We start from the raw sequence: 91659 nt of genomic DNA on the forward strand, positions 1-91659 counted from the left end.
TGATTTGGGAAACAACGCCCTTCTTCACCACCACTTCACACAAGCCCATCACCCCTTCACTTCGGGCAGACAGACTCGTTCCATCCAACAAGGAGACGTGTCATGGTCAAACAGATATTCACCCACAAGATCTTTCTGCTGCTGTTGCTCAGCCTGCTGTTGATGGTACCAGTGCAATCCATCATGGAGCTGAACCGGGAGCGTCAGGCTTACCGCAGTCAGGCCATTCACAGCATCATGGCCAGCAGCAGCGGCCCGCAACGGCTGATGGGGCCCATTATCGTGCAGCCCTATACCCGCTCGGTGACGGTCGAACAGGAGGGCAAACGCTTCGTCCGCCAGGAGCAGATCTACCGCTACCTGCTGCCGGAGCAGCTGGATATCAAGGCCAACATGGAGGTCACCCCGCGCAAGCTGGGCATCTATCAGGCACAGGTCTACCAGACCCGGCTCACCCTCTCGGGCCGCCTGCCCACCCGACAGAGTCTGCTGAATAACGCGACCTCACCGCTTGATGAAGCGGCCGAGCTGGTGGCGGGTAAACCCTACCTCAGTCTGGTGCTCTCCGATGCCCGCGGTATCAACAGCGTCCCCGAGCTGCAGCTCGGCACCCAGCGGATCCCGTTTGCCCCCGGCGCCCGCCTTGGTGACGCACTGGCGGGTATCCATGCCCCGCTCGACAGCCTGCCCCAACAGGATGGCACCTTTCATCTGGAGCTCAATCTGCAGGGGATGAACGCCCTCGACATAGTACCGCTGGGCAAGGAGAGCACCCTGCTGCTGGCGGGCAACTGGCCCCATCCCAACTTTATCGGCGACTTTCTGCCGGGCAGTCGCACCCTGAACTCGCAAGGGTTTGAGGCCAACTGGCAAACCAGCTGGTTCGCCAGCGACATGGAGACTCGCTTTAACCGGATGATGAACGGGGGCGATAGTAATCTCTCCACCTTCAGCGTCAGTCTGGTGCAACCGGTGGATCACTATCAGCTCAATGAGCGGGCAGCCAAATATGCCCTGCTGTTTATCGGCCTCACCTTTATCAGCTTCTTCATGTTCGAGCTGCTCAAGGGGCTGCGGGTCCACCCGATCCAGTACGCGCTGGTGGGCATGGGGCTGGCCATCTTCTATCTGGTGCTGCTGGCACTGACCGAGCACCTCGGCTTTGGTTGGGCCTATCTGGTGGCCGCGCTGGCCAGCGTGCTGCTCAACGGCTTCTATCTCAGCCACGTACTGGGCGGCCCGAAACAGGGGATCGGCTTCGCGGCGCTGCTCGGGCTGGTCTATGCCATCCTCTACAGCCTGCTGCAGGCCGAAGAGATCGCCTTGCTGCTCGGCGCCCTGCTGCTGTTCGCCACCCTGGCGCTGATCATGATGCTGACCCGCAAGCTCGACTGGTATCAGGTGATGGACTACAGCGCCCCCGTCACCACATGGGCAGCTCCCCAACCATCGACCAGTGACACCAGCCATCAGTCATAAGTCATAAGTCATAAGCCAAAAAAAACCGGCGCCATCAGGCGCCGGTTCTATTTTATTGATCGGGCATCACTTCTTCTTGACCGGGCGAGCCCAGTTTTTGATGTGACGCTGGGGCACCCGGGTGATCACCAGCTCATTCTCGGCCACATCCTTGGTGATGGTGGAGCCCGCCCCCAGGGTCGCGCCCTTGCCGATACGCACCGGCGCCACCAGCTGGGTATCGGAGCCGACAAACACATCATCTTCGATGATGGTCTGGAACTTGTTCACGCCATCGTAGTTGCAGGTGATGGTACCGGCACCGATATTCACCTTGGCACCCACCTCGGCATCACCCAGATAGGTGAGGTGACCACACTTGGAGCCAACCCCCAGCCGGGATTTCTTCATCTCGACGAAGTTGCCGACGTGGGCATCCTGCTCCAGCACGGCACCGGGGCGCAGACGGGCAAACGGACCGACCGAGCACTGATCGGCAATCTGGGCACCTTCGATGACGGAGTAGGGCTTCACCTCGGTGTGATCGCCAATGACGCAATCCTTCAGCACGGCACCGACACCGATACGCACATGATTGCCCAAGACGACCTTGCCTTCGATGATGACGTTGACGTCGATCACCACCTCTTCACCGATCTCAAGAGTACCGCGCAGATCGAAGCGAGCCGGATCGATCAGGGTGACACCGGCGATCATCAGCTTCTCGGCCTGCATCTGCTGATAGCTACGCTCAAGGGCAGCCAGCTGCACCCGGTTGTTGGCCCCTTCCACCTCGGCAGCATGATCCGGATGTACCGCTGCAATCGGGCAGCCATCGCCGTGCGCCATGGCGATCACGTCGGTCAGATAGAACTCGCCCTGAGCATTCTTGTTGTCCAGACGGGAGAGCCAGCTGCGCAGCTGACCGCCGTTGGCCACCAGCACGCCGGTGTTCACTTCGCGGATGGTCAGTTGCTCGGCGTTGGCATCTTTCTGTTCGACGATGCCGACCACCTGACCGTTTTCACGGACGATACGGCCATAGCCGGTGGGGTTGTCCAGCACCACGGTCAGCAGGGCCATGCCATCGCTTGCCTTGGCAGCCAGCAGTCGTTGCAGGGTCTCTGGCTGGATCAGCGGGGTATCGCCGTACAGCACCAGCACGTCGTCTTCATCCTTCCAGAACGGGATGGCTTGGGCAACGGCGTGACCGGTCCCCAGCTGCTGCGCCTGCAGCACCCAGTTCACGTCGGCCGCCACGATCCGCTCTTGCAGCAGCTCGGCACCGTGGCCATAAACCAGATGCAGCTGCTCGGCGCCGACCTGACGGGCGGTATCGATCACATGGGAAACCATGGGTTTGTTGGCTACCGGGTGCAGCACCTTGGGCAGAACGGAACGCATACGGGTACCTTTACCCGCAGCCAGGATCACGACGTTGAGGGACATAAATTGGCCTTTGGAACATGAGAAATACTCGGCGGAGTCTATCCAACGGGTAAAAAAAAAGCGACCCGAAGGTCGCTTTTTACATCACCGTTATTAGCGGTAATTCTTTTTGACGATATCGATAACCCGCAATTGGGCCATCGCCTTGGCCAGCTCGGTGGCGGCCTGGGCGTAGTCGATATCACCATGGGAGCTGTGGATCCGCTCTTCGGCTGCGCGCTTGGCTTCCTGGGCTTTCGCCTCATCCAAGTCGTCAGCACGAATCGCGGTGTCCGCCAGCACGGTCACGGATTCAGGTTGTACTTCCAGCATACCGCCGGAGATGTACAGCACCTCTTCAGTTCCGTTCTGCTTCACCAAGCGGACCAGGCCCGGCTTGATGGCAGTCAGCAACGGAGCATGACCGTGACGGAGACCCAACTCACCTTCGGAGCCTGATACCTGAGCAGTTTGCACGCGGCCGGAAAACAGTTTTCCTTCGGCGCTCACCACATCCAGGTGAAAGGAGATCATCTCTGCCATGGGCCCTCCTGTCGAGGCTTACAGTTTCTTGGATTTCTCGACGACTTCGTCGATACCGCCAACCATGTAGAACGCCTGCTCGGGCAGATCGTCATACTCGCCTTTCAGGATGCCCTGGAAACCACGGATGGTCTCTTTCAGCGGCACGTATTTACCCGGAGAACCGGTAAACACTTCTGCTACGAAGAACGGCTGGGACAGGAAACGCTCGATCTTACGGGCACGGGCTACGGTCAGTTTGTCTTCTTCTGACAGTTCATCCATACCCAGGATGGCGATGATGTCCTTCAGCTCTTTGTAGCGCTGCAGTACGGTTTGAACACCACGAGCGGTCTCGTAGTGCTCTTTGCCAACTACCAGCGGATCCAGCTGACGAGAGGTAGAGTCCAGCGGGTCAACGGCCGGGTAGATACCCAGTGCCGCGATCTGACGGGACAGTACAACGGTCGCATCCAGGTGGGCGAAGGTGGTCGCCGGAGACGGGTCGGTCAAGTCATCCGCAGGAACGTAAACGGCCTGAACGGAAGTGATGGAACCGGTCTTGGTGGAGGTGATACGTTCTTGCAGAACACCCATCTCCTCGGCCAGAGTCGGCTGGTAACCTACTGCGGAAGGCATACGGCCCAGCAGTGCGGATACTTCAGTACCGGCCAGGGTGTAACGGTAGATGTTGTCCACGAAGAACAGCACGTCACGACCTTCGTCACGGAACTTCTCGGCCATGGTCAGGCCGGTCAGCGCCACGCGCAGACGGTTTCCGGGCGGCTCGTTCATCTGACCGTAAACCAGAGATACTTTGTCCAGTACGTTGGACTCCATCATCTCGTGGTAGAAGTCGTTACCCTCACGGGTACGCTCACCTACACCGGCGAATACAGAGTAACCACTGTGTTCGATCGCGATGTTACGGATCAGCTCCATCATGTTTACGGTTTTGCCTACACCGGCACCACCGAACAGACCCACTTTACCACCCTTGGCGAACGGGCATACCAGGTCGATAACCTTGATGCCGGTCTCCAGCAGATCGTTGCTGTTGGACTGATCTTCGTAGCTGGGAGCAGCGCGGTGGATAGACCAACGCTCTTCTTCACCGATCGGACCTTTTTCGTCGATTGGCTCGCCCAGTACGTTCATGATCCGACCCAGAGTCGATACACCGACCGGCACCTGGATGGATTTACCGCTATTCATTACTTCCAACCCACGACGCAGACCGTCGGAGGAGCCCATAGTGATGCAACGAACGACGCCGCCACCGATCTGCTGCTGAACTTCCAGCACCAGACCCTGACCTTGACCTTCGCTGACGACTGTCACTGCATCGTACACCTGGGGCACGGCATTCTGCGGGAACTCGATGTCCACCACAGCGCCGATGATTTGGACGATGAAACCGTTACTCATGTCAAATCCTCTAAACCTTTGATAACCCTTGCCTTACACCGCAGCAGCACCGGATACGATCTCTGTAAGTTCCTGGGTAATACTGGCCTGACGGGCCTTGTTGTACACCAGTTGCAGATCGTTAATCAGGTTGCCGGCGTTGTCAGTCGCGGCTTGCATGGCAACCATTCGGGCTGCCTGTTCACTTGCCAAGTTTTCCACTACCCCCTGGTACACCTGGGACTCGACGTAGCGAATCAGCAGGGTATCCAGCAGTTGCTTGGGATCCGGCTCATAGAGGTAATCCCAGTGGTGTTTCTTGGCGAGCTTGCTGTCTTCAGTTATGGGCAAAGGCAGCAGTTGATCGACTCGTGGTTGCTGCACCATGGTGTTGACGAACTTGTTGTACACCAGATACAGCTTGTCAATCTCACCGTTGTCGTAAGCCTTCAGCATGACCTTGACTGAACCAATCAGGTCATTGACGCTCGGGTTATCGCCCAGTCCTGCGACATGAGCTTTCACCTTGGCGCCGTGCCGTTCAAAGAAGTTGGAGGCCTTGTTACCGATCAATGCCAGGTCAACCTTGGCACCTTTCGCGCTCCATTGCTTCATATCATTGAGGGCAGCCTTGAACAGGTTAATGTTCAGACCACCACACAGGCCACGGTCGGTGGAGACGACGATGTAACCCACTCGCTTGACCTCACGTTCGATGAGGTAGGGATGCTTGTATTCCAAGTTCCCCTGAGCGATATGGCCGATCACCTTGCGCATGGTTTCAGCGTACGGACGGCTGGCAGACATGCGTTCCTGCGCACGGCGCATTTTGCTTGCTGCCACCATTTCCATAGCGCCGGTGATCTTCTGAGTGTTTTTCACACTCCCGATCTTGTTACGTATCTCTTTTGCGCCGGCCATCTCTTACTCTCCATCAGGTGGCAGCTCGCGCTGCCACACACGCTTACCAGGTCTGGGTTGCCTTGAAGTCATCCAGCAACGCAGTCAGCTTGCCAACGATCGCGTCGTTGTAATCGGCCTTGGCATTGATTTCAGCCATCAGCGAACCATGCTGGGTATTGGCGTAAGAGAGCAGAGCGGCTTCGAAGTCGACGATCTTGTTCAGCTCGACATCGGAGAGATAGCCTTTCTCGGCGGCGAACAGCACCAGCGACTGCTGGGCAACGCTCATCGGAGAGTACTGCTTCTGCTTCATCAGCTCGGTCACTTTCACACCGTGATCCAGCTGCTTGCGAGTCGCCTCGTCCAGATCGGAAGAGAACTGGGCGAATGCCGCCAGTTCACGATACTGGGCCAATGCGGTACGGATACCACCGGACAGCTTCTTGACGATCTTGGTCTGAGCAGCACCACCTACACGGGATACGGAGATACCCGGGTCAACCGCCGGACGAATACCGGAGTTGAACAGCTGTGAAGTCAGGAAGATCTGACCATCGGTGATGGAGATCACGTTGGTCGGAACGAACGCAGATACGTCACCAGCCTGGGTTTCGATGATTGGCAGGGCGGTCAGAGAACCGGTCTGGCCTTTCACGGCACCATTGGTGAACTTCTCTACATACTCGGCGTTAACGCGAGCAGCACGCTCCAACAGACGGGAGTGCAGATAGAAAACGTCGCCCGGGTAAGCTTCACGTCCTGGCGGACGGCGCAGCAGCAGGGAGATTTGGCGATAAGCTACGGCCTGTTTGGACAGGTCATCATAGATGATCAGCGCGTCTTCACCGCGGTCACGGAAGTACTCACCCATGGAGCAACCGGCATACGGAGCCAGGTACTGCAGGGCAGCAGCTTCGGAGGCAGAGGCAACCACCACTATGGTGTTGGCCAGGGCACCGTGCTCTTCCAGCTTGCGTACCACGTTGGCGATGGTGGAGGCCTTCTGGCCAATCGCAACGTAGACACACTTAATGCCGGAATCTTTCTGGTTGATGATGGTGTCGATCGCGATGGCGGTCTTACCAACCTGACGGTCACCGATGATCAGCTCACGCTGGCCACGACCAATCGGGATCATGGCATCGATGGCTTTCAGGCCGGTCTGGACCGGCTGGTCAACAGACTTACGCTCGATAACGCCCGGTGCGATCACTTCGATCGGCGAGAAGCCGTCGTTGTCGATCGGACCTTTACCGTCGATCGGCTGACCCAGGGTGTTCAACACCCGGCCCAACAGACCACGACCTACCGGCACTTCCAGAATACGGCCAGTACCTTTTACTTTCATTCCTTCTGACAGACCGTCATAGGAACCCATGATCACCGCACCGACGGAGTCACGCTCCAGGTTCAATGCCAGAGCGAAGCGGTTGCCCGGCAGCTCGATCATCTCACCCTGCATGGCATCGGCCAGGCCGTGAATACGAATGATACCGTCGCTCACAGAGACGATAGTACCTTCGTTACGCGCTTCGCTTTTGACATCAAACTGCGCAATGCGCTGCTTGATCAGCTCGGCGATTTCAGTGGAATTCAGTTGCATGCTCTAATACCCCAATCAAGATTGCAGCGCGTCAGCCATGCGATCCAGCTTACCGCGGACTGTGCCGTCGATTACCAGATCACCGGCCTTGATGAGCACCCCGGCCATCAAGGACGCATCCATGCTGCAATTCAGCTTCACTTTGCGCGCGAGACGTTGTTCCAGAGAAGCCTGAATATTGGCTTTCTGCTGGTCGGTCAGTTCGATCGCCGAAATCACGTCAGCCTGAACTTCTTTATCCAGTTCAGCCTTGAACGCTAAAAATTCAGCAACGACCGCCGGCAGCACACCCAAGCGACCATTCTCGGCCATCACCCTGATCAGGTTCTGGCCATGCTCGTCGAGTTGCTCACCGCAGATACCGACAAACAGCGTTGCCAGTTCTTCGGCAGCCACAGAGCCGTTTACCAGGTTGTGCATGGTTTCGTTTTCCGCTACTTGCGCAGCGAAACCGAGCATACCCAGCCACTGGTCAACCGCCTTGTGCTCAACGGCAAACTCGAAAGCAGCCTTGGCGTAGGGGCGAGCGATTGTAGTCAGTTCAGACATAGCCCCGTTCCCGTTACAGTTCTGCTACCAGTTTGTCGACGATGTCGCTGTTGGCAGCCTGGTCGATTTGACGCGCCAGGATCTTCTCTGCACCAGCAATTGCAAGAGCAGCAACCTGCTTACGCAGTTCTTCTTTGGCACGATGACGTTCAGCTTCGATCTCGGCACGGCCCTGAGCCAGGATTTTTTCCCGCTCAGTCTGAGCACCTACGGCAGCTTCATCAATGATCTGGGCTTTACGTTTGTTAGCCTGTTCAATGATTTCAGCAGCCTGCAGCTTGGCTTCTTTCAGCTGATCGGTGGCGTTGGCCTTGGCCAAATCCAGATCTTTCTTGGCACGTTCGGCAGAAGAGAGACCGTCAGCAATAGCTTTCTGACGGGTTTCGATGGCAGCAATCAACGGCGGCCATACGTACTTCATGCAAAACACAACGAAGAAGAAAAAAGCAATTGCTTGGCCGAGGAGGGTGGCGTTGATATTCACAGCCGATGTCCTCTTAAGTTAGTTAATGGGTTATGCCTGGATGAGTCGCAACGACTTAGCCAGCAACCGCAAACATCACGTACAGACCCAGACCAACGGCGATCATCGGGATCGCATCCACCAGACCCATTACGATGAAGAACTGGGTACGCAGAACCGGGATCAGGTCAGGTTGACGCGCAGCACCTTCCAGGAACTTACCACCCAGGATACCGATACCGATGGAAGCACCGATAGCAGCCAGACCCATCATCATTGCCGCAGCGATGTACAGCAGGTCCATGTTCAAGTTTTCCATGAGGATCTCCAGTTATTTAGATGTAATTGATTGTATAAAAAGGATTATTTGAGTTGCATCAATTATGGTCTTCCTGCGCCATCGACAGATAGACGATGGTCAGAACCATGAAAATGAATGCCTGCAAAGTGATGATCAGGATGTGGAAAATTGCCCAAGGCACGGACAGGATCCACTGTGACCACCAGGGTAACAAACCCGCAATCAGGATAAAGATCAGTTCGCCAGCATACATGTTGCCGAACAGTCGAAGACCCAGAGAAACAGGTTTGGAAATCAGCGTAACAGTTTCCAGGATGAAGTTAACCGGGATGGCAGCCGGGTGGTTGAAAGGCTGAAGCGTCAGCTCCTTCACAAACCCACTGATACCCTTGACCTTGATGCTGTAGTACAGGATCAAGAAGAACACGCCCAAAGCCATGGACATGGTGATGTTAACGTCAGCGGAGGGAACCACACGCAGATAGGGGACACCCATCAATTGTGCAGCGTGAGGGATAAAGTCAACGGGGATCAGATCCATGAAGTTCATCAGGAAGATCCACACAAACACCGTCAGTCCCAAAGGTGCGATGACCTTGTTGCGACCGTGAAAGATGTCTTTGACGTTACCATTCACAAACTCGACCAGCATCTCCACAAAGCACTGCAGCTTACCTGGTACACCACTGGTAGCATTAACTGCTACACGGCGGAACAACAGGATAAACAGGGCGCCTAGCACGACGGAAAATATCATTGAGTCGATATTGACCGTCCAGAACCCGGACCCGACTTGAAGGTGGGTCAGGTGGTGGGAGATATATCCCTGAGGAGTCAGGACTTCTCCGGTTGCAGACATGAGTTTTCCTAATAGTGGTTGTTAAGCGTGAATGAGACCATCCACTGTACAACGAGGGCGAGGATATAAGTGGCAAAAAACGAGACGGTAACGACCTCGACTCCCGCACCGAACAGCAGGGCAAACAGGCCCGCCGTCGAAATGAGCTTAATCCCAGCCCCACCATAAAAGTCCCGCAAAACCAGGCCTACACTCTCGGCTGTCACCTTGCGGCGCAACACCCAGACAGTAAACAAGGCTTGAGGAACCCAGTACATCCCCCCTCCGTAGAGGGCGGAATAACCGGCGCTGGCACCAGTCAGGTAAAACCAGACGGCACTCATCGCCAGGATCAGGATGAGCTGACAAACGAGCATAACCAAGGCCAGTGTCAAACCTTCCAAGGCTAATTTCTGCTTCACCAACCGACCCCTGAACATTACAGAACTGTAAAAAATCGGGATCCGAAGACCCCATGTTAACAGCTCTTAAAGCCGGTCAAATTATACCCTTGAGGGCAGCTATTGCAATATGACAAAAATCCTTATTTTTTGCGGCCTTCCGCAGAGAATTAAGGTTACGTTCATATCAAAAGTAATGGATGTTTTATTACTACAAAAAGCGTAAAAATCACGATTCCGACACGCCAAAATAGCCCAATATGCGGTCCAAATCGGACAAGTTCTCGTAACTTATTACTAACTTACCGCTATCCCGCTTGCCAGGCTGAAGCTGTACCTGATAGCCAATTTTTTCTGCCAACTGGCGTTCCAGATAACCAATTTGGGGATCCGTGACCGGTTCCAGCTTGGCTTTGGCCGGTTCGAGTGCCTTTTTCACCAGTTTTTCGGTATCCCGTACAGTCAGTCCCTTCTGGGCAACCAACTTGGCCAGATCTGACTGAGCCTGGCCACTGAGCGTCAGGAGAGCACGGGCATGACCCATATCGAGGTCACCGTGCTCAACGAAACGCTTCACGTCATCGTTGAGCTGGTTGAGGCGCAGCAGGTTAGTCACGGTCGTACGCGACTTGCCCACCGCCTCGGCCACCTGCTGGTGGGTGAGTTCGAATTCGGTCAGCAATCTTTGTAAAGCGACTGCCTCTTCGATGGCATTGAGATCTTCCCGCTGAATATTTTCAATCAACGCAATGACCACCGCGGCCTCATCAGGGACATCCTTGACGATGCACGGCACTACGTCGAGACGGGCCAGCTGGGAAGCGCGCCAGCGCCGTTCACCAGCGATAATTTCGAAGGACTGTTCGCCGAGCGGGCGCACGACAATGGGCTGAATAACCCCCTGAGTACGGATCGAGTTGGCAAGCTCTTCCAGTGCGTCCTGGGACATATCCTTGCGGGGCTGGTACTTGCCTGACTGCAACCACTCCACCGGCAGTTTGCGCAGTTCGCCCTGATTGGTGGGGGCCATGGCCTGCTCGGTGCGCTGATCGCTCATCACCTGTTTTTGGCGGGCAGCCGTACTGGTACTGAGCAGGGCGTCCAGCCCTTTGCCCAGTCCGCGTTTCTTTGGCGTCATATGCTCTCTCGGTCTGCGATGGGCAGCTGACACTCTTGCTCCTGGCGACGGAGGATCTCGCCAGCCAGCGCCAGATAGGCCTTGGCGCCCACCGATGATTTGTCGTAGTGCATGGCCGGGGCGCCAAAACTCGGGGCCTCCGCCAGTCTAACGTTGCGGGGAATGATGGTGCGGTAGACCTTGTCGCCGAAGTGCTGTTTAAGCTGATCGGACACATCATTGGCCAACCGGTTGCGATGATCGAACATGGTGCGCAGCACCCCTTCGATCTTGAGCTGCGGATTGACCACCGCAGCCAGCTTGCTGATGGTGTCGACCAGGGCGGTGAGCCCTTCCAGCGCATAATATTCGCACTGCATCGGTACCAGCACAGAATCGGCGGCAGCCATGGCGTTCACGGTCAGCATGTTGAGAGAGGGGGGGCAGTCGATGAAGATGTAGTCGTATTTGTCCCGCACCGAGGCCAACGCATTGCGCAGGCGGATCTCGCGAGCAAAGAACTCCATCAAACGAATTTCTGCCGCGGTCACGTCGGCGTTGGCGGCGATCAGGTGATAACCACCGGAGGTTTCACGGATGATCACCTCAGCAACGGGGGCATCTTCGATCAGCAGTTCATAGGCAGTGCGCTCGACATCGTATTTATCGACACCACTGCCCATGGTGGCATTGCCCTGCGGATCCAGATCAATCACCAGCACCTTGCGCCGGGTGGCAGCCATGGAGGCGGCCAGATTCACACAGGTGGTGGTTTTACCCACACCACCCTTCTGGTTGGCTATGGCGATGACTTTTCCCACACGATCCCCTAAATAAAACTGCGACCCTATTCGGGCTGGATATGTTTGAATTCCAGCAGATGACGTTCGCCTTCCAGCTCCGGCACCCGCAACTCATGGCAGGCAACCAGACGGATATTGGCAGGCAACTGGGCAAGCTCCTGCTCGGGATATTGCCCCTTGAGCGCCAGGAAGCAACCCTGCTCGGATGGCAGATGATGACACCAGCTCAACATGTCCTCCAGCGAGGCAAAGGCCCGACTCAGTACCCCATCAAACCCGATGTCAGGTTGATACTCTTCAACCCGGGATTTGACTGGCGTGACATTGGTCAGACCCAGCTCCTGGATCACCTGACGGATAAAGTTGATCCGCTTGCCCAGGCTGTCGAGCAACACGAACTGCTTGTCCGGATTGATGATCGCCAACGGCAAGCCTGGCAAGCCTGGGCCGGTTCCCACGTCGATGAAGCGCTCACCGTGCAAGTGGGGACTCACCACCAGGCTGTCGAGGATGTGCTTGACCAGCATGGCGTCCGGTTCACGCACCGAGGTGAGATTGTAAGCCTTGTTCCACTTGTGCAGCAACTCGACTAGCTGCACCAGTTGGTTCTTTTGAGTATCAGTGATAACAATTTCGGCCTGCTTGAGCAGGCCGTTCAATCTTTCCAGCATGTTTTCCAACGGTAAGAATCCTCAGGCGGTTTTGCGCAGCAGGCCGTGTTTTTTCAGGTGAACCAGCAGAATGGAGATGGCCGCCGGGGTAATGCCGGAGATCCGCGAGGCCTGACCAATGGTCTGTGGCTTGGTATCGCTGAGCTTGGCTTTCACCTCGTTGGAGAGACCGTTCACCTGGTGATAGTCCATATCCTGCGGCAGCAGGGTGTTCTCGTTACGTAGCTGTTTGGCTACTTCATCATGCTGACGCTCGATGTAACCTGCATATTTGATCTGGATTTCAACTTGTTCTGCGGCGGCATGATCGCTCACCGAGGGGCCAACCCCTTCGATAGCCATCAGCGCATCATAGGTCACCTCGGGGCGACGCAGCAGCTCTTCCAGACTCTGTTCACGGCTTAGCGGGGTAGTAACCAGCGCATTCACCGCCGCCAGTGACGGGTGTTGCGGGTGGATCCAGGTCGATCGCAGACGCTGACGTTCCAGCTCAACCTGTTCCATCTTGGTGTTGAATTTGCTCCAGCGCTCATCATCCACCAGACCCAGTTCGCGACCGACGGTAGTCAAACGGACATCCGCGTTATCTTCCCGCAGCAGCAGGCGATATTCGGCGCGGCTGGTGAACATGCGGTAAGGCTCGCGGGTACCCAGGGTGGAGAGATCGTCCATCATCACCCCCATGTAGGCCTGATCCCGGCGGGGATGCCAAGGATCCTTGTCCTGGGCACGCAATGCGGCATTCAAGCCAGCCATCAGACCTTGCGCAGCAGCCTCTTCGTAACCGGTGGTACCGTTGATCTGGCCCGCGAAGAATAGGTTTGGAATGCACTTGCTCTCCATGTTGGCCTTGAGATCCCGCGGATCGAAGAAATCATATTCGATCGCGTAGCCAGGACGAGTGATGTGGGCATTTTCAAAACCACGAACGGAGCGAATGATCTGCACCTGCACATCAAACGGCAGGCTGGTGGATACCCCGTTCGGATAGAGTTCGTGAGTGGTCAGCCCTTCTGGCTCGACGAAAATCTGGTGTGCCGTCTTGTCCGCAAAACGGGTGATCTTGTCCTCGATCGACGGGCAGTAGCGTGGGCCGATCCCCTCGATCACCCCGGCGTACATCGGGCTGCGATCCAGGTTGTTGCGGATCACCTCGTGGGTACGCTCGTTGGTGTGGGTGACGTAGCAGGGCACCTGACGTGGGTGTTGGCTGGCATTACCGATAAACGAGAAGACCGGACGAGGATCATCGCCATGCTGGGCCTGCATCAGCGAGAAATCGACGCTACGGGCATCGATCCGCGGTGGTGTACCGGTTTTAAGGCGATCGATACGCAGCGGCAGTTCACGCAAGCGTTGAGCCAGCGCGATCGAGGGAGGATCCCCGGCACGACCACCCTTGTAATTTTGCATCCCAATGTGGATCAAACCGTTCAGGAAGGTGCCTACCGTCAGTACGACTGTCTTGCCGCTGATGCGGATCCCGCTTTGGGTCACCACGCCTGCCACGCGATCCCCGTCCATGATCAGATCATCGCAGGCTTGCTGGAAGATCTTCAGGTTCGGATAGTTCTCCAGCATATCCCGGACAACCGCCTTGTAGAGCAGACGATCCGCTTGAGCGCGGGTAGCTCGTACTGCTGGCCCCTTGGAGGAGTTGAGAGTACGGAACTGGATCCCGGCAAGATCGGTGGCACGCGCCATGATCCCGCCGAGTGCGTCAACTTCCCTGACCAGGTGTCCCTTGCCGATCCCGCCGATCGCCGGATTACAGGACATATGCCCCAGCGTATCGATATTGTGGGTCAGCAGCAGGGTATTCATGCCCATTCGGGCTGCCGCTGTTGCTGCTTCGGTTCCTGCATGACCGCCACCGACGACGATCACATCAAATTGTTCATGGTATTGCATTGGGATCACCTTGATCTGCACGCCTGAAGATCATTATTTGCCTGGGCTAAAGGGCGAAACATTCTATCTGTTTCGCGCCCTGAGGGGAACGTCTACTTAACGTTCAGTAAGAAGGGAGGATCCGGTAATTAGATCTTAAGGATCTTTAGATCGATCTTTTATTGGATCTACTATTAGGATCCACCCTTTCTGTTGATAAGCGCTTTTTGATCATAAAGATCATTAATTTAAGAGCGATCCTAGCTTGTGGAAAAGCTTGGATCCTGGCTCGGTGAACAGGGGGATAACCAGCACTTTTATACACAGGGCAGTTGGTCGTTGGATCTCATACATGGATAACTATAGGTTTTGCAGAGGTTTACACTGTAGTTATGCACAATCACCCTGGGCGTTGTGGGTAACCATGTAGAACAACTCATTCGGATCAATCTGTTAATAACCCAGTGGATAGTTGATCTGGGGATAAGTGGGAAGATCAAGTATTTTTTCAGGATCTTCCACCCCTTGATCAGGCGATCATCGCCATCCAGTCGCTGATCCACACTTCGGCGGCATCTTCCGGGATCTCGTGCTGGGTCACATCGATATCGAGCCGCTCGCCGATCCGGCTGGCACCGCACTCGGCCAGTAGCTGATCCAGCGTTTTGCCACCCTGGCAAAAGGTGTCATAACTGCTGTCTCCCAGAGCGATCACGCCATATTTCAGTGAGTTAAGATCCGGATGTTGCTCGGCAAGATCCTTGGCGAAGGGTTGCAGATTGTCTGGGACATCGCCGGCACCGTGGGTTGAGGTGACCACCAGCAGGATGGATCCCGCATCATCCAGTACCTCGGCAAGCTTGGCCGGGTTGTGGATCCGGGTCTGGTGGCCAGCCTGTTCCAGCAGGTTGGCGACGTGGTCTGCGACATATTCGGCAGCGCCCAGCATAGAGCCGACGACGATATTGAGTTTGGCCATGGAATGGATCCTGATTTCAGACAAAGAAACGCAAAGCCGGATTCTACCGCCAAAGGGTGTGGATAAATATGGATAAAGCTTGGGGATAATGGATCCACTTAGATCATCGCGCCGGCGCCTGGGTGACGATCTTTTTTCTGCTTCTTTATGTTGCTCTTCATTTTCTTCTCCGCGAATGGCTCTCCTGATGACTCCCATCCCCCGTAAAATCCAGCCAACGATGCAGTTAGATAACAATGCAGATGCAAATGATTAGCAATTATTGAATCGATTCGATCACGGCTCCTGTAGTAGGATTGCGCTGCTTTATTCGCCCATGGAACAGGGTGATGTCGTTAAAAACGACCAAAAATAACAATTAAAACAACATAACTCATTGATAGACGAGACTTTAATATGATTGCGCAAAAATACACTACAGGACCCGGCAAGAAGGGCGCCTTCGGCGTGCTTTCACTCTCCGGTTTGCTCGTATCCCTGCCGCTGATGGCCGAACAGGCCGCCGCTGAGCTGCCCAAAGCCAGCGAAACCATGGTGGTGACCGGTACTGCCATGAAGGTGGAAGTGCCGATGGCCGAGACCCCTCGCGCCGTTTCCGTGGTTAATCGCGAGGAGCTGGATCAGCACGCCGTGTTGCAGCTGGATGAGGCGCTTCGCTATCGTTCCGGCGTATTCACCGGCCTCTATGGTTCAGACAACAACACCGACTGGTTCAAGGTGCGTGGCTTTGATGCCGCCTCTTATCTGGATGGCAACCGGCTGTTTGGCACCGGCTATTACGTCTGGACGCCGGAACCGTTCGGTCTGGAGAGTGTGGAAGTGCTGAAGGGGCCAGCCTCGATCCTTTACGGTGAGGCGCCTCCGGGCGGGGTGATCAATGCCATCAGCAAGCGACCGACCGCCACGCCGCAAGGGCTGGTGGATCTGCAGCTTGGCAGCCGAGATTATCGTCAGGTCGGGGTGGATGTCTCTGACGCGCTTTCCGACAACAGCCGCTACCGCATGGTTGCTCTTTATAAAGAACGTGATGGCGTGCTCACCGGCACCTATAACGATCGGGTCTATCTGGCGCCCAGCGTCACCTTCGATCTTTCGGATCGTACCAGCCTGACCCTGCTGGCCAGTTTCCTGCACGACGAAGGGGTCCCGACCAACGGCTTCTTCCCGGTCTATGGCACCCTGAACACCTCGGGCGGCCAGATCGATCCCTCCACCAACCTGAGCCAGCCGGATTACGATCGCAATCGAAATACCCAGATCTCCACCGGTTACGAGTTGGCCCACCAGCTCAACCAGACCTGGGAGTTCAAGCAGAACGTCCGCTTCAACTACAACGATCTGCTGCTGCGCCAGACCTATATCTTCCCGACCTATGAAGGCACAACCGCCAGTCGTGGCCTGGTTTACCGCGATGGCAATACCAAGAGTGCCACTATGGATAACCAGATGGTGGGCTACTGGAACACCGACAGCACCGAGCAGACCTTGCTGCTGGGGGTGGATCTGCAGCGTCACGTCAATGAAGGGGTCGAGGCCGACAACTACGCCATGGGCTCCATCAATACCATGAACCCGGATTACAGCGGCTTCCCCGGTTTTGACGAGTCCACGGCTACCCACCAGAAGAGCACCAAGGGCCAGAGCGGTCTGTATGCCCAGCATCAGATCCGCTGGGACGATCGCTGGTTGCTGACTGCCGGTGGCCGTTTTGACTATGTGGAGACCCACAACACCAATACCAGCAAGGACGAGCGCCAGTACGATCACGAGCTATCCCTCTCGGGTAGCCTGATGTATCTGGCCGACAACGGCCTCTCTCCCTACTTTGCCTATGCCGAGTCGTTCGAGGTGTTGCCGGGGCTCGATCCCAACACCAAGAGTTCCTACAAGCCGCTCAAGGGCAAGCTCTACGAGACCGGCGTTAAGTATGCGCCTGCCTTCCTCGACGGTTACATCAATCTGGCGCTGTTCGATCTGGCCCAGACCAACTCGCTGGTCTCTACCGGTTCCGGCCAGCAGACCCAGGCGGGTGAAGTGACCTCTCAGGGGATTGAGCTGGAAGGGAGCGTGCAGGTTACCGATGCGCTGCGTCTGACCGCTGCTTATACCTACACCGATGCCAAAACCAACGACACCGGCAGTGGCGATCGCCGCGCCAGCCTGATCCCGCGCCACATCGCCTCCTTCTGGGGCAACTACAAGGTACAGCAAGGGGTGGCTTCGGGCCTGGAGTTGGGTTCCGGCGTGCGTTATATCGGTTCCAGCGTGGGTATTGGCGCCGTGAATGCGGACTACACCCCCATCTACGGCTCTGCCGAGGTGCCGGCCCATACCGTTTGGGATGCGATGATCGGGTATGACTTTGCCAAGAACTGGCGTGCCCAGCTCAACGTCAACAACCTGCTGGGTGAAACCTACGTGGCCAGTTGTGACTACTACTGCTACTACGGCGAGCCGCGCAGCGTAGTGGGCAGCATCAACTACCGCTGGTAACAGAGGGCAGGCGAGGGCTTTGGCCTTCGCCCCCTTTCCCCGTTCATTGATCTGAACATTTCTCTGCATAGCGGCCTGTCATGGAACTCTTGTCTCTGGTTTATCGCCAATATCGTTGGCCCTTTATCGCCATTACCCTGCTCAGTCTGCTCAGTGCCGTCAGCGGGATTGGCGTCATTGCCTTTATCAATCAGTCTCTTATCGAATCTATAGGAGATCCGCTGCCGATCCTCGGTCAGCTGGTCGGCCTGACTGTATTGCTGCTGGTGATCACACTCGGATCTCAGCTGGCCCTGACCACCCTAGGTCACCATTTTGTCTACCGGTTGCGTGGCCGTCTGCTCAAGCAGCTGCTGGATACCGATGTCGCCCGCATCCGCCAGATTGGTCAGGGGCCGCTGCTGGCCTCTCTCTCCAGCGATATCGGCCAGATCACCATCGCCTTCGTGCGCTTGCCGGAGCTGGTGCAGGGGCTGGTGCTCACGCTGGGGTCTGCCCTTTACCTCGGCTGGCTCTCTCCTGCGTTGCTCGGGGTTACCGCGCTCTGGGTTACCGTCACTATGGTGGTGGGCTGGCTGCTGGTGAACCGTGTTTATCGCCATCTCTCCCAAATGCGTCAGGCCGAAGATCGGCTCTATCAGAACTATCAGGCCATCATCGCCGGCAGCAAGGAGCTGGCACTCAACCGCGAGCGGGCCCACTTCGTCTACAACCAGCTCTATGAGCAGAATGCCCGTGACTACCGCCAGCAGATCATCCGCGCCGACACCTATCACCTGAGCGCGGTGAACTGGTCGAATATCATGATGCTGGGGGCCATCGGTCTGGTCTTCTTTCTGGCCAACGGCCTTGGCTGGGCCAACACCAATGTGGCCGCCACCTTCGCCCTGACCCTGCTGTTCCTGCGCACCCCGCTGTTGCAGGGGATTGGCGCCCTGCCGACCCTGCTTGCCGCTCAGGTGGCGTTCGACAAGATCGCCGCCCTCAATCTGGCCGAGCCGGATGCGGACTTCCCGCTGCCGCCCGCCATCCGCCCCTGGCAGCGTATCGAGTTGGAGCAGGTAAGCTTTCACTATCAGGGGGAGGGCGGTTTTGCCGTTGGCCCCATCGATCTGGTCATCGAAAAGGGCGAGCAGATCTTCATCATCGGCGGCAATGGCTCCGGCAAGTCGACGCTGGCCATGCTGCTGACCGGCCTTTACCAGCCGGTATCGGGCCGGATCCTGCTGGATGGTGAGCCGGTCTCCGATCGCAACGGCTATCTGGCGCTCTTCTCCGCCATCTTCACCGACTATCACCTGTTCCAGCACCTGCTGGGGCCGGAACCCAAGGATGAGCTGGTGGTCGAGTGGCTGGAGCGGTTGCAGATGGGCAGCAAGCTCACCATCGAGGATGGCTTTATAGCCGATATCGATCTCTCCCAAGGGCAGCGTAAGCGGGTCGCCCTGCTGCTGGCGCTGGCCGAGCAGCGCGAGGTGATGCTGTTTGACGAGTGGGCTGCGGATCAGGATCCCCAGTTCCGCCGCATCTTCTATCAGGTGCTGTTGCCGCGCCTCAAGGAGATGGGCAAGACGGTGATTGCCATCAGTCACGATGATCACTACTTCCCGCTGGCCGATCGCCTGCTGGAGATGCGTCAGGGCCAGCTCACCGAACTGACCGGCGCGCGGCGCGCCGCAGTGAGCCGCGATGCGATCGCCCACCTGGATTGCGAGGTGCCGGCTTGATGCTGGCACCGATGAAACTGGCGGTAAGCCAGCACAGGAATTGCTTATGTTCGAGATGAAATCAGCCAGCTTCACGGTCAATGACCGCACGCTGCTGCACCCCACCGACCTGCGTTTCGAGCAGGGACAGGTCTATGGCCTCATCGGCCACAATGGTTCGGGTAAATCGACCCTGCTCAAGCTGCTGGCACGCCAGCAACCCCTCAGCGACGGCGAGATCCTGTTCGATGGCAAGCCGCTGCCCGACTGGGGCAATCGGGAGTTTGCCCGTCAGGTGGCCTATCTGCCCCAGCATTTGCCGAGCGCCGAGAATCTGCTCGGGCGGGAGCTGGTGGAGATGGGCCGCTATCCCTGGCGCGGCCTGCTGGGCCGGATGGGGGCGGAGGATCACCGTCAGGTCGATCGGGCCATCGCCCTTACCCATACCGAACGCTTTGCAGATCGGCTGGTGGATACCCTCTCCGGCGGCGAGCGGGGCAGGGTCTGGCTGGCGATGCTGCTGGCGCAGGAGAGCCGCTTCATCCTGCTGGACGAGCCGCTGGCCGCGCTGGATGTGGCCCACCAGGTGGAGGTGCTGACCTTGGTCAGGCAGCTCAGCCGCCAGCTCAACCTCGGGGTCATCATTGTCATTCACGACATCAATATGGCCTCCCGCTTCTGCGATCAGCTGGTGGCGCTTCACTCCGGCCGCCTGCTCACCCACGGCGAACCTGAGGGGATCATGACCAGCGAGACCCTGAACGCCATCTATGGCATCCCGATGGAGGTCATTCGCCACCCGGCCTATGACCACGCCATCGCCATCGTCTGACCGGGGGGCTCTCTTGAACCGTTTATTGAAGAAGATGGCACCCTGCCTTATTAGCCTGTTGTTGCCACTTGTGGCGCAGGCCGACACATCCCCGATCGCCTCTGCACCGCCACCCCGTATCGCCACCGTCGACTGGACCATAGCCGAAACCCTGCTGGCGCTCGGGGTGACTCCGCTGGCGGTGGGGGATGCTGGCCCCTATCAGGCATGGGTCGGCGAGCCACGGCTACCCGCCGGGGTGGTGGATATAGGCCTGCGTACCCAGCCCAACCGCGAGCTGCTGGCCGAGCTCAAACCCGATCGCATCCTCATCTCGCCGCTGGCGGCACCGCTGGTGCCCACCCTTTCCCGCATCGCGCCGGTGAGCACCATCGCCCTTTATGATGCGCAAACCGATCTGTGGCAGCGGCTGCACGAGGTGACCCTGACCCTCGCCCGTATGGTGGGCAAAACCGCCGAGGGCGAACGGCTGCTGGCCGGGCTGGATCGGGATCTCGCCAGCATGCAGGCAAGATTGCCTGCGGGTCTGCCGCCCCTGCTGGTGGTGCAGTTTATCGATGAGCGCCATGTGCGGGTGTTTGGTCGCCACAGCCTGTTCGATGCGGTGATGACGCGGCTCGGTCTGCGCAATGGCTGGCAGGAGCAGACCAATGACTGGGGTTTCTCGGTGGTCAGCATCGAGCAGTTCATGACCTTACCCAATGCACGGCTGGTGGTGGTTGATCCCATCCCGGTCGGGGTGAGCGAACGGCTGCAGGAGCCTGGGCTGTGGCAGCATCTGCCGCTGGTACGGCAGGCGCCCGTGCTGCATCTGCCTGCGGTGTGGAGTTTTGGCGGCGTACTTGCCGCCCGCCGTTTCGCCGGTCTGCTCAGCGAGGCATTGCTGCAAGATGCCGTGCGTATGGAGGCTAGACAATGAAGCGACTGCTCACATCGCCGCTACTGCGACCGGTCTCGATCCTGCTGGGGTTGACCCTTTCGCTCGCGTGTTGGGATCTGGCTCGCCAACTGCCCGGTGCGATCTGGTGGCAGAGCCTCTTCGCCCCCAATCTGGATGACGTCAGCCAAGCGGTGGTGCATTTCAGCTGGCTGCCCCGCTTGGCGGTCACCCTGCTGGCCGGAGCTGCGCTCGGGCTGGCGGGCACCCTGATGCAGCAGGTGCTGCGCAATCCGCTCGCGTCACCCACCACTCTTGGGGTGGCCTCCGGCGCCCAACTGGCATTGATGATGGTGACCCTGTTTGCCCCCTCCTGGCTGCTGCTGGGGCGGGAGTGGATCGCCATGGCTGGCGGCAGCCTTGCGATGGCGCTGGTGTTCGCCCTGGCCTGGCGTCGTCAGCTCAATCCGGTGGTCATCGTCTTTGCCGGGCTGGTGATCAACCTCTATCTGGCGGCCATCAGCATGGGGCTCTTGCTGTTCTTTCAGGAGGAGCTGAAAGGTTTGCTGGTGTGGGGCAGTGGCTCGCTAGTGCAGAACAGCTGGAGCGGGGTGAGTTACCTGTTGCCCCGCCTGCTGGCAGCTGCGGTGCTGGCCGCTGTGCTGGTACGCCCGCTGGCGGTGCTGGAGTTGGATGATGCCAGCGCCCGTAGTCTGGGGGTCTCCCTCCAACACTTGCGACTGGCGGGGCTTGGCTTGGCGGTATTTGTCACCGCTTGCGTGGTGAGCGTGGTTGGGCTGATCGGCTTTATCGGGTTGGCCGCACCGGCCATGGTGCGGCTGCTCGGGATCCGCCAGCTTGGCCAACGGCTATTGTGGGCACCGATCCTCGGCGCCCTGCTGCTGGCGGCCACCGATTTGCTGCTGCAGAGCCTGAGCCGCTTCTGGCCAGTCTTGATCCCCACCGGCGCCATGACTGCCCTGCTGGGCGCACCGTTGCTGCTCTGGCTGATCCCGCGCCTTGGCATCAAGTCGGGTACGCCGAAGGCAAACGCCGTCCTGCTGGTGGCTCGCCATCTGGCTCCGGCTCGCCTTGTCGGCCTGTTGCTGGTCGGGCTGCTGCTGGCCATGGTCGCCTCCCTGCTGTTTGGTCAGGGGATGACGGGCTGGAGCTGGCCAAGCTGGCTCCGCTGGCAGGCCCAGCTGGAGTGGCGGTTGCCGCGCACTCTGGCGGCGGGAGCGGCCGGTGTGCTGCTGGCGCTGGCGGGTACCCTGTTGCAGCGCGTCAGCAACAACCCGATGGCGAGCCCGGAGCTGCTGGGGGTGAGTGGCGGCACCTTTATGGGGGTGATTACCACAGCGCTGCTGCTGCCCGCGTTGCCCCTGCCGCTGATGCTGGCCGGTGGCTTGCTCGGTGCCTTCGGCTGCCTGTTGCTGCTGGTGGTAGTCAATCGCAAGCACGGCTTCCAGCCGGAGCGGATCCTGCTGTCAGGTATTGCCATCACGGCACTGTTTGAGCCGTTGCAGGCCATCGCGCTGGCCAACGGTGACATGCGGGTGCAGCAACTGCTCTCCTGGATGTCCGGTTCCACCTACTACGTCACCCTGCCGGTGGCCTATGGGTTGGTGGGGCTGGCGCTGTTGATGCTGGCCGCCTGCCTGCTTGTAAGCCGCTGGCTCGATCTGCTGCCGATGGGAGCTGCGATGGCGACCGCGCTGGGCATTCGCCTCAACCGTGCCCAGCTCGCCATCCTGCTGCTGGTGGCCGTGCTCACTGCCAGTGCCACCCTGGTGGTGGGGCCGCTTTCGTTTGTCGGTCTGCTGGCGCCACACATGGCCAAGCTGATGGGGCTGGTGCGGGCACGCTGGCACCAGCTTGGGGCCGCAGCTTCCGGCGCCCTGTTGATGGTATCGGCGGACTGGGCCGGCCAGCAGGTCCTCTTCCCGCAGGAGGTGCCGGTCGGTCTGGTCTCCACCCTGTTAGGTGGCGCTTACTTCATGTGGTGTCTGCGCCGTCTCTAGGTGTGCGGACAAAAAACAGACAACAAAAAGCCCGGGTTCATCCCGGGCTTTTTGTTGTCTGCCGAACCGACTTATTTGCCGATGCAGAAGCTGGAGAAGATGCGGCCCAGCAGATCGTCGGAGCTGAATTCGCCGGTGATCTCGGAGAGGGACTCCTGCGCCAGCCGCAGCTCTTCGGCCACCAGTTCCCCGGCGACATAGATTTCCAGCTGGTCTTTGGCGATCAGTAGCCGCTCGGCGGCGCGCTCCAGCGCATCGAGATGGCGGCGGCGGGCCATAAAGCCCCCCTCGGTATTGCCCTGGAAGCCCATGCAGGCTTTCAGGTGCTCACGCAGGGCGGGCAGCCCCAGCTCGGTCTTGGCGGAGATGCGGTAGACGGCGTGACCCAGCTCCTGACTCGGTGCCAGCTCTTCGCCAGTCAGGTCGGCCTTGTTGCGAATGACGGTGAGGCCGATGTTTTTTGGCAACCGATCAACAAATTCCGGCCAAATCTCGCGCGGGTCGATGGCGTCAGTGGTGGTGCCATCCACCATAAATAACACGCGATCGGCTTGCTCTATTTCGGCCCAGGCGCGCTCTATGCCGATCTTTTCCACCTGATCTTGCGTGTCGCGCAAACCGGCGGTGTCGATGATGTGCAGCGGCATCCCATCGAGGTGGATATGCTCGCGCAGCACGTCGCGGGTGGTTCCGGCGATCTCGGTGACGATGGCGGACTCGCGGCCTGCTAGGGCGTTGAGCAGGCTGGATTTACCGGCGTTAGGGCGACCGGCGATCACCACCTTCATCCCTTCCCGCAGCAGGGCACCCTGCTTGGCTTCCCCGCGCACCCCATCCAGCTCGGCCATGATGGCGTAGAGATCGCCCGCCACCTTGCCGTCGGAGAGGAAGTCGATCTCCTCATCGGGGAAGTCTATGGCCGCTTCCACATAGATGCGCAGCCGGATCAGGCTCTCGACCAGCAATTGAATTTTGCTGGAGAACTGCCCCTGCAAGGAGTGCATGGCGCTGCGGGCTGCCTGTTCGCTGGAGGCTTCGATCAGATCGGCGATGGCCTCGGCCTGGGCCAGATCCAGCTTGTCATTGATGAAGGCGCGTTCGCTGAACTCGCCGGGACGGGCAGGGCGAATGCCATCGATCTGCAAAATGCGGCGGATCAGCATGTCCATGATGACGGGACCCCCGTGCCCCTGCAGCTCCAGCACATCCTCGCCGGTGAAGCTGTTGGGGGCTTTGAACAGCAGGGCGATGCCCTGATCCAGTACCTGGCCTTGCTCATCCTTGAACGGCAGATATTCGGCGTAGCGCACCCGCGGGAGCTTGCCGAGCATTATCTCGGCGACCTGTTCGGCGGCGGGGCCGGAGACCCGGACTATGCCCACGCCGCCACGGCCTGGCGCGGTGGCTTGGGCCACGATCGTATCTGTTGTCATCTTGCTTGGCTCGTTTGTTCGCTGATAGGAAAACGTAGTGGGAGACATTGTAATAAAAAAGGCGGCCCGAAGGCCGCCTCTTTTGTCATCAAGGGAAGATTAGCTGCGCATCAATTGCGAGTGTGCAGGCCTTTCTTCTCCAGCTGACGATAGATGATGGTCTGCTGGGTAATGGAGATGACGTTGCTCACCAACCAGTACAGAGTCAGGCCAGCCGGGAACCAGAGGAACATGAAAGTGAAGATGATCGGCATGAACTGCATCACTTTCTGTTGCATCGGATCGGTGACAGTGGTCGGGCTCATCTTCTGCAGATACCACATGGACGCACCCATGAGGATTGGCAGCACGAAGAAGGGGTCCTTCACTGACAAGTCAGAGATCCACAGGGCAAACGGCGCATGGCGCAGCTCGACGGATTCCATCAAGGCCCAGTAGAGGGCGATGAAGATCGGCATCTGTACCAGGATCGGCAGACAGCCACCCAGCGGGTTGACCTTCTCCTTCTTGTACAGCTCCATCATGCCTTGAGACATCTTCTGGCGATCTTCGCCGAAGCGCTCACGCAGGGCTGCAATCTTGGGCTGCAGCATGCGCATCTTGGCCATGGAGGTGTACTGGGCTTTGGTCAGCGGGAACATGATACCGCGCACCAGCATGGTCAGCATGATGATGGCCACACCCCAGTTCTGGACGAAGCCGTGGAACACGGTCAGCAGCCAGTGCAGTGGCTGGGCGATGAACCACAGCCAGCCGTAGTCGACGGTCAGGTCGAGGTGGTTAGCCACCTTGGCCATCTGGTCTTGCAGCTTGGGACCGACCCACAGCTTGCTGGTCACTTCGGCCTGTTGGCCAGCTGCCACGTCTACCAAGGGCGCTTTATAGCCAATGATGGCCTGGCCTGTGCCAGGGGTCACGCGGCTGTAGAAGCTGTTGGTATCGTCGGCATTGGGTGCCCAGGCGGAGACGAAGTAGTGTTGCAGCATGGCGACCCAACCACCCTTGGTGGTCTTGTTCAGGTCGGCATCCTTCATTTCGTCGAAGGTGTATTTCTTGTAGCGAGTCTCTTCGCTGGAGAAAGCACCACCACGGTAAGCACTCGCTACCATGGCATGACCTTCCTGGTCTTTCGGGGTTGCTACGGTCTGCTTCAGCTGACCATAGAACTGCACCTGAACCGGCTCGGCAGATTTGTTGTCGATTTTGTAATCAACACCAATGGCATAGTCGCCACGCTTGAGCACGAATTCTTTAGTGAAGAGCACGCCCTTGCTGTCGGTCCAGGTCATCGGTACGACGACTTGATCCTGACCATCGGCCAGCTGATAGCTGGTCTGGGCGGCGTCATAGGTAGGACGGCCCTGAGGTTGACTGTCAGGACCATCACGACCCACCAGGCCGCTTTGGGCGACATAGAGGCGATCAGGCACATTGGTCAGCAGCACGAATGACGGCTCTTTACCTTCTTCCAGCTTGTGGGCCAGCAGTTCGGCAGAGACGATATCGCCACCCTGGGTATCCAGGGTCAGTTTGAGCACGTCAGAGGAGACGGTGATCAGCTTGCGTGCGGCAGTCGCGTTGGCTTGCTCGGAAACCTGAGGAATGTCACCGGTTTGACCGGCTTCAGGTACGAAATGTTCGGTTTGGGCCACGGTAATCGGGGCCGGCTTCGGAGCCTTGTCGGACTCCCACTGTTGCCAGAGCAAAAAGCTCACGAACAGCAAACCGATCAGAAGTAGATTGCGTTGTGATTCCATAGTCTTCAGTTTCTTCGCTTTGGTTGCGGAACCGGGTCATAACCACCCTCGGATAAGGGGTGGCATTTTAATAGACGTTTGCTAGCTAGCCAAACGCCTTTTATGAAACCGTGAAGTCGGATGGCTTCTATCGCAAATTGGGAACAAGTTGGAGTAAAACGGCAGCGCGGCCCGAGCAGAGGGCTAATGATTAGCTGATACAGGCGTATCAGTTTGATAGCTACCCATTGCAACGGCGTGACAGAGTGCGCCATAGCTTTTCCAGTAACTTGAACAGTTCCTCGTTATCCATCTCTTTCACACCAGCCTTGGCGATCACCACGATATCGATAGCGGGCAGCTTATGTTGTTGGAGGCGGAAACTTTCCCGGACCACCCGTTTGACACGGTTACGCCAGACGGCACGCTTGAGTGCTTTTTTGGGCACAGCGAGACCAAGACGAGAGTGTTCGAGTGAATTGGGGCAGGCGAGAAGCGTAATTTGCGGGGAAGCAGCCCGGACAGGCTCAGCGAAAACGCGTTTGAAGTGTTCGGGAGTTAACAGACGTAACTCCCGAGAGAAGGTGTGCTGGGTAGGCATTAGACTACCAGGCGGGCACGACCCTTGGCACGACGAGCGGCCAGAACTTTACGACCGTTGGCAGTTGCCATGCGGGCGCGGAAACCGTGAGAGCGCTTGCGCTTCAGGTTGGACGGTTGAAAAGTACGTTTCATGATTCGATTCCGTATTTCTGTACAGTTTTGATGTCACACTTAGCCGACGCGCCAGCTATAGCGTGTGACGACTAGCAAAAGAGGCCGAATTCTAAACAGAGTTCGGCTTTTAGTCAATCCGCCGTTCCCTCTCATCCTGCGATGGTCTTGAAAGGCCACTGCCGAGTGTAAGGATCCAGAGGATCGAGGGCTCCGGATTATACTGGCAACCCGGGGTTAAACAAGGGATCCTTCAATAAAAAAGGTGGTCAAGCTGCGAAAGCGGGGGCTATTTCAGAACTTTTCGCAAGAACTCCCGGGTGCGGGGATCCTTGGGATCAACCAATATCTGATCTGGCGGCCCCTGTTCGACGATCCGCCCCCCTTCCATGAAGATCACCCGATCAGCAATATCGCGAGCAAATTCAATCTCATGGGTCACCACCACCATGGTCTGGTGCCGACGAGCCAGCGCCTTCATCAGCCCCAGCACCTCGTCTACCCACTCGGGGTCGAGGGCGGAGGTGGGCTCATCGAACAGAATCACTTTGGAGTGGGCCGCCATAGCGCGGCCAATGCCGACCCGTTGTTGTTGACCGCCGGACAGTGACGCCGGATAGGCATCCTGCTTGTCGGCAAGACCTATTTCTTTGAGAATGCCGAGCGCGGTGGCGCGTGCTTCTGCCTTCGGTTGTTTCCAGACGGTGATCAGCCCTTCGGCAATGTTGTCGAGCGCCGTCTTGTTGGCAAACAGGGCGTAGTTCTGGAACACGAAGGAGGTGCGCTTGCGCAACTCGATTGCCTGTTGCTCGCTGGCTTTGGCCAGATCCAGCGCAAGGTCGTCGATGGCCAGGGTGCCCGCATCCGGGGTCTCCAGCAGGTTCAGGCAGCGCAGCAGGGTCGATTTGCCGGTGCCGGAGGGGCCGATGATGACGACAATTTCCCCTTTTTTTACCTCAAGATCGATGCTGTTGAGTACCTGATTACCGTTATAAGCCTTGGTGAGGCCGGTGAGTTTGATCATCGCTGACCTCCGTTAGTAGGCCCGATTCAGGCGAACTTCCAGCAGATGCTGCAAGCGGGTAAAGATAATAACAACCCCCCAGTAGACCAGCGCCACTGCCATGAAGCTCTCGAAGAACTTGAAGGAGGAGGAGGCCTCCATCTGTGCCTTGCCCATGATCTCGGCCACCCCCAAGGTGAATGCCAGTGAGGTGCTCTTGATCATGTCGATGAAGTAGTTCATCAGCGACGGGGTGGCGATACGTGCTGCTTGTGGCAGGATGATCCGCTGCATCGCCTGATAGCGACTCATGCCGATACTGAGCGCCGCTTCCATCTGGCTTTTGTGAATGCCGAGGATGGCTGCCCGGATCGACTCGGCCATGTAGGCGGCGAAGTGCAGGGTCAGGCCGACGATGGCGGCGGTAAAGGCATCCATTCCCACGAAGATTGGGAACAGCTGCGGTAGCCCGTAATAGAGCAGGAATAGCTGGACCAGCAGCGGTGTACCCCGAAAGAACGAGATATAGAGCATTGCCAGCCAGTGAATGACGGGGATGCGAAACACCCGCACTATCGCCAGAGCCAGCGACAGCACGAGTGCCAGCACGAATCCCCACAGTGCCATCTCCATCGTGGTGCCCAGATACTTGAGCAGGATGGGAAACAGCCCCAGCGTGTATTCGAGATCAAATTCCATCATTTATTTGTCGGTGATGTCGGAGGCGAACCATTTTTCGGAGATCTGACGCAGGGAGCCATCCTTGCGCATGGCGGTCAGGGCACCGTCGACCTTGCTTAGCACAGCCTGTTTCTCTGGGGTGTTCAGGAAGGGCAGGGCGTTCTCGATGGTTTCGAACGGTGCGCCGGCCTGTTGCAGTGGCAGCTTGGATTCCTTGATCAACTGGGCGGTGGAGACGCGGTCCATCACGAAGGCATCGATACGACCCAGCGCGACATCTTGTTCGAAGTTGGAATCATAGGTACGGATATCGATTTTCTTGGCCGGATCGTTCTTGCGCAGCAGCTCTTCGAAGTTGGAACCCAGGTTTACGGCAACCTTCTTGCCTGCCAGATCCTGAATGCCGTGGATGGTGCTGTTGCCCTTGCGAACCACGATCTGGGCGCCGTCATAGACGTAGGGTTGGGAGAAGGCGTATTTGGCCTTGCGCTCGTCAGTGATAGTGATCTGGTTGGAGATGGTGTCGATGCGGCCGGTTTCCAGCATGCCGAACAGGCCGGAGAAGCTGGCGGTCACAAACTCGACCTTGTAACCGGTACGCTCACCGATCTGGTTCCACATATCCACCTCAAAGCCCTGCAGCTTGTCCTGCTTGACGAAAGTGAACGGAAAATACTTGCCGGACATGCCGACCTTGATGGTCTCCTGGGCTATCGCCTGACCGGACAGGGTGGCCAGCAGGATGGCTGCGCCGGAAATCAGTTTGATGGATCTGCTCATGGTGTTTCTCGCTCTCAATGTCTTGTATTTGTAGTTGTAATCACTACGTTGCAACGCATGCTATTGGAATAAAACCTAATTAATTAATGACATTTAGTTATATTAAATAACGAGAAGAGATGGGGGCGATCCGCCAATCTGGATAGTGGATCAAGCTGTGGGTAACTTTGGGGATGAAATCTGATCCAAAGCCGTGGGATCCTTGAAAGTCAAGGATCTTATTTGCTGGATCCACCGGGCGATGGCTGGAGATCAGATCGCTAAAAACGTAGAATAGCCGGTCTTTAGTTAATCAATCGACAGGAGCTTAGAGTGACTGCTTCGCTATGGCAGCAGTGCCTAAACCGGCTGCAAGATGAGTTGCCCTCGGCAGAATTCAGCATGTGGATCCGGCCGCTTCAAGCGGAGTTGAGTGACAATACTCTGACCCTGTATGCACCGAATCGCTTTGTTCTGGACTGGGTACGAGACAAGTATCTCATCCGGGTTAATGGCATCATCAATGAACTCTATGGGGTCGACGGCCCCGCCCTGCGTTTTGATATAGGCAATCGTCCTCATCCTGTCCCTGTCGCCAGAGCGCCAGTACAGGGTGCCGCGCCTGTGAATAACTTGCAGAAGAGCTGGGAACGCAAGGCTGAAACCAAGCCCGAGCCGAACCACAAGAGCAACACCAACGTGAACTATACCTTCGAGAATTTCGTTGAGGGTAAGTCCAACCAGTTGGCGCGTGCGGCTGCCCGTCAGGTAGCGGACAATCCGGGTGGTGCATACAACCCGCTGTTCCTCTATGGCGGTACCGGTCTGGGTAAAACCCACCTGTTGCACGCGGTTGGTAATGCGATCAAAGAGGGCAAAAAAGATGCAAAAGTCATCTATATGCACTCCGAGCGGTTTGTTCAGGACATGGTAAAAGCGCTGCAAAATAACGCCATTGAAGAGTTCAAGCGTTATTACCGCAGTGTCGACGCCCTGCTCATCGATGATATCCAGTTCTTCGCCAACAAGGAGCGCTCACAGGAGGAGTTCTTCCATACTTTCAATGCGTTGCTTGAAGGTAACCAGCAGATCATCCTGACCTCGGATCGCTATCCGAAGGAGATCAACGGTGTCGAGGATCGTCTCAAGTCCCGCTTTGGCTGGGGCCTGACCGTGGCGATCGAACCACCGGAGCTGGAGACCCGCGTCGCGATCCTGATGCGCAAGGCGGACGAGAACCAGGTCCATTTGCCGGATGAAGTGGCGTTCTTTATCGCCAAACGTCTGCGATCCAACGTCCGTGAACTGGAAGGCGCCCTTAACCGGGTGATCGCCAACGCCAACTTCACTGGCCGTGCCATCAACATCGATTTCGTGCGCGAAGCGCTGCGGGATCTGCTGGCACTGCAGGAGAAGCTGGTCACCATCGACAATATTCAGAAGACGGTGGCGGAGTATTACAAGATCAAGCTGGCGGATCTGCTCTCCAAGCGTCGTTCCCGCTCGGTTGCCCGCCCACGCCAGTTGGCGATGGCGCTGGCCAAAGAGCTGACCAACCACAGTTTACCGGAGATAGGTGATGCCTTTGGTGGCCGTGACCATACTACCGTTCTTCATGCCTGCCGCAAGATTGAGCAGCTGAAGGAGGAGAGTCACGACATCAAGGAGGACTATTCCAACCTGATCCGTACTCTTTCGTCCTGATAACAGCACGGAGTGGACAGATGCAGCGTGAATATTCCAACCTGATCCGAACCCTTTCCTCCCAATAACAACGGAGAGCACAGATGCAGCTCGAAATTAGCCGTGAGGCCCTGTTACGTCCTCTGCAACTGGTGTCCGGTGCTCTGGGTGGCCGACCGACCCTGCCGATCCTCGGCAACGTGCTGCTTGATGTCAGCAACGGTCTGCTGTCGTTGACCGGGACCGACCTCGAAGTTGAGATGATCGGTCAGGTCTATCTCAATAGTGACAGCCAGGATGGCCGCACCACGGTGCCAGCGCGCAAGCTGCTGGATATCTGCCGTGGTTTGCCAGAAGGCGCCGAGATCCGCTTCAATACCGAAGGTGAGCGCCTGATCATCCGATCAGGTCGTTCCCGCTTCAACCTCTCGACCCTGCCAGCGACCGAGTATCCGAACATCGAGGATTGGGAATCCGTGCTCGAGTTCGATATCAGCCAGCTGGAACTGAAAAAGCTGATCGATGCCACCCAGTTCTCCATGGCCAGTCAGGATGTGCGTTATTACCTGAATGGCATGTTGTTCGAGAGCGAGGGGCACGGTTTGCGTACCGTGGCAACCGACGGTCACCGTCTGGCCACTTGCCGCCGTGAGGTGGTGGCAGAATCGCTACCCGATCATCAAGTTATCCTGCCCCGTAAAGGGGTGCTGGAGCTGGTGCGCTTGCTGGAAGCTGACGACAAGCCGGTGCGGCTGCAGATCGGCCGCAGCAATCTGCGCGCTGCCCTCGATGGCTTCATCTTTACCTCCAAGCTGGTGGATGGTCGCTTCCCTGACTGGCGTCGGGTTATTCCGCGCAACAGTGACAAAGCCTTGATCGCCGGTCGTGAGGATCTGCGCCAGGCGTTTGCCCGTGCAGCGATCCTCTCTAACGAGAAATTCCGTGGGGTGCGTCTCAATCTGCAGGAAAACCTGCTGCGCATCACCGCCAACAACCCGGAACAGGAAGAAGCCGAAGAGCTGCTTGACGTACAATATGCCGCTGGCGAGATGGAGATCGGCTTTAACGTCTCTTATGTGCTGGACGTGCTGAATACGTTAAAATGTGACCAAATCCGGATTAGCCTGAGCGATTCGATCAGCAGTGCCATTATTGAGGATTTTGAACATCAGGATGCTCAGTACGTGGTGATGCCGATGCGGATCTAGTCGTGTCTCTGGTCAAACTCCAGCTCAGCGACTTTCGCAATATCCAGCAAGCCAGTCTCAAGCTGTCGCCCGGCCTCAATATACTGGTCGGGCGCAATGGCAGCGGCAAGACCAGCGTGCTGGAAGCTATCCACTACCTTGGCTTGGGGCGCTCCTTTCGCACTCATTTGACCGGACGGGTTATCCGTCAGGGGGAGCGGGCCTTCACCCTGTTTGCCCAGTGTGAACTGGAGGGGCGTCAGGTTCCCATTGGCCTTGCCAAGGACAAGAGTGGCGAGACCCAACTCAAGATTGCCGGTACTCAGGCGCAACGTCTGGCCGACCTTGCCGAGTTGTTGCCGGTGCAGTTGATCCATCCCGATGGCTTCAACCTGCTGACTGGCGGGCCTCAAGCCCGTCGTGCCTGGCTCGATTGGGGCGTCTTCCATCAGGAACCGACTTTTTTTTCCCTGTGGGGACGAGTTCGGCGGCTGCTGAAACAGCGCAATGCGCTGCTGCGCCAGAGCACCCAGTATCGCCAGCTGGCGTTTTGGGATCAGGAGCTGGTGCGGCTCGGGGGTGAACTGGCCGAGTTTCGCGCCAGTTATTGTCAGGCCATTACGCCCCTGATCAAGGAGATGACGGCGGATTTTCTGCCGGAATTCGATATCAGTCTCGGTTTTTATCGGGGCTGGGAGAAAGATACTCCCCTCAATGAGTTGCTGGAGGCGGGGTTTGAGCGGGATCGGGCGCTGGGCTATACCGGCGTCGGGCCACAGAAGGCCGATGTCCGCCTCAAGGCGAGCGGGGTGCCCGCTCAAGATATTTTGTCCCGGGGTCAACTGAAGTTGCTGGTCTGCGCCATGCGCTTGGCTCAAGGGCTCTATTTGAATCAACATAGCAGCCGTGGCTGTATTTTTTTAATTGACGATTTTGCCTCTGAACTGGATGTCGACAAGCGCCGCTTGCTGGCCGCAAGGCTGAAGCAGTGTGCGTCCCAGGTGTTTATCACCGCCATCGACACCGGTCAGCTCGCAGACATGATGGATGCGAATGACTGCAAGTTGTTCCACGTGGAACAAGGCAAGGTCTCCGAAACGTTAGAGAAGGCAGAGAGTAAGCTATGACTGAGAATACTTACGACTCCTCGAATATCAAGGTACTGAAGGGCCTGGATGCGGTCCGCAAGCGCCCGGGGATGTATATCGGCGATACGGATGATGGCTCGGGTCTGCACCACATGGTGTTCGAAGTGGTCGATAACTCCATTGACGAAGCGCTCGCTGGTTACTGCACCGATATTTTGGTCAAGATCCATTCCGATGGTTCTGTCTCTGTGCGTGACAATGGCCGGGGCATCCCGGTAGACATGCACGAAGAGGAGGGCCGTTCCGCCGCCGAAGTTATCATGACCGTGCTGCACGCTGGCGGTAAGTTCGATGACAACTCTTATAAAGTATCCGGTGGCCTGCACGGTGTGGGTATCTCCGTGGTTAACGCCCTCTCTGACAAGCTGTTGCTGACCATTCGTCGTAACGGTCATGTTTACGAGCAGACCTATCACCTGGGTGAGCCGCAGGCACCACTCAAGCAGATCGGTGACAGCTCAGGTACCGGTACCGAGGTGCGTTTCTGGCCGAGCCCGACCATCTTTACCGATACCCTGTATCACTACGAAATCCTGGCCAAGCGGCTGCGTGAGCTCTCCTTCCTCAACTCCGGTGTTTCCATTCGTCTGCATGACGAGCGTGATGGTCGTGAGGTGCATTTCTGCTACGAGGGTGGCATCAAGGCGTTCGTTGAATACCTGAACCAGAACAAGACCCCGATCCATCCGAAGGTATTTCACTTCACCACCGAGCACGATGGCATTGGCGTGGAAGTGGCGATGCAGTGGAACGACGCCTATCAGGAAGGGGTCTACTGCTTCACCAACAATATTCCGCAGCGGGATGGTGGTACTCACCTGGTGGGCTTCCGTACCGCGCTGACCCGTACTCTGAACACCTATATGGACAAAGAGGACTACAGCAAGAAGGCCAAGTCTGCCGCCAGTGGCGACGACGTGCGTGAAGGTCTGATTGCCGTTATCTCCGTCAAGGTGCCGGATCCCAAGTTCTCCTCCCAGACCAAGGACAAGCTGGTTTCGTCCGAAGTGAAGACTGCCGTTGAGCAGGCGATGGGCGAGAAACTGGGTGAGTTTCTGCTGGAAAACCCGAGCGATGCCAAGATCGTGGTCAACAAGATCATCGATGCGGCCCGTGCCCGTGAAGCGGCCCGCAAGGCCCGCGAACTGACTCGCCGAAAAGGCGCGCTGGATATCGCTGGTCTGCCCGGCAAACTGGCTGACTGTCAGGAGAAAGACCCGGCTCTTTCCGAACTCTACATAGTGGAAGGAGACTCTGCTGGCGGTTCCGCCAAGCAGGGTCGCAACCGTAAAAACCAGGCCATCCTGCCGCTCAAGGGCAAGATCCTGAACGTAGAGAAGGCCCGTTTCGACAAGATGATCTCCTCGCAAGAGGTCGGCACCCTGATCACCGCACTGGGCTGCGGTATCGGTCGCGACGAGTACAACCCGGACAAGCTGCGCTACCACAACATCATCATCATGACCGATGCGGACGTCGATGGTGCGCACATCCGTACCCTGCTGCTGACCTTCTTCTATCGTCAGATGCCGGAAATCATCGAGCGTGGTTACGTCTTTATCGCTCAGCCGCCGCTCTACAAGGTCAAGAAGGGCAAGCAGGAACAGTATCTGAAAGATGAAGATGCGCTGCTGCAGTATCAGACCTCAATGGCGCTTGATGGTGCAACCCTGCACGTCAACGAGTCGGCCCCGGCTATCGGTGGCGAGGCGCTGGAGCGTCTGGTCAACCAGCACCGCGCGGTCTCTCATCTGATCACCCGCATGTCCCGTCGTGCCCCGGTTGCCGTACTGACCCAGCTGATTTATCAGCCAGAGTTGCACGAAGCACTGCTGGCCAGCGAGAGCGATCTGCTGGTCTGGTGCCAGAGCATGGAAGCCGTGCTCAACGAGAGCAACCACGGTATCCAGTACCAGATCCAGGTTCGCCGCGACGAAGAGCGCAGTCTGTTCGTGCCGCACGCCGTGGTTCGTCAGCACGGTGTTGATCGTGAATACCCGATCAGCTACGAATTCCTGCAATCTTCCGAGTATCGTCAACTGGTTTCGCTGGGTAAAGAGATCGCTAACCTGATTGAGGACGGTGGTTTTATCAAGCGCGGCGAGAAGGTCAAGCCGGTTGCCAACTTCGTGGAAGCGGTCGACTGGCTGATGAGCGAAGGCAAGCGCGGCATCTACATCCAGCGCTATAAAGGGCTGGGTGAGATGAACCCGGATCAGCTGTGGGAAACCACCATGGATCCGGAAGCCCGTCGCATGCTGCGCGTCACCATCGACGACGCCGTAGGTGCCGATCAGCTCTTCTCCACCCTGATGGGTGATGCCGTTGAGCCCCGTCGTGACTTTATCGAGACCAACGCCCTGCGCGTAGCCAACCTCGACGTCTAATCGACGCAGTCAGACAGATAGTAAAAAGCCGCTCCTTGTGAGCGGCTTTTTTGTTTTTGGGATGAGCTGAGAACCTGTTCCACGTGAAACGTGGAGCCTGATTATGTTGCCCGGCTACCGCGAAAAGAGCGTCGCCACTCGCTGGGGGAGATGGCAAAGCGGGCTCGGAAGTGATTGCGCAGGGAGGTGGCACTCTTGAAGCCGACCAGTTCGGCAATGCGATCGATGGAATGACCGCTTACCTCCAGCAACTCCTGACTGCGTCTGAGCCGTTCCGCCAGCAGCCATTCACCCACCGAGAGGCCGATAGCCTGATGAAAGCGGCGGGTAAAGGTGCGCCGACTCATCAGGGTGTGGGCCGCCAGAGAATCCAGGGTGTGAGGCTCGGCCAGATGGGCGCGCAGGTGATCGAGCAACTGGTTCATCCGGACATCGCGGGTGGAGGCGGGCACCGGCTGCTCGATAAACTGGGCCTGACCCCCTTCCCGGTGGGGCGGGATCACCAGCCGCCGTGCCACCTTGTTGGCAATGGCCGAGCCATGGTACTGGCGTACCAGATAGAGGCAGCAGTCCAGCCCGGCGGCGGTGCCTGCCGAGGTGACCAGCCCATCATCATCCACATAGAGGGCATTGGTATCGAGCTGTACGCAGGGAAAGCGGCGGCAGAAATCCTGTTCGTACTCCCAGTGGGTGGAAGCCTTGCGACCATTGAGCAGCCCGGCGTAGGCGAGCACATAGGTGCCGAGACAGAGCCCGACCAGCCGGGCACCTCTGGCTCTGGCGGCGATCAGGGCATCGAGCAGTGCCGCCGGTGGCCGGGCTGCCGGGTCATGCCAGAAGGGGATGACGATGATCTCCGCCTCGGTCAGTACCTCCAGCCCATGGGGGGCCTGAATGGTGAAGCCTTGTGCCGAGTGTGAGTGACGGTTGCCATCACCGCAGCAGATCTTGAGCTCGAACAGCGGTTGGCCCGGCAGGATATCGCCGAAGATGAGGCAGGGTACGGCGCAGTGAAAGGGGCTGAAGTGATCGAAGGTCACCACGGCAACGGTCGGGGTGGGCATTATGTTGGCTCCCCTCTGCGCGCAGGACTCTCATCATAAGCGTTCGGCAGTGAAAGCCGAAGGGCCATGTCTGGCATGGCCCTTCGCCCTCCTGCGGATCACAGCGATATCGCCTCGCCATCTTCCGGTACCCGTACCCGATCCGTCATGCCCCGTTCCGCCAGATAGTCGCGCAGCTCCTGGCGTGACAGCAGGGCGTGGTTGACCGCCTCCATGTGGCTGGCGATCAGCGTGGCTTGCGGTGCGGCCTGATATACGGCGGCGACATCATCCTTGCCCATGATGATGGAACCGAGCACGGGCACCTGTGCATCGCCGCAGTTGAGGATGACGACCTCGGGCTGATGCTGTTGCAGGGCTTGCTCGACCCGGGGATGCCAGATGGTATCACCGGCCAGATAGAGGCACTGCTCATCGGGGTGGGAGAAGACCACGCCGCACACCTCTCCCATGCGCTCGCCAAGTACCGCCATCAGCTGATCGTTGCCATGCTGGCCACCGGTCTGCTGCAGGCGAATACCGGCAAACTCGGGCTGTTCGCTCAGCAGGCGCACATCCTCAAAATCACTGGCACGAATGGCATCGGCATCCTTCTGGTGTTGTACAAACAGCGGCAGATGCTTGGGGATCAGGGCTCTGGCGGCGTCATCCCAGTGGTCAGGATGATCGTGGGTGACGATAACGGCATCCACATCGACCAGCGCATCGATCGATAGCGGCAGCTCGACCAGCGGATTGCGCAGCTGGCTGTTGGCGGTGCCCTCAAAGCCGGGGAAGGCTCCCTTGGCCGAGAGCATGGGATCTATCAGAAAGCGGGTGCCGGCATAGTCGAGCAGCAGGGTGGCGTTGCGAACCTGGGTAATTTTCATGGGGTGGCTCCATGTTGGCTGGTGGATATGCAACCAATTATGGGGTGCGGAGCGAGTTGCCATCAGTGGCCCACGGGTCGATTATCATCACTATTGGGCCAATAGGGTGATAAGTGCGACCATTTAAAAAATTTGAAAAAATCCCCTTGAAAGGAAAAAGTGAGCCCCTATATAGGTAACAAGGCCGGAACGCTCGACAGAGGTTTCGACCAGGCGCCCGTCCATAAGGAGGGCAAACAATCCGTTATCGCTCACAAGAGGGTAATACTATGCGTTCTATCGACTTTTCTCCGCTCTATCGTTCTGCCATTGGTTTCGATCGTCTGGCCAATCTCATTGAATCTGCGGCCAGCAATGGCAATGCCGGTTATCCCCCCTACAACATCGAGCAGCTGGGTGACAGCGACTACCGCATCAGCATGGCGGTGGCGGGTTTTACCCAGGAAGAGCTGGAGCTGAGCTTCCAGGAAAATCTGCTGACGGTGAAGGGCAACAAGCAGGCCGACACTGGGCGCAACTATCTCTATCAGGGGATCGCCGAACGTGGTTTCGAGCGCCGCTTCCAGCTGGCTGACTATGTGCGGGTGAAAGGGGCCGACCTGAAAAACGGCTTGCTGCACATCGAGCTGGTGCGTGAAGTGCCCGAGGCGATGAAGCCGCGCAAGATTGAGATCAACGGCTGATAGCCTGAATCCACTGAAATTTTAAAATTTCCCGGGTGCCGATGACGGGCCTGTGGAGAGTTGAACCTGTTGCTTATTAGAAGGATAGGATTATGCGTAACCTCGATTTTTCTCATCTCTATTCCAACGCCGTCGGCTTCGAGCGGATGGCCCGTGAGCTGGAAGGTCTGTTCGAGCAGAAGACCGCCGCTTACCCCCCGTACAACATTGAAAAGCGCGATCAGGATGGCTATCGCATCACAGTCGCCGTGGCTGGCTTCGAGCGCGAAGAGCTGGCGCTGGAGACCGAAAACGGCACTCTCAAGGTGAAGGGGCGCAAAGGGGCTGCGGCCGGTGAGCGCCAGTTCCTCCATCAGGGGATTGCCGAGCGTGACTTCGAGCTTGCCTTCAAGCTGAGCCAGCACGTGGAGGTGCAAGGCGCCAAGCTGGAGCATGGTCTGCTGACCATCGATCTGGCGCGCGAACTGCCGGAGGCGCTCAAGCCCCGCGCGATTCACATCGGTAAACCCGACCCGCTGGCGCTGCCCGGTTAAGCAAACCGGATCGCGATAAACGACAAAGGCCTGCATCTGCAGGCCTTTCTGTTTTGTATCGCTGGATTGGATTAACCAGCGTAGAGGGTGTTGATCTCGTCCGCCAGAATGGCGATACCGCGGCGCACCAGCTCCTCGCTCTGGGAGTAGTTGAGGCGGATGCACTCCTGGCTGTGACGCCACTCGGGGTCATCGATACCGGGGAAGAAGTAGTGACCCGGCACGATCAGCAGGTTCTTCGCCTTCAGTCGCTCATAGAGTTCCTGACAGTGGATCGGCAAGCCTTCAAACCAGAGCCAGAGGAAGAGGGCGCCTTCCGGCTTGTGGATATGGAAGCGCGGGTCGGGGATCGCTTGGCGCAGCAGTTGTACCGCCAGCTCGGCTTTTTGCTGATAGAAGGGTTTCACCACCTGTTCGCTGAGAGTGATGATATCGCCGCTCTCGATCATCGGGATGGTGATGGCGGGCCCCAGACTGCCCGGCGCCAGATTGATGATGCCGCTCAGGTTGGTGATGGCCTGAATGATCTTCTCGTCGGCGAGGACGATGCCGCAGCGGGTGCCCGGCAATCCCAGTTTGGAGAGGCTCATGCAGAGGATAGTGTTGGCGTTCCAGAACGGTTTGGCTTCGCTGAAGATGATGCCCGGGAAGGGGACGCCGTAGGCGTTGTCGATCAGCAGCGGAATGCCCTTGTCGCGGGCGATCTGATCGAGGTGTTCGATCTCTTCGTCGGTCAGCACATTACCGGTGGGGTTGGTCGGGCGAGAGACACAGATCACCCCGATGTCGTCACCCACCTGCAGGCTCTCGAAATCCACGTGGTATTTGAACTGGCCATCGGGCAGTTTCTCGATGGTGGGCTTGTAGGCCACGAAGTAGTCGTCCGCCAGCGCCGAGTCGGCATAGCCGATGTATTCGGGAGCGAGCGGGAACAGCACCTTCTTCTTGCGGCCATCGGCAAATTCGCCGGCCAGCAGGTTGAACAGATAGAAAAAGGCATTCTGGCTGCCGTTGGTCAGGGCGATATTGCGGGACGTGATATCCCATCCCAGCTCCTTGCTGAGCAGGGCGGCCAGCGCCTTGGTGAACCTGTCTTTGCCCTGGGGGCCGTCGTAGTTGGCCATCGCTTTGACCAGCTCGCCGTTGTCGAGCAGGCTCTTGGCTTCCGCCTGAAAGCGTTCCAGCATGGCGGGGATGGGGGCAGGATTGCCGCCACCCAGCATGATGGCGTCCGGATTGGTCAGCCCCTGATTGAGGTCATCCATGAGTTGGGTAATACCGGCGTGGCGAGTGAACTTCTCGCCGAACAAGGAAAATTCCATTCGGTGACAGATCCAGAGTCAGTTACGAAGATGTAGCACCATAGCTCAGTTTAAAAGCGGGTGTCGATCAAAATAACGGGACGTTCCACGTGGAACATGGTGCAAAAATTAAGCGTGGTTAAAAGCACCAACTGTTGGTTTAAAAATGACCGAGCAGGATGCATTTTGCAACTCAATTTGGTATCGCAAGATGGTGAATTTAAACAAAATCATCATGTTATGTGATTTGTGAAGAGTGGCATAACAATTGGAATAGCTATCTGGTCATCTCAACCATACCGGAGCAAACCAGATGAAAATCCAGATCGCCACCCTGATTGTGAGTGCCCTGAGCCTGAACGTGATGGCCAACGAAAACCCGCGGCCCGAGCTGGAGAGTGCCCAGCTGGAGCAGGATGTGCAGAGCGAGTTGCAACAGGCATCCCATGCCGTGGTGCAGGATGCGCTGCACAATCTCAAGCCGCTGGCGCTGGATACCCTGGTGGTGGAGGCGAGCCAGGCTGTGGCGACTCACCCCGAGAGCTGAGGTAGCGCAGAGGGGTCTGTCCCGTATGTTGTTTGAAGAAGCTGATAAAGGCGCTGTCGCTGGAGAACTCCAGCGCTGCGGCAATCCTGCTGATAGACTCGCTTTCTGCCAGCAGCTCCATGGCCCGCAATAGCCGCCACTGCTGACGCCACGCCTGATAGCTCATGCCGGTCTCCCGAATGAAGATGCGGCCAATGGTCTTGTCACTGGCACCCACCCGTTCGGCCAGCCGGTTGAGCCGATCGGGCAGGGCATCCCCCCGTTTCAACTGCTGTAGCCAGTCGCCCAGTCTGGGATCGGTCGGTAGCGGCAACTGCCACGACTCCCGCGGTGCCTGCCCCAACTCCTCCATAAACAGTGCCACCGTCCGTTGCTGCTGCTCTTGCGGTTTATCCCACGGCCAGAGTGCCATCCGTTCGATCAGTTCGTGCAGCAGCGGATTGACCGCCAGCACCTCCACCGTGGCGGGCAACTCGGGGTGCGGCTGGAAGTAGAGGGAGCGGTAGGCCACCACACCACGCATCAATACTCGATGGGCAGTGCCCGCTGGCAGCCAGGCGGCGCGGGTGGGCGGCAGCAGGCAGACCCGACCTTCCAGCTCCATGGTCATGCAGCCGGATTGGGCGAACAGCAGCTGATGGCGCTGATGCTGATGCAAACCCGAGTCGTGCCAGCCGAGCGCGGAGGCAATGCCGATCACGCTGCCCGTCAGCTGGTCGGGGTCAAAAGGGTGATCGGGAAGAATAAAGGCCATATGTCCGATTTATGATGTTTATAGTCCTACTTATTGTAATCGGACAATCGGTATCTCTCTAGAATGGCGACCTCTTGTGAAGGAGGTTTGTCATGAACAACAAGTTGCCACCGCTCTGGCTGGTGGTGGGATTGATGATGTTTCCCCAGATCGTGGAGACCATCTACAGCCCGGTGCTGACCCACATCGCCAGCCAGTTTCGGGTGAGCGAGGGGCAGGCATCCCAGACCCTGTCGGTCTATTTTCTGGCGTTTGCGGTGGGGGTGGTCTGCTGGGGGCGGCTCTGCGATCTGATCGGGCGGCGTCCCGCCATGCTGGCGGGTCTGCTCACCTATGGCGTCGGCACCTTGCTGGCACTGCTGGCTAATCAGTTTGAAACCCTGCTGCTGGCTCGGGTCATCTCGGCCTTTGGTGCCGCGGTTGGATCTGTGGTGACCCAGACCATGCTGCGCGATAGCTATCAGGGTAGCGATCTGGCGCGGGTCTTCTCGGTGATGGGCATAGCACTCTCACTCAGCCCGGTGCTGGGGTTGCTCAGTGGTGGCCAGCTGGCGAGCGGGTTTGGCTATCTCGGAGTGTTCAGCGGTCTGCTGATATTGGCGGTAGGCTTGCTGCTGGTGACCTGCTGGCAATTGCCGGAAACCCGCCCGGCCACCACCCAGCGAGTCGCACTCTGGCCGCTGGCGTGCCGGATGATAAAAGACGGCGGGCTTTGGCGCAGTGCCATGCTGGTCGCCCTGTTCAATACCATGCTGTTTGGCTACTACAGTCTGGCCCCCTTCCTCTTTGCCGGGCTGGGATTGAGCACCGGCGAGTTTGGTTATTCGGGGATCTTGCTGGCGTTGGCGACTCTGCTCGGCAGCCTGCTTAACAAGCATCTGCTGGGAAGAGGGTGGCTGCCGTCATCTCTGGTCAGGCTGGCTTGCGTGCTGGCGTTGATTGCCGGGCTGCTGGTCTGGACAAGTCAGGCCAGCCTCTGGTTCCTGCTGCCCATGATGGGAATCGTGGTGGCCTATGGGGTGGCGATCCCCAATGTGCTGAGTCAGGCGCTGTTGGCCTATCGCGAAGTGGCGGGCAGTGCTGGCGCCCTGTTCGGGCTTGGCTACTACCTGCTGCTCAGTCTGGGGTTGGCGGTGGCGGCCGGATTGCAGGATCTCGGCCTGTTGCTGAGTGGCTGTGGTCTGTTGGCGCTGATTTGCTGCGGGCGTCGTTCCACGTGAAACGTCAGTTGCCGACAAAGCGGTAGCCGATACCGGATTCGGTCTCGATCAGCGTCGGTTGCTGGGGGTTATCCCCCAGCTTTTTGCGCAGGCTGGCGATGACGATGCGCAGGTAGTGGGTGTCCTCCTTGTGGCTCGGCCCCCAGATGTCGTTGAGCAGCTGGGTCTGCATCACCAGCTTGCCGGGGTGGCACACCAGCGCTTGCAGCAGAGCGAACTCCTTGCGGGAGAGAGGGATCTCCTCCTCCTTCATGGTCACCTTGTGGCTGCTGATATCCAGTGTCAGGCCGCATTGGGGGAAGTGGCGCCGCTCGCCGCTGCTGACTCCGGCCCGCTGGCGCAAGAGCACACGGATGCGGGCCATCATCTCACCGATGCCAAATGGTTTGCTCATGTAGTCGTTGGCTCCGGCATCCAGCAGCCGCACTTTCTCCTGCTCCGAATCGCGGGCCGACAGCACCAGCACAGGGTTGGGGTGATGCTCACGAATGGCCTGCAACACCTGAATGCCATCGCCATCCGGCAGACCGAGATCGAGGATCACCAGATCGGGGTTGAGGTGGCGATACTGTTCCAGCCCTTCATTAACCCCTACCGCCTCACTCACCTGATGCCCCTCGGCAATCAGGCTGATCCGCAGAAAGCGACGGATCGCCGCTTCATCATCTATGACCAGAATGTGCGCCATCGAACCTCCAGAGGCGAATGGTGGAAGGGGCTGAGTGACCCGATTTGGCGGTCAACCATCAGACCTCCGGTGAATTGAGGACGAGCGGCAGGGAGATGCGCATGCAGGTGCCGTTGCCATTGGGGCCGGAGAAGGCCCAAATCTTGCCGCCATGGGCCTCTATCATAGCGCGGGAAATGGCGAGGCCAAGCCCGGTGCCACGGCTGCCGCAATCGCCCACCGGCTGGGTGTAGAAGAGATTGAAGATCTTCTCCCGATCCGACTCGGCGATACCGACCCCGATATCGATGATGTCGATGATGAGGTCGGGCTCGGCCAGCATCACCTTGAACTCGATGGGGGTGCCAGCTGGTGAGTAGCGGGAGGCGTTGTCGAGGATATTGACCAGCACCTGCTCGATCAGGGCGCCATGGACATAGAGCTGGGGCACATGCTGATCGAAATGGACCAGCAGCTTGTGCTGGCGCCAGGAGGAGTCGAGCCGCTTGCGGGCGCTCTCCACCAGATCCGCCAGATCGACCCAGTCCCGTTTCAGCTGGAAATCGGGGGAGCCGATGCGGGTCATATCCAGCAGATTCTGCACATAGCTGTGCAGGCGGCGCGCCTCTTCCTGTACCGAGTGGAGCAGTTCGTCGCGGTCTTCGGCGGGGATCCGGTCACCATATTCCAGCAGGGTACTGCCAGCCCCCATGATGGTCGCCAGCGGGGTTTTCAAATCGTGGGAGACCGAGGAGAGCAGGGCGGCGCGCATCCGGTCGGTCTCCGCCTGCAACTGGCTGTCGGCCAGCCGCTCGTTGAGGTCGATCCGCGCCAGTGCAGCGCGAATGTCGGTGAGCAGCGCCTGCAGCTGGTGCTCGGCGGAGGAGGATAGCGGATTGGTCAGCGCTATGCCGATCACCAGATCGTCGCTGAGGTGGTGATACTGCGCCTCGGCGGCATTGAGGGTCGCGGTGTGGGCCCCGGCGCTCTGTTTCTGGGCCAGACACCAGTCGATGGCCGCCTTGTCGGTCTGCCCCGGTCTGTGCTTCTCGTTGCCGAGCCGGTCGTTGAACTCCTTGTCGATCACCACGGTCGGCTGGCCGAGCGCCAGCGAAATGGCCTGGGCACCTTGTCTCAAAACTTCCTCCGGACTGCTGGCGGTGGCCAGTCCCTGACTGAGGGAGAGCAGGGCATTGCCCAGCTGCTGGGTCTCGCGCAGGCCGATCAGCTGCTGCCGCTGGCGGGAGGCGAGCCGTCCCGCCGTCATGCCGACGATAAGCAGCACGAACAGGGTGAGCAGGTCGCTGTGGTTGGCGACGCTCAGGGAGAAGTAGGGGGCGGTGAACAGCAGATTGTGGGCGATAAAGCCCAGCACCGCCGCCAGCGTTGCGGGCACCAGACTGGTGGTGAGGGCGGTCGCCAGCACCCCCAGCACGAACAGCAGCGGCAGGGCGGCGGGCGGCAGCCAGTAGGAGAGCCCCCAGGCGGCAGCCGAGGTGATCCCCATGATGGCCACCGCCAGCAGGCTGTGGTGGATATCCTTCGGGGTCGCGGAGCGCATCCCCACTCCGGGCTGGTGCTTCCCGGTATCGACCAGGGTGATTTCGAGCCCTTGTGCCTGCTTGAGCAGGTGTTGCACCAGCGAGCGGCGCCACGGCGCCTTGTGGGGTTTGCCGAGCAGCAGCTGGGAGACCTGCTGCTGCTCGGCGGTTTCCAGCAGGGTGTTGGCGACCGCCGGGCTGGAGAGGGTCAGCACCTTGGCACCGAGGTGGGAGGCGAGCGCCAGCGCCTGCTCCACATCGGCAGAGCGGCGGCCATTGCTGTCGATATGCACCACCAGCCAGGGAAGTTGGCGGCGCTGGGCAAAGCGGTGGCCATAGCGCACCAGCGCCGAGCCGTGCTGATCGCCGAGGCAGACCATCAGCTTGCCCCGCAGCGGCAAGGTGCTCTTGCCTGCAGCCTGCCACTGCAGTTGCAGATCGCCCTCCACATGGCTGGCGGCGGTCTGCATCGCCAGCTCCCGCAATGCGGTGAGGTTGTTGAGGGAGAAGAAGGATTGCAGCGCAGCCTTGGCCTGATGGGGCACATAGACCTTGCCCTCCTTGAGGCGGCCGAGCAGCTCCTTGGGGGGCAGGTCGATCAGCACCAGACTGTCGGCTTCCAGCAGCACCTGATCTGGCAGAGTCTCTTTCACCCTGACCCCGGTCAGCTGCCACACCAGATCGTTGAGACTCTCCAGATGCTGCACGTTGAGGGTGGTGTAGACGTCGATCCCGGCGTTGAGCAGCTCCTCCACATCCTGCCAGCGCTTCTCATGGCGGCTGCCGGGAGCGTTGCTGTGGGCCAGCTCGTCCACCACGGCGATGGCCGGTTTGCGGGCGAGCAGGCCGTCGAGATCCATCTCCTCCAGTCGCTGCTGACGGTGCATGTGGATCTTGCGCGGCATGATGGCAAGCTTGTCGAGCAGGGCCAGCGTCTCCTGACGGCCGTGGGTCTCCACCACGCCGATCAGGATGTCGACCCCCTCCTTGGCCTGCTCCCGCACTGCCTGCAGCATGGCGTAGGTCTTGCCCACGCCGGGAGCGGCACCGAGAAACACCTTCAGCTTGCCCTTGTGCTCCTGTTCTAGGCTCGCCAGCAGGGCGTCGGCCCTTACCTCATCACGCATCCCCATGCTCCTGCATCAGACTCGCCAGCAGGGCGTCGGCGCTTGCTACATCAGCCATTGTTATCCCTATCGAGCCAACCGCCCGTTTCGAAAATCGAGGTCATCACCAAACCGTAATGGGCGCCATCAGGCGCCCTTTTTATGATCCAGTTGCAGATTCAGCTGGAGAATGTTGACCACCTGCGGGCCAAGGATACCAGCTTGTGTGGCCGACTTGACCTGCTCCGTCAGTTGGGCGGGATCCAGTCCACGTTCTTTGGCGACGCGGTCGACCTGAGCCAGCACCGCATCCAACGGCAGGTGGGGATCGAGGCCGGAGGCGGAGCGGGTCAGCATGGCGGGGGAGCTGGTTTCAGGCTGTGCCTTGGCGGCCTGTTCGGCAAACTCGGCCCGCAGTGGTGAACTCATCCCCAGATTGCTGGCGCTGCCGCCAATGGTGTTGAAGTCGCTGGCGGAGGGGCGGGGATGGAAGTAGTCAGCCCGCTCGAATTTCTGCCCCAGCAGGGCGCTACCGATCAGTTGCTGCTTGCTGTCGGTCAGCTGGCTGCCGTTGGCCTGCCAGGGGAACAGCAGTTGGGCCAGCCCGGTGACCGCCAGCGGATAACCCACGCCCAGCAGCAGGGTCAGGGTCAACAGGGTTCTGATTGCTATCATGATTCTCTTGCTCCAAAAGGATGGCTGGGGATGCGGGTCTGCCCCGCATCCCGGTTATGTCGTTACACCAGACCCAGGCCGGTAATGACCAGATCGATCAGCTTGATGCCAATGAAAGGCACCAGCAGACCACCGACCCCGTAGATCAACAGGTTGCGGCGCAGCAGACTGGCGGCCGAGCCTTTCAGGTCGACACCACGCAGTGCCAGCGGCACCAGCGCCACAATGATCAGGGCGTTGAAGATGATGGCCGACAGGATGGCGCTCTGCGGGCTGCCCAGCTGCATCAGGTTCAGTACCCCCAGCTGCGGGTAGGCGGCGATGAACAGGGCTGGCAGGATGGCAAAGTACTTGGCCACGTCGTTGGCGATGGAGAAGGTGGTCAGGGCGCCACGGGTCACCAGCAGCTGTTTGCCGACCAGCACCACGTCCAGCAGCTTGGTGGGGTTTGAGTCGAGATCCACCAGATTGCCCGCCTCCTTGGCGGCCTGGGTACCCTCGTTCATGGCCAACCCCACGTCAGCCTGCGCCAGCGCGGGCGCGTCGTTGGCGCCGTCACCGCACATGGCGACCAGACGGCCATCGGCCTGCTCCTGCCGGATATAGGCGAGCTTCTTCTCCGGCGTCGCTTCGGCGATGAAGTCATCCACCCCGGCTTCGGCGGCGATGGCGGCGGCGGTTTTCGGGTTGTCACCGGTGATCATCACGGTACGGATCCCCATATGGCGCAGGATCTGGAAGCGAGCCTTGATACCGGGCTTGATGATGTCCTTGAGGTAGACCACCCCCAGCAGTTTCTCCTGAGTGCAGACCAGCAGCGGAGTCCCACCCTGACGGGCGATGCTGTCGACTGACTTGAGCACCAGCTCAGGCACCGCCTTGCGGTCGAGGGAGAGGTAGTTGAGTACCGCATCCACCGCACCCTTGCGATATTGATGACCGTTGCGATCCAGTCCGCTCAGCCGGGTTTCGGCGCTGAAGGGGATCACCTTGTCGCTCTCCAGCTGGCTCGGCTTGGCCATGCTCTTGCTGGCCAGAGTCAGGATGGATTTGCCCTCTGGGGTGTTGTCACCCAGCGAGGCCAGCATGGCGGCTTGTGCCAGCAGGGCGGGGTCGACGCCGGGTGCCGGGATCAGCTCATCCGCCATCCGGTTGCCGAAGGTGATGGTGCCGGTCTTGTCCAGCAGCAGGGTGCGCACGTCACCGGCCGCTTCTACGGCACGGCCAGACTTGGCGATGACGTTCAGCTTCACCAGTCGATCCATACCGGCAATGCCGATGGCGGAGAGCAGACCGCCGATGGTGGTCGGGATCAGGGTGATGAAGAGGGCGATCAGGTAGAGGCGCGGCACCTGGGTGCCGTTGTAGTCGAGGAACCAGGGCAGGGTCGCGACTACCAGCAGGAAGATCAGGGTTAGTCCCACCAGCAGGGCGTCGAGCGCCATCTCGTTGGGGGTCTTCTGACGTTTGGCCCCTTCCACCAGTGCGATCATCCGGTCCAGCGTGCTCTCGCCCGGATTGTTGCTGACGCGCACCCAGATCTCGTCGGAGACCACTGTGGTGTTGCCGGTCACGCCGCTGCGGTCGGTACCCGACTCGCGAATGACGGGAGCGGATTCACCGGTGATGGCGGCCTCGTTGACCGAGGCGATCCCTGCTACCACTTCACCATCTGCCGGGATCATCTCGCCGCTGCGTACCAGCACCAGATCACCCTTCATCAGGCTGGTGGCAGCTACCCACTCGCCCTGACCATCTTTGGTATCTGTCACCCGACGGGCCTTGAGCTGGCTCATGCCCTCTTTCAGGCTGTCAGCTCTCGCCTTGCCGCGCCCCTCGGCCAGCGTTTCTGCGAAGTTGGCAAACCAGAGGGTGAGCCAGAGCCAGGCAGTCAGCTGCCAGGCCAGCGAGGGGGCGACGCCGGAGAGCGGCTGCCCCAGCAGAGACTCCACGGTGGCCATCACGGCAGCCAGCCAGAGGGTGAACAGTATGGGGCTGCCAAACAGCGCCTTGGGATTGAAGCGATAGAGGGCCTCAACCATGGCCTGGATGATCTGTGATTTCTGTTTCTTGCCCTTCACCTGCATGGTGTCGGAACTCATTGCAGTGGACTTGCTCATTTAGAAAGCTCCCAGCATCAGATAGTTGGCCATTGGCATCCGGATGGTGATCGACAGGGTCAGGTTCATCAGAACGCCCCTCCGATCAGGCTCAGATGTTCGGCCACTGGGCCCAGTGCCAGCACCGGCAGGAAGGAGAGACCACCTATCAGCAGGACGGTGATGATCAGCAGGGTAATGAACAGCGGGCCGCTGATGGGGAAGTCCCCTTCGCTCGTCTCCTGACGTGGCGCGCGGGCCAGCTGACCGGCAATGGCCAGTACCGGAATGATGTAGCCGAAGCGACCGAGCAGCATGGCCAGACCGATGGCGATGCACTGCCAGTTGTCACCGGCGGCAAAGCCGGCGAAGGCGGAGCCGTTGTTGCCGGCAGCCGAGGCGTAGGCATAGATGAGGCGTGACAGGCCGTGCGGGCCATCATGGCCGATGATGGTGCTGGCATCTGGCATCAACAGAGTGATACCTCCGATCACCAAAACACCCACCGGCATCACCAGCATGCTGGCGACCACCCACTTCATCTCGGTGATGCCGAGGCGTTTGCCCAGATAGGTCGGGGTACGCCCCACCATCAGGCCGCACAGGAACACGGTCAGCAGCACGAACAGCATCATGCCGTAGATACCGGCACCCACGCCGCCGAACACCACTTCACCCAGCAGCATGTTGATCATGGCGACCATACCGGCGAGGGGGGCAAAGCTGTCGTGCATGGCGTTGACCGAACCGTTGGAGGCGGCGGTGGTCGCCACTTCCCAGATGCTGGAGAGCACAGGGCCGAAGCGGCTCTCCTTGCCTTCCCAGTTGCCTGCCATATTGCTGGCGTCAGTGGTGAGGTGGGCGAGGGCCGGATCCAGTTTCATCTCCTGAGTGATGGAGACTAAGAGCCCCAGCACCAGCATGAGGGTCATGGCGCCGAGAATGGCACGGCTGTGGGCCATGTCTTTCACGTAGCGGCCCAGCGTAAAGACCATGGCGGCGGCGATGGTGAGCAGAGTGACCATCTCCAGCCAGTTGGAGAGGGCGGTCGGGTTCTCGAACGGGTGGGCCGAGTTGATGCCGAAGAAGCCGCCGCCGTTGGAGCCGAGCTGCTTGATGGCGATCTGCGAGGCCGCCGGGCCGAGCGGCAGCAGCTGCTCCTGACCTTCCAAACCGTGGAACGGCAGATAGGCGGAGAGGCTTTGCGGCACCCCTTGCCACACCAGCACCAGCGCCATGATCAGCGCGATTGGCAGCAGCACGTAGAGGCAGAAACGCACCAGATCCTGCCAGAAGTTGCCAAGGTTGATGGTCTGCTGGCGGGCGATACCGCGGAACAGCGCGACTGCAACGGCGGCGCCCGTCCCTGCGGAGACGAAGTTCTGGGTGGTCAGGCCCACCATCTGGCTGAAGTAGGAGAGGCTGGCCTCACCGGAATAGGCTTGCCAGTTAGTGTTGGTCATAAAGCTGACCGCGGTGTTGAAGGCGAGTTGCCAGCTCAGACCCGGCAGTTGTTGCGGGTTGAGGGGCAGCAACCCCTGCGCCATCAGGATCAGGAACAGCAGGCCGAAACCGGCGCCGTTGAAGGCCAGCAGGCTGAGGGTGTAGGACTTCCAGTCCTGCTCCCGACCATCGGTGCCGCAGCAAGCCAGAGTGGCGCGCTCGACCGGTGCCAGCCAGCGGGTTTTGCCTTCAAATACCCAGTAGATGTAGTTGCCCAGCAGCGGTGCCGGCAGCAGAACCAGCAGCACGAAAGCCACCGGATAGATTACTTCTTGCCACATATCGGTTTCCTCACTCGTGACTGCGCGTGAGTGCGCGCAGCAGATAGACCATTAAGGCGAGGACGAGCAGCAGATATAGCCAATTCATATCGACTCCATTGAGATAATTTGCGCCGAGAGTCGATGTAAATCCCTATCGACCTCGTTGGTGTAATTGACGTTGAAAGGGTATGTAAAACAGGCGTAAAGGCGCCATAAAGCGCCATGTGGCAGGCGTAAAATCGGCGTAAAGAACGGCGGTTTTGCGAGATAAATGGCGAGGAGGGATCAAAAAACCCGGCCTGAGCCGGGTTTGGGTGAAGGGTTACATCGTTGTCGAAGCTGGTTGCTCGTGACAGGCCAACTTCATCCGCCCTTAGCGCATTGTCACGAACTCTTCGGCACTGGTCGGATGGATAGCAACGCAGTTGTCGAAGTCTGCCTTGGTGGCGCCCATCTTCATGGCGACGCCGAAGCCCTGCAGGATTTCGTCCATCGCAAAGCCTATACCGTGCAGACCGACTACCTTCTCTTCCGGGCCGACACAGACCAGCTTCATCCGGGTGGGTTGGCGATGCTGGGTCAGCGCCGAGTACATGGCGGTGAACTGGCTGCTGTAGACCTTCACCTGATCTTCACCGTATTCGGCGATGGCTTCCGGTTCGGTCAGGCCGATGGTGCCGATGGGCGGGTGGCTGAACACCACGGTCGGCACCAGATCGTAGTTGAGGTGCTCGTTCGGCTTGTTGTTGAACAGCCGCTCACTGAGGCGACGGCCCGCAGCAACGGCTACCGGGGTGAGCTGGATGCGACCTGTGTTGTCACCCACCGCATAGATGTTGGCGACGGCGGTGTTCTGAAACTTGTCGGTCGGGATAAAGCCCTTCTCGTCCAGCGCTATGCCTGCGGCAGCCAGATTGAGGTTGTCGGTGGCAGGTGCGCGGCCGATGGCCCAGATCAGGCAGTCGACGGTGAGGTGGCGACCATCTTCCAGCTGCAGGGTCAGGCTGTTGTCGGCGTTCTTGAGCACGGCTTTGGGAATGGCGTGGGTGTGCAGCTTGGGCCCTTCATGCGCCATGATTTCGACCAGTGTCTCATGGATCATGGGGTCGAAGTTGCGCAGCGGGGCGTGCTTGCGTACCACCAGATGGGTCTCGGAGCCCAGCGCCTGCATCACGCCCGCGATCTCGACTGCGATGTAGCCCGCACCCACCACGGCAACCCGCTTGGGTTGGCTTTGCAGGTCAAAGAAACCGTCAGAGTCGATACCCAGCTCGGCACCCGGGATCGCCGGAATTTCCGGGCGGCCACCGGTAGCGATCAGAATGTGATCGGCGGTGTAGTGCTCGCCATTGACCTCGATGGTGTTGCTGCTGACGAAGCGGGCGAAGCCCTTGATCACCGTAATCTGGTTCTTGCCCAGCACGTTCTGATAGGACTGGTGAATGCGGCCGATGTAGGCCTGGCGGGACTCGACCAGCTTGGCCCAGTTGAAGTGGTTGAGGGTGGTGTCAAAGCCGTAGTCGGCGCCATATTTCAGGGCATCGGCGATTTGGCCGGCATACCACATGGCCTTCTTCGGTACGCAGCCGACGTTGACGCAGGTTCCACCCAACTCTTTGGCTTCAATCAGGGCAACTTTTTTACCGTACATGGCAGCTCGGTTGGCAGAGGCGATACCGCCGCTGCCGCCGCCGATGGCGATATAGTCAAAATGCTGTGCCATTGCGAGGTTCTCCGCTCATTAAGAATGCAATCACAGCATGATGGGGATAAAGCCGCTGGCTCACAAGAGCCAGCGTTCAGTTATGTTGGATCGGCAGGCGAATATGGAACTGGGCACCATTGCCCGGCTCGCTGATGCAGTTGATGCGGCCACGGAGCAGTTGCACCACCAGATTGTAAATGATGTGGGTGCCCAGCCCGCTGCCACCCTGACCCCGCTTGGAGGTGACGAAGGGGTCGAAGATGCGCGGCAGTATCTCCGGTGGTATGCCACGGCCATTGTCCGAATAGTCGATCAGCAGGTCTTCTCCCTGTTGCTCCACCTTGATGGTGATTTTTTTTGGTTTGTCCCAGTTGTCGAAACCGTGGTTGATGGAGTTGAGGATCAGGTTGGAGTAGATCTGGGTAAAACTGCCGGGGAAGGAGAAGGTCGACAGCTTGGGATCGCACTGGATATCTACTTCGCACTGGCTCTTCTTCAGTTTGTGGCCGAGGGAGACCACCACCTGATGAAGGTTGTCGGCGAGACTGAAGTTGTAGCGTGCTTCAGATGACTGATCGACGGCCACCTGCTTGAAGCTGGCGATAAGCTCCGAGGCGCGGCGCAGGTTGCTCTGCAGCAGTTGCATTGACTCATCGAGGTTGACGGTGAACTCGGTGAGATAGGAGCGTGACAATTGCTTGGAGTCGATGTGTGACTTGAAGTCAGCAACCCGCTCCTGCAGGTAGGAGGAGGCGGTCACGCTGATGCCGATCGGGGTGTTGATCTCGTGCGCCACCCCGGCCACCAGTGAACCGAGGGAGGCCATCTTCTCCGACTCCACCAGGGTTTGTTGGGCCTGTTTCAGGTCGTCGTACGCCTTGCCCAGCTGGTTGTTGGCTTCGCTCAGGCTGCGGGTACGCTCCACCACCTTGCCCTCCAGCTGTTCGTTGAGCTGGATAATCTCCCGCTCGACCTTTTTCAGCTGGGTGATGTCGTAGCCAAACCCGATCTGGTACTTGAGATTGGGGCCATCGTAGAAGGGCACGAAGGTCCACTGCAGCACCAGCTCGTGTTCCTGCTGGTCATGCATGATGACCTCTTTGTCCGATAGCGAACCATCTGCTGACAAAATGTCGGTAATCTCTGCCCGCTTGTTCGGACTAACAAACAGATCCAGCCAGTTGTGCTGCAACAGCTCCTGCTGGTGGTAGCCGGTCAGCAGGATGGCTGCCGGGTTGATGCTGGCGATGGTCAGGTTCGGCTCCATGCAACAGATGATCATGTTGGCGGAGTTGATCAGAGTGGCGGAGAAATCCCGCTCCTGTTGCAGCTGTTCGACCGCTTGATGGCGGGCAACCAGTTCGTCACGCAGTCGGGTGCGCATCTGGTTGAGGGTCGAGACCAGGGTATCCAGCTCATCCATTTTTTGGCGTGGTTGTGGTCGCCCTTCCAGCTCAAGTTCCATATCGAGGCGGTCGAGATTGAATTTCTGGGCATAGTTGGCAATGCGATTGATGTGTCTGACCACCAGGTAGTAAATGATGATCAGGATACAAAATGAGACCACCAGGGTCTTGATGGTCTGGCTGACCATGATCAGCACCGATTTTTCGATGAGGCGCTGGTAGATCTGCTCAAGGGAGGCCGCGACGAACAGTTTTCCGACGATTTCCCCCTGATAGGTGAGGTTAAATTCGCGGGAGATATCGTAGCTTTCCCGCTCGACCCCCTGGGTCAGCAGCGGCACTTCGGAGTTGCCGAGCATCTCCTTGACCATCACGAACTGCATGTTGGGCAGGTTCATGATCCCTTCGATCTGCACCTTGACCTGCTCTTCATCAAGGTTCCACAAACTGGCGGCGATGGGTTGCAGAAAGGAGGCTTCGATTTGGCCGATGCTGTCTTCGATAACGGCGACATCCTTGCGGTAATCCCAAGCGAGCTGAAGAGCCGTGATGATCAGCGCCAGTACGGTACTGCACACCAGAATGTAGGAGAGCAGGCGGTATGAGAGCCCGTTACGGCCCACGGCCTTGGCGGTCTTGGAGAAGAGTCCTGACATGGCGTCCTTGCGGTCTGGATAGTGTTTTTTTTAGTTTAACTGCTTCATGCACTTATGTCGTCTTTCCTGAGCGTCATAAAAAAGGCCCCTGGTCGGGGCCTTGATATGCTGTTGATGATCAGTGTCCGCCGTTTGCCTTGGGCGGAATGGTCTCATCAAATACCGGCAAGGGTTTGTGCTCGGAAGCCAGATAGGTGTAGATCACCGGCAGCACAAACAGGGTAAACAGGGTACCGATGGCTAGGCCTGCCACGATGACGATACCGATACTGAACCGCTGTGCTGCCCCTGCGCCTGAGGCATAGAGCAGCGGGATCAGACCGGCAATCATGGCGGCTGTAGTCATCAGGATTGGCCGCAACCGCACCTTGGCAGCTTGCATCACAGCTTCCATCCGGTTCATGCCGCGCAGCAGCTGCTCTTCCTTCGCTACTTCACAGATCAGGATGCCGTGCTTGGTAATCAGGCCCACCAGGGTGATGAGGCCCACTTGCGAGTAGATGTTCATGGTCGCCAGTCCCCATGCCAGGGCAATCAGTGCCCCGCTGATAGCGAGTGGCACCGAGACCATGATGACCAGCGGGTCGCGTACCGATTCGAACTGGATCGCCAGCACCAGGAAGATGATGGCCAGCGCCAGCGCGAAGGTGGCATAGAGCGCATTGCCTTCGGTGACGAACTGGCGGGCTTCACCCATGAAATCGTAGCGATAGCCTTGCGGCAGCTTCTCGTCGGCGACGGTCTGGAACCAGTTGATCGCATCACCCATGGCCACACCCGGTGCCGGAACGGCGCCGATGGTGGCGGAGTTCAGCTGGTTGAAGTGGGGCAGTGCACGGGGCTCGCCAACCACTTCAATGCTGATCAGGCTGCCGAGCGGGATCGACTTGCCGTCTGCGGCCCGCACGTAGTAGCCATTGATGGATTCCGGATTGAGACGGTACTTGCGCTCGACCTGCGGGATCACCTCGTAGGAGCGGCCATCCAGGTCGATACGGTTGACGTAACCGTCCGCCATCATGGTGCCCATGGTGATGCCGATGTCTTGCATGGTGATGCCATAGGCACCCGCCTTGTCCTTGTCGATCTTGATCTTCATGGTGGCGGAGTCGTAGTTCAGATCGAGATCCGAATAGACGAACTGACCGTTACCCTGAGCGGCAGCCAGAATTTCACCGGCCACCAGGAACAGGCTTTCGAAGCTGTTCGGGGTGGTGATGACGAACTGAATTGGCAGGCCACCGGAGGCCCCCGGCAGTTCCGGGAACTGGAAGGTGGTGACAGCCATACCCGGGATGTCTTTCACCAGATTGGCGACCCGATCCAGCACCTCTTTCTGGCTCGCTTCACGTTGACTCCAGGGCACCATGGAGGCGATACCGAACGCCTGGTTGGCGTTGAACACCCCTGAGAAGACCTGGGAGAAGGCGATCTCGGGCTGGTCGTCGAGGATCTTGTTCACATCCGCCATGGTGTTTTCGATGTAGTCCAGGTTGGCGTTGGACGGTGCGGTACCCAGCACGGCCATTACCCCCTTGTCCTCTGACGGTGCCAGTTCGCTCGGGATGAACTTGAACAGCAACGGCAGGCTGCCGAATACGATGATGGCGAACACCACGATGACGATGCGCTTTTTCATCACTGCGTGCAGCATGCTGTCGTAGCGTTCGGTCATCCGCTCCAGCAGGTGGTGGACTGTGCTCTCGAACTTGCCCGGTGTTTCGTTAGCCTTGAGCATCTTGGAACACATCATCGGTGACAGGGTCAGGGCGATGATGCCCGAGACGAACACTGCGCCAGCCAGGGTCAGGGCAAACTCCTTGAACAGGGAGCCGGTAATGCCCCCCATCAGGGCGATTGGCGCGTATACCGCCGCCAGGGTGACCGTCATGGCGATGACCGGCACCGCGATCTCGCGGGTACCGATAATGGCCGCCCGGAACGGCTCTTCTCCCTGTTTGATATGACGGTCGACGTTCTCCAGCACCACGATGGCGTCATCGACCACCAGACCGATCGCCAGCACCATCGCCAGCAGGGTCATCAGGTTTATCGAGAAGCCAAACATATCCATCATCATCACCACGCCGATCAGACTGAGTGGAATAGTGATGATCGGGATGATGACCGCACGGAACGAGCCGAGGAACAGGGTGATCACCACCAAGACGATGGCCGCGGCCTCGAGTATGGTCTTGATGACCTCGTGGATGGACTCGTTGATCGCCACGGTGGAGTCATACATCACGTTGAGATGCATGGTGGTCGGCATATTGCGCTCAAGACTCGGCAGCAACGCCAGCACATCGTGGGCGATGGTGATGGGGTTGGCTGTCGGGGCAGCGTTGACCGCCATGACCACGGCTTCGCGGCCGTTGGCACTGGCGCGGTAGATGTCGTGGCTCTTCTCCAGGCTCACCTTGGCGATGTCGGAGAGGCGGATCACCTTGCCGTCCCGGGTCGCCACCACTAGGCGTTTCAGTTCGTCGACATCTTTAACCTGAGTTTCGGCATTACCGTTGAACAGGCTGAAGTAACCGGTCGCCTGACCTGTGGCTGACTGATAGTTGTTGCTGTTGAGCACCGTCATCACGTCGCTGGCGGTCAGGTTGAAGGCCGCCATCTTGGCCGGATCCAGCCATACCCGCAGGGCAAATTCGACCCCGCCGTAGAGGTCAACCTTGGAGACCCCGCCCACGGTAAAGAGCTGTGGCTTGATAACTCGCTCCAGATAGTCGGTGATCTGGCTGGAGTTGAGCTCCGGGCTGGTGAAGCCGAGGTAGAGCACCGCCGTGGTGGAACCGGTGGAGGAGGTGACCGAGGGGTCTTCCGCCTCTTTCGGCAACTGGGAGCGCACCGAGTTCACCTTCGCCAGAATGTCGGACAGTGCGGCGTTGGGGTCGGTGTTGAGCTTCATGTACGCGGTTACGGTTGAGCTACCCAGCTGGCTGGAAGAGGTCATGAAGTCGATGTTGTCGGCTTGCGCGACCGCCTGCTCCAGCGGCTGGGTGATAAAGCCCTGGATCAGGTCAGAACTGGCACCATAGTAGCCAGTGCTGACGGTGATCACCGTGTTGGTGACTTCGGGGTATTCCCGGACCTGCATCTTGAAGATGGCCTGAAAGCCCAGCAGGGCGATCAGGAAGCTGAGCGAGATCGCCAGCACCGGCCGTTTTATAAATATGTCAGTAAATCGCATCGCAGATCTCCGCGCTTACAGCATCGGGGTTTGTGCCGGGACGGCCAGAGCATCGTTCTCGACCACATGCACCTTGGTGTCGTTGCTCAGGCGAACCTGGCCCGACAGTACGATCTGGTCACCGGCCTGGATGCCAGAGAGCACATGCACGTCATTGCCGCGTCGTTCACCCGCCTTGACCACGACCTGCTTGGCTCGCAGCACTTTCACCTTGTTACCTTCTTTATCGATCTCTTCGCCTTGTTTGAGGACGTAGACATTCTGACCGTAAAGGGTGAAGGAGATGGCGGTTTGCGGGATAACCATCTGATCTTTCACCGTTGGCAAAATGATGCTGGCACGAGCGAACATACCGGAACGAAGTTGGCCTTCGTTATTCGGGATATCAGCCTGCACCTGGATCAGGCCGCTCTGGTAGTTAACGGCTGGCTCGATGGCAGTAATGTGGCCGTCAAACTGGGTCTGCGGATAGGCATCCACATTAATCTTGACGATCTGGTTCAGGGTGATTTTGGAGATGTCGGTCTGGGGCACGGTGAAGCGCAAGCGCATCATGCTGGTATCTTCCAGTCGCACGATATCGGTACCCGGTTGCAGGTACTGACCGAGGAAGACGTTGCGCAGGCCGACCATACCACTGAACGGGGCGCGGACTTCACGACGGGTAATCGTGGCTTTGAGGCTCTCGATATCCGCTTCCAGTGAACGGAAAGATGCCTCGGCGTCATCCAGCTGCTCTTTGGAGATCGAGCTGGTCTTGTAAAGATTCAGGAAGCGATCGAACTTGGCCTTGGCTGCGGGCAGCTTGGCTTGGGACGCGCGCAGATTGGCTTTTTCTACGCTGGAGTCCAGGCTCAGCAACAGCTGTTCAGCCTTAACGCGCGTGCCCGACTCAAAGGTGATGGCATCAATGGTACCGGCTAGCTCGGTAGACAGAGTGACCCCCTGGTTTGGCTCGATGAAGCCGATTGCCTCTATGGTCGGTACCCAGTCTTGCGCCTTGGTCACCATGGCGGTGACAGGGAATTCGGGTTCTGGCCGGTTGGCCATGTATTGGGCAATCATCTTTTGTTTGAACAAATTGAAACCGATGACGCTGCCAAACAAGGCAATCGCAATCAGCAGCATAATGGCCATCCACTTTTTCATGAACAGGCTCCTGAGGTAGACGTGATGGGGGGTAAAATGGCGTTCCAGCTGGCCAGAATCGCAGTTTCCAACTGCGCTTCGGTCAGCGTGATGTGATGCACCCTGCATTGCAGGGCCAGATGCATGACACTGTCCAGGCTCAACACCTGGAGTGCTCGTATCGGTAAATCAATAAACAGTCCTTGTTCAACGCCCTGTTCAAAAAATCGGTCCAGAGGCTCCCATGCGGCGAGGATGACAGGATTTGTCTCCAATTCTGCCCCTAGCGGAGAGCTCTCGTACTGCAATTTGCACTTGATAGCGTTGGGTTCGTTAACAAAAATGGCATGAATATTTAGCCATAGTTGGCGGAATTGTTGAAATACAACTTTGTCGACATCTACATCAGCCATGACCATGGGGACACACTGCAAGATGGTGTGCTGATGGAGCTGCCGAACCAGATCATCCTTGTCGGCGAAGTAGCGATAGATGGTGCCGGTGGCAACGTTGGCCTTTTTGGCAACTTCTGCAATAGAAAGACCATGAAAGCCCCGTTCACCCAGCACTTCATGGGCAGCATTGAAGATGCACTCTTTTTTATCTGGACTCATCTGTGCTATTTTCGGTTGAATGAACGTTCATTCATTTTAGGCTGGCATAAAACCAAGTCAAGGTAGCAAGCCAAGATGACACAAAAGATCAGCGCACATTCTGTCGTTTGGTGTATTTATGGAGGGAAACTGCGATAAAAGCATACGATGTGCTGCAAAAAACAACGGTCAGAACGATAAAGGAAAAAAATTGTAGACTAGACATCGTTCATCATCAATAATGTGCCCCGTTCGACAGCGTAGCGCCCGTAGCTCAGCTGGATAGAGCGCTGCCCTCCGGAGGCAGAGGTCACAGGTTCGAATCCTGTCGGGCGCACCATTAAAAGTGCGCCGGTTAAACGGGCGTGTTGTGGAACGAAAACAGCTGTGGTGGCTGTAGCTCAGTTGGTAGAGTCCCGGATTGTGATTCCGGTTGTCGTGGGTTCGAGCCCCATCAGCCACCCCATTTTACAGCTTGTCAGGTATGCGAAGGTGGCGGAATTGGTAGACGCGCTAGCTTCAGGTGTTAGTGCCCCCCGGGTGTGAGGGTTCGAGTCCCTCTCTTCGCACCATACTTGCTGTATGATGAAGATGACTTAAGTTGTTGTTTTTAGACTTTAAAAGTAGTAAACTGTTTCGCAAGAAATAGCCTCGGTGATTAGCGCAGTCCGGTAGCGCATCTGGTTTGGGACCAGAGGGTCAAAGGTTCGAATCCTTTATCACCGACCACATTTAGAAAAACCCCGCTTCGGCGGGGTTTTTTGCTTTCTGGTATTTGCGATCCTCGCCTCTATTAACCCGCTGTTACGTCTGTTTACACTCTCTTCGGGCAAGGTGTCTGCCCTTTCAGTTATGCTGCAGCCTAGAGTCACTGACAACCGGATGTCATCGGCCCATTTCAGGCGTGTTTCCCATGTATAACAAAATTTCTTTTTCTCGCACCCCCGCCATGCTGGCAGCCTTGCTGCTGGGTGGCTGTACCATCAAGCCGCCATCAACCGATATGATGATGGGCTCCATTGCGTCGCAACCGCAGGAGGAGCACGCCCGCTCTCCCTTGCTGACCAGCGGCGATTTTTGCGTTGCGGTGTCACAGCATAAGCTGCTGGCACAACCCTGCAGCGGCAAAGACGACCAATTGTTCGAGTGGGATCTGGGTGAGCTGCGCCTGCAGGATCTCTGCCTGCAGGCCAAAAGCGACAGCGAACTGATGCTGGCCCCCTGTGATGGGCAGGCGCAGTGGGAGTGGCAGAAGGACAGGCTGTTCAACAGCAAGGTCTCCCGCTGCCTTGATGTGGCCGGGCGACGCCATATGCCAGGCACGCCGCTGCGACTGGCCGAATGCTACGGCGGGGCCAACCAGAGCTTCAGTTGGCAGCAACCCAATCCCTGGCTGGAGACCCTGAAAAAACAAAGCCTCACGTGGTGAGGCTTTGTGGAATCTGATGTGGATATGGAGAGGGTCAGGCTACGCTGACGCTCTCCAGCTCGAACAGTTTTTCCAGATAGACGGCGACACCATCTTCATCGGAGGTGAGGGTCTGCTCATATTCCGGCAGTGCCACTTTCAGGCGGTCATGGGCATTGCCCATCACGATGCCGCGTCCCACCATGGTCAGCATCTCGAAGTCGTTCATGCCATCACCAAAGGCGATCGCCTCTGACATGTCGAAACCATTCTGCTCCAGCACGGCACGTACCGCGTTACCCTTGTGAACTCCGGCGTGCATCACTTCGAGGCAGTCCGGCAGGGAGAAGGTGACGTTGAGTTGGTCGCCGTAACGCTGGTTGAGGTGCGCCTCGATCTTCAGCAGCTTCTCGTGGTCGCCGATGTAGAACACCTTGTTGATCTTCTCTTTCGGTTCCTTGGTCAGGTCATCGACCAGACGGTAGGTAAACCCTGACTCGTCATGGAACTGCAGCAGCCAGGGCAGCTCCTCTTCCACCACCCAATCATCACCCTGATAGACATTGAGGTGGATAGAGGGGTCGCGTTCCAGTGCAATCAGTTCGGCGGCGATTTCGGTTGGCAGCGGCTGGTTGAAAATCAGCTGATCCTGTTTGTCATGGACCACGGCGCCATTGGAGGTAATGAGGTAGATGTCCATTCCCAGGGCATCGCGGAAGCTGCGTACATCAACGTGGTGACGGCCAGTGGCAACTACAAACTTTACACCTTGTGCTACCAGGCGGTGCAGGGTATCCCGGGTGCGGGAAGAGATCTGGTGCTGCTTGTTGAGCAGAGTGCCATCGAGATCGGATACAACTACCTTGAACATCATTACCTCGGCATCAATTGAAAACAGGGGCAGTTTACCTTAGCCCGTACCGTCACCCCATTTATTTAGGGTTACAAAAAATAGCCAGCTCAGAAGCGGGCGAAAAAGTCGGCCATCGCGGTCAGGGCGGGCTGGCGCTTGTCATCGGATTCGATAAACAGCTCGTGCCAGGCTCCCTCGATCCGCAGCGGTTTGCCCCCTTCGCATTTGGCAATAGTGCAGAAGCGATCCTGCGCGGCATTGTCCACCACGCTGTCGTTGCCAGCCTGCAGTACCAGCAGCGGCGTCTTGATGGCACCCGCATCGGCGATGGCGGCATCGGCACCGGTGAGCCCCTGATAAATCCAGTGCGCGGTGGCGCCCCCCAACTTGATCTGCGGGTGCTGCTCGTAGATTTGGCGGAAGGCCTGATAGCGGGACTGGCTGTGAGTCAGCTCGTTATCGGCAAAGCCGTGATCCTGATAGGCACCCTGACCGGGGCCGTAGGGGGGCTCGCCGATCCAGCCGCCGACCGTGCCTATGGTGCTCGCCAAGCCCTGGGCCAGCCACTTGGGCAGACCGCCGAGATTGATGCCCAGCATGGGGGAGGAGAGCACGGCCGCCTTGATATCATCGGGCCAGCGTTCCAGATAGCGGGCCGAGATGGCACCGCCCATGGAGTGGGCCAGCAGGAACAGCTTGACGGGCTGGTCCGCCATGATTATCTGGTCGTGAAACTGCTTGAGATCGAGCACATAATCGTCGAAATGGTCGACATATCCCTTCTGTGGGTCATCCAGCATCCGGTCGGACATCCCCTGACCGCGATGGTCGATGAGATAGAGGCTGTAGCCCTGACGCCAGAGATCCCACGCCAACTCCTGATACTTGAGGTAGCTTTCGACCCGGCCATTGACGATCAGGATGGCGCGATCGACCTTGGCTTGCCGCAGCGCGGCATAGCGGATGGTCACCCCATCCTTGCCCTTGAACTCCCCTTCAACCGCATGCTGGCGCCAGAAGTCGGGCAGGGTTTGCTGGTAGAGGGTAGGCACATCGGCTTCGCTGGTGAGCGAATAGGTATTGGTCACGGCAAGGGCTCCGGCAGAAAACAGGGTCAGGGCCAACAGGGAAAGAGAGAGGGGTTTCATCGGGCACACTCCTGTTGCCAATGGTGATAAAGGGCAGCGATATCCCCCGAGCAGAGCAGCGCCATGCTGGCTTGCAGGCGGGGTAGGGGCCAGTCCCACCACTGCATCTCTTGCAGCATGATTATCTGCTCATCGCTGAAGCGACGGCGGATCGGTTGGGCCGGGTTGCCGCCCATGATGGTGTAAGGAGCCACATCCTTGGTCACCACGGCGCGGGTGGCGATGACGGCGCCATCACCTATGGTGATGCCGGGCATGATCATCGCTTCCGAGCCGATCCAGACATCGTTGCCAATCCGGGTGTCTCCCTTGCGCAGAAAGCCGCTGCGAGCCCCTTCGCCAAAGGTGTCGGGGTTGAACGGGAAGGTGGAGACCCAATCCAGCCGATGGCCCTGATTGCCTGCCAGCATGAAGGTAGCCCCCGAGCCGATGGAGCAGAACTTGCCGATGATCAGCCGATCCACCTCGCCCCAGAGGCCGCTCTCCCAGGTTTCGTGGGTCGAGCCATCGCCGAGCAGGTAGCGGACGCAGTGATCCTCGAACGGCTTGCCGTGGTAGTAGCCGGAGTAGTAGCTGTAGTCGCCGGCCTCTATGTTCGGGTTGGTCAGGTGATCCCGGATGATTTGCGATTCCAGCCAGCTGCCAAAAGGGTTCTCCATCACTCCTCCTGCTGATCGTCCTGCTCGCTCTGCTGCGCCCAACCTTTGCGGGTCAGTTGCATCCGTTGCCACCACTCTTCGTCCGCCAGAATTTCACCGGCCGGGCCGAGTTGGGGGTAGGGCATCTCTTTCTCTTTGCAGAGCTGGGCATAGATGGGGTAACCCCCCTCGAACAGTATGCTGTTCTGCTCCTCCAGAGTGAGCGGGCAGCCGCGCTGATAGCAACCGGCCAGCTCGCGCTGGCGCTGCGCTTCGTAGAGGATGGCGGCAGCAGCCACCGAGACGTTGAGGGACTGCACCATACCGACCATGGGGATGACGATATGGTGATCGGCCAGCGCCAGCGCCTCTTCACCTATGCCGTGCTTCTCTTGACCCACCAGAATGGCGGTCGGTTTGGTGTAGTCGATGGCGCGAAAGTCGACCGAGCTGTCAGAGAGATGGGTCGCCAGGATCTGCATGCCGGAGGCTTTCAGCTCGGCAACGGCGCTGCCGATATCCGGGTGCAGTTTTACATCCACCCAGTTCTGGCTGCCGCGGGCGGTGCCTTTGCGCTTGTGGATCCAGGTCTTGGGCCAGACGGCGTGTACCCGGTGGATGCCGATGGCATCGGCGGTGCGCACGATAGCGGCGAGATTGTGAGGTTTATGGACCTCTTCCATGCAGACAGTCAAGTCGAGCTGGCGCTGGGCCAGCATGTCGGAGATTCGTTTAAAGCGTTCAGGGGTCATATCAATGTCTATTCGGTGAGGTTTGTGCACTCTTCTCGTGCATGCAGACGGTTAAAGCGAGTTGACACTGGGCCTGCATGACGATGGTGGGCGGCAGCATGCCGGGCAATGGTTGTTGCTATAAAAGCAGCAGGCGGCTTGCGCCGCCTGTGTTCAGTTCTTTTGTCGGCTCACCTTGAGCACGTTGGGCATTACGCGGATCTTGCGCATGATATTGGCTAAATGGATCCGGCCTTTAGTGGTGATCAGCAGGCTGACCAGATAGATCCGGCCATCCTTCTCTTCGGTACTGATGGCGTGAATATTGGCGCCAGTGGCGGCAATCACGTTGGCCAGCTCCGCCAGCGCACCCTGATGATTGACGATCTCGACACTGATGCCGCTACGGAACTCCTGTTCCTGATCCTTGTCAATTTCCCACTGCACTGGCAGGTACTTGTCCGGTTCTTTGCTGTAGCCCTTGATGTTGCGGCAAGACTCTTGGTGGATCACCAGCCCCTTGCCCGGACTGATATGGGCAATGATGGCATCTCCCGGGATCGGGCGGCAGCAGTTGGCGAAGGTGACCAGCATGCCGTCGGCACCCTTGATCGGCATCTTCTTGCTGCTGGACTTGGGTTGTTCGTCAGGCGGCAGCTCATCACCCAGCATGCGACGGGCCACCATGACACTCATGGCATTGCCCAGACCCACATCGGCCAGTAACCCCTGCAGGTTCTCGTGTTTGGTATCTGCCAGCACCTGTTTGATGCGCGGTTCGGAAATATCTTCGATATTTTTGGCGCCGAGCGCATGGTTGAGCAGGCGGCGACCCAGCACCACAGACTCTTCGGTGCGCAGATTTTTGAGGAACTGGCGGATCTTGGAGCGTGCCTTGGTGGTCACCACGAAGTTGAGCCAGGCTGCATTGGGGCGGGCGCCCGGCGCAGTGATGATCTCCACTGTCTGGCCAGAATGCAGCGGGCTGCTCAGTGAGTAGGGGTGTCTATCGACCCGCGCACCAACGCAGGCGTGACCGATATCGGTGTGTACCGTATAGGCAAAGTCCACCGCAGTCGCACCGGTGGGCAGCTCCATGATCCGCCCTTCCGGGGTAAAGACGTAGATTTCATCGGGGAAGAGGTCGGTTTTAACCCCCTCGATAAACTCAAAGGAGCTGCCGGCGCTCTGCTGCAGTTCCAGCAGGCTCTGCATCCAGCGCTGGGCGCGGATCTGGGCCGTAGTGCCCGAGCTGTCGCCATCCTGTTTGTAGGTCCAGTGAGCGGCAACACCCTTATCGGCCATCTGATCCATAAATTCGGTGCGGATCTGTACCTCCACCGGCACCCCGTGGGGGCCTACCAGCGAGGTATGCAGCGACTGGTAGCCGTTGGTTTTGGGGATGGCGATGTAATCTTTGAAGCGGCCGGGGCGCGGCTTGTAGAGGCTGTGCATCTGCCCCAGCACCCGGTAACAGGTATCTATGTCCTTCACCTTGACCCGAAAGGCGTAGATATCCATTACCTCATGAAATTGCAGCTCTTTTTTCTCCATCTTGTTGTAGATGGAGAACAGGTTTTTCTCGCGACCGCTGACCTGATGCTCGATCACCGCTTCGTGCAGACGACCACTGATTTCGCTCTGGATAGCGTCGATGATTTCGCGACGGTTGCCGCGAGCCCGCCGAACCGATTCGCGCAACACCCGCGATCGCATCGGGTAGAGTGCCTCGAAGCCCAGCTCTTCCAGCTCGTTCTTCATGGTATGAATGCCGAGGCGGTTGGCGATGGGGGCGAAGATTTCGAGGGTTTCCCGGGCGATGCGGCGGCGCTTGTCCGGACGTAACGAACCCAGGGTGCGCATATTGTGGGTGCGGTCGGCAAGCTTGATCAGGATGACCCGGATATCCTGGGTCATCGCCATCACCATCTTGCGAAAGTTCTCGGCCTGAGCCTCTTTGCGATCGCGAAATTTCAGCTTGTCGAGCTTGGAGACCCCGGCCACCAGTTCGGCAACAGCGCTGCCAAATTGCTCTGCCAGGTCGACCTTGGTCACCGAGGTGTCTTCGATGACATCATGCAGCACGGCGGCTATCAGGGTTTCATGGTCGAGACGCATGTCGCCCAGGATACGGGCTACGGCAACGGGATGGGTGATATAGGGTTCGCCACTGGAGCGCATCTGACCCTGGTGTGCGTCACGGGCCACCACATAGGCTTGCTTGAGCTTCTCGACCTGCTCTGGCGGCAGGTAGGAACTGGCTATTTCTTTAAGGTTTTCAAATAAATACAAGACAGTCCCCGCAGCGGTGAAACGGCAATTCGTGGAATTGAGGTATAGCCCTGAGTTTGCGAGGTTTTCGAGCGGTTGTAAATGGGGATGAACAGTCGGCACCCGGGCGGGTGCCAACCGGAGAAATTACTTAACCGCGACCTTCGGCGATGGCAGCAACGGCAGCCAGCTCGGCGGCTTCCTGCTCTTGCTGTTCGTAGCGGTCCTGGGTATCCATCACTTGATTGTTTACCAGACCCAGTTCGATCTCACGCAGGGCGATCACAGTCGGCTTGTCGTTCTCTTCGTCGACCAGGGGATCTTTGCCTTGTACCGCGATTTGACGAGCGCGGCGGGCGGCGACCAGCACCAGGTCAAAACGGTTACCTACCTGTTTTACAGCATCTTCTACAGTAACGCGTGCCATGCAGGACTCCAGTGTTTGGGCTTTCTGTATTAAGAAAAGCAGTGTTTAAAAATGACGCAAAAGTTTACTTGTTTTTGGCTTACTCTGCCAGTAGCTGTTGCAGCAAGTTTTTTTGAGCCTGTTGCTGGTTATGCATTTCCAGCCGTTGGCACTCAATAATTGACCCGAGCTGGAACAGCGCTTGCTCGAAGTCTTCATTGATAATGACATAGTCATACTCGTCGTAGTGCACCATTTCGGCAATGGCTTTCGCCATCCGGCCGGCGATCACCTCGCTGCTGTCCTGACCGCGCCCAATCAGGCGGCGCTCCAGCTCTTCACGGCTGGGGGGCAAAATAAAGATGGATTTGGTCGGCATCAGCTCGCGGATCTGGCGGGCACCCTGCCAGTCGATATCGAGGAATACGTCGATCCCTTTGGCCAGACAAGCTTCGATGGCGGCGCGGGAGGTGCCGTAGTAGTTGCCAAACACTTCGGCCCACTCCAGAAAATCACCGCGCTCGATCAGAGCCTTGAACTCTTCCACCTGCACAAAGTGGTAGTGCACCCCATGCTCTTCGCCAGGGCGGGTGGCGCGAGTGGTATGGGAAACTGACAGCTGCATCTTGCCTGCGGCGTTAGGTTGGGTCAGCAAGGCATTGAGCAGGCTGGATTTACCCGCGCCGCTCGGAGAAGAGATGATATAGAGAGTGCCTTGTTGCGCCATGTTATTACCTTTAATCGAAACCGGTGTTTTGGTTGTAGCAGAGGCCGCCGTCTTGTGCCCGAAAGGGAGACAGCCAAACGCAAAACGCGGAAAATTCTTGAATTAGGGGGATGTAAAGGCGGCGAATTTTACCAGAATACGGCGAATAAAAAAACGGCCGGAATCATATTCCAGCCGATCAAAGTATTCGTAGCTTGCTGCGGGAGCGTAACCCACATCAGCCAGCATTGTGCCTGTGGGGATGGGCGGTGGCCATCAGGTTATCCCTGCCTGATGGCTCGGAATTCCCGAGTTGCCCAGTCAGTGCTGCGAGTGCGGTAGCTGACGATCGGCGCAAAGCCGGTCGAACGCGGCGATTACCTGCTCGTGGGTGATCTTGCTCATGGCTTCCGGGTCTTTGAGGCGGGTACGCCAGCTCAGATCGGCCAGCGGCTTGCCGGTCTCCTGCTCGACCAGCTGCTGATAGACGCTGACCACGTAGTCGCGGCACAGGTAAGGGCCGGTGCGAGCCGGATTGTGGTGGGCATAGAGGCCGATCACTGGTGTGCCGACCAGGGTCGCCATGTGGGTGGGGCCGGTATCGGGGGCCAGCACCAGACTCGCCTCGCCAATCAGCGCCAGCAGTTGCTTGAGGTTGGTCTGCCCCACCAGATCGGCCGGTTTGCTCTGGCTCAGCTGCTGGATCTCGGCAGCCAGATCCCGCTCCAGTTTGGCCGGACCGCCACAGAGATAGACCTGAAAGCCCTTGCTGGCGGCGTGATCTGCCAGCGCGGCATAGCCTGCGGCAGTCCAGTTCTTGAATGCCTTGCTGGCGGCGGCGCAGATCAACAGGGCCGGTTTGCCGCCAATCTTCTCCTTTGCCCATGCCTGATGTTCGGCGCTGATGGGCAGTTGCCAGTCCGGAGTCAGATCCTTGATGCCAAGCTCTTTGGCGAAGGCGAGGAAACCGTCCAGCACGTGGGGGGAGTCGGGGGATGGCACCTTGTGGTTGGTGAACAGCCACTGACCATCGTTGGCCCGCTCCCGATCAAACCCGAGTTTGACCTTGGCCTTGATGCCGAGGGTGGCAATGCTGGCGCGCATGGCGGCCTGCAGGTGGAGCAGGGCATCGAATTTGCGCCCCTTGAGGGTTTGCCACAGCTCGCGATAGCCGCGCCACCCCTTGCTCTTGTCGAAGGGGATCACCTCGACCCCGGGCAGATCGGCAAACAGGGTTGCCTCGATTTTGCCGGTGATCCAGGTGATGCGGGTCTGTGGCCACTCCCGCTGGATGACGCGCACCAGCGCCAGTGCGTGGCAGCAATCCCCGATGGCGGAGAGCCGCAGGATGCAGATGGAGGAGGGTGGCGTTTGAAATAGCGGCATGTTGTGGCGCACGGCTGGCAAAAAGGGTGGATGGCATTATGCAAACTCCCCTGCGGATTGTAAAATTGCGCGCATGCCAGAGCGGCAGCCTCATCGCGCAAGCGATCAATGACCCACCGAGCGGGATCTTCATAATGCGAATACAGACCGAACACAACCAGATCTGCTGGTATGCCGAAGGGGCCTTTCGCGACCCTTCTCCCCAGTTATTCGATCCTGCCTGGTGGCAGAACAACCGGCAGGTGGTGGGTACCGCCATTGGTCGGGGGGTGACCTGGTTCGTCAAGGATGAGTCCCGCCATCTGGTGCTGCGCCACTACTATCGCGGCGGCATGGTGGGCAAGGTGGTGCGGGATCGCTTCTGGTTCGAAGGGGTGGAGTCGAGCCGCGCCATGGCCGAATACACCCTGCTGGCCAAGTTATGCGAACTGGGGCTGCCGGTGCCGCGTCCGTTTGGTGCCCGCATGGTCAAACAGGGTCCCTTCTATCGTGCCGATATCCTGATCGAGCGGATTCGCGGTGCCAAAGACATGGTGGCCCTGCTCAAACAAGGGCCAGTGGTGGCCGAGGTATGGCACAAGATTGGCCAGACGGTGCGCCAGCTGCACGATGCCGGGGTCTATCACGCCGATCTTAACAGCCACAACCTGCTGATCGATAAAGAGAACAAGGTGTGGGTCATCGACTTTGACAAGGGTGCCATCCGCTCCCCCGGCGAGTGGCAGAAGGCCAATCTGGAACGGTTGCAGCGCTCCTTCAACAAAGAGGCCCAATTGCATACCAGCTTCCACTTCGTTCCGGATAACTGGCAGACTCTGATGAACGGGTATCACACAAAAGCGATCTGACCCTGTTGCTCGGCGTGAGAGCCAATGTTACTTATTGAGCAGGTATTCAGATCCTGTTTCGAGGCGCCCCATGGAAATGCTCAAGACACCCCAAGTCGATGTGACTGCCCGGCTTGATCCGGGTCTGCTCGCTGATGCGATGGCGCTGCTGGAGGCGGGGATCTGGACCTGGTCCGCACCACAGGGGTTGCGCCGTGATCCCTCTTGCTTGCGGTTGTTGGGGTTGGGGGATCATTGGCCTGACGAGCTTGGCTGGCTGGATCGGGTGCATCCCGACGATCTCTCACGGCTGGAAGACGCCCTGCTCGCCTGCCAGAGCGGCAGCAGCAGTGGCCTGCGCCTCGAATACCGCATTCTCCATCATCATGGCCACTATATCCGGCTGGAAGAGCGCATCCGCCGTGACGAGCGGGGCCATCTGCTGGGGGTAGTCCGTCATCTCGAGCCTGCGGTGGTGCTGGTGGAAGAGCGGCACGGCACCGATCCGCTGACCGGTCTGGAGAGTCGTGGCCGCTTCGAGCAACTGCTGGAGGATCGGTTGGCAACCGAGAGTGGCAGCTTCAGCCTGCTGCAGTTCTCCATCGACCACATGGCCAAAATCCAGTTGCTGTTTGGCGAGGCAACCTGCGATGCCATGATCGCCAAGCTGGCGCGCATTGTGCGCCATGAACTGCGGCGAGAAGATCCCTTCGCCCGCTGGGATGAGGGCGGTTTTATCCTGATGCTCTCCCAGACCGAGCGGATGAGCGGACTGGAGATAGCTGAACGGCTACGCCTCGAGATTGCCGACGCCAGCCTGCTGACCCAGCGGCCGGTTACCGTCAGCATCGGGCTGGTGCAGAGCCAGCCCGGTGAGCAGCTCGACCACCTGTTGGCCCGACTGGCCACCTGTCATGGTCAGGCCAGGCGGGAGCGCAACGCTGTGGTCGGCTGACTGCGGGTCAGTGCTGGTTGACCTTGTGGCGCTGGCAGACCCAAAGGGAGGCCAGCATCAGCAGGCCGCCAATAGCCAGCCGGGTCAGATCGGTATCCTTACCCCAGAGCAGCAGATTGACCAGCAAGCCGGCCGGAATGAGCGCATTGTTCATGATGGCCAGCACCCCGCTGCTGACCAGTGTTGCACCCTTGTTCCACAGGAAGTAGCCGAGGCCGGAGGCTCCCACCCCCAGCCACAGTAGAATGCCCCACTGCAGCCCGGAGGTCGGGTATTGCGGCTTGCCCAGCAGCCACCAGGCGGGCAGGGCCACCACCAGCGCCCCCAGATAGAAGCAGCCAAACACCGCCAGTTGCGGCGGTTGCTCCGCCTCTCGTGCCAGCAGTACCTTGTAGCCCACTTGGCCCATGGCGAAACAGAGGTTGGCACCCTGCACCACCAGAAATCCCAGCACATAGCTTTCGGTCAGGCCGTCGAAGCGGATAACGGCAGCCCCGAGCACCGCTAGCAGGGCGCCCCACAGATAGGTGGGCTTGAAGCGCCCTTCCAGCAGATCGTGGAGCAGGGTGACGTAGAGGGGGGTGAAGATGGTAAAGACCAGCACTTCCGGCACAGTCAGCAGCAGGAAGGAGTGGTAATAGAAGAGATACATGATGCCGAGCTGGATGGCGCCGAGGGCCATCAGCTTGGCCACCAGGTCGGGGCGCAGCCAGCGGCGGCGCAGGAAGGGGAGAAACACCAGACTGGCGAGAGCGATGCGGGTCAGCACCGAGAAGTAGGCATCCACCTGGCCAGCGAGGTAGACCCCGATCAGGCTGAAGGAGAATGACCAGAGCAGGGTGACCCCTATCAAGTAGTTCATGTGTTTGATTTGTCGTCAGTTGTCAATTTTAAGGGGGGCTATGATGGCCGAGATGGAAGCGGCAATCCAGCGTTTATGGGCGCGATTGCCACAGGTCGGATCATTTGCCTTTACCGCCAGCAATGGCGAGGGGTCGGCGACCGACTGGAATGGTCGCGGTGAGGGAACTGTTCTGGTGACCGATCATCATGGCGGTTGGCTGTTTAGCGAGCAGGGCCGCTACACCACGCCCCACGGAAGGGAGCTCGCCATGCACAACCACTTCTGGTGGCAACGCAGTGCGCAGGGGATCCGCCTCGCTCATCTGCGTTATGAGCAGCCGGTGGCGCTGTTCGAGCTGCTGCCGCAAGGGGATGGCCGCTGGCTGACCGCCGAGCCGCATCTGTGCGGGGCGGATCACTACAGCGCCGAGCTGACCGAGATCGACGATGGTTTTCTGCTGAGCTGGCAGATCACCGGGCCGCGCAAGAACGAGCGGCTCAGTTATCGCTATCTGGTTTGACTCTCAAGTAGATCTATCTGTTTGTCTATTCGAATAGACTGGTTTGTCATCTTGGCTGCGTGTGTAAGGTTCGCGATTTGTTACTTTTTCAGTAACTCGGCGATAGCGTTGATCAGCCTTATTAGGGCAAACGCTGCTACGGCAACGCATAGGTTTTCTAACGGATTATTGGTCGCCAAGGTATGAAGGGTATCGGATAGGACAAGATCAGTACGCATGTGAATTACCTTAATGAGTCGGTTTTATTACTAATACCCAGTTCTTTAAGGATTCACTGTTGGTGAGAAACCACTGTTAGCTCAGCCCCCCATCAAAACAGTTGATAACAGGTAACGGTCTTCTCTTGATCTCGAACATAAAAAAACCGGCGCAGAGCGCCGGTAGCGGGAGACAATCGGAGGTTATTTAAAAAAGGTCCCCAAACAGGAGCGATACGCTCTCTTCATACACTCAGATCTTGCATTCAGGCATGGATGGCATAGCTCAGCATGGCTTGCAGCTTGCTATCGAACAGCCAGGGCAGCAGTACCATCAGCAGCCCCAGCATGCCAGCCAGTCGCTGGCGATATTGCCAGCCAGCAATCACGACCAGACCACCGCACAGTGTGGTCAGGATGCCTGACATAGTGAGCTCTCGCGCTGCATGCGGCGCTGCTGCGCCCACTGGTTCATGGCAACCGAGCCAAGGATCAGCGCCAGTGCGACACCGGTAGTGGGATGGATCTGCTCACCGAGGAACATGGCACCCAGCATCACGCCGAACAGCGGCACCAGATAGTTGCTGAAAGAAGCAAAGGTCGGGCCCGCTTTCTGGATCAGCGCCATATAGAGGAAGTAAACCAGACCGGTACAGAGGGTACCCAGCACGGTAATTGCGCTCAGGGCCTGGCTGCTTGGCATGGTCAGCTGGCTCAGATCGGTCAGGAAGGGAGCGGCCAGCAGCAGTTGGATGGCAGAGGAGATCAGGATGTTGCGGGCAACGACCACGGGGTGATCCTTGGCGAAGCGCTTGATCATCAGCAGGCCGATGGCAAAGCAGCTGGCGCCGAACAGGATGGCAATGGCACCGAGCAGACCGGCGTTCATACCTTGGGAGAGCTTCGGCCAGAACAGGATGAGCACGCCAGCAAAACCGATGATCACCGAGAGCAGGCCGCTTTTGGTAATTCTTTCACCAGAAATAAACAGGGGGGCAGCCAGAATGGTCACAAACGGGATGCAACCCATGACCACGGCGGCGATGGCGCTGTCTACGTATTGTTGGCCCCAGGCGACCATGATGAAGGGGATGGTGGCATCCAGCAGGGCGATCAGCATGTAAGTGCGCCACGGGGTGTGCTCACTCTTGAGACGCATAAACAGGCAGAGCAGCCCCAGGGTCAGGCTACCGCACAAGGCACGACCGGCAGCCACCATGATGGGGGGCAGTTCGGCAACGGCCTGATGCATGAAAATGAACTGGGAACCCCACAGCAGGCCAATGGCCAGCAATAACAGATAGCTACGCATGTTAATCTCCGATGTATTGAGCTGTGCATTCTAGGGAATCTGCTAGTATGGCGAAAATGAATTGTTGGCATCCTACTATGGTGAATATCGATGGATAGCTCACTCGCCCGTCTCGACCTCAATCTGCTCGCCGTATTCGACATGCTGATGCAGGAGCGTAACGTCACTCGTGCCGCCGATCGGCTGCATCTCTCTCAATCCACCGTCAGCCACGCGCTGGGGCGGTTGCGAGTAGCGCTGGATGATCCGCTGTTTGTGATGAGCCGGCGCGAGATGATGCCGACCGAGCGGGCCAAGGCGTTGGCCGGGCCGGTACGGCAGGCATTGGCGATGCTGGAGCAGGGGCTGCGCCAGGCCAAGGGGTTTGATCCCGCCACCGCGCGGCGGATTTTTCGCATCGCCACCCCGGGTTCGGTGGAGCATGGGGTGGTGCCAGTGCTGGTGGATTGGCTCCATCGACTCGCGCCCCACTGTCGGTTGGAGGTGTGCGACTTGGCTGACAGCGACTACGAGCGGGAGCTGGAGAAGGGGGAACTGGATCTGGTGATCGGTTTTGCCGGAGCCAACCACCTTTCGCCTCGCTTGTGGCGGGAGGATTGGTTCAACAATCCGCTGGTCTGCCTGTCTCCGCTCGGTAGCGAGCTGCCCGATGTGCTGGGGCCTGCCGAGCTGGTCAGCCGCCCCCACATCCACACCTCCAGCTGGGGCCACAGTCAGGCCATGGTCGAGCTCTGGCTGGCCCGCTTCGGGGTAGCGCGGGAGCTGGGGGTCAGATTACCGAGCTTTATGGCGGTGCCGCCACTGATGGCCAGTGGCCGCTATCTGGTGGTGGTGCCCGAGATGATCGGGCGCCTGTTCTGCCGCTACTATCCGCTACGGATGCATCAGCTCGATCCCGCCATCCCGATCATCTACCTGATGGCAGGGCACCCGCTCACCGCCCACGACGAGGCGATCGGCTGGTTCAAGAGCCTGCTGCACCAGCTGGTGTTCGACCTCTACGGTGCCGATGCTTTGGGCTCACCGGCTCAACGCAGTCTGGCGAAGTAGTCCAGCCCCATGGCGCTTTTCACCTCCGCCAACACCTCATCGGTGATGATACGGGCCTGCTCGGTGCCCTGATACAGAAGTTCCAGCAGCTTCTCCTTGTCGGCGATGGCGGCCTGGCGACGCTCTCGCATCGGTGCCAGCAGGGTTTGCAGGCAGTCGTTGAGCACCTGTTTGCAGCGCATGTCGCCCAGTCCGCCGCGCTGGTAGTGGGCCTTCATCTCGGCCACCAACGCCTTGTCAGGGTGGAAGGCATCCAGATAGGCGAACACCGTATTTCCCTCCACCTGACCCGGATCGCTTACCCTGAGGTGGTTGGGGTCGGTATACATGGCGAATACCGCCTGTTTGACCTCTTCCGCCGACATGCCGAGTTCGATGGTGTTGCCGAGGGATTTGGACATCTTGGCCTTGCCGTCGATGCCGGGCAGGCGGCCGGTGTCGCTCAGGATCGGCTGGCACTCGGTCAGCACCTCTTTGCCCACCAGTGAGTTGAAGCGGCGGACGATCTCGTTAGTCTGCTCCAGCATCGGCAACTGATCTTCCCCGACCGGCACATGGCTGGCGCGAAAGGCGGTGATGTCGGCGGCCTGACTGACCGGATAGACCAGAAAACCGGCCGGTAGCGTGCGCTCGAACCCTTTCTGCTGGATCTCCGCCTTGACGGTGGGATTGCGCTCCAGCCGGGCGACGCTGACCAGATTGAGGTAGTAGCAGGTGAGTTCGGCGAGGGCGGGCAGGGCGCTCTGCAGGCAGAAGGTGGTTTTGGCCGGGTCGAGGCCGACCGCCAGATAGTCAGCCATCACCTCCAGCACGTTGTCGGTCACCTTGGCCGGGTTGTGGCCGTTGTCGGTCAGCGCCTGCAGGTCGGCGATCATCACGAATTGACGGTAGTGGTGCTGGGCTTCGACGCGCTGGCGCAGGGAGCCGACATAGTGGCCGATGTGCAGTTTACCGGTGGGACGATCGCCAGTCAGGATAACGGGGTTGTGCATGTCACTCTCTCCAGTTGGGTGAGCCGGGAGGCGACAAAGGGATAAAAACAGTTGACCGCCTCTCGGCGGTCACGGTGTTTTCTTTGGGAAATCTTGAATAGAAACGCGGTGCCGCCTGTTTAGGAGCAGCACCACCAGTAGTTGTGATTGAATGCGGTCATATTCATAGCAAATCAAACTACGCCGGTTTCATTACTTCTGCAAGGGGACGACCAGCAGATCGCACGGCACCGTATTCATCAGCTGACGGGCACTGGAGGTGAGCAGGCTCCAGAAGCTCTGGCGATGGCCGCACACCAGCAGGTCGATTTCATACTCCTTGACCGCCTGATTGACCCGCTCGCTCAGATCGCCACAGATCACCAGCTTCTTCTCGATGGGATAGTCCACCGAGGCCAGAAATGCCTCCAGCTTCTCTTTCGCTTCAGCGATCACCTGATCCTGCACGTTGTCGATGTCGATATCGATCATCTCGGTGTAGAGATCCTTGAGGTCTACATCGACATGGATAACTGACAGCTTGGCGCCGTTGGAGCGAGCTCTGTCCACCGCCTTGTCGATCACCTTGCGGTTATCTTCAGAGAGGTCGATCGCAGCCAGAATATGCTTGTAATAGGTTGTTCCACTCATGGGGTATCTCCTTACCGATCCTTCAGCCCACTATACCCATCTCTGCTGAAACTAAAATGGTGTATCAGGCACAGTTTTGGGATTTAAATGAGTTTAATTTCGTGTGTCACAGGGTGAGCCACTCAGTTATTAACCATTGTTTGCCTATAAATTAAACAAGAGTTTGAAGCCGGTCACACCCCCTGGCTTGCCGATCAGGGGGGAGAGGCATAGGATGGGCCCGTGCTTCGCAATGAACACAAAACAACAAAAAGCATCTGAATACCGCTTTGGGGAGCCATGTGCTCCCTTTTGTTTTTCTGCCTCATTTCCTGCTGCTTTTCTGACTGATAGCGATCTGGCATCAAGTTAATCTCCCGCGATTTGGTTATGCTGTAGCCAGTTTCTTTGGCGGCCTTCCCATGATCATTCACCCGCAGAGTCAGGTGTGGTGTGGGTTTGCCCGCAACGGTCGTTCCTCATATCGCCTTGATGCCCTGGAGATTCATTCATGATTATTCACCCACAGATCAAGGGCTGTGTTGCCCGCAACTGTCACCCCATCGGTTGTCGTGCCGCCGTGCAGCAGCAGATCGAACGGATCAAGGCCGCTGGCCAGTTCAATGGGCCCAAGCGGGTGCTGGTGCTGGGGGCCTCCTCCGGTTTCGGGCTGGCGTCGCGCATCGCACTCGCCTTCGGCGCGCAGGCCGACACCATAGGTATCTCGTTCGAGCGCGGCCCCTCCGACAAGGGGCAGGGCAGCGCTGGTTGGTACAACAACATCTGGTTTCGGCAGGCGGCGGAGCAAGAGGGGCGTATCGCCATCAACCTGATCGGTGATGCCTTCTCTGATGGCATGCGCCAGCAGGCCATCGACACCATCCGCCAGCAATTGGGGCAGGTGGATCTGGTGATCTACTCGCTGGCGAGCGGCATTCGGGTGCTGCCCGACGGCACTCAAGTGCGTTCGGTACTCAAGACCACCGGTCAGCCGTTCAGCGGCTGGGGGCTGGATCTGGAGCAGGATACCCTGGTGCAGCAGTCGCTGGCCCCCGCCACCCCGGAGGAGATCCGCGACACCGTCACTGTGATGGGTGGCGAGGATTGGCAGCTCTGGATGCAGGCGTTGCAGCAGGCCGATTGTCTGGCCGCTGGCGTCCAGACCGTGGCCTACTCCTATATCGGCCCCGAATCCACCTATCCCCTCTATCGGGATGGCACCATCGGTTATGCCAAGGAGCATCTGCACGCCACCGCCGAGACCATCAACCTGCAACTGGCGGAAGTAGGCGGTCACGCCTGGGTATCGGTCTGCAAGGCGCTGGTGACCAAGGCGAGCGCCTATATTCCGGTGCTGCCGGTCTATCTGGGCCTGCTGATGGGGGTGATGAAGGAGCGCGGCGTCCATGAGGGTTGTATCGAGCAGATGCAGCGACTGTTTGCCGCCAAGATGTATGGCCCGCAAGGAGTAGTAGCCGATGGTAACCGGCTGATCCGGATGGATGACCACGAGCTGGACCCGGCCATTCAGGCCGCTGTCTCGGCCCTCTGGCCCAAGGTGACGCCGGAGAATTTCCACGCTCTGGGGGACTTTGCCGGATTGCGGCAGGATTTCATGCAGCTCAACGGCTTCGAGCTGCCGGGTGTCGATTATGCTGCGCCGGTGGATGTCGTCTCCCTTGGCGAGCTGACCCCCTGAGCTGAAAGAAACGGGATCTCCCTCTCGTTGATGGGTTGATTCGAAGCCGGAGTGTGGCGACAATCGATACCACATCACTGAGGAGAAACAAGATGCTGGCCCAAGCCATGATCGAAAAGTTGAACGAGCAGATTAACCTGGAGTTCTACTCCTCCAATCTCTATCTGCAGATGAGTGCCTGGTGTGAAGACAAGGGCTTTGAAGGGGCAGCGACCTTCCTGCGCCAGCACGCGGTCGAGGAGCGCCAGCACATGGAGCGCCTGTTCACCTACGTGAGCGAGACCGGTGCCATGCCTCGTCTGGGTGCCATCGATGCCCCTCCCTATGAGTTCAAGTCGCTGGGTGACGTGTTCCGCTCTACCCTGGAGCACGAGTACCACATCACCAAGTGCATCAATGGTCTGGCCCACGTGGCCTTCACCACCCAGGACTACTCCACCTTCAACTTCCTGCAGTGGTATGTGGCCGAGCAGCATGAAGAGGAGAAGCTGTTCAAGAGCATCGTCGACCGTCTGGGTCTGGTGGGTGAAGATGGCAAAGGCCTCTACTTCATCGACAAGGAGCTGGCCGAACTGGCCAAGGGCGCCCCTGCCAGCATCATGGACAGCAACGCCTGATAGTCGTGGACACTTAGTGTTCAGCCAGTACAATAACGGCCCTTTTAAGGGCCGTTGTTTATTCTGATGCGAAGCCAACGTTGTGTTCTGCCAGAGGCAATCGCGGTTCTGGCCAGGTGCCGTTTTTCTTTTGATAAGTGAGTGATGATGAAGCAGGTCGATGTGGTGGTGATTGGGGCCGGTGCGGCCGGATTGATGTGTGCGGCGCAGGCGGGCTACCGTGGTCGATCTGTGCTGGTGCTCGACAACGCCAAGAAGCCGGGCCGCAAGATCCTCATCAGTGGCGGTGGTCGCTGCAACTTCACCAACCATCAGGCGGGCGCCCACGCCTACCTCTGCGCCAACCCTCACTTCAGCAAGTCGGCGCTGGCCCGCTACACCCAACAGGATTTCATCGATCTGGTGGACCGGCACGGGGTCAACTATCACGAGCGCACTCTGGGGCAGCTGTTCTGCCTCGAGAGCGCCAAGGAGATCGTCGACGCGCTGCTCACCGAGTGCGACTGGGCCGGGGTGACCCTGCAGTTCCAGACCGAGATCCTCAGCGTCAGCAAACAGGATGAGGGTTTCGTGCTGACCACCAGCAAGGGTGACATCGGCTGCCATTCGTTGGTGGTGGCGACCGGCGGCCTCTCCATGCCCAAGCTGGGGGCCACCCCTTATGGCTTCAAGCTGGCGGAGCAGTTCGGCCTCAAGGTGCTGCCGACCCGCGCCGGTCTGGTGCCCTTTACCCTCCATCAGGCAGAGAAAGAGGCATTCGCCGATCTGGCGGGCATCAGCCTGCCGGTAGCGGTGACCGCCGAGGATGGCACCCGCTTTAAAGAGGCATTGTTGTTCACCCATCGCGGCCTCTCCGGCCCCGTTATCCTGCAGATCTCCTCCTACTGGCATGCCGGCGAGAAGATCCACATCAACCTGCTGCCGGAGCTGGATATTCCGGCCGCCCTGCGGGAGTGGGCACAGGCGCACCCGGCGCAGGAGCTGAAAACCGTGCTGGGGCGCGAGCTGCCCAAGCGCTTCGTCGACAAGCTGCTGGAGCTGGGTCAGCTGGTCAGCAAGCCGATGCGCCAGTACAACGAGCGAGAGCTGGAGGCGGTGGCCAACCTGCTGGGTGACTGGCAGATCCTGCCCAACGGCACCGAGGGGTATCGCACCGCCGAAGTGACCCTGGGTGGCGTCGATACCAACGAGCTCTCCTCCAAGACCATGGCGGCGCGCGAGGTACCCGGCCTCTACTTCATCGGCGAAGTGGTGGATGTGACCGGCTGGCTCGGTGGCTACAACTTCCAGTGGGCCTGGTCCTCCGGCTGGGTAGCTGGTCAGTACTGTTGATGTCACAGGGGCTGGTTTATCCGGCCCCGGTTTATTGGTCGGGGTTATGGTGACCTGTCGGGTTGCCGCAAGGGGGCGCAGATGCTTGAGAATCAGATGATGTTATTGGCGGTGTTCGAACGGGCGGCGCTGATGCTGATGACCCTCTTCTTCCTGACCCGCACCCGGCCGTTCCAGCGGTTGTTTCAGAAGCGTGATCACACCCCGGCCGAGCTGGTGCTGGTGGCCTCCATCTTCGGCCTGTTCGCCGTGTTCAGTACCTACACCGGCATTCCGGTGGAGGGGGCGCTGATCAACGTGCGGATCATTGCCATCATCTCCGGTGGCATCCTGTTTGGCCCCTGGGTCGGCATTCCGGCCGGGGTCATCTCCGGTCTGCACCGCTACCTCATCGACATGGATGGTCACACCTCCATCCCTTGCCTCATCGCCAGTATTATCGCCGGTCTGCTCGCCACCTGGCTGCACCTGCGCTGCCGCAAGTCGCGGCTCTGGCTCTATGGCATTCTGGCGGGGATGCTGTGTGAAGGGCTGACCATGCTGCTGATCTGGCAGCTGACCGAGCCCCACTCGGTGGGGGTGGAGATCGTCAGCCACATCGCCTATCCGATGATCGCCGGGGCGCTCTGCATCGGCCTCATCATCAAGCTGGTGCAGGATCTGGATGACGAGAAGGAGCTGATTGCCGCCAAGCAGGCCAAGCTGGCGCTGGATATCGCCAACAAGACGCTGCCCTTCTTCCAGAACATCGATCGCCACTCCCTCAGTCAGGTGTGCGCTGTGATCCGGCGCGATATCAGCGCCGATGCGGTGGCCATCACAGATACCCATGACGTGCTGGCCTATGTCGGGGTGGGCAAGGACTATTACGAGCTGGACGAGCACCACGCCATCAGCGGCATGACCCAGCAGGCGGTGCTGCTCGACCAGATCATCATCAACAACGATCTGCGCCAGTATCACCTCTCCGATTTCCACTCGGTCATCATTATTCCGCTGCGGGAAAATGGCTCGGTGAGCGGCACCCTCAAGATCTATTACCGCCGCACCCACAGCATCACTAGCTCGCTGCGGGAGATGGCGGTGGGCCTCTCCCAGCTCATCTCCACCCAGATGGAGGTGTCGCGTATCGAGCAACTCAAGGAGATGACCCGCAAGGCGGAGTTCACCGCGCTGCAGAGCAAGATCAACCCGCACTTCCTGTTCAATGCCCTCAACGCCATCTCGTCACTGATCCGCATCCGGCCCCAGCAGGCGCGCCAGCTTATTGCCAATCTGGCGGATTATCTGCGCTACAACCTCAACAAGGGGGATGAGTTGATCGACATTCAGGAGGAGCTGCAGCAGGTGCGCGACTACGTGGCCATCGAGCAGGCCCGTTTCGGCGACAAGCTGGAGGTGGTGTTCGAGGTGGACGACGTACACATTCAGGTGCCGAGCCTGCTGTTGCAGCCGCTGGTGGAAAACGCCATCCTGCACGGCATCCAGCCCCGCAGCGCGCCGGGCCGGGTCACCATCGAGGTGAAACAGCTGGCGGGCGGTATCCGGGTAGCGGTGCGTGACACCGGTTACGGCATCAGTCAGGCGGTGATCGACGGGGTGGCCGCCGGTCGGGTGGAGAGCCGCAGCATCGGCCTGATGAACGTGCATCAGCGGGTCAAGCTGCTCTATGGCGACGGCCTGCATCTCAAGCGGCTGGAGCCGGGTACCGAAGTGAGTTTCTATCTGCCGGATCAGGAGTCGATGCCATGCTGAGTGCCATCATGGTTGAAGATAAGTGTGTGCCGCGAGAGGTGTTGTCATGCTGAAAGCGATCATTGTGGAAGACGAGTATCTGGCCCGTGAGGAGCTGATCTATCTGGTGAATCAGCACAGCACCATCGAGATAGTGGCGAGCTTCGAGGATGGGCTGGAGGCGTTCAAATACCTGCAGGATCACGAGGTGGATGTGGTATTTCTGGATATCCAGATCCCCTCCATTGATGGCCTGCTGCTGGCCAAGAATCTGCATAAGTCGAGCCATCCGCCCCACATCGTCTTCGTCACTGCCTACAAGGAGTTTGCGGTGGAGGCGTTCGAGCTGGAGGCATTTGACTACATCCTCAAACCCTACAACGAGCCGCGCATCATCAATCTGCTGCAAAAGCTCGAGCATGCGGGCAAGTCGCAGCCAGCCATTACGGGGGAGGCGAGCGGCGACGTGATCAGCCCGCAGAATCGCACCGTCAATCTGGTGAAGGGGGAGCGCATCATAGTCACCCCCTGCGAGCAGATCTACTACGCCGAAGCCGACGAGAAGCTCACCTATGTCTACACCCGCGATGATCGCTACGTGATGACCATGACCATCAGCGAGTTTGTCAGCCGCTTGCCGGCCGAGGGGTTCTTTCGCTGCCACCGCTCCTACTGCGTCAACATCAACAAGATCCGCGAAATAGTCCCCTGGTTTAACAGCACCTATCTCATCCGGCTCCATGATCTGCCGTTCGAGGTGCCGGTCAGTCGCAGCAACATCAAGGCGTTCCGTCAGCTGATGCGGCTCTGATTGTCATTCATTCCCGCCGATCTGCATTTCATGCCTTAATCGATCGGCGCGAGCTGCGTCTTGCCTATAGTGGCCTCAATTTCCTTAAGGCCATCGACCGAGACGCATCATGACCAAAGAGATGAACCGCACCCGCTACCTGACACTGATCGGTACCATCATCACCCAGTTCGCGCTGGGTTCTGTCTACACCTGGAGCCTGTTCAACGCCCAGCTCTCCGACAAGCTGGACGAGCCGGTGAGTCAGGTGGCGTTTGCCTTTGGCCTGCTCAGCCTGTCGCTGGCAGTCGCCTCCTCCATGGCTGGCAAGCTGCAGGAGCGGTTCGGGGTGCGCAACGTCACCCTGGGTGCTGGCGTGCTGCTCGGCATCGGCTTCTTCCTCACCGCCCATGCCAGCAATCTGGCGATGCTCTACCTCTGCGCGGGCATTCTGGTCGGTTTTGCCGACGGTACCGGCTACCTGATGACCCTCTCCAACTGTGTGAAGTGGTTCCCGGAGCGCAAAGGGCTCATCTCCGCCTGCTCCATCGGGGCCTATGGCCTCGGCAGTCTCGGTTTCAAATACATCAACCTGCTGCTGCTCTCCAGCGCGGGTCTTGAGACCACCTTCCAGCTGTGGGGCTTGATCGCCATGTCCATGGTGCTGGTGGGCGGCATGTTGATGAAGGATGCGCCCAAGCAGGCCGCCTCTTTGCAACAGACCGAGAGTCGTGACTTCACCCTGGCTGAGGCGATGCGCAAGCCGCAATACTGGATGCTGGCGCTGATGTTCCTCACCGCCTGCATGAGCGGCCTCTACGTCATCGGCGTCGCCAAAGACATCGGCGAAAGCATGGTCGGTCTGTCGACTGCGGTGGCGGCCAACGCCGTTGCCATCATCGCCATGGCCAACCTGGGTGGCCGTCTGGTGCTGGGTATCCTCTCCGACAAGATGTCCCGCATTCGGGTCATCACCATCGCCCAGCTGATTACCCTGGCGGGCATGGTGCTGCTGCTGTTCGTGCCGCTCAATGCCAACCTCTTCTTCGTGGCAGTCGCCTGTGTGGCATTTAGCTTCGGCGGCACCATCACCGTCTACCCCTCGCTGGTGAGCGACTTCTTCGGTCTCAACAACCTGACCAAGAACTACGGCGTCATCTACTTAGGCTTTGGTCTGGGCAGCATCATCGGCTCCATCGTTGCCTCCCTGTTTGGCGGCTTTATGGCGACCTTCAACCTGATCCTGGTGTTGCTGGTGGTGGCGCTGGTGCTCTCCCTCACCATCCGCCTGCCGGCGCCGGTAGCGGTGGAGCGGGCCTGATAAGCCTCCCTGCCACAGCAAGCAAAAACAAAGACCCGGGCCATGCCCGGGTCTTTGCATTTCCGATGGTCGATCAGCGTGGCGCTAGCCCCAGCAGCTGGCGGGCCTGACGGCAGGTCTCCTCCACCGTTGACCACTCACCACCGGTTACTGTGATATGGCCCATCTTGCGGCCGGGGCGGGGGTCGCCCTTGCCGTAGAGGTGCAGATGCAGACCGGGCAGCGCCAGCAGGGCGGCCCAGTCGGGCGTGCCGTTTTGCCAGAGATCCCCCAGCAGGTTGATTAACAGGGCGGGGCGCACGACGATCTGCTCTGGCAGCGGCAGATCGCACAGGGCGCGCACCTGCAGCTCGAACTGGCTGCATGCGGCGTTGTCGAGGCTGGGGTGGCCCGAGTTGTGGGGGCGGGGCGCCAGCTCGTTGACCAACAGCTGGCCGCCCACCAGGAAGAACTCCACCGTCAGCACCCCGACGTAATCAAGGGCGGCGATTAGCCGCTCGGCTATCCCTTTGGCTTCACTCTCCAGCGCCTGCACATTGGCCGGGGAGCGGGTCTGATCGAGAATGCCGCCGCTGTGCCAGTTCTGCACCAGCGGCAGGGCGCTGATGGTACCGCTTGGACTGCGGGCAAGGGTCAGGGCAAATTCCCCCTCCAGCGGCAGACGTTTCTCCAGCACGCAGGGTACGCCACTGGCAGTCAGCGCGCTCGCCAGCTCATCCAGATTGCCGACCTGCCACTGTCCCTTGCCGTCGTACCCCTCGCGGGCGGTCTTGAGGATGGCGGGGAACAGCGTGCTGGCCTGTGCGGGGATGGGATCTCCCGCCAGCAGCGCCAGATGGGGGGCGACCGGGATATTGGCCCCGCGCAGAAAGGCCTTCTCCTCGCGGCGATCCTGACAGATGCGCACCGCGCTGGCGGCTGGCCGCACCGGTTTTTGTTTTTCCAGTAGGGCGAGAGTGGCGGCGGGCACGTTCTCGAACTCGCAGCTGATGGCCTCGCAGCGGCTGGCCAGATCATGCAGTGCGGCGGTGTCGTCATAGGGGGCGACAATATGGTGATCGGCGGCGGCACCGGCGATGCTGGCCGGGTCAGGATCCAGCACCACCACCTTGTAGCCGAGGCGGTGGGCGGCCATCACGAAGTAGCGGCCAAGCTGGCCGCCCCCCAGCATGCCGAGGGTGGCGGGGGGCACTATCATGTCGGCTCCTCCAGTTGCAGCGCCAGCACCCGGTCGCGCTCGTGGGTGCGGAAGTCGTCGAGCTGCTGCCGGTAGCGGGGGGCGTCGTCATCCCGGGCGACCGAGAGCAGGGAGACCGCGAACAGGGCGGCATTGGCGGCCCCCGCCTCGCCGATGGCGAAGGTGGCGACCGGCACGCCTTTAGGCATCTGCACGATGGAGAGCAGGGAGTCCATCCCCTTGAGGTGGCGGGAAGGGATAGGCACCCCCAGCACCGGCAGGGTGGTCTTGGCGGCGACCATGCCCGGCAGGTGGGCGGCGCCACCGGCCCCGGCGATGATGGCGCGCAGGCCACGATCGCGGGCACTGGCGGCATACTCGAACAGCAGGTCCGGGGTCCGATGGGCCGAGACTACGCGCGCTTCGTAGGGGACGCCGTGCTCCTTGAGGATGCGGGCGGCGGCCTGCAGCACGGGCCAGTCGGAGTCGGAGCCCATTACCAGGCCGATCAGCGGAGGGGTGTTCATGTGTATTGGTTCCTTGCTGTTAAACGTTTGCTTTAAGTGAACAAAAAGAGCCGGCAAGCCGGCTCAGAATTTCTCGGGTCGCACGATTTCGACCGGTTGCAAAAAGGCGATCATGGCGTAGTCGGGGTAGTAGCGACTCTGCAGGTGTGCCAGCAGCCGCTCCGCCTGCTCGCGGTTGCAGATCGCCTCCAGCCGGATGTTGCCGCTCTCACTCCAGCTGGCGTTGCGCTCGCCGTGATCACCCCGACCCCGGGCATCGGTGATGGTGTAGCCGCGCAGTCCCTCTGTGGTGAGGGTGCGCAGCAGAGTGGGTTCCAGATTCGCCTCTGTGATGACGGTGAGCAGGGTGCGGGTCTCGGTCTGCATGTGGCTACTCCGTAAAGTGGTGGGCCCAGCTGTGGTAGAGCGGGATCCCCAGTATGATGTTGAACGGGAAGGTGACCCCCAGCACGGCGCTGAGGGACAAACCGGGGTTGGCCTGCGGCAGGGCGATACGCATGGTGGCCGGCACAGCAATATAGGATGCACTGGCCGCCAGGGTGGCCAGCAGGGTCAGGCCGCCGAGTGAGAGCCCTATGATTTGGCCAACCGCCAGTCCCAGTAAGGCAGAGGCCAGCGGCATCAACAGCGCGAAGCCGAGCAGGAAGAAGCCATGTTTGCGCAGGTCCTGACACTGGCGTGCGACGATCAGCCCCATCTCCAGCAGGAACAGCGCCAGTGCCCCCTTGAACAGGTCGACGAACAGCGGTTTGAGCGGGGCAACGCCATCCGGGCCAGCCAGATAACCGATGGCCATACCACCCAACAGCAGGGTCACCCCTTTGCCGAGGAAGGTTTCGTGAGCCAGCATGCGCCAGCGGGTCTCGCGGCTGATGCCGCGAGCCAGCACGATCCCCACCAGGATGGCCGGGATCTCCATCACCGCGAGGAAGATGGAGAGCTGTGATTCAAAACTGATGCCGCGCTCGGTCAGCCAGTTCACCCCGACCGCAAAGGTGGCCACGCTGACCGAGCCGTAATGGGCGGCGGTGGCGGCGGCATCGACCCGGTTCATCTTGATCCGCAGCAGGGCAAAGCCTGCCAGGGTCTGCACCACCCCGAGCAGGATAACCAGCGCCAGCTGTGGTAGCAGGGGTAACAGGGGTTGTTGGGCCAGACCGACGCCGCCCTTGAGGCCAATGGCCAGCAGCAGGAAAAGGGAGAGGGTATCGTAGAGCGCGGGCGGCAGTTTCAGTTCTGATCGCACCAGACCGGCCAACAGACCAAACAGAAAGAACAGAACAACAACGTCCAGCATGAGGGCTCGCGGGTTGGAGTGGAGATAATGGTTGCATGCTAGAGCCCGCGATGTTTCGATAAAATCAGATTCTGACTGATGGTTGTTCGGTAAAAACTGATAGAGGACGGCATGCTCAACTACAAACAGCTCTACTACTTCTGGCATGTGGCGCGCAGTGGCAGCGTGACGCAGGCGGCGCAACAGTTGCATCTCACGCCGCAGACTATCAGCGGTCAGGTCGCCGAACTGGAGAGCTCCCTCGGGGTGGCGCTGTTCAACCGGGTGGGGCGCCGCCTCGAACTGACGGCTGCTGGACGGCAAGCGCAGGAGCAGGCGGGGGCGATTTTTTCGCTCGGCGCCGAGCTGGAACACTCCCTGCGCCACGCCAGTCAGGAGCTGACCATGCAGGTGGGGATCGCTGACTCGGTGCCCCGAGCGTTGGCGTTCGAGCTGCTGGCCCCGGCGATGGCGCTGGCGACACCGCTGCGGTTGATATGCCACGAAGAGCGGGCCGAGTTGCTGTTCAGCGAACTGGCCCGTCATAAGCTCGACATGGTGCTGATCGATCGTCCGCTGCCAGCCGACAGCAATCTGCGCGGTTATAACCACGAACTGGGACGCAGCCCGCTGGCGCTGTTTGCTACACCCGAGCTGGCAGCGCGGGCGCGGGCTGGTTTTCCCGCCTCGCTGGAGGGGTTGCCGCTGCTGATCCCCGGCGACAAATCGGCCACCCACGACCGGTTGCTGGCGTGGTATCGCCAGCAGGGCATCCATCCCCATCTGGTCGGTCAGTTTGACGACTCGACTCTGATGAAGTCGTTCGGCAAGGCGGGGATGGGGATCTTTCCCGCGCCACTGGCGATGGCCGACGAGATTGTGCGTCTCTACGGGGTAGAACGCATTGCCACCCTGCCCGAGGTGACGCTTTCCTACTATCTGGTCTCGGCGGGCCGCCATCTCTCCCATCCCGGAGTGCAGGCGGTGATGGCGGGGGCACAGCAGCGGCTGGCAGCGCTGGGTGGCCATACATAGAAATCTGGATGGCTATACATCCAGCCTTGCTCTGCCTATAATCCTCCCGCTTTGGCGCATCATGCTTAATAGGGAATCCGGTGAAAATCCGGAGCTGGCGCGCAGCGGTAAGGGGGAGCGAAGCGACATCAGGGCACTGCCGTCAGGTGGGAAGCCGTCGCCGTAGGTTATTAGCCCCCGAGCCCGAAGACCTGCCAAAGTTCGTATTTCGTGCCGAGAGAAACCGGCCACGAAGTAGATACTTACGCGAACTTAAGGATCTCTCATGTCCAAGACATTACTGGTGGCGGCTGCCCTGTTGCCGACGACGGCGTTTGCCCAAACCACCATCCCCATCAATCCAACTCTGGTGATCACCGCCAATCGCGTGGAACAACCGGTCAGCTCGGTGCTGGCTCCCGTGGTAGTGATTGATCGCGCCGAGATTGAAGCCCGCCAGATAGACAATTTGCCGGATCTGCTAAAAACCCTGCCGGGTGTCCAGGTTACAACGCTGGGTGGGAGAGGTCATCAAAGCAGCCTTTACATCAGGGGGGCCAAAAGCAAGCACTCCCTGCTGCTGGTAAATGGCCGCCCGGTCCCCACTCTGGTAACCGGTAGTAATGACCTTAGCCAGATTCCGCTAGGCAATATCGAGCGTGTTGAATATATCCGCGGGCCTCGAGCCGCCATCTATGGCTCTGACGCCATCAGTGGTGTTATCAACCTCATCACCAAAACGTCGGCAAAAAATGGCAACGAGACTCATGTTAAAGGTGGGGTTGGATCACATGGTTATGGGCTTGGGGAGCTGAGAACCGTGCAGGCACTCGGCCAGCAGACCGATATGAATATGATGATCGGCTATGAGCGTACCGATGGTTACGACGTTCGGGCACAAGATGGCTGGACGTCGCTGCAGCCAGATCGCGATGGCTTTGCCGGTTTGAACGGTCAGGTTGGCCTGAACCACAGCTTTAGTGATGCCTGGAGCGCTGATTTTAACGCTCAGGGTTTTAATAACATCACCGAGAGTGACGGTGACTATAGCGATATGAATCGGAATCAGGCTGCCCAGCTTGATGGCGGAGTGCTGTTCAAAAGCGATAATATCTCTAGTCGCCTGGAAGCTAGCTATGGCGAAAACAAGCTAAAAACTTGGCTTGATAACAAGGGTGAAGCTAGCGGCGAGCCGATTCACACTGGCTTGACGCGCCTCTCTTGGGTCAATAACTGGAACCTAATTAAAGGGGCAAATATCACGGGGGGGGCCGACTGGCAGCGGGAACAGCTGAAGTCTGATTCCCGTTCGAGTGGTCAATCATTTACTGCGCCTGACCGTGATAATACAGGGCTTTTTATGGTAGGTAGTTATGGCTGGAATCCGTTCCTGTTTGAGCTTTCCGGCAGGACCGATGACAACGAGCAGTACGGTCGCCACAACACCTGGTCTGCAGCCAGCGGTTTGGATGTCGATGAGAATCATCATCTGCGACTGAGCTATGGAACTGCGTTCAAAGCCCCGACCTTTATGGATCTTTACTCTCCATACTCCCCTAAAAGCGATTATCTCAAGCCAGAAGAGAGCAAGAATATTGAGCTGGGCTTATCCGGCCGCTATAGCGCCTGGGATTGGTCAACGAATCTTTATCGCAACGACATCAATGAAATGATTGATTACGGTCCTGACTATCGCCCTTACAACATCGGAGAGGTGCGACTGGAAGGTGCTGAGCTGGCCATTGGATTGGACACCGGGCCGTTCCACCACAAGGTGAGTTACGATTACACCCGAGCCCAGGATAGAAGCAAGCAAGATCGCCAGTTGGACCGGGTGGCCAAGCATAAAGGCAGCTTGATTACTGAAATCAGTCTTGGCTCCGTTCTGTGGTCTGGCGAGATCCTTTATACCGGGGAACGGACCGATCTGGGGGCAACTAAACAGTTACCTTCTTATACCGTGTTCAATCTGGCTGCGACCTATCCGGCGACCAACGCCCTGACCCTCGGGGGGCGAATCGACAACCTCTTCGATCGTAACTATGAGGGGGCGTATGGCTACGCTGCGCCAGGAGCCGAAGCCAAGGTGACCGCAGACTATCGTTTTTAAGGTTAAGCGCGCTGTCGTTTTCAGGCGAAAACCGAGGCCCTGCTATATGCGGGGCCTTTTCTATTGGGCACAGGCGGGAGTATGATCGCCGCCTTGCACCAAAGGGGAGGTCAAGTGGCCAATATTCTCGTGTTTGATTCCGGTATGGGTGGCTTGACCATCTATCGCGAGATCCGCCGCGCGCTGCCGGCACACCACTATTTCTACTGTTTCGATAACGCCAACTTCCCCTATGGTGAGCTAAGCGAACCGGCCCTGATTGCCGCTTGTTCCCGATTGGTCACTACCATGGTGTCCCGTCATCATATTGATCTGGTGGTCATTGCCTGCAATACCGCTAGCACTATCTGCCTGCCAGCACTGCGCGCGGCACTGGATATTCCGGTGGTGGGAGTGGTGCCCGCCATCAAACCGGCCGCGGCCCAGACCCGCAATGGCTGTATCGGTCTGTTGGCCACGCCGGGTACGGTGAGCCGGCATTATACCCATGAGTTGATAGCCCAGTTTGCACCGGGCAAGCGGGTTTTGCTTAAAGGCACCACCGAGTTGGTAATAGAAGCAGAACACAAGCTGGCGGGGTTGCCGGTCAATATGGCGCTGCTGCAAGAAGTGTTGGCGGACTGGCTGGAAGGGGAAAGCGTGCCGGATACGCTGGTGTTGGGGTGTACCCATTTCCCACTACTAAATGAAGAGATACAGCAACTGATGCCGCAGTGTCAGTTGATTGACTCGGGCAGTGCTGTTGCCAAACGGGTGGCCTGGTTGCTGAGCAATGGCGGGCATGCCGCCGTGCAGCCAGTATATATAGAAGAGGTGATTGCCAGGGCTTACTGTACCCGGCTGGATGGGGAGGCCAAAAAACTGACAGCCCCCTTGCAAGCATGGGGGCTGTCATCACTGGAAGAGGTGAGGTTCTGACGAGCGGTTAGACGTCAGCTTCGCTACCTTCCCTTTCCTCTTTATCACGTTTGTCATTCGCTTCACGTACCTTGAGGGTGCGCTGCTGGTACTCTTTATCATTCAAAGCGGCAATCGCTCTGGCGGCATCGGCGGCGGGCATCTCCACGAAACCGAAACCTCTGCGCTTGCCGGTGGCCTTGTCCTTCATCAACCGCACGGATATCACTTGGCCCTGTTCGGCAAACAATTCGCGCACCGCAATCTCGTTGGCGCGATAGGGCAGGTTACCTACATATAAGGTGCAAGTCTCCTGACTGGTGATTGATTCAGCGGCATCAGCCTGGGTTCGCTTCAGGAACAGCGGGACCACAAAACCGCCGATGGCCAGACCTGCAGCAAAAATCACTTCTGCTTTTAAAGAGAAGTGCAGGGCTTGGGCTACCAGGTAACCAACCACTGCCAATATCAGAGCAAGGATTGCGGCCTGCATATATACGGGAAACTTGGATAAATTCATCTTAAAAGACCTTTTGTAAATGAAAGCAAAAAAGGTGCAACACTATATTCACCTCCATGGTAACCAGCTTTCCTGATTGGCGCTACCATGGACCACTCGGGAGAGGTTATCGGCTCCAGTATGGCATTCCAGAGGCCAGTAATGGCGACAAAATGACGCTAAAAAGGGAGTGAAACAGCCAGATTGTGGATAACATTGTATATATACACTGAATAAGCTGTTTCTAATTGAATAATTTGAAGATTTCGTGATTATCTTCAAAAAATCCCTTGTCATCCCGGCGCGGC

The 91659-nt window shown here is 58.7% G+C and carries 83 protein-coding genes, 4 tRNA genes and 1 riboswitch; of the genes, 32 read left to right on the top strand and 55 right to left on the bottom strand.

Features of this window, described 5'->3' with window-relative positions; genetic code table 11:
* Positions 1-102: 102 nt before the first annotated feature.
* Positions 103-1479, top strand: coding sequence for a cell envelope integrity protein CreD (gene creD / locus BN1135_RS16275; protein ID WP_042022943.1), 1377 nt, complete (start codon positions 103-105; stop codon positions 1477-1479).
* Between the two features lie 66 nt (positions 1480-1545).
* On the opposite strand, the gene glmU is transcribed toward creD, so the two are convergent.
* The 15 genes from glmU to mioC all read right to left on the bottom strand — a co-directional run bounded on the left by glmU (position 1546) and on the right by mioC (position 15333).
* Positions 1546-2907: a bifunctional UDP-N-acetylglucosamine diphosphorylase/glucosamine-1-phosphate N-acetyltransferase GlmU gene (glmU, locus tag BN1135_RS16280; protein ID WP_042022944.1), complete on the bottom strand. Its 1362-nt coding sequence runs from the start codon at positions 2905-2907 to the stop codon at positions 1546-1548.
* Positions 2908-3000: 93 nt separating this feature from the next.
* A complete protein-coding gene (locus tag BN1135_RS16285) occupies positions 3001-3429 on the bottom strand; it encodes a F0F1 ATP synthase subunit epsilon (protein WP_005342354.1) in 429 nt (142 codons plus the stop codon).
* 18 nt (positions 3430-3447) lie between these two features.
* Positions 3448-4836: a F0F1 ATP synthase subunit beta gene (gene atpD / locus BN1135_RS16290; RefSeq protein WP_042022945.1), complete on the bottom strand. Its 1389-nt coding sequence runs from the start codon at positions 4834-4836 to the stop codon at positions 3448-3450.
* A gap of 33 nt (positions 4837-4869) precedes the next feature.
* Positions 4870-5736, bottom strand: a complete 867-nt coding sequence (gene atpG, locus BN1135_RS16295; protein WP_042022946.1) for a F0F1 ATP synthase subunit gamma — start codon at positions 5734-5736, stop codon at positions 4870-4872.
* Between the two features lie 43 nt (positions 5737-5779).
* Positions 5780-7321, bottom strand: coding sequence for a F0F1 ATP synthase subunit alpha (gene atpA / locus BN1135_RS16300; RefSeq protein ID WP_042022947.1), 1542 nt, complete (start codon positions 7319-7321; stop codon positions 5780-5782).
* A 15-nt stretch (positions 7322-7336) separates the two neighbouring features.
* Positions 7337-7870 carry a F0F1 ATP synthase subunit delta gene (atpH, locus tag BN1135_RS16305; RefSeq protein WP_042022948.1) on the bottom strand — a complete coding sequence of 178 codons (534 nt, stop codon included), beginning with the start codon at positions 7868-7870 and terminating at the stop codon, positions 7337-7339.
* Between the two features lie 13 nt (positions 7871-7883).
* A complete protein-coding gene (atpF, locus tag BN1135_RS16310) occupies positions 7884-8354 on the bottom strand; it encodes a F0F1 ATP synthase subunit B (RefSeq protein WP_042022949.1) in 471 nt (156 codons plus the stop codon).
* A 55-nt stretch (positions 8355-8409) separates the two neighbouring features.
* Positions 8410-8652, bottom strand: coding sequence for a F0F1 ATP synthase subunit C (gene atpE / locus BN1135_RS16315; protein ID WP_005307205.1), 243 nt, complete (start codon positions 8650-8652; stop codon positions 8410-8412).
* Between the two features lie 58 nt (positions 8653-8710).
* Positions 8711-9493 (bottom strand): F0F1 ATP synthase subunit A, encoded by a 783-nt coding sequence (atpB, locus tag BN1135_RS16320; RefSeq protein WP_042022950.1) that lies wholly within the window; start codon positions 9491-9493, stop codon positions 8711-8713.
* Positions 9494-9501: 8 nt separating this feature from the next.
* A complete protein-coding gene (locus tag BN1135_RS16325; RefSeq protein WP_042022951.1) occupies positions 9502-9912 on the bottom strand; it encodes an ATP synthase subunit I in 411 nt (136 codons plus the stop codon).
* A gap of 190 nt (positions 9913-10102) precedes the next feature.
* A complete protein-coding gene (locus BN1135_RS16330; RefSeq protein ID WP_042022952.1) occupies positions 10103-11011 on the bottom strand; it encodes a ParB/RepB/Spo0J family partition protein in 909 nt (302 codons plus the stop codon).
* A complete protein-coding gene (locus BN1135_RS16335) occupies positions 11008-11811 on the bottom strand; it encodes a ParA family protein (protein WP_042022953.1) in 804 nt (267 codons plus the stop codon). The genes BN1135_RS16330 and BN1135_RS16335 overlap by 4 nt, the downstream gene beginning before the upstream one ends.
* A 26-nt stretch (positions 11812-11837) precedes the next feature.
* Complete coding sequence (gene rsmG / locus BN1135_RS16340; protein ID WP_042023014.1) at positions 11838-12464, bottom strand: 16S rRNA (guanine(527)-N(7))-methyltransferase RsmG; 627 nt, start codon at positions 12462-12464, stop codon at positions 11838-11840.
* A gap of 21 nt (positions 12465-12485) precedes the next feature.
* On the bottom strand, positions 12486-14375 hold the full coding sequence (gene mnmG, locus BN1135_RS16345; protein ID WP_042023015.1) for a tRNA uridine-5-carboxymethylaminomethyl(34) synthesis enzyme MnmG: 1890 nt from the start codon (positions 14373-14375) through the stop codon (positions 12486-12488).
* 508 nt (positions 14376-14883) lie between these two features.
* Positions 14884-15333, bottom strand: a complete 450-nt coding sequence (mioC, locus tag BN1135_RS16350; protein ID WP_042022954.1) for an FMN-binding protein MioC — start codon at positions 15331-15333, stop codon at positions 14884-14886.
* A 396-nt stretch (positions 15334-15729) separates the two neighbouring features.
* Here mioC and BN1135_RS16355 point away from each other — a divergent pair, with 396 nt between their 5' ends.
* The 5 genes from BN1135_RS16355 to fhuB all read left to right on the top strand — a co-directional run bounded on the left by BN1135_RS16355 (position 15730) and on the right by fhuB (position 23262).
* The gene (locus BN1135_RS16355; protein WP_042022955.1) at positions 15730-17826 is read left to right on the top strand and encodes a TonB-dependent siderophore receptor; all 2097 of its coding nucleotides are present in this window, start codon (positions 15730-15732) and stop codon (positions 17824-17826) included.
* Between the two features lie 80 nt (positions 17827-17906).
* Positions 17907-19553 (top strand): multidrug ABC transporter permease/ATP-binding protein, encoded by a 1647-nt coding sequence (locus BN1135_RS16360; RefSeq protein ID WP_042022956.1) that lies wholly within the window; start codon positions 17907-17909, stop codon positions 19551-19553.
* Between the two features lie 46 nt (positions 19554-19599).
* Entirely contained in the window at positions 19600-20364 is a 765-nt protein-coding gene (locus BN1135_RS16365; RefSeq protein ID WP_042022957.1) for an ATP-binding cassette domain-containing protein, read from the top strand.
* 34 nt (positions 20365-20398) lie between these two features.
* Positions 20399-21283 carry an ABC transporter substrate-binding protein gene (locus BN1135_RS16370; RefSeq protein WP_042022958.1) on the top strand — a complete coding sequence of 295 codons (885 nt, stop codon included), beginning with the start codon at positions 20399-20401 and terminating at the stop codon, positions 21281-21283.
* Positions 21280-23262 (top strand): Fe(3+)-hydroxamate ABC transporter permease FhuB, encoded by a 1983-nt coding sequence (gene fhuB, locus BN1135_RS16375; protein WP_042022959.1) that lies wholly within the window; start codon positions 21280-21282, stop codon positions 23260-23262. Before BN1135_RS16370 ends, fhuB begins: the two co-directional genes overlap by 4 nt.
* 71 nt (positions 23263-23333) lie before the next feature.
* On the opposite strand, the gene mnmE is transcribed toward fhuB, so the two are convergent.
* The 8 genes from mnmE to BN1135_RS16410 all read right to left on the bottom strand — a co-directional run bounded on the left by mnmE (position 23334) and on the right by BN1135_RS16410 (position 29609).
* Positions 23334-24695, bottom strand: a complete 1362-nt coding sequence (mnmE, locus tag BN1135_RS16380) for a tRNA uridine-5-carboxymethylaminomethyl(34) synthesis GTPase MnmE (RefSeq protein ID WP_042022960.1) — start codon at positions 24693-24695, stop codon at positions 23334-23336.
* 110 nt (positions 24696-24805) lie between these two features.
* Positions 24806-26452, bottom strand: a complete 1647-nt coding sequence (gene yidC, locus BN1135_RS16385) for a membrane protein insertase YidC (RefSeq protein ID WP_042022961.1) — start codon at positions 26450-26452, stop codon at positions 24806-24808.
* Between the two features lie 5 nt (positions 26453-26457).
* Positions 26458-26706 (bottom strand): membrane protein insertion efficiency factor YidD, encoded by a 249-nt coding sequence (gene yidD / locus BN1135_RS21765; protein WP_010672280.1) that lies wholly within the window; start codon positions 26704-26706, stop codon positions 26458-26460.
* On the bottom strand, positions 26673-27032 hold the full coding sequence (gene rnpA, locus BN1135_RS16390; protein ID WP_042022962.1) for a ribonuclease P protein component: 360 nt from the start codon (positions 27030-27032) through the stop codon (positions 26673-26675). Before rnpA ends, yidD begins: the two co-directional genes overlap by 34 nt.
* A complete protein-coding gene (gene rpmH / locus BN1135_RS16395; RefSeq protein WP_005307156.1) occupies positions 27032-27166 on the bottom strand; it encodes a 50S ribosomal protein L34 in 135 nt (44 codons plus the stop codon). The genes rnpA and rpmH overlap by 1 nt, the downstream gene beginning before the upstream one ends.
* 268 nt (positions 27167-27434) lie before the next feature.
* Positions 27435-28169: an amino acid ABC transporter ATP-binding protein gene (locus tag BN1135_RS16400; RefSeq protein ID WP_042022963.1), complete on the bottom strand. Its 735-nt coding sequence runs from the start codon at positions 28167-28169 to the stop codon at positions 27435-27437.
* Positions 28170-28181: 12 nt separating this feature from the next.
* Positions 28182-28850, bottom strand: coding sequence for an amino acid ABC transporter permease (locus BN1135_RS16405; RefSeq protein WP_098971492.1), 669 nt, complete (start codon positions 28848-28850; stop codon positions 28182-28184).
* Positions 28851-29609, bottom strand: a complete 759-nt coding sequence (locus tag BN1135_RS16410; protein ID WP_042022964.1) for an amino acid ABC transporter substrate-binding protein — start codon at positions 29607-29609, stop codon at positions 28851-28853. It abuts the gene before it with no gap.
* A gap of 312 nt (positions 29610-29921) precedes the next feature.
* Between BN1135_RS16410 and dnaA the strand changes: the two genes are divergently transcribed.
* From dnaA to gyrB, 4 genes are all read left to right on the top strand, one after another.
* Complete coding sequence (gene dnaA, locus BN1135_RS16415) at positions 29922-31292, top strand: chromosomal replication initiator protein DnaA (RefSeq protein ID WP_042022965.1); 1371 nt, start codon at positions 29922-29924, stop codon at positions 31290-31292.
* A gap of 83 nt (positions 31293-31375) precedes the next feature.
* Entirely contained in the window at positions 31376-32479 is a 1104-nt protein-coding gene (gene dnaN, locus BN1135_RS16420) for a DNA polymerase III subunit beta (protein ID WP_042022966.1), read from the top strand.
* A 2-nt stretch (positions 32480-32481) separates the two neighbouring features.
* Complete coding sequence (recF, locus tag BN1135_RS16425) at positions 32482-33585, top strand: DNA replication/repair protein RecF (RefSeq protein WP_042022967.1); 1104 nt, start codon at positions 32482-32484, stop codon at positions 33583-33585.
* Positions 33582-35993: a DNA topoisomerase (ATP-hydrolyzing) subunit B gene (gene gyrB / locus BN1135_RS16430; protein ID WP_042022968.1), complete on the top strand. Its 2412-nt coding sequence runs from the start codon at positions 33582-33584 to the stop codon at positions 35991-35993. Before recF ends, gyrB begins: the two co-directional genes overlap by 4 nt.
* 101 nt (positions 35994-36094) lie before the next feature.
* Here gyrB and BN1135_RS16435 read toward each other — a convergent pair whose 3' ends face one another.
* A complete protein-coding gene (locus BN1135_RS16435) occupies positions 36095-37057 on the bottom strand; it encodes a helix-turn-helix domain-containing protein (protein WP_042022969.1) in 963 nt (320 codons plus the stop codon).
* A gap of 98 nt (positions 37058-37155) precedes the next feature.
* Positions 37156-37926, bottom strand: a complete 771-nt coding sequence (locus BN1135_RS16440) for an MBL fold metallo-hydrolase (RefSeq protein WP_042022970.1) — start codon at positions 37924-37926, stop codon at positions 37156-37158.
* Positions 37927-38195: 269 nt separating this feature from the next.
* Between BN1135_RS16440 and BN1135_RS16445 the strand changes: the two genes are divergently transcribed.
* Both BN1135_RS16445 and BN1135_RS16450 read left to right on the top strand, forming a co-directional pair.
* Entirely contained in the window at positions 38196-38609 is a 414-nt protein-coding gene (locus tag BN1135_RS16445) for an Hsp20 family protein (RefSeq protein WP_040098225.1), read from the top strand.
* A 92-nt stretch (positions 38610-38701) separates the two neighbouring features.
* Positions 38702-39142: an Hsp20 family protein gene (locus BN1135_RS16450; protein WP_042022971.1), complete on the top strand. Its 441-nt coding sequence runs from the start codon at positions 38702-38704 to the stop codon at positions 39140-39142.
* 71 nt (positions 39143-39213) lie between these two features.
* On the opposite strand, the gene BN1135_RS16455 is transcribed toward BN1135_RS16450, so the two are convergent.
* The gene (locus BN1135_RS16455; RefSeq protein WP_042022972.1) at positions 39214-40464 is read right to left on the bottom strand and encodes a valine--pyruvate transaminase; all 1251 of its coding nucleotides are present in this window, start codon (positions 40462-40464) and stop codon (positions 39214-39216) included.
* A 292-nt stretch (positions 40465-40756) separates the two neighbouring features.
* Between BN1135_RS16455 and BN1135_RS16460 the strand changes: the two genes are divergently transcribed.
* Complete coding sequence (locus BN1135_RS16460) at positions 40757-40990, top strand: hypothetical protein (protein WP_042022973.1); 234 nt, start codon at positions 40757-40759, stop codon at positions 40988-40990.
* On the opposite strand, the gene BN1135_RS16465 is transcribed toward BN1135_RS16460, so the two are convergent.
* On the bottom strand, positions 40920-41744 hold the full coding sequence (locus BN1135_RS16465; protein ID WP_042022974.1) for an AraC family transcriptional regulator: 825 nt from the start codon (positions 41742-41744) through the stop codon (positions 40920-40922). The two genes, BN1135_RS16460 and BN1135_RS16465, sit on opposite strands and share 71 nt — an antisense overlap.
* Before the next feature lie 92 nt (positions 41745-41836).
* Here BN1135_RS16465 and BN1135_RS16470 point away from each other — a divergent pair, with 92 nt between their 5' ends.
* Positions 41837-42964, top strand: a complete 1128-nt coding sequence (locus tag BN1135_RS16470; RefSeq protein ID WP_042022975.1) for a multidrug effflux MFS transporter — start codon at positions 41837-41839, stop codon at positions 42962-42964.
* Positions 42965-42968: 4 nt separating this feature from the next.
* On the opposite strand, the gene BN1135_RS16475 is transcribed toward BN1135_RS16470, so the two are convergent.
* The 10 genes from BN1135_RS16475 to BN1135_RS16520 form a co-directional block, all read right to left on the bottom strand.
* The gene (locus BN1135_RS16475; protein ID WP_042022976.1) at positions 42969-43652 is read right to left on the bottom strand and encodes a response regulator; all 684 of its coding nucleotides are present in this window, start codon (positions 43650-43652) and stop codon (positions 42969-42971) included.
* 58 nt (positions 43653-43710) lie between these two features.
* Positions 43711-46299, bottom strand: a complete 2589-nt coding sequence (locus tag BN1135_RS16480; protein WP_042022977.1) for a sensor histidine kinase — start codon at positions 46297-46299, stop codon at positions 43711-43713.
* Between the two features lie 126 nt (positions 46300-46425).
* Positions 46426-46953: a potassium-transporting ATPase subunit C gene (locus BN1135_RS16485; RefSeq protein ID WP_042022978.1), complete on the bottom strand. Its 528-nt coding sequence runs from the start codon at positions 46951-46953 to the stop codon at positions 46426-46428.
* A 62-nt stretch (positions 46954-47015) separates the two neighbouring features.
* Positions 47016-49073: a potassium-transporting ATPase subunit KdpB gene (kdpB, locus tag BN1135_RS16490; protein ID WP_052443855.1), complete on the bottom strand. Its 2058-nt coding sequence runs from the start codon at positions 49071-49073 to the stop codon at positions 47016-47018.
* 68 nt (positions 49074-49141) lie between these two features.
* Entirely contained in the window at positions 49142-50836 is a 1695-nt protein-coding gene (gene kdpA, locus BN1135_RS16495) for a potassium-transporting ATPase subunit KdpA (protein WP_042022980.1), read from the bottom strand.
* A gap of 355 nt (positions 50837-51191) precedes the next feature.
* Positions 51192-52541, bottom strand: coding sequence for a glutathione-disulfide reductase (gene gorA / locus BN1135_RS16500; protein ID WP_042022981.1), 1350 nt, complete (start codon positions 52539-52541; stop codon positions 51192-51194).
* 76 nt (positions 52542-52617) lie between these two features.
* Entirely contained in the window at positions 52618-54585 is a 1968-nt protein-coding gene (locus BN1135_RS16505) for an ATP-binding protein (protein WP_042022982.1), read from the bottom strand.
* Between the two features lie 118 nt (positions 54586-54703).
* A complete protein-coding gene (locus tag BN1135_RS16510; protein WP_042022983.1) occupies positions 54704-57784 on the bottom strand; it encodes a multidrug efflux RND transporter permease subunit in 3081 nt (1026 codons plus the stop codon).
* Between the two features lie 15 nt (positions 57785-57799).
* The gene (locus tag BN1135_RS16515) at positions 57800-58933 is read right to left on the bottom strand and encodes an efflux RND transporter periplasmic adaptor subunit (protein ID WP_042022984.1); all 1134 of its coding nucleotides are present in this window, start codon (positions 58931-58933) and stop codon (positions 57800-57802) included.
* Positions 58930-59526 carry a TetR/AcrR family transcriptional regulator gene (locus BN1135_RS16520; protein ID WP_042022985.1) on the bottom strand — a complete coding sequence of 199 codons (597 nt, stop codon included), beginning with the start codon at positions 59524-59526 and terminating at the stop codon, positions 58930-58932. Before BN1135_RS16520 ends, BN1135_RS16515 begins: the two co-directional genes overlap by 4 nt.
* Before the next feature lie 242 nt (positions 59527-59768).
* Between BN1135_RS16520 and BN1135_RS16525 the strand changes: the two genes are divergently transcribed.
* The 5 genes from BN1135_RS16525 (at position 59769) to BN1135_RS16545 (ending at position 60934) form a co-directional block, all read left to right on the top strand.
* A tRNA-Arg gene (locus tag BN1135_RS16525) sits at positions 59769-59845 on the top strand.
* A 50-nt stretch (positions 59846-59895) separates the two neighbouring features.
* A tRNA-His gene (locus BN1135_RS16530) sits at positions 59896-59971 on the top strand.
* Positions 59972-59991: 20 nt separating this feature from the next.
* Positions 59992-60077, top strand: a tRNA-Leu gene (locus BN1135_RS16535).
* Between the two features lie 80 nt (positions 60078-60157).
* Positions 60158-60234, top strand: a tRNA-Pro gene (locus BN1135_RS16540).
* Positions 60235-60418: 184 nt separating this feature from the next.
* A complete protein-coding gene (locus tag BN1135_RS16545; RefSeq protein WP_042022986.1) occupies positions 60419-60934 on the top strand; it encodes a ricin-type beta-trefoil lectin domain protein in 516 nt (171 codons plus the stop codon).
* A 34-nt stretch (positions 60935-60968) separates the two neighbouring features.
* On the opposite strand, the gene BN1135_RS16550 is transcribed toward BN1135_RS16545, so the two are convergent.
* The 8 genes from BN1135_RS16550 to BN1135_RS16590 form a co-directional block, all read right to left on the bottom strand.
* The gene (locus BN1135_RS16550; protein ID WP_042023017.1) at positions 60969-61784 is read right to left on the bottom strand and encodes a Cof-type HAD-IIB family hydrolase; all 816 of its coding nucleotides are present in this window, start codon (positions 61782-61784) and stop codon (positions 60969-60971) included.
* 89 nt (positions 61785-61873) lie between these two features.
* Positions 61874-62914: an alpha/beta fold hydrolase gene (locus tag BN1135_RS16555; protein ID WP_042022987.1), complete on the bottom strand. Its 1041-nt coding sequence runs from the start codon at positions 62912-62914 to the stop codon at positions 61874-61876.
* The gene (locus tag BN1135_RS16560; RefSeq protein ID WP_042022988.1) at positions 62911-63573 is read right to left on the bottom strand and encodes a CatB-related O-acetyltransferase; all 663 of its coding nucleotides are present in this window, start codon (positions 63571-63573) and stop codon (positions 62911-62913) included. The genes BN1135_RS16555 and BN1135_RS16560 overlap by 4 nt, the downstream gene beginning before the upstream one ends.
* Positions 63573-64304 (bottom strand): tRNA (guanosine(18)-2'-O)-methyltransferase TrmH, encoded by a 732-nt coding sequence (gene trmH / locus BN1135_RS16565; protein ID WP_042022989.1) that lies wholly within the window; start codon positions 64302-64304, stop codon positions 63573-63575. The genes BN1135_RS16560 and trmH overlap by 1 nt, the downstream gene beginning before the upstream one ends.
* 153 nt (positions 64305-64457) lie before the next feature.
* Positions 64458-66575: a bifunctional GTP diphosphokinase/guanosine-3',5'-bis pyrophosphate 3'-pyrophosphohydrolase gene (gene spoT, locus BN1135_RS16570; RefSeq protein ID WP_042022990.1), complete on the bottom strand. Its 2118-nt coding sequence runs from the start codon at positions 66573-66575 to the stop codon at positions 64458-64460.
* A 130-nt stretch (positions 66576-66705) separates the two neighbouring features.
* Positions 66706-66981: a DNA-directed RNA polymerase subunit omega gene (rpoZ, locus tag BN1135_RS16575; protein ID WP_005307060.1), complete on the bottom strand. Its 276-nt coding sequence runs from the start codon at positions 66979-66981 to the stop codon at positions 66706-66708.
* A 79-nt stretch (positions 66982-67060) separates the two neighbouring features.
* Positions 67061-67687 (bottom strand): guanylate kinase, encoded by a 627-nt coding sequence (gmk, locus tag BN1135_RS16580; protein WP_042022991.1) that lies wholly within the window; start codon positions 67685-67687, stop codon positions 67061-67063.
* A 300-nt stretch (positions 67688-67987) separates the two neighbouring features.
* Positions 67988-69052, bottom strand: a complete 1065-nt coding sequence (locus BN1135_RS16590) for a glycosyltransferase family 9 protein (protein WP_042023018.1) — start codon at positions 69050-69052, stop codon at positions 67988-67990.
* A gap of 134 nt (positions 69053-69186) precedes the next feature.
* On the opposite strand from BN1135_RS16590, the gene BN1135_RS16595 reads away from it, so the two are divergent.
* Together BN1135_RS16595 and BN1135_RS16600 are read left to right on the top strand one after the other, a co-directional pair.
* On the top strand, positions 69187-69900 hold the full coding sequence (locus BN1135_RS16595; protein ID WP_042022993.1) for a 3-deoxy-D-manno-octulosonic acid kinase: 714 nt from the start codon (positions 69187-69189) through the stop codon (positions 69898-69900).
* 70 nt (positions 69901-69970) lie between these two features.
* The gene (locus BN1135_RS16600) at positions 69971-70834 is read left to right on the top strand and encodes a GGDEF domain-containing protein (RefSeq protein WP_042022994.1); all 864 of its coding nucleotides are present in this window, start codon (positions 69971-69973) and stop codon (positions 70832-70834) included.
* A gap of 7 nt (positions 70835-70841) precedes the next feature.
* Here BN1135_RS16600 and BN1135_RS16605 read toward each other — a convergent pair whose 3' ends face one another.
* Positions 70842-71696, bottom strand: coding sequence for a carboxylate/amino acid/amine transporter (locus tag BN1135_RS16605; RefSeq protein ID WP_042022995.1), 855 nt, complete (start codon positions 71694-71696; stop codon positions 70842-70844).
* Positions 71697-71736: 40 nt separating this feature from the next.
* Here BN1135_RS16605 and BN1135_RS16610 point away from each other — a divergent pair, with 40 nt between their 5' ends.
* Positions 71737-72198 (top strand): DUF6314 family protein, encoded by a 462-nt coding sequence (locus tag BN1135_RS16610; RefSeq protein ID WP_042022996.1) that lies wholly within the window; start codon positions 71737-71739, stop codon positions 72196-72198.
* 463 nt (positions 72199-72661) lie between these two features.
* Here the strand turns inward: BN1135_RS16610 and BN1135_RS22225 are convergent, their stop codons facing one another.
* Together BN1135_RS22225 and BN1135_RS16615 are read right to left on the bottom strand one after the other, a co-directional pair.
* Positions 72662-72823 carry a hypothetical protein gene (locus BN1135_RS22225; RefSeq protein ID WP_098971540.1) on the bottom strand — a complete coding sequence of 54 codons (162 nt, stop codon included), beginning with the start codon at positions 72821-72823 and terminating at the stop codon, positions 72662-72664.
* Complete coding sequence (locus BN1135_RS16615) at positions 72808-73707, bottom strand: DMT family transporter (protein WP_042022997.1); 900 nt, start codon at positions 73705-73707, stop codon at positions 72808-72810. The genes BN1135_RS22225 and BN1135_RS16615 overlap by 16 nt, the downstream gene beginning before the upstream one ends.
* 90 nt (positions 73708-73797) lie before the next feature.
* Between BN1135_RS16615 and BN1135_RS16620 the strand changes: the two genes are divergently transcribed.
* Positions 73798-74757, top strand: a complete 960-nt coding sequence (locus BN1135_RS16620) for a LysR family transcriptional regulator (protein WP_042022998.1) — start codon at positions 73798-73800, stop codon at positions 74755-74757.
* Here BN1135_RS16620 and trpS read toward each other — a convergent pair.
* Both trpS and BN1135_RS16630 read right to left on the bottom strand, forming a co-directional pair.
* On the bottom strand, positions 74736-75749 hold the full coding sequence (gene trpS / locus BN1135_RS16625) for a tryptophan--tRNA ligase (protein WP_042022999.1): 1014 nt from the start codon (positions 75747-75749) through the stop codon (positions 74736-74738). The two genes, BN1135_RS16620 and trpS, sit on opposite strands and share 22 nt — an antisense overlap.
* Before the next feature lie 192 nt (positions 75750-75941).
* Complete coding sequence (locus BN1135_RS16630) at positions 75942-76379, bottom strand: universal stress protein (protein ID WP_005339229.1); 438 nt, start codon at positions 76377-76379, stop codon at positions 75942-75944.
* 490 nt (positions 76380-76869) lie between these two features.
* Here BN1135_RS16630 and fabV point away from each other — a divergent pair, with 490 nt between their 5' ends.
* The 6 genes from fabV to BN1135_RS16660 all read left to right on the top strand — a co-directional run bounded on the left by fabV (position 76870) and on the right by BN1135_RS16660 (position 83851).
* Positions 76870-78057: an enoyl-ACP reductase FabV gene (fabV, locus tag BN1135_RS16635; protein ID WP_042023000.1), complete on the top strand. Its 1188-nt coding sequence runs from the start codon at positions 76870-76872 to the stop codon at positions 78055-78057.
* 92 nt (positions 78058-78149) lie between these two features.
* Positions 78150-78674 carry a non-heme ferritin gene (ftnA, locus tag BN1135_RS16640; protein WP_042023001.1) on the top strand — a complete coding sequence of 175 codons (525 nt, stop codon included), beginning with the start codon at positions 78150-78152 and terminating at the stop codon, positions 78672-78674.
* A 147-nt stretch (positions 78675-78821) separates the two neighbouring features.
* Positions 78822-80006: a BaiN/RdsA family NAD(P)/FAD-dependent oxidoreductase gene (locus tag BN1135_RS16645; protein WP_082186824.1), complete on the top strand. Its 1185-nt coding sequence runs from the start codon at positions 78822-78824 to the stop codon at positions 80004-80006.
* An 81-nt stretch (positions 80007-80087) separates the two neighbouring features.
* A complete protein-coding gene (locus BN1135_RS16650; RefSeq protein WP_042023003.1) occupies positions 80088-81761 on the top strand; it encodes a sensor histidine kinase in 1674 nt (557 codons plus the stop codon).
* A gap of 46 nt (positions 81762-81807) precedes the next feature.
* Entirely contained in the window at positions 81808-82551 is a 744-nt protein-coding gene (locus BN1135_RS16655) for a LytR/AlgR family response regulator transcription factor (RefSeq protein WP_042023004.1), read from the top strand.
* A 109-nt stretch (positions 82552-82660) separates the two neighbouring features.
* Positions 82661-83851: an L-lactate MFS transporter gene (locus BN1135_RS16660; RefSeq protein ID WP_042023005.1), complete on the top strand. Its 1191-nt coding sequence runs from the start codon at positions 82661-82663 to the stop codon at positions 83849-83851.
* 73 nt (positions 83852-83924) lie between these two features.
* On the opposite strand, the gene BN1135_RS16665 is transcribed toward BN1135_RS16660, so the two are convergent.
* The 4 genes from BN1135_RS16665 to BN1135_RS16680 all read right to left on the bottom strand — a co-directional run bounded on the left by BN1135_RS16665 (position 83925) and on the right by BN1135_RS16680 (position 86852).
* On the bottom strand, positions 83925-85049 hold the full coding sequence (locus tag BN1135_RS16665) for a 5-(carboxyamino)imidazole ribonucleotide synthase (RefSeq protein ID WP_042023006.1): 1125 nt from the start codon (positions 85047-85049) through the stop codon (positions 83925-83927).
* Complete coding sequence (purE, locus tag BN1135_RS16670; protein ID WP_042023007.1) at positions 85046-85555, bottom strand: 5-(carboxyamino)imidazole ribonucleotide mutase; 510 nt, start codon at positions 85553-85555, stop codon at positions 85046-85048. The genes BN1135_RS16665 and purE overlap by 4 nt, the downstream gene beginning before the upstream one ends.
* Positions 85556-85618: 63 nt before the next feature.
* Positions 85619-85921 (bottom strand): P-II family nitrogen regulator, encoded by a 303-nt coding sequence (locus tag BN1135_RS16675; RefSeq protein WP_042023008.1) that lies wholly within the window; start codon positions 85919-85921, stop codon positions 85619-85621.
* Between the two features lie 4 nt (positions 85922-85925).
* Positions 85926-86852 (bottom strand): sodium-dependent bicarbonate transport family permease, encoded by a 927-nt coding sequence (locus BN1135_RS16680; RefSeq protein WP_042023009.1) that lies wholly within the window; start codon positions 86850-86852, stop codon positions 85926-85928.
* A 111-nt stretch (positions 86853-86963) separates the two neighbouring features.
* On the opposite strand from BN1135_RS16680, the gene BN1135_RS16685 reads away from it, so the two are divergent.
* The 3 genes from BN1135_RS16685 to murI all read left to right on the top strand — a co-directional run bounded on the left by BN1135_RS16685 (position 86964) and on the right by murI (position 90873).
* Positions 86964-87866 carry a LysR family transcriptional regulator gene (locus BN1135_RS16685; RefSeq protein WP_042023010.1) on the top strand — a complete coding sequence of 301 codons (903 nt, stop codon included), beginning with the start codon at positions 86964-86966 and terminating at the stop codon, positions 87864-87866.
* Between the two features lie 35 nt (positions 87867-87901).
* Positions 87902-88079, top strand: a riboswitch (cobalamin riboswitch).
* 52 nt (positions 88080-88131) lie between these two features.
* Positions 88132-89955, top strand: coding sequence for a TonB-dependent receptor domain-containing protein (locus tag BN1135_RS16690; protein ID WP_042023011.1), 1824 nt, complete (start codon positions 88132-88134; stop codon positions 89953-89955).
* Positions 89956-90069: 114 nt separating this feature from the next.
* Positions 90070-90873 (top strand): glutamate racemase, encoded by an 804-nt coding sequence (gene murI / locus BN1135_RS16695; RefSeq protein ID WP_042023012.1) that lies wholly within the window; start codon positions 90070-90072, stop codon positions 90871-90873.
* A gap of 7 nt (positions 90874-90880) precedes the next feature.
* Here the strand turns inward: murI and BN1135_RS16700 are convergent, their stop codons facing one another.
* Positions 90881-91372: an RNA recognition motif domain-containing protein gene (locus BN1135_RS16700; protein WP_042023013.1), complete on the bottom strand. Its 492-nt coding sequence runs from the start codon at positions 91370-91372 to the stop codon at positions 90881-90883.
* Between the last annotated feature and the right edge of the window lie 287 nt (positions 91373-91659).

It is taken from the genome of Aeromonas sobria, assembly GCF_000820145.1.
Taxonomy (GTDB): Bacteria; Pseudomonadota; Gammaproteobacteria; order Enterobacterales; family Aeromonadaceae; genus Aeromonas; species Aeromonas sobria.

Coding starts and splice junctions, on each gene's coding strand:
- BN1135_RS16600 (WP_042022994.1), top strand. CDS start 69,971: ATGGAAATGCTCAAGACACCCCAAGTCGATGTGACTGCCCGGCTTGAT.
- yidD (WP_010672280.1), bottom strand. CDS start 26,706: ATGGCGCACTCTGTCACGCCGTTGCAATGGGTAGCTATCAAACTGATA.
- atpB (WP_042022950.1), bottom strand. CDS start 9,493: ATGTCTGCAACCGGAGAAGTCCTGACTCCTCAGGGATATATCTCCCAC.
- purE (WP_042023007.1), bottom strand. CDS start 85,555: ATGAACACCCCTCCGCTGATCGGCCTGGTAATGGGCTCCGACTCCGAC.
- mnmG (WP_042023015.1), bottom strand. CDS start 14,375: ATGCAATACCATGAACAATTTGATGTGATCGTCGTCGGTGGCGGTCAT.
- BN1135_RS16480 (WP_042022977.1), bottom strand. CDS start 46,299: ATGCGTGATGAGGTAAGGGCCGACGCCCTGCTGGCGAGCCTAGAACAG.
- BN1135_RS16560 (WP_042022988.1), bottom strand. CDS start 63,573: ATGGAGAACCCTTTTGGCAGCTGGCTGGAATCGCAAATCATCCGGGAT.
- BN1135_RS16690 (WP_042023011.1), top strand. CDS start 88,132: ATGTCCAAGACATTACTGGTGGCGGCTGCCCTGTTGCCGACGACGGCG.
- BN1135_RS16605 (WP_042022995.1), bottom strand. CDS start 71,696: ATGAACTACTTGATAGGGGTCACCCTGCTCTGGTCATTCTCCTTCAGC.
- BN1135_RS16455 (WP_042022972.1), bottom strand. CDS start 40,464: ATGGAATTTTCCTTGTTCGGCGAGAAGTTCACTCGCCACGCCGGTATT.
- BN1135_RS16660 (WP_042023005.1), top strand. CDS start 82,661: ATGACCAAAGAGATGAACCGCACCCGCTACCTGACACTGATCGGTACC.
- BN1135_RS16505 (WP_042022982.1), bottom strand. CDS start 54,585: ATGTCAGGACTCTTCTCCAAGACCGCCAAGGCCGTGGGCCGTAACGGG.
- BN1135_RS16325 (WP_042022951.1), bottom strand. CDS start 9,912: ATGTTCAGGGGTCGGTTGGTGAAGCAGAAATTAGCCTTGGAAGGTTTG.
- kdpA (WP_042022980.1), bottom strand. CDS start 50,836: ATGTGGCAAGAAGTAATCTATCCGGTGGCTTTCGTGCTGCTGGTTCTG.
- mnmE (WP_042022960.1), bottom strand. CDS start 24,695: ATGACAACAGATACGATCGTGGCCCAAGCCACCGCGCCAGGCCGTGGC.
- BN1135_RS16330 (WP_042022952.1), bottom strand. CDS start 11,011: ATGACGCCAAAGAAACGCGGACTGGGCAAAGGGCTGGACGCCCTGCTC.
- BN1135_RS16665 (WP_042023006.1), bottom strand. CDS start 85,049: ATGATAGTGCCCCCCGCCACCCTCGGCATGCTGGGGGGCGGCCAGCTT.
- BN1135_RS16370 (WP_042022958.1), top strand. CDS start 20,399: ATGGCACCCTGCCTTATTAGCCTGTTGTTGCCACTTGTGGCGCAGGCC.
- trpS (WP_042022999.1), bottom strand. CDS start 75,749: ATGCACAACCCCGTTATCCTGACTGGCGATCGTCCCACCGGTAAACTG.
- BN1135_RS16645 (WP_082186824.1), top strand. CDS start 78,822: ATGAAGCAGGTCGATGTGGTGGTGATTGGGGCCGGTGCGGCCGGATTG.
- BN1135_RS16400 (WP_042022963.1), bottom strand. CDS start 28,169: ATGATCAAACTCACCGGCCTCACCAAGGCTTATAACGGTAATCAGGTA.
- BN1135_RS16620 (WP_042022998.1), top strand. CDS start 73,798: ATGGATAGCTCACTCGCCCGTCTCGACCTCAATCTGCTCGCCGTATTC.
- BN1135_RS16680 (WP_042023009.1), bottom strand. CDS start 86,852: ATGCTGGACGTTGTTGTTCTGTTCTTTCTGTTTGGTCTGTTGGCCGGT.
- BN1135_RS16405 (WP_098971492.1), bottom strand. CDS start 28,850: ATGATGGAATTTGATCTCGAATACACGCTGGGGCTGTTTCCCATCCTG.
- BN1135_RS16440 (WP_042022970.1), bottom strand. CDS start 37,926: ATGAAAATTACCCAGGTTCGCAACGCCACCCTGCTGCTCGACTATGCC.
- BN1135_RS16595 (WP_042022993.1), top strand. CDS start 69,187: ATGCGAATACAGACCGAACACAACCAGATCTGCTGGTATGCCGAAGGG.
- BN1135_RS16520 (WP_042022985.1), bottom strand. CDS start 59,526: ATGAGTCCAGATAAAAAAGAGTGCATCTTCAATGCTGCCCATGAAGTG.
- atpE (WP_005307205.1), bottom strand. CDS start 8,652: ATGGAAAACTTGAACATGGACCTGCTGTACATCGCTGCGGCAATGATG.
- BN1135_RS16475 (WP_042022976.1), bottom strand. CDS start 43,652: ATGGCGCACATTCTGGTCATAGATGATGAAGCGGCGATCCGTCGCTTT.
- BN1135_RS16360 (WP_042022956.1), top strand. CDS start 17,907: ATGGAACTCTTGTCTCTGGTTTATCGCCAATATCGTTGGCCCTTTATC.
- BN1135_RS16515 (WP_042022984.1), bottom strand. CDS start 58,933: ATGAAAAAGTGGATGGCCATTATGCTGCTGATTGCGATTGCCTTGTTT.
- rsmG (WP_042023014.1), bottom strand. CDS start 12,464: ATGCTGGAAAGATTGAACGGCCTGCTCAAGCAGGCCGAAATTGTTATC.
- yidC (WP_042022961.1), bottom strand. CDS start 26,452: ATGGAATCACAACGCAATCTACTTCTGATCGGTTTGCTGTTCGTGAGC.
- fabV (WP_042023000.1), top strand. CDS start 76,870: ATGATTATTCACCCACAGATCAAGGGCTGTGTTGCCCGCAACTGTCAC.
- BN1135_RS16510 (WP_042022983.1), bottom strand. CDS start 57,784: ATGCGATTTACTGACATATTTATAAAACGGCCGGTGCTGGCGATCTCG.
- BN1135_RS16445 (WP_040098225.1), top strand. CDS start 38,196: ATGCGTTCTATCGACTTTTCTCCGCTCTATCGTTCTGCCATTGGTTTC.
- BN1135_RS16285 (WP_005342354.1), bottom strand. CDS start 3,429: ATGGCAGAGATGATCTCCTTTCACCTGGATGTGGTGAGCGCCGAAGGA.
- rnpA (WP_042022962.1), bottom strand. CDS start 27,032: ATGCCTACCCAGCACACCTTCTCTCGGGAGTTACGTCTGTTAACTCCC.
- gorA (WP_042022981.1), bottom strand. CDS start 52,541: ATGGCACAGCATTTTGACTATATCGCCATCGGCGGCGGCAGCGGCGGT.
- BN1135_RS16675 (WP_042023008.1), bottom strand. CDS start 85,921: ATGCAGACCGAGACCCGCACCCTGCTCACCGTCATCACAGAGGCGAAT.
- BN1135_RS16450 (WP_042022971.1), top strand. CDS start 38,702: ATGCGTAACCTCGATTTTTCTCATCTCTATTCCAACGCCGTCGGCTTC.
- BN1135_RS16550 (WP_042023017.1), bottom strand. CDS start 61,784: ATGTTCAAGGTAGTTGTATCCGATCTCGATGGCACTCTGCTCAACAAG.
- atpG (WP_042022946.1), bottom strand. CDS start 5,736: ATGGCCGGCGCAAAAGAGATACGTAACAAGATCGGGAGTGTGAAAAAC.
- BN1135_RS16465 (WP_042022974.1), bottom strand. CDS start 41,744: ATGGCCTTTATTCTTCCCGATCACCCTTTTGACCCCGACCAGCTGACG.
- BN1135_RS16685 (WP_042023010.1), top strand. CDS start 86,964: ATGCTCAACTACAAACAGCTCTACTACTTCTGGCATGTGGCGCGCAGT.
- BN1135_RS16365 (WP_042022957.1), top strand. CDS start 19,600: ATGTTCGAGATGAAATCAGCCAGCTTCACGGTCAATGACCGCACGCTG.
- gyrB (WP_042022968.1), top strand. CDS start 33,582: ATGACTGAGAATACTTACGACTCCTCGAATATCAAGGTACTGAAGGGC.
- gmk (WP_042022991.1), bottom strand. CDS start 67,687: ATGGCGCAACAAGGCACTCTCTATATCATCTCTTCTCCGAGCGGCGCG.
- BN1135_RS22225 (WP_098971540.1), bottom strand. CDS start 72,823: ATGTCAGGCATCCTGACCACACTGTGCGGTGGTCTGGTCGTGATTGCT.
- BN1135_RS16460 (WP_042022973.1), top strand. CDS start 40,757: ATGAAAATCCAGATCGCCACCCTGATTGTGAGTGCCCTGAGCCTGAAC.
- trmH (WP_042022989.1), bottom strand. CDS start 64,304: ATGACCCCTGAACGCTTTAAACGAATCTCCGACATGCTGGCCCAGCGC.
- BN1135_RS16470 (WP_042022975.1), top strand. CDS start 41,837: ATGAACAACAAGTTGCCACCGCTCTGGCTGGTGGTGGGATTGATGATG.
- BN1135_RS16410 (WP_042022964.1), bottom strand. CDS start 29,609: ATGAGCAGATCCATCAAACTGATTTCCGGCGCAGCCATCCTGCTGGCC.
- BN1135_RS16435 (WP_042022969.1), bottom strand. CDS start 37,057: ATGCCCACCCCGACCGTTGCCGTGGTGACCTTCGATCACTTCAGCCCC.
- BN1135_RS16700 (WP_042023013.1), bottom strand. CDS start 91,372: ATGAATTTATCCAAGTTTCCCGTATATATGCAGGCCGCAATCCTTGCT.
- glmU (WP_042022944.1), bottom strand. CDS start 2,907: ATGTCCCTCAACGTCGTGATCCTGGCTGCGGGTAAAGGTACCCGTATG.
- BN1135_RS16655 (WP_042023004.1), top strand. CDS start 81,808: ATGCTGAAAGCGATCATTGTGGAAGACGAGTATCTGGCCCGTGAGGAG.
- atpD (WP_042022945.1), bottom strand. CDS start 4,836: ATGAGTAACGGTTTCATCGTCCAAATCATCGGCGCTGTGGTGGACATC.
- fhuB (WP_042022959.1), top strand. CDS start 21,280: ATGAAGCGACTGCTCACATCGCCGCTACTGCGACCGGTCTCGATCCTG.
- BN1135_RS16615 (WP_042022997.1), bottom strand. CDS start 73,707: ATGCGTAGCTATCTGTTATTGCTGGCCATTGGCCTGCTGTGGGGTTCC.
- mioC (WP_042022954.1), bottom strand. CDS start 15,333: ATGGCCAAACTCAATATCGTCGTCGGCTCTATGCTGGGCGCTGCCGAA.
- ftnA (WP_042023001.1), top strand. CDS start 78,150: ATGCTGGCCCAAGCCATGATCGAAAAGTTGAACGAGCAGATTAACCTG.
- BN1135_RS16610 (WP_042022996.1), top strand. CDS start 71,737: ATGATGGCCGAGATGGAAGCGGCAATCCAGCGTTTATGGGCGCGATTG.
- atpH (WP_042022948.1), bottom strand. CDS start 7,870: ATGTCTGAACTGACTACAATCGCTCGCCCCTACGCCAAGGCTGCTTTC.
- rpmH (WP_005307156.1), bottom strand. CDS start 27,166: ATGAAACGTACTTTTCAACCGTCCAACCTGAAGCGCAAGCGCTCTCAC.
- BN1135_RS16545 (WP_042022986.1), top strand. CDS start 60,419: ATGTATAACAAAATTTCTTTTTCTCGCACCCCCGCCATGCTGGCAGCC.
- BN1135_RS16590 (WP_042023018.1), bottom strand. CDS start 69,052: ATGCCGCTATTTCAAACGCCACCCTCCTCCATCTGCATCCTGCGGCTC.
- BN1135_RS16485 (WP_042022978.1), bottom strand. CDS start 46,953: ATGATAGCAATCAGAACCCTGTTGACCCTGACCCTGCTGCTGGGCGTG.
- atpA (WP_042022947.1), bottom strand. CDS start 7,321: ATGCAACTGAATTCCACTGAAATCGCCGAGCTGATCAAGCAGCGCATT.
- BN1135_RS16630 (WP_005339229.1), bottom strand. CDS start 76,379: ATGAGTGGAACAACCTATTACAAGCATATTCTGGCTGCGATCGACCTC.
- BN1135_RS16650 (WP_042023003.1), top strand. CDS start 80,088: ATGCTTGAGAATCAGATGATGTTATTGGCGGTGTTCGAACGGGCGGCG.
- BN1135_RS16555 (WP_042022987.1), bottom strand. CDS start 62,914: ATGAAACCCCTCTCTCTTTCCCTGTTGGCCCTGACCCTGTTTTCTGCC.
- rpoZ (WP_005307060.1), bottom strand. CDS start 66,981: ATGGCACGCGTTACTGTAGAAGATGCTGTAAAACAGGTAGGTAACCGT.
- dnaN (WP_042022966.1), top strand. CDS start 31,376: ATGCAGCTCGAAATTAGCCGTGAGGCCCTGTTACGTCCTCTGCAACTG.
- kdpB (WP_052443855.1), bottom strand. CDS start 49,073: ATGAGCAAGTCCACTGCAATGAGTTCCGACACCATGCAGGTGAAGGGC.
- BN1135_RS16355 (WP_042022955.1), top strand. CDS start 15,730: ATGATTGCGCAAAAATACACTACAGGACCCGGCAAGAAGGGCGCCTTC.
- creD (WP_042022943.1), top strand. CDS start 103: ATGGTCAAACAGATATTCACCCACAAGATCTTTCTGCTGCTGTTGCTC.